Source organism: Ensifer sp. Root1252 (genome assembly GCF_001425885.1).
Classification (GTDB): Bacteria; Pseudomonadota; Alphaproteobacteria; order Rhizobiales; family Rhizobiaceae; genus Ensifer; species Ensifer canadensis.
Window position 1 is genome coordinate 225,777 of record NZ_LMDT01000012.1, and the last position, 112,205, is coordinate 337,981.

Annotated in this window: 105 protein-coding genes, 1 other RNA gene and 3 pseudogenes (1 of these 109 only partly in view); 64 read left to right on the forward strand and 45 right to left on the reverse strand. The window is 62.4% G+C overall.

Going from position 1 to position 112,205, the window contains the following annotated elements; genetic code table 11:
• Positions 1 to 2,342, forward strand: partial view of an efflux RND transporter permease subunit gene (locus ASD02_RS13580; RefSeq protein ID WP_025427684.1) — the 3' portion only. 799 nt of this gene lie to the left of the window's left edge; only the last 2,342 of its 3,141 coding nucleotides appear in the window; its start codon lies off the left edge, out of view; the stop codon is at positions 2,340 to 2,342.
• 76 nt (positions 2,343 to 2,418) lie between these two features.
• Here ASD02_RS13580 and ASD02_RS13585 read toward each other — a convergent pair whose 3' ends face one another.
• Positions 2,419 to 2,859 carry a DUF1772 domain-containing protein gene (locus ASD02_RS13585; protein WP_057220780.1) on the reverse strand — a complete coding sequence of 147 codons (441 nt, stop codon included), beginning with the start codon at positions 2,857 to 2,859 and terminating at the stop codon, positions 2,419 to 2,421.
• A 311-nt stretch (positions 2,860 to 3,170) separates the two neighbouring features.
• On the opposite strand from ASD02_RS13585, the gene ASD02_RS13590 reads away from it, so the two are divergent.
• Both ASD02_RS13590 and ASD02_RS13595 read left to right on the forward strand, forming a co-directional pair.
• Positions 3,171 to 4,577 carry an FAD-linked oxidase C-terminal domain-containing protein gene (locus ASD02_RS13590; protein WP_025427683.1) on the forward strand — a complete coding sequence of 469 codons (1,407 nt, stop codon included), beginning with the start codon at positions 3,171 to 3,173 and terminating at the stop codon, positions 4,575 to 4,577.
• A 167-nt stretch (positions 4,578 to 4,744) separates the two neighbouring features.
• Complete coding sequence (locus ASD02_RS13595) at positions 4,745 to 8,482, forward strand: AsmA-like C-terminal region-containing protein (protein WP_025427682.1); 3,738 nt, start codon at positions 4,745 to 4,747, stop codon at positions 8,480 to 8,482.
• A 389-nt stretch (positions 8,483 to 8,871) separates the two neighbouring features.
• Here the strand turns inward: ASD02_RS13595 and ASD02_RS13600 are convergent, their stop codons facing one another.
• A complete protein-coding gene (locus ASD02_RS13600; RefSeq protein ID WP_025427681.1) occupies positions 8,872 to 9,663 on the reverse strand; it encodes a hypothetical protein in 792 nt (263 codons plus the stop codon).
• A gap of 401 nt (positions 9,664 to 10,064) precedes the next feature.
• Here ASD02_RS13600 and ASD02_RS13605 point away from each other — a divergent pair, with 401 nt between their 5' ends.
• Positions 10,065 to 10,949, forward strand: coding sequence for a GGDEF domain-containing protein (locus ASD02_RS13605; protein WP_025427680.1), 885 nt, complete (start codon positions 10,065 to 10,067; stop codon positions 10,947 to 10,949).
• Here ASD02_RS13605 and ASD02_RS13610 read toward each other — a convergent pair.
• From ASD02_RS13610 to ssrA, 4 genes are all read right to left on the reverse strand, one after another.
• Positions 10,929 to 11,165, reverse strand: a complete 237-nt coding sequence (locus tag ASD02_RS13610) for a ribbon-helix-helix domain-containing protein (protein WP_025427679.1) — start codon at positions 11,163 to 11,165, stop codon at positions 10,929 to 10,931. The two genes, ASD02_RS13605 and ASD02_RS13610, sit on opposite strands and share 21 nt — an antisense overlap.
• Positions 11,166 to 11,377: 212 nt before the next feature.
• Positions 11,378 to 11,587 carry a DUF4169 family protein gene (locus ASD02_RS13615; protein ID WP_025427678.1) on the reverse strand — a complete coding sequence of 70 codons (210 nt, stop codon included), beginning with the start codon at positions 11,585 to 11,587 and terminating at the stop codon, positions 11,378 to 11,380.
• A 20-nt stretch (positions 11,588 to 11,607) separates the two neighbouring features.
• A complete protein-coding gene (locus tag ASD02_RS13620; protein WP_025427677.1) occupies positions 11,608 to 12,123 on the reverse strand; it encodes an SspB family protein in 516 nt (171 codons plus the stop codon).
• A 111-nt stretch (positions 12,124 to 12,234) separates the two neighbouring features.
• Positions 12,235 to 12,598, reverse strand: a transfer-messenger RNA (tmRNA) gene (gene ssrA, locus ASD02_RS36530).
• 144 nt (positions 12,599 to 12,742) lie between these two features.
• Here ssrA and ASD02_RS13625 point away from each other — a divergent pair.
• The 10 genes from ASD02_RS13625 (at position 12,743) to ASD02_RS13670 (ending at position 21,117) form a co-directional block, all read left to right on the forward strand.
• Positions 12,743 to 13,051, forward strand: a complete 309-nt coding sequence (locus ASD02_RS13625) for a DUF2853 family protein (protein WP_025427676.1) — start codon at positions 12,743 to 12,745, stop codon at positions 13,049 to 13,051.
• A gap of 163 nt (positions 13,052 to 13,214) precedes the next feature.
• Positions 13,215 to 14,009, forward strand: coding sequence for a thymidylate synthase (locus ASD02_RS13630; protein ID WP_025427675.1), 795 nt, complete (start codon positions 13,215 to 13,217; stop codon positions 14,007 to 14,009).
• Between the two features lie 151 nt (positions 14,010 to 14,160).
• Positions 14,161 to 14,766, forward strand: coding sequence for a glutathione S-transferase (locus tag ASD02_RS13635; RefSeq protein ID WP_025427674.1), 606 nt, complete (start codon positions 14,161 to 14,163; stop codon positions 14,764 to 14,766).
• Positions 14,759 to 15,295, forward strand: coding sequence for a dihydrofolate reductase (locus ASD02_RS13640; RefSeq protein ID WP_025427673.1), 537 nt, complete (start codon positions 14,759 to 14,761; stop codon positions 15,293 to 15,295). The genes ASD02_RS13635 and ASD02_RS13640 overlap by 8 nt, the downstream gene beginning before the upstream one ends.
• 253 nt (positions 15,296 to 15,548) lie before the next feature.
• Positions 15,549 to 16,646: an FtsH protease activity modulator HflK gene (hflK, locus tag ASD02_RS13645; RefSeq protein WP_025427672.1), complete on the forward strand. Its 1,098-nt coding sequence runs from the start codon at positions 15,549 to 15,551 to the stop codon at positions 16,644 to 16,646.
• Complete coding sequence (locus tag ASD02_RS13650) at positions 16,643 to 17,566, forward strand: protease modulator HflC (protein WP_025427671.1); 924 nt, start codon at positions 16,643 to 16,645, stop codon at positions 17,564 to 17,566. The genes hflK and ASD02_RS13650 overlap by 4 nt, the downstream gene beginning before the upstream one ends.
• A 7-nt stretch (positions 17,567 to 17,573) precedes the next feature.
• Positions 17,574 to 17,759, forward strand: a complete 186-nt coding sequence (locus ASD02_RS13655) for a DUF2065 domain-containing protein (RefSeq protein WP_025427670.1) — start codon at positions 17,574 to 17,576, stop codon at positions 17,757 to 17,759.
• A 5-nt stretch (positions 17,760 to 17,764) separates the two neighbouring features.
• Positions 17,765 to 18,151 (forward strand): ACT domain-containing protein, encoded by a 387-nt coding sequence (locus ASD02_RS13660; protein ID WP_025427669.1) that lies wholly within the window; start codon positions 17,765 to 17,767, stop codon positions 18,149 to 18,151.
• A gap of 397 nt (positions 18,152 to 18,548) precedes the next feature.
• Positions 18,549 to 20,057 (forward strand): DegQ family serine endoprotease, encoded by a 1,509-nt coding sequence (locus tag ASD02_RS13665; protein ID WP_057217699.1) that lies wholly within the window; start codon positions 18,549 to 18,551, stop codon positions 20,055 to 20,057.
• Positions 20,058 to 20,499: 442 nt separating this feature from the next.
• Positions 20,500 to 21,117 (forward strand): LysR substrate-binding domain-containing protein, encoded by a 618-nt coding sequence (locus ASD02_RS13670; protein ID WP_277996357.1) that lies wholly within the window; start codon positions 20,500 to 20,502, stop codon positions 21,115 to 21,117.
• Between the two features lie 272 nt (positions 21,118 to 21,389).
• Here ASD02_RS13670 and ASD02_RS13675 read toward each other — a convergent pair whose 3' ends face one another.
• Together ASD02_RS13675 and serB are read right to left on the reverse strand one after the other, a co-directional pair.
• Complete coding sequence (locus ASD02_RS13675; RefSeq protein WP_025427666.1) at positions 21,390 to 21,965, reverse strand: GNAT family N-acetyltransferase; 576 nt, start codon at positions 21,963 to 21,965, stop codon at positions 21,390 to 21,392.
• Complete coding sequence (gene serB, locus ASD02_RS13680; RefSeq protein ID WP_025427665.1) at positions 21,962 to 22,849, reverse strand: phosphoserine phosphatase SerB; 888 nt, start codon at positions 22,847 to 22,849, stop codon at positions 21,962 to 21,964. The genes ASD02_RS13675 and serB overlap by 4 nt, the downstream gene beginning before the upstream one ends.
• On the opposite strand from serB, the gene miaA reads away from it, so the two are divergent.
• Complete coding sequence (gene miaA / locus ASD02_RS13685; RefSeq protein WP_057220782.1) at positions 22,848 to 23,759, forward strand: tRNA (adenosine(37)-N6)-dimethylallyltransferase MiaA; 912 nt, start codon at positions 22,848 to 22,850, stop codon at positions 23,757 to 23,759. The two genes, serB and miaA, sit on opposite strands and share 2 nt — an antisense overlap.
• A gap of 165 nt (positions 23,760 to 23,924) precedes the next feature.
• Here miaA and ASD02_RS13690 read toward each other — a convergent pair.
• Positions 23,925 to 25,067, reverse strand: a pseudogene (locus tag ASD02_RS13690) (sulfatase-like hydrolase/transferase); the annotation flags it as partial.
• A 186-nt stretch (positions 25,068 to 25,253) separates the two neighbouring features.
• Between ASD02_RS13690 and ASD02_RS13695 the strand changes: the two are divergent.
• On the forward strand, positions 25,254 to 25,595 hold the full coding sequence (locus ASD02_RS13695) for a potassium channel family protein (RefSeq protein WP_025427662.1): 342 nt from the start codon (positions 25,254 to 25,256) through the stop codon (positions 25,593 to 25,595).
• A 61-nt stretch (positions 25,596 to 25,656) separates the two neighbouring features.
• Complete coding sequence (gene cax, locus ASD02_RS13700; RefSeq protein ID WP_057211147.1) at positions 25,657 to 26,757, forward strand: calcium/proton exchanger; 1,101 nt, start codon at positions 25,657 to 25,659, stop codon at positions 26,755 to 26,757.
• A 29-nt stretch (positions 26,758 to 26,786) separates the two neighbouring features.
• Here the strand turns inward: cax and ASD02_RS13705 are convergent, their stop codons facing one another.
• Together ASD02_RS13705 and ASD02_RS13710 are read right to left on the reverse strand one after the other, a co-directional pair.
• The gene (locus ASD02_RS13705) at positions 26,787 to 27,188 is read right to left on the reverse strand and encodes a VOC family protein (RefSeq protein WP_025427660.1); all 402 of its coding nucleotides are present in this window, start codon (positions 27,186 to 27,188) and stop codon (positions 26,787 to 26,789) included.
• A gap of 269 nt (positions 27,189 to 27,457) precedes the next feature.
• Positions 27,458 to 29,482, reverse strand: a complete 2,025-nt coding sequence (locus tag ASD02_RS13710; protein ID WP_162174744.1) for an ATP-binding protein — start codon at positions 29,480 to 29,482, stop codon at positions 27,458 to 27,460.
• 216 nt (positions 29,483 to 29,698) lie between these two features.
• Here ASD02_RS13710 and ASD02_RS13715 point away from each other — a divergent pair.
• The 7 genes and pseudogenes from ASD02_RS13715 (at position 29,699) to ASD02_RS13745 (ending at position 39,109) form a co-directional block, all read left to right on the forward strand.
• Positions 29,699 to 32,140: pseudogene (locus ASD02_RS13715) on the forward strand (arylsulfatase).
• Positions 32,141 to 32,183: 43 nt separating this feature from the next.
• Positions 32,184 to 32,546, forward strand: coding sequence for a hypothetical protein (locus ASD02_RS13720; protein WP_244494216.1), 363 nt, complete (start codon positions 32,184 to 32,186; stop codon positions 32,544 to 32,546).
• Between the two features lie 421 nt (positions 32,547 to 32,967).
• Complete coding sequence (locus ASD02_RS13725) at positions 32,968 to 33,501, forward strand: SRPBCC family protein (protein WP_057220783.1); 534 nt, start codon at positions 32,968 to 32,970, stop codon at positions 33,499 to 33,501.
• Positions 33,502 to 33,755: 254 nt separating this feature from the next.
• A complete protein-coding gene (locus tag ASD02_RS13730; protein WP_025427655.1) occupies positions 33,756 to 34,973 on the forward strand; it encodes an MFS transporter in 1,218 nt (405 codons plus the stop codon).
• A 795-nt stretch (positions 34,974 to 35,768) separates the two neighbouring features.
• Positions 35,769 to 37,547: an acetolactate synthase 3 large subunit gene (locus ASD02_RS13735; RefSeq protein ID WP_025427654.1), complete on the forward strand. Its 1,779-nt coding sequence runs from the start codon at positions 35,769 to 35,771 to the stop codon at positions 37,545 to 37,547.
• Between the two features lie 22 nt (positions 37,548 to 37,569).
• Entirely contained in the window at positions 37,570 to 38,142 is a 573-nt protein-coding gene (ilvN, locus tag ASD02_RS13740; protein ID WP_025427653.1) for an acetolactate synthase small subunit, read from the forward strand.
• A 472-nt stretch (positions 38,143 to 38,614) separates the two neighbouring features.
• Complete coding sequence (locus ASD02_RS13745) at positions 38,615 to 39,109, forward strand: nucleoside deaminase (RefSeq protein ID WP_025427652.1); 495 nt, start codon at positions 38,615 to 38,617, stop codon at positions 39,107 to 39,109.
• 627 nt (positions 39,110 to 39,736) lie between these two features.
• On the opposite strand, the gene ASD02_RS13750 is transcribed toward ASD02_RS13745, so the two are convergent.
• Positions 39,737 to 40,582, reverse strand: coding sequence for an aldo/keto reductase (locus ASD02_RS13750; protein ID WP_025427651.1), 846 nt, complete (start codon positions 40,580 to 40,582; stop codon positions 39,737 to 39,739).
• Between the two features lie 277 nt (positions 40,583 to 40,859).
• On the opposite strand from ASD02_RS13750, the gene ASD02_RS13755 reads away from it, so the two are divergent.
• Positions 40,860 to 41,453 carry a LysE family translocator gene (locus tag ASD02_RS13755; RefSeq protein WP_025427650.1) on the forward strand — a complete coding sequence of 198 codons (594 nt, stop codon included), beginning with the start codon at positions 40,860 to 40,862 and terminating at the stop codon, positions 41,451 to 41,453.
• Here ASD02_RS13755 and ASD02_RS13760 read toward each other — a convergent pair.
• From ASD02_RS13760 to ASD02_RS13770, 3 genes are all read right to left on the reverse strand, one after another.
• Positions 41,445 to 41,924, reverse strand: a complete 480-nt coding sequence (locus ASD02_RS13760; RefSeq protein ID WP_025427649.1) for a DUF2269 domain-containing protein — start codon at positions 41,922 to 41,924, stop codon at positions 41,445 to 41,447. The genes ASD02_RS13755 and ASD02_RS13760 overlap by 9 nt on opposite strands.
• Positions 41,924 to 43,207 (reverse strand): SDR family oxidoreductase, encoded by a 1,284-nt coding sequence (locus ASD02_RS13765; protein WP_025427648.1) that lies wholly within the window; start codon positions 43,205 to 43,207, stop codon positions 41,924 to 41,926. The genes ASD02_RS13760 and ASD02_RS13765 overlap by 1 nt, the downstream gene beginning before the upstream one ends.
• Before the next feature lie 188 nt (positions 43,208 to 43,395).
• Positions 43,396 to 44,409 (reverse strand): hypothetical protein, encoded by a 1,014-nt coding sequence (locus ASD02_RS13770; RefSeq protein ID WP_025427647.1) that lies wholly within the window; start codon positions 44,407 to 44,409, stop codon positions 43,396 to 43,398.
• A gap of 346 nt (positions 44,410 to 44,755) precedes the next feature.
• On the opposite strand from ASD02_RS13770, the gene nthA reads away from it, so the two are divergent.
• From nthA to ASD02_RS13785, 3 genes are read left to right on the forward strand one after another with little or no spacing between them, the layout of a single operon-like run.
• Entirely contained in the window at positions 44,756 to 45,400 is a 645-nt protein-coding gene (gene nthA, locus ASD02_RS13775) for a nitrile hydratase subunit alpha (protein WP_025427646.1), read from the forward strand.
• Positions 45,397 to 46,056 carry a nitrile hydratase subunit beta gene (gene nthB / locus ASD02_RS13780; protein WP_025427645.1) on the forward strand — a complete coding sequence of 220 codons (660 nt, stop codon included), beginning with the start codon at positions 45,397 to 45,399 and terminating at the stop codon, positions 46,054 to 46,056. The genes nthA and nthB overlap by 4 nt, the downstream gene beginning before the upstream one ends.
• Positions 46,043 to 46,414 (forward strand): nitrile hydratase accessory protein, encoded by a 372-nt coding sequence (locus tag ASD02_RS13785; RefSeq protein WP_025427644.1) that lies wholly within the window; start codon positions 46,043 to 46,045, stop codon positions 46,412 to 46,414. Before nthB ends, ASD02_RS13785 begins: the two co-directional genes overlap by 14 nt.
• 348 nt (positions 46,415 to 46,762) lie before the next feature.
• Here ASD02_RS13785 and ASD02_RS13790 read toward each other — a convergent pair whose 3' ends face one another.
• The 4 genes from ASD02_RS13790 to ASD02_RS13805 all read right to left on the reverse strand — a co-directional run bounded on the left by ASD02_RS13790 (position 46,763) and on the right by ASD02_RS13805 (position 49,726).
• Positions 46,763 to 47,590, reverse strand: coding sequence for an anti-sigma factor (locus ASD02_RS13790; protein ID WP_025427643.1), 828 nt, complete (start codon positions 47,588 to 47,590; stop codon positions 46,763 to 46,765).
• Positions 47,587 to 48,114 (reverse strand): RNA polymerase sigma factor, encoded by a 528-nt coding sequence (locus ASD02_RS13795; protein ID WP_225906325.1) that lies wholly within the window; start codon positions 48,112 to 48,114, stop codon positions 47,587 to 47,589. The genes ASD02_RS13790 and ASD02_RS13795 overlap by 4 nt, the downstream gene beginning before the upstream one ends.
• Positions 48,115 to 48,124: 10 nt before the next feature.
• Positions 48,125 to 48,496, reverse strand: coding sequence for a hypothetical protein (locus ASD02_RS13800; protein WP_025427641.1), 372 nt, complete (start codon positions 48,494 to 48,496; stop codon positions 48,125 to 48,127).
• A 141-nt stretch (positions 48,497 to 48,637) separates the two neighbouring features.
• Positions 48,638 to 49,726, reverse strand: a complete 1,089-nt coding sequence (locus ASD02_RS13805; protein ID WP_057211151.1) for an AbrB family transcriptional regulator — start codon at positions 49,724 to 49,726, stop codon at positions 48,638 to 48,640.
• Between the two features lie 404 nt (positions 49,727 to 50,130).
• Here ASD02_RS13805 and ASD02_RS13810 point away from each other — a divergent pair, with 404 nt between their 5' ends.
• Positions 50,131 to 51,258: an ATP-dependent RecD-like DNA helicase gene (locus tag ASD02_RS13810; protein WP_025427639.1), complete on the forward strand. Its 1,128-nt coding sequence runs from the start codon at positions 50,131 to 50,133 to the stop codon at positions 51,256 to 51,258.
• Positions 51,259 to 51,297: 39 nt separating this feature from the next.
• On the forward strand, positions 51,298 to 51,657 hold the full coding sequence (locus tag ASD02_RS13815; protein ID WP_025427638.1) for a VOC family protein: 360 nt from the start codon (positions 51,298 to 51,300) through the stop codon (positions 51,655 to 51,657).
• Between the two features lie 81 nt (positions 51,658 to 51,738).
• Here ASD02_RS13815 and ASD02_RS13820 read toward each other — a convergent pair whose 3' ends face one another.
• From ASD02_RS13820 to ASD02_RS13830, 3 genes are all read right to left on the reverse strand, one after another.
• Entirely contained in the window at positions 51,739 to 52,413 is a 675-nt protein-coding gene (locus ASD02_RS13820) for an MnmC family methyltransferase (RefSeq protein WP_025427637.1), read from the reverse strand.
• Positions 52,414 to 52,618: 205 nt separating this feature from the next.
• A complete protein-coding gene (locus ASD02_RS13825; RefSeq protein ID WP_025427636.1) occupies positions 52,619 to 53,299 on the reverse strand; it encodes a MerR family transcriptional regulator in 681 nt (226 codons plus the stop codon).
• 416 nt (positions 53,300 to 53,715) lie between these two features.
• Positions 53,716 to 54,828 carry a hypothetical protein gene (locus tag ASD02_RS13830; protein WP_025427635.1) on the reverse strand — a complete coding sequence of 371 codons (1,113 nt, stop codon included), beginning with the start codon at positions 54,826 to 54,828 and terminating at the stop codon, positions 53,716 to 53,718.
• Positions 54,829 to 55,285: 457 nt separating this feature from the next.
• Here ASD02_RS13830 and ASD02_RS13835 point away from each other — a divergent pair, with 457 nt between their 5' ends.
• The 3 genes from ASD02_RS13835 (at position 55,286) to ASD02_RS13845 (ending at position 58,276) form a co-directional block, all read left to right on the forward strand.
• The gene (locus tag ASD02_RS13835) at positions 55,286 to 56,038 is read left to right on the forward strand and encodes a pyridoxine 5'-phosphate synthase (protein ID WP_025427634.1); all 753 of its coding nucleotides are present in this window, start codon (positions 55,286 to 55,288) and stop codon (positions 56,036 to 56,038) included.
• A 272-nt stretch (positions 56,039 to 56,310) separates the two neighbouring features.
• Complete coding sequence (locus ASD02_RS13840; protein WP_025427633.1) at positions 56,311 to 56,934, forward strand: histidine phosphatase family protein; 624 nt, start codon at positions 56,311 to 56,313, stop codon at positions 56,932 to 56,934.
• A 127-nt stretch (positions 56,935 to 57,061) separates the two neighbouring features.
• Entirely contained in the window at positions 57,062 to 58,276 is a 1,215-nt protein-coding gene (locus tag ASD02_RS13845; RefSeq protein ID WP_025427632.1) for a multidrug effflux MFS transporter, read from the forward strand.
• A gap of 270 nt (positions 58,277 to 58,546) precedes the next feature.
• Here the strand turns inward: ASD02_RS13845 and ASD02_RS13850 are convergent, their stop codons facing one another.
• A complete protein-coding gene (locus tag ASD02_RS13850) occupies positions 58,547 to 59,434 on the reverse strand; it encodes an NmrA family NAD(P)-binding protein (protein WP_025427631.1) in 888 nt (295 codons plus the stop codon).
• A gap of 162 nt (positions 59,435 to 59,596) precedes the next feature.
• Here ASD02_RS13850 and ASD02_RS13855 point away from each other — a divergent pair, with 162 nt between their 5' ends.
• From ASD02_RS13855 to ASD02_RS13865, 3 genes are all read left to right on the forward strand, one after another.
• Positions 59,597 to 60,001 (forward strand): helix-turn-helix domain-containing protein, encoded by a 405-nt coding sequence (locus ASD02_RS13855; RefSeq protein WP_025427630.1) that lies wholly within the window; start codon positions 59,597 to 59,599, stop codon positions 59,999 to 60,001.
• Positions 60,002 to 60,019: 18 nt separating this feature from the next.
• A complete protein-coding gene (locus tag ASD02_RS13860) occupies positions 60,020 to 61,291 on the forward strand; it encodes an NAD(P)/FAD-dependent oxidoreductase (protein WP_025427629.1) in 1,272 nt (423 codons plus the stop codon).
• Positions 61,292 to 61,492: 201 nt separating this feature from the next.
• On the forward strand, positions 61,493 to 61,867 hold the full coding sequence (locus tag ASD02_RS13865; RefSeq protein ID WP_025427628.1) for a VOC family protein: 375 nt from the start codon (positions 61,493 to 61,495) through the stop codon (positions 61,865 to 61,867).
• Positions 61,868 to 62,134: 267 nt separating this feature from the next.
• On the opposite strand, the gene ASD02_RS13870 is transcribed toward ASD02_RS13865, so the two are convergent.
• Positions 62,135 to 62,854, reverse strand: coding sequence for an aspartate/glutamate racemase family protein (locus ASD02_RS13870; protein ID WP_025427627.1), 720 nt, complete (start codon positions 62,852 to 62,854; stop codon positions 62,135 to 62,137).
• Positions 62,855 to 63,053: 199 nt separating this feature from the next.
• Between ASD02_RS13870 and ASD02_RS13875 the strand changes: the two genes are divergently transcribed.
• Positions 63,054 to 63,518, forward strand: a complete 465-nt coding sequence (locus ASD02_RS13875) for an Lrp/AsnC family transcriptional regulator (protein ID WP_057220833.1) — start codon at positions 63,054 to 63,056, stop codon at positions 63,516 to 63,518.
• 8 nt (positions 63,519 to 63,526) lie between these two features.
• Entirely contained in the window at positions 63,527 to 64,108 is a 582-nt protein-coding gene (locus ASD02_RS13880) for an isochorismatase family protein (protein WP_038577231.1), read from the forward strand.
• A gap of 17 nt (positions 64,109 to 64,125) precedes the next feature.
• Here the strand turns inward: ASD02_RS13880 and ASD02_RS13885 are convergent, their stop codons facing one another.
• The 4 genes from ASD02_RS13885 to ASD02_RS13900 form a co-directional block, all read right to left on the reverse strand.
• Entirely contained in the window at positions 64,126 to 64,395 is a 270-nt protein-coding gene (locus ASD02_RS13885; RefSeq protein ID WP_025427624.1) for an antibiotic biosynthesis monooxygenase, read from the reverse strand.
• Positions 64,396 to 64,519: 124 nt separating this feature from the next.
• The gene (locus ASD02_RS13890) at positions 64,520 to 64,786 is read right to left on the reverse strand and encodes a hypothetical protein (RefSeq protein ID WP_025427623.1); all 267 of its coding nucleotides are present in this window, start codon (positions 64,784 to 64,786) and stop codon (positions 64,520 to 64,522) included.
• 438 nt (positions 64,787 to 65,224) lie between these two features.
• Positions 65,225 to 66,253: a DUF3095 family protein gene (locus ASD02_RS13895; RefSeq protein WP_025427622.1), complete on the reverse strand. Its 1,029-nt coding sequence runs from the start codon at positions 66,251 to 66,253 to the stop codon at positions 65,225 to 65,227.
• A 72-nt stretch (positions 66,254 to 66,325) separates the two neighbouring features.
• Positions 66,326 to 66,721 carry an Ohr family peroxiredoxin gene (locus tag ASD02_RS13900; protein ID WP_025427621.1) on the reverse strand — a complete coding sequence of 132 codons (396 nt, stop codon included), beginning with the start codon at positions 66,719 to 66,721 and terminating at the stop codon, positions 66,326 to 66,328.
• A gap of 154 nt (positions 66,722 to 66,875) precedes the next feature.
• Between ASD02_RS13900 and ASD02_RS13905 the strand changes: the two genes are divergently transcribed.
• A complete protein-coding gene (locus ASD02_RS13905) occupies positions 66,876 to 67,367 on the forward strand; it encodes a MarR family transcriptional regulator (protein ID WP_025427620.1) in 492 nt (163 codons plus the stop codon).
• A 159-nt stretch (positions 67,368 to 67,526) separates the two neighbouring features.
• Here ASD02_RS13905 and ASD02_RS13910 read toward each other — a convergent pair whose 3' ends face one another.
• On the reverse strand, positions 67,527 to 69,215 hold the full coding sequence (locus ASD02_RS13910; RefSeq protein WP_156408404.1) for an autotransporter outer membrane beta-barrel domain-containing protein: 1,689 nt from the start codon (positions 69,213 to 69,215) through the stop codon (positions 67,527 to 67,529).
• A 587-nt stretch (positions 69,216 to 69,802) separates the two neighbouring features.
• On the opposite strand from ASD02_RS13910, the gene ASD02_RS13915 reads away from it, so the two are divergent.
• The 5 genes from ASD02_RS13915 to ASD02_RS13935 all read left to right on the forward strand — a co-directional run bounded on the left by ASD02_RS13915 (position 69,803) and on the right by ASD02_RS13935 (position 74,645).
• Positions 69,803 to 70,048 carry a DUF3302 domain-containing protein gene (locus ASD02_RS13915; RefSeq protein WP_025427618.1) on the forward strand — a complete coding sequence of 82 codons (246 nt, stop codon included), beginning with the start codon at positions 69,803 to 69,805 and terminating at the stop codon, positions 70,046 to 70,048.
• Positions 70,045 to 70,986, forward strand: a complete 942-nt coding sequence (locus ASD02_RS13920) for an efflux RND transporter periplasmic adaptor subunit (protein ID WP_025427617.1) — start codon at positions 70,045 to 70,047, stop codon at positions 70,984 to 70,986. Before ASD02_RS13915 ends, ASD02_RS13920 begins: the two co-directional genes overlap by 4 nt.
• A 430-nt stretch (positions 70,987 to 71,416) precedes the next feature.
• Positions 71,417 to 72,685 carry an NAD(P)/FAD-dependent oxidoreductase gene (locus ASD02_RS13925; RefSeq protein WP_025427616.1) on the forward strand — a complete coding sequence of 423 codons (1,269 nt, stop codon included), beginning with the start codon at positions 71,417 to 71,419 and terminating at the stop codon, positions 72,683 to 72,685.
• A gap of 259 nt (positions 72,686 to 72,944) precedes the next feature.
• Entirely contained in the window at positions 72,945 to 73,409 is a 465-nt protein-coding gene (locus tag ASD02_RS13930) for a hypothetical protein (RefSeq protein WP_025427615.1), read from the forward strand.
• Between the two features lie 3 nt (positions 73,410 to 73,412).
• Positions 73,413 to 74,645 carry an HlyD family secretion protein gene (locus tag ASD02_RS13935; RefSeq protein WP_025427614.1) on the forward strand — a complete coding sequence of 411 codons (1,233 nt, stop codon included), beginning with the start codon at positions 73,413 to 73,415 and terminating at the stop codon, positions 74,643 to 74,645.
• Between the two features lie 350 nt (positions 74,646 to 74,995).
• Here ASD02_RS13935 and ASD02_RS13940 read toward each other — a convergent pair whose 3' ends face one another.
• The 3 genes from ASD02_RS13940 to ASD02_RS13950 all read right to left on the reverse strand — a co-directional run bounded on the left by ASD02_RS13940 (position 74,996) and on the right by ASD02_RS13950 (position 76,893).
• Positions 74,996 to 75,415, reverse strand: a complete 420-nt coding sequence (locus tag ASD02_RS13940) for a DUF1801 domain-containing protein (protein ID WP_025427613.1) — start codon at positions 75,413 to 75,415, stop codon at positions 74,996 to 74,998.
• Between the two features lie 398 nt (positions 75,416 to 75,813).
• Positions 75,814 to 76,284 (reverse strand): GNAT family N-acetyltransferase, encoded by a 471-nt coding sequence (locus ASD02_RS13945; RefSeq protein WP_025427612.1) that lies wholly within the window; start codon positions 76,282 to 76,284, stop codon positions 75,814 to 75,816.
• Between the two features lie 177 nt (positions 76,285 to 76,461).
• The gene (locus ASD02_RS13950) at positions 76,462 to 76,893 is read right to left on the reverse strand and encodes a rhodanese-like domain-containing protein (protein WP_025427611.1); all 432 of its coding nucleotides are present in this window, start codon (positions 76,891 to 76,893) and stop codon (positions 76,462 to 76,464) included.
• A 91-nt stretch (positions 76,894 to 76,984) separates the two neighbouring features.
• On the opposite strand from ASD02_RS13950, the gene ftrA reads away from it, so the two are divergent.
• Complete coding sequence (ftrA, locus tag ASD02_RS13955; protein WP_244494227.1) at positions 76,985 to 78,022, forward strand: transcriptional regulator FtrA; 1,038 nt, start codon at positions 76,985 to 76,987, stop codon at positions 78,020 to 78,022.
• A gap of 21 nt (positions 78,023 to 78,043) precedes the next feature.
• Here the strand turns inward: ftrA and ASD02_RS13960 are convergent, their stop codons facing one another.
• Positions 78,044 to 79,027: a nucleoside recognition domain-containing protein gene (locus ASD02_RS13960; RefSeq protein ID WP_025427609.1), complete on the reverse strand. Its 984-nt coding sequence runs from the start codon at positions 79,025 to 79,027 to the stop codon at positions 78,044 to 78,046.
• Positions 79,028 to 79,141: 114 nt separating this feature from the next.
• Here ASD02_RS13960 and ASD02_RS13965 point away from each other — a divergent pair, with 114 nt between their 5' ends.
• The gene (locus ASD02_RS13965; RefSeq protein WP_025427608.1) at positions 79,142 to 79,594 is read left to right on the forward strand and encodes an Lrp/AsnC family transcriptional regulator; all 453 of its coding nucleotides are present in this window, start codon (positions 79,142 to 79,144) and stop codon (positions 79,592 to 79,594) included.
• Positions 79,595 to 79,706: 112 nt separating this feature from the next.
• Here the strand turns inward: ASD02_RS13965 and ASD02_RS13970 are convergent, their stop codons facing one another.
• The gene (locus ASD02_RS13970) at positions 79,707 to 80,456 is read right to left on the reverse strand and encodes an SDR family oxidoreductase (protein WP_025427607.1); all 750 of its coding nucleotides are present in this window, start codon (positions 80,454 to 80,456) and stop codon (positions 79,707 to 79,709) included.
• A gap of 587 nt (positions 80,457 to 81,043) precedes the next feature.
• Positions 81,044 to 82,045 carry a threo-3-hydroxy-L-aspartate ammonia-lyase gene (locus ASD02_RS13975; RefSeq protein ID WP_244494217.1) on the reverse strand — a complete coding sequence of 334 codons (1,002 nt, stop codon included), beginning with the start codon at positions 82,043 to 82,045 and terminating at the stop codon, positions 81,044 to 81,046.
• Between the two features lie 312 nt (positions 82,046 to 82,357).
• On the opposite strand from ASD02_RS13975, the gene ASD02_RS13980 reads away from it, so the two are divergent.
• Together ASD02_RS13980 and ASD02_RS13985 are read left to right on the forward strand one after the other, a co-directional pair.
• Positions 82,358 to 82,765, forward strand: coding sequence for a GFA family protein (locus ASD02_RS13980; protein ID WP_025427605.1), 408 nt, complete (start codon positions 82,358 to 82,360; stop codon positions 82,763 to 82,765).
• Positions 82,766 to 82,900: 135 nt separating this feature from the next.
• Positions 82,901 to 83,434, forward strand: a complete 534-nt coding sequence (locus ASD02_RS13985) for a hypothetical protein (RefSeq protein WP_025427604.1) — start codon at positions 82,901 to 82,903, stop codon at positions 83,432 to 83,434.
• Positions 83,435 to 83,483: 49 nt separating this feature from the next.
• Here the strand turns inward: ASD02_RS13985 and ASD02_RS13990 are convergent, their stop codons facing one another.
• On the reverse strand, positions 83,484 to 84,389 hold the full coding sequence (locus ASD02_RS13990; RefSeq protein ID WP_025427603.1) for a LysR family transcriptional regulator: 906 nt from the start codon (positions 84,387 to 84,389) through the stop codon (positions 83,484 to 83,486).
• Between the two features lie 74 nt (positions 84,390 to 84,463).
• On the opposite strand from ASD02_RS13990, the gene ASD02_RS38195 reads away from it, so the two are divergent.
• Positions 84,464 to 84,712, forward strand: a complete 249-nt coding sequence (locus tag ASD02_RS38195) for a DUF1127 domain-containing protein (RefSeq protein ID WP_128090489.1) — start codon at positions 84,464 to 84,466, stop codon at positions 84,710 to 84,712.
• 148 nt (positions 84,713 to 84,860) lie between these two features.
• Here ASD02_RS38195 and ASD02_RS14000 read toward each other — a convergent pair whose 3' ends face one another.
• The 4 genes from ASD02_RS14000 to ASD02_RS14015 all read right to left on the reverse strand — a co-directional run bounded on the left by ASD02_RS14000 (position 84,861) and on the right by ASD02_RS14015 (position 89,488).
• On the reverse strand, positions 84,861 to 85,553 hold the full coding sequence (locus ASD02_RS14000) for a Type 1 glutamine amidotransferase-like domain-containing protein (protein ID WP_244494218.1): 693 nt from the start codon (positions 85,551 to 85,553) through the stop codon (positions 84,861 to 84,863).
• A 77-nt stretch (positions 85,554 to 85,630) separates the two neighbouring features.
• Entirely contained in the window at positions 85,631 to 86,149 is a 519-nt protein-coding gene (locus tag ASD02_RS14005) for a hypothetical protein (protein ID WP_225906317.1), read from the reverse strand.
• A gap of 52 nt (positions 86,150 to 86,201) precedes the next feature.
• Positions 86,202 to 88,145: a MacB family efflux pump subunit gene (locus ASD02_RS14010; RefSeq protein WP_025427599.1), complete on the reverse strand. Its 1,944-nt coding sequence runs from the start codon at positions 88,143 to 88,145 to the stop codon at positions 86,202 to 86,204.
• 8 nt (positions 88,146 to 88,153) lie between these two features.
• The gene (locus tag ASD02_RS14015; protein ID WP_025427598.1) at positions 88,154 to 89,488 is read right to left on the reverse strand and encodes an efflux RND transporter periplasmic adaptor subunit; all 1,335 of its coding nucleotides are present in this window, start codon (positions 89,486 to 89,488) and stop codon (positions 88,154 to 88,156) included.
• Between the two features lie 201 nt (positions 89,489 to 89,689).
• Here ASD02_RS14015 and ASD02_RS14020 point away from each other — a divergent pair, with 201 nt between their 5' ends.
• The 8 genes from ASD02_RS14020 to ASD02_RS14060 all read left to right on the forward strand — a co-directional run bounded on the left by ASD02_RS14020 (position 89,690) and on the right by ASD02_RS14060 (position 97,050).
• Positions 89,690 to 90,022 (forward strand): TetR family transcriptional regulator C-terminal domain-containing protein, encoded by a 333-nt coding sequence (locus ASD02_RS14020; protein ID WP_025427597.1) that lies wholly within the window; start codon positions 89,690 to 89,692, stop codon positions 90,020 to 90,022.
• A gap of 290 nt (positions 90,023 to 90,312) precedes the next feature.
• On the forward strand, positions 90,313 to 90,762 hold the full coding sequence (locus ASD02_RS14025) for a VOC family protein (protein ID WP_025427596.1): 450 nt from the start codon (positions 90,313 to 90,315) through the stop codon (positions 90,760 to 90,762).
• 223 nt (positions 90,763 to 90,985) lie between these two features.
• Positions 90,986 to 91,918, forward strand: coding sequence for a ribose-phosphate pyrophosphokinase (locus ASD02_RS14030; protein WP_025427595.1), 933 nt, complete (start codon positions 90,986 to 90,988; stop codon positions 91,916 to 91,918).
• A gap of 174 nt (positions 91,919 to 92,092) precedes the next feature.
• Complete coding sequence (locus tag ASD02_RS14035) at positions 92,093 to 92,359, forward strand: DUF2277 domain-containing protein (RefSeq protein WP_025427594.1); 267 nt, start codon at positions 92,093 to 92,095, stop codon at positions 92,357 to 92,359.
• Positions 92,360 to 92,602: 243 nt separating this feature from the next.
• Entirely contained in the window at positions 92,603 to 93,841 is a 1,239-nt protein-coding gene (locus ASD02_RS14040) for an NAD(P)/FAD-dependent oxidoreductase (RefSeq protein ID WP_025427593.1), read from the forward strand.
• Positions 93,842 to 94,419: 578 nt separating this feature from the next.
• Positions 94,420 to 95,067, forward strand: coding sequence for a TetR/AcrR family transcriptional regulator C-terminal domain-containing protein (locus ASD02_RS14050; protein WP_025427589.1), 648 nt, complete (start codon positions 94,420 to 94,422; stop codon positions 95,065 to 95,067).
• 248 nt (positions 95,068 to 95,315) lie between these two features.
• Positions 95,316 to 96,335, forward strand: a complete 1,020-nt coding sequence (ilvC, locus tag ASD02_RS14055; protein WP_025427588.1) for a ketol-acid reductoisomerase — start codon at positions 95,316 to 95,318, stop codon at positions 96,333 to 96,335.
• Between the two features lie 37 nt (positions 96,336 to 96,372).
• A complete protein-coding gene (locus ASD02_RS14060) occupies positions 96,373 to 97,050 on the forward strand; it encodes an NUDIX domain-containing protein (protein WP_225906316.1) in 678 nt (225 codons plus the stop codon).
• 289 nt (positions 97,051 to 97,339) lie between these two features.
• On the opposite strand, the gene ASD02_RS14065 is transcribed toward ASD02_RS14060, so the two are convergent.
• Both ASD02_RS14065 and ASD02_RS14070 read right to left on the reverse strand, forming a co-directional pair.
• Positions 97,340 to 97,585 (reverse strand): helix-turn-helix domain-containing protein, encoded by a 246-nt coding sequence (locus tag ASD02_RS14065; RefSeq protein WP_025427586.1) that lies wholly within the window; start codon positions 97,583 to 97,585, stop codon positions 97,340 to 97,342.
• A gap of 402 nt (positions 97,586 to 97,987) precedes the next feature.
• A complete protein-coding gene (locus ASD02_RS14070; protein WP_025427585.1) occupies positions 97,988 to 98,371 on the reverse strand; it encodes a hypothetical protein in 384 nt (127 codons plus the stop codon).
• Positions 98,372 to 98,696: 325 nt separating this feature from the next.
• On the opposite strand from ASD02_RS14070, the gene ASD02_RS14075 reads away from it, so the two are divergent.
• From ASD02_RS14075 to ASD02_RS14090, 3 genes are all read left to right on the forward strand, one after another.
• Positions 98,697 to 99,329, forward strand: a complete 633-nt coding sequence (locus tag ASD02_RS14075; protein ID WP_025427584.1) for a LysE family translocator — start codon at positions 98,697 to 98,699, stop codon at positions 99,327 to 99,329.
• 83 nt (positions 99,330 to 99,412) lie between these two features.
• Complete coding sequence (locus ASD02_RS14080) at positions 99,413 to 100,375, forward strand: helix-turn-helix domain-containing GNAT family N-acetyltransferase (RefSeq protein WP_025427583.1); 963 nt, start codon at positions 99,413 to 99,415, stop codon at positions 100,373 to 100,375.
• Between the two features lie 335 nt (positions 100,376 to 100,710).
• Positions 100,711 to 101,667 (forward strand): MYG1 family protein, encoded by a 957-nt coding sequence (locus ASD02_RS14090; RefSeq protein WP_025427581.1) that lies wholly within the window; start codon positions 100,711 to 100,713, stop codon positions 101,665 to 101,667.
• 398 nt (positions 101,668 to 102,065) lie between these two features.
• Here ASD02_RS14090 and ASD02_RS14095 read toward each other — a convergent pair.
• Positions 102,066 to 103,440 (reverse strand): annotated as a pseudogene (locus ASD02_RS14095) (IS1182 family transposase).
• Between the two features lie 228 nt (positions 103,441 to 103,668).
• Between ASD02_RS14095 and ASD02_RS14100 the strand changes: the two are divergent.
• On the forward strand, positions 103,669 to 105,978 hold the full coding sequence (locus ASD02_RS14100) for a rhodanese-like domain-containing protein (RefSeq protein ID WP_025427580.1): 2,310 nt from the start codon (positions 103,669 to 103,671) through the stop codon (positions 105,976 to 105,978).
• Positions 105,979 to 106,184: 206 nt separating this feature from the next.
• Here ASD02_RS14100 and ASD02_RS14105 read toward each other — a convergent pair whose 3' ends face one another.
• Positions 106,185 to 107,969 (reverse strand): adenylate/guanylate cyclase domain-containing protein, encoded by a 1,785-nt coding sequence (locus ASD02_RS14105; protein WP_057206253.1) that lies wholly within the window; start codon positions 107,967 to 107,969, stop codon positions 106,185 to 106,187.
• 421 nt (positions 107,970 to 108,390) lie between these two features.
• On the opposite strand from ASD02_RS14105, the gene ASD02_RS14110 reads away from it, so the two are divergent.
• The gene (locus ASD02_RS14110) at positions 108,391 to 109,050 is read left to right on the forward strand and encodes a peroxiredoxin (protein ID WP_025427578.1); all 660 of its coding nucleotides are present in this window, start codon (positions 108,391 to 108,393) and stop codon (positions 109,048 to 109,050) included.
• 261 nt (positions 109,051 to 109,311) lie between these two features.
• The gene (locus ASD02_RS14115; RefSeq protein ID WP_025427577.1) at positions 109,312 to 110,349 is read left to right on the forward strand and encodes an MBL fold metallo-hydrolase; all 1,038 of its coding nucleotides are present in this window, start codon (positions 109,312 to 109,314) and stop codon (positions 110,347 to 110,349) included.
• 163 nt (positions 110,350 to 110,512) lie between these two features.
• Here ASD02_RS14115 and ASD02_RS14120 read toward each other — a convergent pair whose 3' ends face one another.
• Entirely contained in the window at positions 110,513 to 111,394 is an 882-nt protein-coding gene (locus tag ASD02_RS14120; RefSeq protein WP_057220785.1) for an NAD(P)-binding domain-containing protein, read from the reverse strand.
• A gap of 146 nt (positions 111,395 to 111,540) precedes the next feature.
• On the opposite strand from ASD02_RS14120, the gene ASD02_RS14125 reads away from it, so the two are divergent.
• The gene (locus ASD02_RS14125) at positions 111,541 to 111,897 is read left to right on the forward strand and encodes a helix-turn-helix domain-containing protein (protein WP_081788870.1); all 357 of its coding nucleotides are present in this window, start codon (positions 111,541 to 111,543) and stop codon (positions 111,895 to 111,897) included.
• The last annotated feature ends 308 nt before the right edge of the window (positions 111,898 to 112,205 follow it).

Genomic DNA, 112,205 nt, shown 5'->3' on the forward strand with positions numbered 1-112,205 from the left:
GGCTGCGCGACATCGGCACGGTGACGCTCGGACCCGATTCAGGCACCACGGCGCTGCGCTCCAACGGCCGCCAGGGCATCGGCCTCGGCATCATCCGCCAGGCGCAATCCAATACCGTCGATATTTCCGAGGGCGTGCGCAAGGTCGTCGAGACGATCCAGACGCAGATTCTTCCCGAGGGCACGCAGCTCAGGATCACCAGCGACGACGCCGTCTTCATCAACGGCGCCATCCACGAGGTCGAGATTGCGCTGGGCGTGGCGATCTTCATCGTCACGCTCGTCATCTACATGTTCCTGCTCGACTGGCGCGCAACGCTGATCCCGACCATCACCATGCCGATCGCGCTGATCGGGACGGTGGCGGCGATCTACATGGCCGGCTTCTCGATCAACATCCTGACGCTGCTGGCGATCGTGCTCGCCACGGGGCTCGTGGTCGATGATGCGATCGTGGTTCTGGAAAACATCGTGCGACGGCGGGCCGAAGGGCTGGGCCCAAGGGCCGCGGCCGTGCACGGCACGCTCGAAGTGTTCTTCGCGGTGCTGGCGACGACCGCGACGCTTGCGGCCGTGTTCGTGCCGCTGTCCTTCCTGCCGGGCCAGACAGGCGGGCTCTTCCGCGAGTTCGGCTTCGTGCTCGCCTTCTCGATCCTGCTTTCGTCCTTCGTGTCGCTGACGCTCTGCCCCATGCTGGCATCGCGCATGCTGACAAAGGAGGCCCACAACGAGAAGCCGGGGCCGATGCGCCGGTTCGGGGCACGGGCTTCGGAATTCTACCGGGTCACGTTGCGCGGTTGCCTCAATGCGCCGCTGATCGTCTTCGTCGTTGCCGCCTTCTTCACCGCCATGGGCGGCATCGGCTTCATGACGCTGAAATCGGAACTGACACCGAGCGAGGACCGCTCGCAGGTGATGATGCGCATCAACGCGCCGCAGGGCGTGTCGCTGGAATATGCGCAGGCGCAGATGCGCCGGATCGAGGACGGGCTGCAGCCGCTGGTCAAATCCGGCGAGATCGACAACATCTTCTCGATCTCCGGCCAGGGTGGTTCGGCCAATAGCGGCTTCATGGTGCTGACGCTTGCCCCCTGGGACAAGCGCGACCGCAGCCAGCAGCAGATCGTCTCCGACATCAACAAGGTGACGGCGCGCATCCCCTCGGTGCGGGTGTTTGCGATGCAGCCCAACAGCCTCGGCATTCGCGGCGCCGGCAGCGGCCTGCAGGTGGCGCTTGTTGGTAACGACTACACCAAGCTCGGCGATGCCGCGGCAAAGCTGGTGCGCCAGATGGAAGACACCGGGCGCTTCGAGAATGTGCGGCTGAACTATGAGGCCAACCAGGCGCAGCTTTCGATCACCATCGACCGCGAGCGGGCATCCGACATGGGCGTCGATATCGGCGGCCTTGCCTGGGCGCTGCAGGCGATGCTCGACGGCAACAGCGTCGTCGATGTCTATGTCGACGGCGAATCCTACCCGGTCAAGCTCCTGTCCTCGACCAATCCGGTCAACGACCCGACCGACCTGCAGAACATCTTTCTGAAAGCCGGCGACGGCAAGATCGTGCCGATGTCGACGATCGCCAGCGTCGAGGAAACCGCCGTGGCGCCGCAGCTCTCGCGCGAATCGCAGCTTCGCGCCGTGTCGCTGTCGGCCGGGCTCAAGTCCGACCTGGCGCTCGGTGAGGCGCTGACCATGGTCGAGCAGATGGCCGAGCCGCTGCTGCCGCCGGGCTCGCGCATCATGCCGCTGGCCGAGGCTGCCACCCTCAACGAGAACGCCAACGGCCTCGTCATCACCTTCGGCTTTGCCCTCGTCATCATCTTCCTGGTGCTGGCGGCGCAGTTCGAAAGCTTCATCAGCGGCTTCATCATCATGGCGACGGTGCCGCTCGGGCTTGCCTGCGCGATCTTTGCGATGATCATGACCGGCAACACGCTTAACATCTACAGCCAGATCGGCCTGGTCATGCTTGTCGGCATCATGGCGAAGAACGGCATCCTGATCGTCGAATTCGCCAACCAGCTGCGTGATCGCGGCCAGGATGTGCGCACGGCGATCGAGAACGCCGCCAACATTCGCCTCAGGCCGGTGATGATGACGATGATCGCCACCATCGTCGGCGCGGTGCCGCTGGTGCTGGCAAGCGGTGCCGGTGCCGAGGCGCGCATTGCGCTCGGCTGGGTGCTGGTCGGCGGGCTCGGCCTTGCCGTGGTCGTGACGCTCTATCTCACGCCGGTCGCCTATCTCGTCATTGCTGGGCTCACGAAGCCGCATGCGGACGAGGAGCGCAAGCTGCACGAGGAAATGGAAGCGGCGGCCGCGCTCGAAACGAAATAGCGGCGGGCTCTCAGCGTCGGCAGCGAAGATGTCAACGCTGACCGCCTGTCGCGCTGCTCCCTGGCTCTAAAAAGCGCTAACCCTGAAGTTCAAGCCAGGCGGCGATCAGAAAGACCACCGCTGCGATCGCGCCCAGCGCACTCCTGCCGGCGTGGAGCCTCGCCCAGCGGCGGAGAAGCGCGCGGGTTTCCTCGCTCGCCTCATCCGGCCGCGTTGCCTCGAGGCGTCGGTTGATCGGCATGATGACGAGGATCGTGTAGGGCCAGTTCAGAATGATGATTGCTGCCCCTAGGCCCCAAAGTGCATTGTCACTCTGCCACCATGCGGCAGCGCCGAGCAGGCCCGAGATGATTGCGAGCGAGGCTTGCATCTCGAAACCTCGCCGGTAGGCCGGCACCCATTGGGCGAGGGCCGCGCGATCATCGAGGTGAAGCCTTGCCGGGTGTTCGGCGACGTTGATGTAGACGGCGGCGCCGAAGAATACCGCTGCGGTAAACAAAGCGAGCAGACCGAGCATTTGACCTTCTCCTCTCTCCCTTCAGTATATACCGTCAGGGGCTGCACAACGATAGGTGTCGTCGTTGGGCGCAGAGCTGCCGGCTCAAGGGCAGATCCGGGAGGGAATTCTGATCGACGTTATCCGTCGCAATGCGAAAGCTTTGTGACACTCAGGTCTCACCAGCGGCGTTTTCACGCGATAGTCTGCCGGAGACTGCGTGAACGTCTGGACAAAGTGATTCCGATTTGCACAGTAGCGCCTTGAAATGAAAGCGCTTCCCCTATGTCGGAATGGGGCAGCGCGAATGGCATGAAGAAGGGACGTTTTCCGTGGCATTGAAGGCGATCAGAGCTGGCTCGAGAAACGAAACCGGGATCGAAACCGCAAAGGGGCAGCTTGCTGCCCGATTCGGCGATCGGTTCCAGACGGGCGAAGCGATCCGTGCCCAGCATGCCCACACCACCACCTACATCCCGGCGCAGCTTCCCGATGGCGTCGTCTTCCCCGAGAGTGCCGACGAGGTGCGCGAGATCGTTGCGATCGCCGCCGCAAATGCCGTGCCGCTCATTCCCTTTGGCACCGGATCCTCGCTCGAGGGCCACGTCAACGCGCCGAACGGTGGCATTTCCGTCGACATGATGCGGATGAACCGGGTGCTCGAGGTCAACGCGGAAGACTTGGATTGCCGGGTCGAGCCCGGCATCACCCGCGAGGAGCTGAACACCTATCTGCGCGACACCGGCCTGTTCTTCCCGATCGATCCCGGCGCCAACGCCTCGATCGGCGGCATGGCCTCGACGCGGGCGTCCGGCACCAACGCGGTGCGCTACGGCACGATGAAGGACAATGTGCTGGCGCTGACGGTGGTGACATCAGACGGGCGCGAGGTGCGCACCGCGCATCGGGCACGCAAGTCGTCTGCCGGCTATGACCTGACCCGGCTCTTCGTCGGGGCCGAGGGCACGCTCGGCATCATCACCTCGATCACGCTCCGGCTGCAGGGCATTCCCGAGGTCATCTCCGGCGGCGTCTGCCCGTTCCCGACGATTGCCGATGCCTGCAACGCGGTGATCCTGACGATCCAGTCCGGCATCCCGGTCGCCCGCATCGAGCTGTTGGACGCTTTGCAGATGAAGGCGTGCAACGGCTACTCCGGCCTTTCCTATGAGGAAACGCCGACGCTTTTTGTCGAATTCCATGGGAACAGCGAGAGCGTCGAGATGCAATCGCGGCACTTTGCCGAAATTGCGTCGGAATTCGGCTCTAGCGGCTTCATCTGGACGACCAACCCGGAAGAGCGGGCGCGGCTGTGGAAGGCGCGGCACAACGCCTACTGGGCCCAGAAGAGCCTGATCCCCGGGGCTGCAATTCTCTCCACCGATGTCTGTGTGCCGATCTCGCGGCTGGCCGATTGCGTTGCGGCGACCCATGACGACATCGCCCAGCACGGTCTGACGGCACCGATCGTCGGCCACGCGGGCGACGGCAACTTCCACGTCGGCCTGCTGTTTGACGACAAGGACGCCGCCGACGTGGCGCGGGCCGAGGCCTTCGTCGAGCGGCTGAATGCGCGGGCGCTGTCGATGGACGGGACCTGCACCGGCGAACACGGCATCGGTCAGGGCAAGATGCCGTTCCTCGAAGCCGAACTCGGCGACGCGCTGGATCTGATGCGGCAGGTCAAGCGTTCTCTCGACCCGCAGAATATCTTCAACCCCGGCAAGATCTTCGCCTGACGCGAGACGACGGGCGAGGGGACACGCGGCCGCGCGGCCACTACCCCTTTGGGGCAAAGGCGGGCGCGCCCGCGCAATTGTAATGGACGGAAACGTCCCTTTGGCGTTCATATGGACGCAGACGGCGTCGACAGGCGCCCCGAGAACTTGATGGGAATGTAGGCACGGTGCTTTCGCGAATTCTGGTTGCCATCGGCGGTCTTGTGGTTGTTGCGCTCTTTGCGGCGCTGATCGCCCCGTGGTTCATCGACTGGACGGGTTTCCGCAAGGAATTCGAGCGCGAGGCTAGCCGCATCATGGGCAAACCCGTCGTCGTGCACGGCCGCGTCGACGCACGCCTGATCCCGTTCCCGACCGTGACGCTCAACGACGTGCGTGTCGGCGGCAGCGATGCGCGCGAACCGCTGATCCAGGTCGAACAATTCTCGATGAGCGCGGAGCTTGCGCCGTTCCTGAGTGGCGAAGCGCTAATCTTCGACATGCGCCTCGACCGGCCCAAGGCCAAGGTCCGGCTGCTTTCCGACGGTACGCTCGACTGGGCGCGTGGTACGCGCACGGCGATCCCCGCCAAGACGGTGGTGCTTGAAAACGTAGAGATCACCCAGGGCGAGATCGAATTCATCGACGAGCAGACCGGCCGCACCCGGCGCGTGACCGACCTTGCCGCCGATCTTTCGGCCCGGTCGCTGGCCGGCCCCTGGAAGGTCGAAGGTCGTGCGGCATTGGACGGCGAGGCCGGCAGTTTTGCCTTTGCCAGTAACAAGGTGGACGAGGCGGGCGCGCTCAGCCTCAAGGCGCGGGTGACGCCGGACAAGCGTCCATTCGGCGTCGAGCTCGATGGCGCGCTGAAGATCGTCGACTTCAAGCCGCTTTACGGCGGCCGCTTCACGCTGACCGAAAACCGCCCGCAGGGCGAGGCCAAAGAAGTCGACGACCATGCGCCGCTGCGCATCAACGGCGATTTCCAGCTGACCAATGAGAGCATCCGTGTGCCGGAGTATCGCTTCGAGGTCGGTCCTTCGGATGATCCTTACGTGGTGACCGGCGAGGCGACGCTCGACACCGGCAAGGAGCAGAAGTTCCTGCTAATTGCCGACGGCCAGCAGATCGACGTCAGCCGCATCGGCAATTCCGGCAGCAACGGCAAGACCGGGCGCGACCCGGCGATCTCCATGCGCCAGCGGCTGGAAGCGATGCTGGCGATCGCTGCCGACATTCCCATTCCGCAGGTGCCGGGCAGGGCCAGTTTGAAGCTGCCGGCGATCGTCATCGGCGATACGACGGTGCGCGACGTGCGCATCGACGTACAGCCTGATGGCGCCGGATGGGTAATCGACAATGTCGTGGCGCTTCTGCCCGGTCGCACCCAGCTCGAGGCCAAGGGACGGCTCAACCTCAAGGGTCAGCGCTCCTTCCGCGGCGACCTGCTGCTCGCGTCCAACCAGCCGTCGGGGCTGGCGAGCTGGCTGGCCGGCTCTGTCGACCCGGCCATCCGCAAGCTGAAGACCGCGGGTTTTTCGGCAACCGTCAACCTGACCGACACGCTGCAGCAGTTCGAAAACCTTGAAGTCGCGGCCGGCGATGCCAGCCTCAAGGGGCGGCTCGAGCGCCAGTCCTTCGCCGAGCAGCAGCCGAACCTTTCGCTGCAGCTGAACGGCAACCGCATCGATCTCGAAGCCTTGCAGGCGCTGGCTGGCCTCGTCGCCGGCGATGCCTCGACCTCGACATTGATGCAGCACGCGATCGCTGCCGACCTTTCGGCCGACGAGTTCTCCGCCTTCGGCGAAGATGCCCGCGACGTTCAGGCGGTGGTGACGCTCAAGAACGGCCAGCTACAGGCCGAGCGCGTGGCGATCGGCTCGCTTGCCGGCGCGCAGCTTGCCTTTTCCGGCCGCGCCAGCGGCGATCTCGCAAAGCCCGTCATTTCGGCCAAGATGAAGCTCGCGGCCAACGATCTGACGCCGTTCCTGGAAATGATCGGCCGGCACGCCGTCGATCATCCGGCCCTTCGTCGGCTGACCAAGGCTGGCCCGTACTACACGGACGCCGCCTTCGACGTGACGCTGACCGCCGGCAACAAGGAAGGCAACGCGCCCGCGACCTTCGGCATCTTCGGCACGGCCAACGGCACCAAGATCGCCGCCAGCTATCAGGCGCCCGACATGGCCCAGGCGCTTGCCGGCAAGGGCATGCTGCTCGAAGCGACGCTCGAAAACCCGCAGACGCTGTTGCTGCTCGGCCAGGCCGGGTTCGATCCGCTGCCATTCGATGCGGACGCCAACGGCATCCTCTCGGTCAAGCTGCAGAGCACCGATGGCTCCAACGCCAATGGCACGGTGACCTTTACCACTGAGAAGACGGCGCTTGCCGCCAAGGGCAGCTTCGATCTTTCGCGCGACCATTTCCTCGAGGGCCAGGCCAAGCTGACGCTGCAGACGGAAGACCTCGAACCTTATCTGCTGCAGCAGGGCATCGCCCTGCCACAGACGGGCAGTGGCCTGCCGATCTCTGTTTCGGCCGACGTGGCGACGACACCGGAGGCGATCGCCCTTACAACGGTCGAAGGCAAGGCGGATAACAACGGCTTTGCAGGCGCGCTGACGATCGACCGCAAGGTGCCGGGCAAGGCGGAGGGCCAGATCAACCTTGCAACGCTCGATCTCGCCTGGCTCGCCGAGGGCATCCTCGGCCAGGTTCAGGACATGTCGACCGGCGCGCTGTCGAAAACGCCGGTCGCCCAGGCGGCCTGGACCGGCCTCAACGTGGCCCTGGATGTGCAGGCGGCCAATTTCTGGCCGGGCTTCTACGGCGCCGTTGGAAATTTTGTCGGCAAGATGGAATGGAAGGGCGACGAGATCGCCTTCACCGACGCGACCGGCGACTGGCTCGGCGGCAAACTTGAGGGCCGGGTGCAGATCGGCAATGCCAACGGTTCCGGCTTCCTGCGCTCGCGTCTCGACGTCAAGGGCGGCGATCTGGCGCAGGCGGGCTGGATGCGGGCAGGCGCGCCGGTTGCCACCGGCACCTTCGACCTGTCCGTGGCGCTGGAGGCATCGGGCGCGAACGCGCAAGCCATGGCGCATTCGGCAAGCGGCTCGGGCACTGCGACCTTCAACGGCGTGACACTCAACGGCATCAACAGCGCCGCCCTGCCGCAGTTGATGGCGACTGCCGATGCGCTGAAGATGGAGATTTCAGCTGACGCGATCCGCCAGGCGGCGGAGGCGACGGTGTTTTCGGGCCAGTCGGTCGTCGGTGTGGTCAAGGTGCCCTTCAGCATCGCCGGCGGCGTGCTGCGGGCACAGAACGTGACGGCCGCCGACGGCAACGCAGCTTTTGCCGGCGAGGCGTCGCTCGACCTTGCGGCAGAACGCATCGATGCCGGCATCGACATGACTTTCCGTCCGGGTGACGAGGCGCTTGCTGGCGCTGAGCCGCGCGTGCGGCTCGGCTTCGCGGGACTGCTGGCATCGCCAGGCGTCAGCCTCGATGTTGCCGATCTCTCGAATTTCCTCTCGCTTCGGGCCTTCGAGCGCGAGCGCCGGCGCGTCGAGACGCTGCAGGCCAACGTGCTTGAGAAGCAGCGGCTGCGCCGCGAGGTGCAGCTCTACAAGGCAAAGGCGCAGCAGCGTGAAGTCGAGCGCCTGCGGGCGATCGCCGAAGAACGGCGCCGCGCCGCTGCGGCAGTCGAGGCGGAGCGGGTGAAGGCGGATCTCGCCGCCCGCGCCGAGGCGGCCCGCAAGGCGGCGGAAGAGGCTGCTCAGGCCGAACGCGAACGCCAGCAGCAACAGCAGCTGGGCGCGCCAGCGCAGGCGCAGCCGAATACAGGTACCGTCGAAGGCCCGCAGAAACCGGGCGGCCAGGGGCTGAATTTCGACGTCTTGCCCGACATTACCGTGCAATAGTCTTGCCGGCATCGCGGTTGCGCGCCGCATAGGCGTTGGCCTACTGCATGGTTCCTTAAATCCTATTCGATTTAAGGATAACAACAGGCAGCAATTCAAAGTGCTACAGCGACCTTTGCCCGTCTAATAAGACGCGCAAAGGTCGCTGTAGCTGTGCGTGCCGTCGGGCGTGCAGCTGTGCGGTTTGTCGCCCGCGTGCTCACACCGGACGATCACGCTTGGATCGTTTCCAGTTTAAGCGGAGTCGCAAAAATGCTCTGTCTCTTTGTTCTTACGCATTTCCTGACGGAAAACCGCCTCGCACTTTTCCTGGAAATGCTTGGGTCTCCAGCTCGCATTGGAGCATAGAATCTTTCGGCCAGGATTGCGAAGCGTCGCCGCGTCCCGGTTCAGAAGTGGATGGCAACGCCGAGGATCGGTCCGTGTTGCACGGCGTCGAACTTGAAGCCGTCGTCGCTGTAGTCGACGCCGAGTGCGCGGTAGCCGGCGACGACTGAGATCGTATCCGTGAACTTGTAGCCGAGACCGAGCGCTGCATCCCAGTCGAGATCCGCGCCGCCCGCACCGACCAGCCCCCAGCCGGTCATATAGAACTCGGGCGTGAAGTAATAGGCGCCGCGCAAGCCCGCGACCGCATCGACCCATGTCGCACTGTCTTCGCGTTTCCTACCGTTGAGCAGGCCGCCTGAGAACGAAAGCGTCGAATCAACCGACCAGACTTTCAGGCCGCCGACGAAATCCAGGTTGGACGATTGATCTTCGTAGATCGCATAACCGACGCCAAGCAATCCGGCAAAGGTCTTCGATTTCACATCGACGCTATTGGCAAGAATGCCGTTCGGCGTGTGGCCGTCGGCGGAAAGGTCGGTATAGATCACGTCGCCGAAGATGCTGTAGGGCCCGTTGCGGGCTTCGCCCGTCGCCATGAAAGCGAAATCGAGATGGTCCCAGATATCTCCGAAGCTTGAATCGATGTGCACCTCAGGGAGACCGAACTGGGCGGTGTCGCCCGTCAGGCCCGCCATCCAGAAGTAGGGTGCAACGGTGAACTTCCAGCCGCTCTCCGTCTCCTGCTGTTGGGCTGTGGGTGCAAGAAGGGGTGCGATATCGGCGGCGCTGGCGATGGCGGCCGATGACAAAGTCAAACACGTGGCCAGACCGATACGAGCATAGAGCTTCATGGGTTCCTCCCTCTCCTGTCCAGCCAGCGACTCTCGTGCGCTGGCAACTGTATGATTGTTTGAAATTAGTGCAGTCTAAACAAGCCCATTCGCGTTTATTGCCGGATCAAGCGTTACCGAAATGCCCGAGCTGTGGCGCCAAGCACACAGAAACCGGTGGGATGGGCCACAGTTGCAATCTCAAGTCTATGTTTCTGTCGGCGTGTGCTTCAAATTTTCCCGGATTGGTGTGTTCAGGGACGGGTGCTGAGGCATGCATCTGGTTTGTGAAGGCAATCCCGCTCCTGCGCCGAATGCCTGCTTTTGCGCGCTGAAATGGGGAGACCCCTAAAATCCTAATGGATTGATTGAGCAGGAGTTAGCATCCTGCCTTCACAGTGAGGCCTGCAACGGGGGGTGGCATGAAGTCGCTGGAGCAGGGCCTTGATCGCCGCGCGATCATCTGGATCATGAACTGGACGTTTTCAGGCACTGCCGGCTGCACGGCCGTTGCCCTTCTCATCACTTATTACTACATCGTCCCGTTCGGCGGCGAGCTGATGGCGACCTCAATGCGCCTTGCGCTGTTCATTCCGCTGCTGCTGGCCATCCCGCTTTTCGCCTTCATCGGCATCAAGCTCCAACAGTTGGCACTTGCCAACGATCTTCTGACGCTGGCCAGTCGCTATGACGGCCTGACGGGCTGTCTCAACCGTGCCGCCTTCACATCGGATGTCACCGCATTCTTTGCCGATCAGGACCTCGAGCCGTTTCCGCCGACGTCGGCGCTGATGGTGCTGGACGCCGACCACTTCAAACGCATCAACGATTGCCACGGCCATCTGGCCGGCGATCAGGCATTGGTGGCGATAGCAACCGAGATGCGCCAGGCAGTGGACGGTAGCGGCCTGACGGGGCGCCTCGGCGGAGAGGAATTCGGCGTTTTCGTTCCCTATGCCCGTCCCGAAACGATAGGGGCGATGGCGGAGCGAATTCGGTTGGCGGTGGCCGAGCGCGGGCAGGCGATCGCGCCGGGCGCAGAGCCAGTCACTGTCAGCGTCGGTGTGGCGCTGTTCAGCTATCCCGCCCACTATGAGGATGTCTTCAAGATCGCCGACGACCAGCTCTATCTCGCCAAGAATACCGGGCGCAACCGGGTTTGCCTGGTCGAGTATTTGCGTCGGCCGGGCGGCATCAGGGCGATGGCAAACCAGCTGCGCGAGGGGCTAGCAGGCGTCTTCACCGAGACATTCGGAAGCGGCCGCGATGAGCCAGGCGAAGAGCCGTCAAGTGTCGCTGGCCGCTGACAGCTCTATATTCGCCTTGATCCAGTCGAGAACGTAGACGCGGAGCGCCGAAGACAGGTTGCTGTCGGCGCCACGCGCATCGTCGATCTCGACGATCAGTTGGGCGATCGGCATGGCGCGGGCGGCCGCGATCGTCTTCAGCTCCAACCAGAACGGATCTTCCAGCGAGAAGCTGGTGCGGTGGCCGTGCAAGGTGGCGGAGTGTTTTCGGATCATCGCCGGAGCTCGCAAATTGATTCAAGTCGTTGGCGGTTTGATTCGGGACGTTGCTGCAAGTCATTGAAGCGGAATCGCTTTTTTGCAGGTCGTGCGCCGGGTTCGACGTTCTAAAGCGCGTCGCGATCTCTACAGCGCCGCGCGTCTTATTAGACGCGCAAAGGTCGCTGTAACGCTTTAAACGTTCCGCAGCCGTTCGTGCGCGCGGCGCTTCAGTCCTCGGCCTCGTCAGGTCGATCGCCGGAAGGTTCGCGGCGCCCCTGGTCGAGGGCCTTTGCCGCCTTCGCATTCAAGGCGTCGGTCAGCGATTTCTCGGCCTTGGTGCGGCCGAACGAGATGCGGTTCTGTTCGGCCTGCTTTTCTTTTTCGGCGCGGGCATTGCGCTTGCGGAACTGGCGTAGATTGACGACGTCACCACTCATGCCGCGTCCTTTCGCTTGCCTCAGTTCTTCTTGCGGAAGGAGTCGAGCGAAACCACCGAGCCGCCGCCGTTCTTGGCGTCGCCCGATTTTTCCGGGTCCTTGGGCGGCACTTCGCCATCGGTTTCAGGAACGGGATAGGCGGTGATCTCCGCCGATTCGGCCTCTTCCTCTTCGGCCGTCGCCACGTCGAATTCGAGTTCGAAATTGACCGAGGGGTCGTAGAAGCCGCGAATGGCATTGAACGGAATGACCAGCCGCTCCGGCGTATCGGAGAAGGACAGGCCGATTTCGAAGCCGGCCTCGGAAACCTTGAGTTCCCAGAACTGGTGCTGCACGACGATGGTCATCTGCTCGGGATACTTGGATTTCAGGTGCTGCGAGATGCGAACACCCGGCGCGCCGGTCAGGAAGGTGATGAAGAAATGGTGCTCGCCGGGCAGGTGGCCGGTGGCCGCAACCTCGGTCAGCACCTTGCGGATGACGCCGCGAAGCGCGTCCTGCGCCAGAATGTCGTAGCGAATGTGGTCCTGGCCCATGAGATTCCCGTCTTTCTCGAACTCAATTCTACTGTCGGCTTTCCATTGCCCGTCTCGATATGACGAGTCAATTATTCAAGCATCTATAGACCATTTCGAAGCGGGGGAGAAGGTGAAGGCTTCTGTTGCCAGGTGCCTTCGGACCCCGCCTTACGGTGCTACCCGGAAGGACTTGATTTGAAGTGTCGCACCGCCGTTAGGCAGCGAGACGTGCTTCAGCATAGTTGTCGTTTGCAACTATAAGTTTAGCCCGATAACGGTGGTACAATGCCGAGCAAAAAGTCGATCTTTACGCCCTTGTCGATCCTATTTCGCCCCCATCAAAAGCCGGTCATCGAAATCTCGACCGGTTTTTGGTGGAGGCGCCGGGTACCGCCCCCGGGTCCAATGGGTTTATTTCACCGCCCGTTTATTGCCATAGCCGCCCGAAGACGGCATCTGTCATATAGGTCTTTCCGGCGCTGAAGAAAAGGGGAAAGCACGGATATATCGCAGCTTTTCCAAAACCCCTGACATGCCAAACGCCTTGACATGAATGGCAGCCGTGAAAAACTCCGGCTGCTGCACGCGGCCTGCAAGGGCGCTGCGGTTTATCGAGCAAGATCAATCTGGAGGCATCATGACTGACTATCTCGCAGATGTGCAGAAGTATGACAGCGGCGCCGACGAAGCTGTTGTGAACAAGATCGTGCGCCATCTCGGCATTGCACTGCGCAACAAGGATTCCTCGCTCGTGTCGGCCACGGACCCCAAGGAACTCGATCGCGTTAGGGAAAAATGGTGCGAGAAGAAGCTCGGCGTCGTGGGTGCGGAAGCGGATGCGGCCATTTCGGCGACGACGAAGGCGATGTCGGCAGATCGATCCAAGTCACGCGTGACCTTCTATTATCTGGTGGCCAAGAACCTCGGTAAGCTGCAAACGCTGTAGATCACGTTCATTGTGAAGGCGGGATGCAGGCGGAAAACCGCGCGCACTTTCCTTGATCCCGCTTTGAGCGCGGCTGAATATGCGGGATAAACACCCCCGGGACATTGGTTTGCCGCCGGCTTCACCCTAAATTTGGGACAACACGAATCGGCGGCGCCAGACCATGCAGCAATATCTCGACTTCCTCGACCATGTGATGACAAGCGGAACCGACCGGGGTGACCGGACGGGAACGGGGACGCGCTCGGTCTTCGGCTACCAGATGCGTTTCGATCTTTCGCAAGGCTTCCCGGTGCTGACCACCAAGAAGCTGCACCTGCGCTCGATCATCCACGAACTGCTGTGGTTCCTGAAGGGCGAGACCAATATCGCCTATCTCAAGGAAAACGGCGTCAGCATTTGGGACGAATGGGCGGACGAAAACGGCGATCTCGGGCCCGTCTACGGCTACCAGTGGCGCTCCTGGCCGGCGCCGGACGGGCGGCATATCGACCAGATCGCCGGTCTTGTCGAAAGCCTGAAGACCAATCCGAACTCGCGCCGTCATATCGTTTCCGCCTGGAACCCGGCGCTGGTCGACGAGATGGCCCTGCCGCCGTGCCATTGCCTGTTCCAGTTCTATGTCGCCGACGGCAAGCTTTCCTGCCAGCTCTATCAGCGTTCGGCCGACATCTTCCTCGGCGTGCCGTTCAACATCGCCTCCTACGCGCTTCTGACGATGATGGTGGCGCAGGTGACCGGGCTGAAGCCGGGCGATTTCGTCCATACCTTCGGCGACGCGCATATCTACCACAACCATTTCGACCAGGCACGGCTGCAGCTTGCCCGCACGCCGAAGACGCTGCCGACCATGCAGATCAAGCCAGACGTCAAGGATCTGTTTTCGTTCCGTTTTGAAGACTTTACCCTGGTCGGCTACGAAGCTGATTCAACCATCAAGGCGCCGATCGCCGTCTGAGGCGTCGTCGCCTCGGGGGTGCGGGCAGGCGGTCGATACGGGCATTCGCGTAACGGCGGCAGACCGGGAGGGTTTGCCGTTTCTTACGGAGTTCAGATGTTACAGCGGCCTTTGCGCATCATGTTCGGCGAGGCGCTGTCGGGAGGTTTCGATGCTGACGCTCGTCCACGCACCCTTGTCGCGCTCGTCGCGTATCGTCTGGCTGCTCGAGGAGATCGGCGCGGAATACGAGATCCGCTATGTCTCGATCCGCCGCTGGGATGGCACCGGCGCACCCGACGACAACAATCCGCATCCGCACAAGCAGGTGCCGGCGCTCTTGCACAAGGGTGCGCTGATCTGGGAATCGGCGGCCGTGGTACAATATCTCACCGACCTTCACCCCGAATGCAGTCTCGGCCGGGCGCCCGGCCATCCCGAGCGCGGCGCCTATCTCTCCTGGCTTGCCTATTATGCCGGCGTGATCGAGCCGACGGCGCTGGCCCACATCACCGGCGCGACGATCAACAATCCGGCGCAGGCGCGGCTCTACAGCGAAATGTGCGCCCATGTGATCGACGTGCTCAACCGACAGACCTATCTGCTCGGCGCGACGATGAGCGCCGCCGACCTGCTTTTGGCCAGCGCACTGCAATGGATGCGCAAGATCCTGCCCGAGAGTGAAGTCGTCGACCGCTATATCCGGGTGGTCACGGACCGGGCAGCCTATGTCAGGGCAAGTGAAATCGACAGCAAACCGAATGGGTTCCATGACTGATACCAGCACCAACGAGCCGAAAATCTCCATCGTCGTCGCGGTTGCCGCCAACGGCGTCATCGGCCGCGACGGCGATCTGCCGTGGCGGCTTTCCACCGATCTCAAGCGCTTCAAGGCGCTGACGATCGGCAAGCCCGTGATCATGGGGCGCAAGACCTGGGCCTCGATCGGACGTCCGCTGCCCGGCCGAGCGAACATCGTCATCAGCCGCAGCGCAGATTTTACTGCTGAGGGCGCGACCGTCGCGCATTCGCTGGAGGAGGCGCTGGGCGCAGCGCGGCGCGAAGCGTCGGCATCAGGGGCAGACGAGATCTGCGTTATTGGCGGCGGCGAGATCTACCGGCAATCGATCGGCGTCGCCGATATCCTGCACATCACAGAGGTTCAGGCGGAAGTCGAAGGCGATACTCGCTTTCCGGATATCGACCCTGACGTTTTCGACAAGGTGTTCGAAGAGGACCTGCCGCAGGGCGAGAAAGACAGCCATGCCATGCATTTCGTGACGTGGCGGCGCCGGGCCACGCGCTAATGCATGCCTCCTAAAATCGGCATCGATCTAAGGAGAAAGTTATGCAGCGAGTTTGAAGCGCTGTCCTTGGCGCGTCATGTTTGGCGCGCCGCGCGTAATGGGCCATTCGTCAACTATTTTGAACCATTTACGGTGAACTCTGGCGTATCGCGTTGAAAGCGGTGCATGTCATACCTATAACGGGTTCACATCGTGGACGTCCGTGCATTCGCGCGGCAGTTCAGCGTGAGCAGTATTCAAAAGAGAGGTTTTGATGCCCTGGAGCAATCAGAATGGCGGCGGCGGCCCTTGGGGCGGCGGCGGCGGCGGAGGCAATCAGGGGCCATGGGGCCAGGGGCCGAACCGGCCGCGTGGCGGCGGCAAGGGCGGACCGCCGGATCTCGAAGAGATCATTCGCCGTGGCCAGGATCAGCTGAAGAACGTCGTTCCCGGCGGTTTCAACGGCGGCATCTTCGCCATCGTCGGCCTGCTGATCGTCGGCTTCATCCTGATCAACTCGATCTACACCGTCCAGCCGGATGAACGCGGCGTCGAAATGCGCTTCGGCAAGCCGAAGGACGAGATCTCGATGCCGGGCCTGCACTATCACTTCTGGCCGCTCGAAACCGTCGAGTTCGTCAAGATCACCGAGCAGCAGCAGAACATCGGCGGCCGCAACAGCGGTCAGTCCAATGCCGGCCTGATGCTCACCGGCGACCAGAACATCGTCAACGTTCAGTTCTCGGTGCTGTTCTCGGTCACGGATCCGAAGGCCTACCTCTTCAACGTCGAAAATCCGGCTGACACGCTGCAGCAGGTCGCCGAAAGCGCGATGCGCGAAGTGGTCGGCCGTCGTCCGGCCCAGGACATTTTCCGCGATAACCGTCAGGCGATCGCCGCCGACGTGAAGAGCACGATCCAGGCAACGATGGACAGCTACGGCGCCGGCGTTTCCGTCAACACCGTGGCGATCGAGGATGCGGCCCCGCCGCGCGAAGTCGCCGATGCGTTCGACGAAGTGCAGCGTGCCGAGCAGGACGAAGACCGCTTCGTCGAAGAAGCCAACCAGTACGCCAACCAGATCCTCGGCAAGGCCCGCGGTCAGGGCGCGCAGATCCGCGAAGAGGCAGCCGCCTACAAGGGCCGCGTCGTCAAGGAAGCGCAAGGTGAGGCCCAGCGCTTCATCTCTGTTTATGACGAATATTCAAAGGCGCCTGATGTAACCCGCAAGCGTCTCTATCTCGAAACGATGCAAGGCGTTCTCGGCAAGTCGAAGAAGGTCATCATCGACGAGAAGAACGGGCAGGGCGTCGTGCCCTATCTGCCGCTGAATGAAATCGGTCGGCCGGCACAGTCGGGAGGCGCACAGTGATCAACAATCGTACTTCAATCATCCTGATCCTGCTCGCCGTCGTCCTGGTCGGTCTCTATTCGTCGATCTTCGTGGTCAACGAACGCCAGCAGGCGATCGTCGTTCGCTTCGGTCAGATCCAGGACGTCAAGACCCAGCCGGGCCTCTACTTCAAGCTGCCCTTCGCCTTCATGGATGCCGATCGCGTGCAGTATGTCGAAGACCAGGCCCTGCGCTTCGATCTCGACAACATCCGCGTCCAGGTTTCGGGCGGCAAGTTCTATGAAGTCGACGCCTTCGTCATCTACAAGATCGCCGATCCCCGTCGCTTCCGCGAAACCGTTTCGGGCGACCGCGATTCTGCCGAGGCACGTCTGCGCACCCGTCTCGACGCATCGCTGCGTCGCGTCTACGGTCTGCGTGGCTTCGAGGCAGCGCTGTCCGACGAGCGTGCATCGATGATGCGCGAAGTTCGCGCCGACCTCAAAACCGATGCCGAATCGCTCGGCCTCAACATCGAGGACGTTCGCATCCGTCGCACAGACCTTACGCAGGAAGTCTCGCAGCAGACCTTCGACCGCATGAAGGCCGAGCGTCTGGCGGAAGCCGAACTGATCCGTGCCCGCGGTAACGAAGCCGGCCAGCGTCGCCGCGCCATCGCCGACCGTCAGGTCGTCGAGATCGTCGCCGACGCCCAGCGCGAATCGGAAATCCTGCGCGGTGAAGGCGAAGCCGAACGGACGAAGACCTTTGCCGACGCATTTGCGCGCGATCCGAAGTTCTTCGAATTCTACCGTTCGATGACCGCCTATACGGAGTCCATCGGTAGCTCGGACACGACGCTCGTGCTGTCGCCGCATTCGGAGTTCTTCCGTTATTTCAATGACTCGGAAGGCAAAGCACCGGCTGCGACAGAGACGCAACCGGCGACCGGGAACTAAGCGGACAATGTCCGACTTTCTGACCGGGATTGCTTTTTTCCTGATCATCGAGGGGCTGGTGTACGCACTGGCCCCTTTGGTTTTAGTGGAATTGGCGAAGCGTTTGCCGTATGTCCCGGAGCATCAGCTTCGACTGGCCGGGGTATTTTCCGTTGCCGCCGGTGTCGGACTTGTCTGGTTGCTTCGAGGATAATGCGAATGCCACATAAACTGCTGATCCGGCTGGTCGATGCCGAATATGCGATCACCCGTCTCAATGTCGGTTCCCAGATGCCGGAATGGCTGCCGGGGCCGGGTTTCTGGACCGTGTCCAGCTCGCGAGAGGAAATGACCCTCGTCTGTCGCGCCGCGCGCGTCCCTTCCAGCACCCAGAGTTCGCTCGGCTGGCGCTGCTTCCGTATCGAACAGCATTTCAGCGTCGACGTGCCCGGCGTGCTTTCTTCCGTGCTCAGGCCGCTGTCGGCCGCGGGCATCGGCGTCTTTGCCAATTCGACCTTCAGCACCGACTATATCTTCGTGCCGGGCTCCGATCTCGACAAAGCGGTGCAGGCGCTGAAAGAGCACGGGCACGAGATCACCATCTGATCTACTGCATAATTCCTTAAATCGGATTCGATTTAAGGAGAAATTATGCAGTGAGCCTAAAGTGCTACAGCGTCCTTAGCGCGTCATATTTGACGCGCGGCGCTGTAGGCTCCGTATCCGCACTTTCGAGCGGATCAGAAAATCGTGTCTGGACGCTTCTGAATTCCGCCGTATCTTCACTGGAAGATCGGGTGCAACGTGATCCCCGGATCGCGTCGCTGTCACCGGCTGCATAAGTCTTCCGATCGGGATCGATCGTGGGATAAATTATGCGGCAAATCAAAGTCGCTGCAGCGACCCTTGCTCTTTGTCGGGCGCATGGGGCTGCAGAGCATCGCATGACGCGGCTACCTTCAAGGGCGCCGCACCGCCGAGACAATGTGAGGAGCTCCGCGAATTGTCCACTCGATCGAAATCCTTCGGCGCTCTGGCGCTGGCCGCCACGCTGCTTCTGTCCAATGCGGCCATGGCGCAGACGGCCGCCGTTCGCCCGCCGAGCAATGGCCCCGCATCCGTCGCCGACCTTGCGGCCGGCCTGCTTGATGCGGTCGTGAACATTTCGACGTCCCAGCGCGTCAAGAACGACGACGATGCGCCGACGCCGCAGGTGCCGGAGGGCTCGCCCTATCAGGACTTCTTCGACGAGTTCTTCAAGGGGCAGGGCGACAAGGGCGGCAACCGCCAGCGCACCGTCAATTCGCTCGGCTCCGGCTTCGTCATCGATCCCGCCGGCGTCATCGTCACCAACAATCACGTGATCGAGGGTGCCGACGATATCGAAGTGATCTTCGCCAATGGCAGCAAGCTGAAGGCCAAGCTCGTCGGCAAGGATACCAAGACCGACCTCGCGGTGCTCAAGGTCGAGCCGAAGACGCCGCTGAAGGCAGTACCCTTCGGCGATTCCCGCAAGATGCGGATCGGCGATTGGGTCATGGCGATCGGCAACCCGTTCGGCTTTGGCGGCTCTGTCTCCGTCGGCATCATCTCGGCGCGCGGCCGGAACATCAATGCCGGCCCCTACGACAATTTCATCCAAACGGACGCCGCCATCAACCGCGGCAACTCGGGCGGCCCGCTGTTCAACATGCAGGGCGAGGTGATCGGCATCAACACGGCGATCATTTCGCCGACGGGCGGCTCGATCGGTATCGGCTTCTCGGTTCCGACCGAGCTTGCCGCCAATGTCGTGCTGCAGCTGAAGGATTTCGGCGAGACGCGGCGCGGCTGGCTTGGCGTGCGCATCCAGCCGGTGACGGACGATATCGCTGAAAGCCTGAAGATGGCCTCGCCGCGCGGCGCTCTGGTCTCGGGCATTATCGAGGGCGGGCCGATCGCCAAGGGCGAGATCAAGGCCGGCGACGTCATCATCAAGTTCGATGGCAAGGACGTCTCCGAGATGCGCGACCTGCCGCGGGCGGTCGCCGAAAGTGCCGTCGGCAAGGCCGTCGACGTGGTGATCATCCGCGACGGCAAGGAGCAGACGGTCAAGGTCACGCTCGGACGGCTCGAGGATGGCGAGGGCATCGCCAATGCCGCGGTAACCACCAATGAAGAAGGCGGCGAGGACAAGAAGACGGATCAGCCGCCGGCAGCCGAGCTGCCCGCCACCGACACGGTGCTCGGCATGAAGCTGACCACGCTCAATGCCGAAAGCCGCAAGAAGTTCGGCATTGCCGACGATGTCGAAGGCGTGGTGATCGCCGAGGTCCAGGCAGGCTCTGCCGCCGCCGAGCGGCGGGTGGAGCCGGGTGACGTTATCGTCGAGGTCGGCCAGGAAGCGATGGATACGCCTGACGACGTCTCCGAGCGCGTTGAAGAGCTGAAGTCCGACGGCCGGCGCAATGCGCTGCTGATGCTTTCCAACAAGACCGGCGAATTGCGCTTCGTCACCGTGCGCATGGAATAGGACGGCGTGGCGCGATGGCCTTTTCCTGAATCCTTTCAGGATGATCGCGCCGTTCTCTCCCGGCTTGATTCCGATCCCTGAGATTTCGATTCAAGGCGGTGTCTTCCTTGAACCGGCAGCGGTCGAAGCTCAGTATTATGCGGTGGCGCTTCGGGCGATCTACAGCGTCGCGCGTCTTATTGGACGCGCAAAGGTCGCTGTCGCACTTTGAATTGCTGCATGTTTGGTAGGTCCTGTCTTACGTCCGGCACTGTGGTGACGGGCGGTGGCCGCTGTCTTGGAGGTACCGCCTGCAGCGCCGTTGGGGAAAGCGGTGCGGCGGCCCCCCCCTCAGTCTTTGGCGCAGGGCACGCCGTGGCTGGCGGTCCGTTCCGGTCGGGTGCGGTGTATGTCGTGCCGCAGGGGCTGAAAGGTCATCTCCGGGCACAAGCCTGGCCATACGCTGAGGGTCAGTGCCGAACCGTCCCTTACCGGCTGCTGGCTGGTTCCGCATCTGGCGGAGTTCCAGAGCGAGCATCCCGAGATCGACCTGTTGATCGACGCCGACCCGCGGCTTGTGGAGTTTCGCAGCGGGGACGCTGATATCGCCATGCGTCACAGCTTGAAGCTCTCCTCCTGGCCGCGCGTCGAGGCGCGACGGCTTGCGCAGGTGGAGATGATCCCGGTGATCGCGCCGGAGCTTGCCCGGTCCGGCAGGCCCTTGTTGATGCCTGTCGATCTCATGCAGCATGCGCTCCTGCACGAGGACAATCGCGAAGCATGGCAGCAATGGTTCACTGCTGCCGGGGCGGGACCGGTTCGCATCGAGCGGGGCGCGATCTTTACCGATGGCGCCATGGTGCTGCAGGCGGCGTTGCGCGGCAACGGCGTCGGGTTGGTCGATCGCGACCATGTGCGCGACGAGCTTGCGGCCGGGCGCCTGCTGCAGCCGTTCGATGTCTCGGTGCCCTATGGCGCCTTCTTTCTCGTGGCGCGGCGGTTCGACGCTTTGTCAGAGGCGGCGCAGGCGTTCGTCACTTGGGTCGAACGGAGTTATCCGGGGGCAGGGCGCGGGGGGTGACGTCTCGGATGGCGTTGCGAGATGTTCCGGGTGGGTCGCCCCTCATCCGCCTGCCGGCACCTTCTCGCCGCCTGCGGGGAGCAGGCTCGGATGTGACCGGACTGACAACGCGCAAACGTTGCGGATTGGCGAAGAGGGTTCGGCTTGCGCATCTCTCCCCGCTGGCGGGGAGAGATGTCCGGCAGGACAGTGAGGGGCAAGCGCAGCGTCATGAACTGCAAGCGGCTGACGGATGAACCCGCAAGCCGCCGTTTACCGACGCCGCGGCGCTTTCACGCCACGTCCTTCGCCCGCTGTGCCTGCCATTCCGCCCGGGTGATTGCGTAGAGCACGTGGCGAACGAGCTGCGGTTTGTCGGCGGGGATGCGCGGGTGGTTGAAGTCGCGTGCGGGGTCGCGGTGCATTCCAAGGCGCGCCATCACCGCCGTCGAGCGGGTGTTGTCGGGGACGGCGAAGGAGACGATTTCGCGAAGGCCTTTTTCGTCGAAGCCGTAGCGCAGGAGGTCGGACGCTGCCTCGGTGATATAGCCCTTGCCCCAGAAGGGGGCGGCGAGCCGCCAGCCGATCTCGACGGTGCCTTTCGGCAGGTGGGGCTCGAGGTCGGTATAGGCGAGGCCGCAGAAGCCGATCGGCCGGTCGTCTTTTTTCAGCGCGACAGCGAAGAAGCCGAGCCCCGTTTCGGCGATGCCCTGGCCGACGCGGTCGAACAGCGCGTCGGTTTCCTCCCGGTTGCGGCGATGGGGGAAGAACGCCATCACCTCGGCATCATTGTTGATCTCGAAGAAGAGATCGCGGTCGGCCTCCTTCCAGGCGCGGATGCGCAGGCGTTCGGTCTCGGAAACGATCATCTGACGAAATCGGTCTTTCGATAGCCCTGCAGATAGAGAAGGGCCGTGAGGTCGCCATGGTCGATGCGGACCTTCGCCTGTTCGGCGACCACGGGCTTGGCGTGCAGCGCAACGCCGGTGCCGGCGAGCTGCAGCATGCCGAGATCGTTGGCGCCGTCGCCGACGGCAAGCGCCTCGTCGGTCGAAATGCCGAGGCGGCCGGCAATGTCGATGAGCGCATCGACCTTGGCCTGTTTGCCGAGGATCGGTTCGGCGACCTCGCCGGTCAGCGTGCCGTCCTTCTCGATCAGCGTATTGGCGCGGTTTTCCTGGAAGCCGAGCATGTCGGCGACCGGGCCGGTAAACACGGTGAAGCCGCCGGAGATGAGGGCGGTGTAGTAGCCCTTCGCCTTCATCGTGGCGATCAGCTCAGGGCCGCCCGGCGTCAGCGTGATGCGCCTGGCGATGACATCGCCTACGACGCTCGAAGGCAGGCCCTTCAGCAGCGCGACGCGCTCGATCAGCGCCGGCTCGAAGGCGATCTCGCCGTTCATGGCGCGGGCGGTGATGGCGGCAACCTTGTCCTTGAGGCCGACTTCGGCGGCAAGTTCGTCGATGCATTCCTGGCCGATCATGGTGGAGTCCATGTCGGCGATCAGAAGCTTCTTGCGCCTGGTGTCGGCGTCCTGGACGGCGACATCGACAGGCGTTCCGTTCAGCGCGCCGCGCAGCGCCGCCTCGGCGGCAAAGGGGTCCGTGCCGTCGGTGAGCGCCAGGTCGCAGGCGACGCCGTCGGCGAGCCAGTAGAGACCGGATGCCCTAACGGCGTCAGCGGCGGCTTCCGCGAGCGCTGGCGTCAGAACAGGATTTGACGGATTGGCGATAAGCGTGGCAACGAGAGCCATGGACAACAACCTTGAAACCGATACGGACGCGATCCTGATAACCGGGCCGACCGCCAGCGGCAAGTCCGCGCTTGCGGTCGAATTGGCGCGCCGGCATGACGGCGTGGTCATCAACGCCGACAGCATGCAGGTCTATGACACTTTGCGGGTGCTGACCGCGCGCCCTGACGAGGTCGATATGGGTGGCGTCGAACACCGTCTCTACGGCCATATGCCTGCCGGTCAGGCCTATTCGACCGGGGCGTGGCTGCGCGAGGCGCAAGCGCTCGTCGCCACGCTGCGCAAGACCGGCCGGTTGCCGGTCTTCGTCGGCGGCACCGGGCTCTACTTCAAGGCGTTGACCGGCGGGCTTGCCGACATGCCCGAAATTCCGGCCGCCATTCGCGAGCGGCTGCGCGAGCGGCTGATGCAAGAGGGGCCGGATGGGCTGCATGCCGAGCTTGCCGCGCGCGACCCGCAGACGGCAGAGACGCTGAAGCCCGGCGACGGCCAGCGTATCGTGCGCGCGCTCGAAGTGGTGGAGGCGACCGGCCAGTCGATCCGCCTCTACCAGCAGAAGAGCGGCCCTGAGATCATCGATCCGCAACGGGCGCGAAAGCTTGTCGTGCTGCCGGATCGCAAGGTGCTGCACGATCGCATCAACCGCCGCTTCGGTATGATGCTCTCCGGTGGGGCGATCGACGAGGTGCGTGCGCTCTTGGCGCTGAACCTCGATCCGGCCATGCCCGTGATGAAGGCGATCGGCGTCAGCCAGATTGCCGCGCTCCTGCGCGGCGAGATCGATGAGGCCGAGGTGATCGAGACCGGCGCCGCCGCAACCCGGCAATATGCCAAGCGGCAGATGACCTGGTTTCGCAACCAGCTCGACGACAGCTGGCAGCGCATCGAGAATGCTGCCGAGGCTATTTGAGTTCCGGCGGGCGATCGCACCACCGGATAACGATTGTAAAATTCAGACTTGCAGGACAAAGCCGCCATTCTCGGCGGCTTTGTCGTTTGGTGCGGAAGTGTCGTCGTCAAGACGCGCCGCGGTCGACGGCGCGGCTATGCGGGCGACCACCTTCGGGATAGGTGATCAGTTGCCTGTTGGCATCGGGATACTAAAACCGTCCTTTGACAACTCATCGCGTAGCCACTGGAATTGTTGGTATTTCGAGATCTCGATCGGACCGGAGTAGCTCGCGCTCTGCAGCTTGCGCGGCGGATACTTTACATAGGTTTCCATCAGCTGTTTGATCGCGTCGCCGATGGTGACCATCGTCCAGGTGCGCTCCGTGTAGTTGTTCATGAAGATGTCGTAGCGCTCCTGCGGGTCCTGCCAGAGATCGAAGACCTGCGGGACCGTTGCGACATATTTGGATGCGCCCTTCCAGCCAAGGTTCGAATCGACCGCCAGTCCTCCCGTCGACTGACCGTCGTCGCCGCGCAAATTGAACACCGCCTTGTAATCGCCGACGCGGGCAGCGCCGGGCGAAAGTTCGTTCTCGGTGAAGTAGAACCAGGACGTGCGTTCCGACTTGCCCGTACCGAGCAGGATCGGCGACATGTCATAGCTGTCGAAGATGGTCGGCTGGCCCTCGCGGTCCTTATCCGGCAGGGCGACGCCGGCGACGGAGGCGAAAGTCGCCATCAGATCAAGCCCGCCGACGATATCGTGGTTCTTGCTGTTTGGCTTGACCTTGCCCGGCCAGACAGCGATGGCGGGAACGCGATTGCCGCCTTCGCGAACGGTACCTTTGGTGCCGCGGAATGGCGTGTAACCGGCGTCGGGGTACACGTCCTGCCAGGCGCCGTTATCGGTGGTGTAGAACACGAGGGTATTTCTGTCCAAGCCGGTTTCATGGAGTTTGTCCATGATGCGGCCAATGCGGGTGTCCAGTTCCACGATGCTGTCGGCATACTTCGATTTCGACATCGACTTATGCTCGAACTCCGGTGCAGGCAGGTTCGGCTGGTGCACCTTCATGAAGTTGACGCTGATAAAGAATGGCTTGTCGGATTTGGATGCGTCGTCGAGGAAGCCAACGGCGGCCTTCTCGACGTAGCTATCGAAGAACGGAATACCGACAACACCCGGTGCACCGTTGATCGTCGGCGTATCGACGTACTGGCCGTTGATCTTGAACTCTTCCACGGCTTTTTCACCCGCTTTGCCTGACAGAGCGCCTTTGGTCACTTTCTGGAACATCGCCCGCAGCTTCGGATCCATGTCGGGGAACCGCAAAATCCGCTCGATGGCAGCCGACCTACCTCGTTACCGTTACAGAGTTGACATTTCTCCACATTAGATCACCCTAAATTGTAATCTGGACTGCAGGGGTAATCTGGTCGTCGGCATTATCTGGAAATGTCTTTCAGGCGGCCATCATGGGGATGGCGGCTTTCGTTTCTCGGGCAGGGTCCGATGGGTACTAAGCGCACAAGACGGATCTTCTTCATCGAGTTCTATCGCCAGCTTGGCGTTGTCTGGCCAATCCTGTCCGGCATGCTTGGCATCATGCTCGGGTGCGGCCTGTTGATCGGGCGAATAGAGGAATGGCGGATGATGGACACGCTGTATTTCACCTTCGTGACCGGTCTTACCATCGGCTACGGCGATCTGGTGCCGAGCCACTTGTCTTCGCGCGTGCTGGCCTTGCTTATCGGTCTTACGGGGATTGTGCTCACCGGCCTCGTGGCAGCCGTCAGTGTCCAGGCGCTGAGGACTACGGCCGATGATAGCAACGGGCGAGATTCGCCAGACTGAGCCTTGTTTGCTGTCGCCGGCCGCATTCCGGTCGAGAAGCCTCGATGCATTTGGGGGTCTCATGAGCCAGCTTTGGCACGAAATTCGGCACACTCCGCTCCTCTGGCTCCTGGTCCTGGGGCCGTTGGTGCTGGTGGCGCATAGTGCCGCACCCGATGCGCACACGCTGCTTTTCCTGCTTTCGGTCTTGGCGATCATTCCGTTGGCAACTTTGTTGAGCCATGCCACCGAAGCCGTCGCCGCCAGGACGGGCGACACGGTCGGCAGCCTTCTCAACGCAACACTCGGCAATCTGACCGAGCTTATCATTGCGCTGGCCGCCTTGCGGCTTGGTCAGTACACGCTGGTGAAGGCCTCATTGGCCGGCGCCATCGTCTGCAACACGCTTTTCATGCTGGGCGCTTCATTCCTGCTCGGCGGCCTGAAATACCACGTTCAGGACTACAATCGCGTCGGCGCCCGCCTGCAGACGAGCATGCTTTTCCTGGCAACGATCGCCCTTATCGTTCCGTCGGCAATGGCCGAGGCCGATAGTCTCGCAGCGGCACCGGACTTCATGCAGGAGTTGAGCTTCGGTCTGGCGATCGTTCTGATCATCGCATACGGGTTGGGCTTGTTCTTCTCCCTGAAAAGCCATCGCGAATTCTTCGGCAGCGTCGAGCATGCTGCCACCTCGGACGATGCTCCCTGGCCGTTGAGTGTTGCGCTTGCGACGTTGGCCGCCGTGACGGTCATGGTCGCCCTAGTCAGCGAAGTCTTCGTGGAATCGGTGCAGCAGGCGGCCGAGACGTTCGGAATGACGCCGGCATTCGTCGGGTTTATCGTCGTGGCACTGGTGGGGGCGGCGGCCGAAATGGCGTCGGCATTTTCCGGCGCTCGCAAAAACCGGCTGGACCTGAGCGTCGGCATTGCGCTCGGTAGTGCTGCCCAGATTGCCCTTTTCGTTGCTCCCGTTCTCGTGCTTTTGAGCTACGTCATCGGGCCGACGCCGATGGACCTGCAGTTCTGGCCGGGTGCGGTCACCATGGTGCTGCTCTCCACCATGACGGCCTTCATCGTCACGACCAGCGGCCGGGCCGCGTGGTTCGTAGGCGTGCTGATGCTCATGGTCTATGTGATCTTCGCCATGACGCTGTATCTGCTGCCGCCCAAGCTCTTGTGAGCTCGCACGCAGGCAAAGGACCCAGCTGTTCAGGGCAGGTTGATCTGCCAGGAAACGCCGAAGCGATCGTTGACCCAGGTGAAACGCCGGCTGAAGCCGTAATCCTCCGGTGGCATCAGTATCTTGCCGTCCTCAGCAAGAGCGGTGGAAAGACGAGTGAGTTCTTCCTCGCTGTCGCAATCGATGAAAAAGGAGAAGGACGGGGTGAAATCGAAGGCGTGGCTGACCGGGCTGTCGATGCATTTCACCGTCTGGCCGCCAAGGCGGAAGGCTGCCACCTTGACGCTGCCTTCGGCACCCTGTTCGCCAGGGCCATAGCGCTCGATCGACAGGATCTCGGCATCGGGAAACAGCGAGACGTAGAGCGCCATCGCGGTCTCGGCCCTGTTGCTGCCTTGGAACATCAGGAAAGGGGTGACGGCTGCTACCATGTCTGCCTCCTGCGTCGAATGTTTTGGCCGCACGCCGCGGCGCTGTTTTGATGTCGGCTTGGCCCCGTACTGGAGAACGGCCAGGTCGGCCCTGCGGTTCCCGCTCCTTTGACGCGCCCGTGCCTTTGCTGGCGCGAACGCGGGCGCACTTTTGCCGCACGCGGCGGGGGCGCACAAGTCTGTCCGATCTGCTGATGTCCGGTGGGGAGGGTGAAAACGCCTTGAGGGGCCGGCGCGAGCCGAAGCCTGCCGAGGCGCACCTGCGCGTCTCAGGGTTTGCGGATGATGCTGCCGAGCGGCCGCTTGAGCAGGCTGTCGCGCAGCGAGCCTTCGCGTCGCGGTTCGGTGGCGGGGCGGACAGCATAGGCATCAGTCGGTGGCGGCGGGCGATAGCCGGCCGCCGGCTCCGGTGTCTCGGTCAGAAGCTGCTGGCGGATCTGGTTGAAACGCTCGAGCTGCGGATTGCCGGGCTCGGGCGCGCGGGGCAGCATGTCGGGGCGATAGGGCTCGATCTCCGCTACGTCATCGTCGTCGAAGCCGGCAGGCGCCGGTTCGTCGCGGGTCTCGGGGCCCAGTTCTGCGGCCCAGAGCCGCTCGTCCTGCTCGTCGGTGGTGGCGGCCGCCAGATAGCTCTGCTGGAAATTCGAGATGTTCGGGCCGGTGATCGCCCGCATGCGGTTGACGATCGAGCGGATGTCGACGGTCGGCGGCGCGTCCTCGTCGACCCGGTCGATAATCCCGTGGGCGCGGGGCAGCCGCTCCTCGTTGACGCGGGTAAAGCGCATTCGCATGGGCACGGCGACCGCCTCGCCGAAGGCGATGGCTTCGCCGTTGCCAATCGATGAGATGAAACTGGTGGTCGAGATCGACGAGTTGGGAATGGCCGAGCGGATGATCTCCTGGTCGCGGTCGTTGGCGAGCCGCATGGCAAAGACCGTCGAGCACTGCGACAGGATCGTCGGGTCGAGTTCGCCCGGACGCTGGGTGATGATGCCGAGCGAGACCCCGTATTTTCGGCCTTCCTTGGCGATGCGGGCGATCGCCTGGCGCGTCGGCAGGAAGCCGAGCGACGGGTCGGCGGGCACATAGCGGTGTGCCTCTTCGCACACGACCAGCATGTGGATGCCGCCACTGCTCCAAAGGCCGATTTCGAACGCCATGCGGCAAAGCACCGAGGCGACGGAATTGACGACTTCCGACGGGATGCCTGCGAGTTGGAAGGTGGCGATCGGCCGGCCCTCGCCGGGAATGCGGAAGACCTTGGCGATCGTGTCCTGGATCGTGTCGGAGATCGTGTTCGACGAGAACATGAAGTGGTAGCGCGGGTCGTTGATCGCCGAGACGATCCTGACCTTGAGCGAACGCAGATGCGGCTTGTCGTTTCGCCCTTCGAGCCGGCCAATGCGCTCGTCGATCAGCGCCAAGAGGTCGGCGATGCGATAGGGCACGGGGGTATCGGCGGTAATCGAGCTCTTTTCCGTCTGGCGGCGCACGAGGCCGGACTCGGCGCTGCCCTTGAAGGCTTTCTTGGCGTCGGGAATGACGTCGCGCAGGATGTCGAGTTCTTCGGGGATGGCGGGACGGCCACGGAAAATGACCTCGGCGAACTCCTCCAGCCGGAAGAACCAGAACGGCAGGTCAAGCGTATCGGGGTCGATGACGACAGCAAGTTCCGGGAAGGCGGCGGCAAATTCGTTGTGCGGGTCGAGGATCAGCACGCGCAGTTTCGGATCGGCGGCAATCGCCTTGTTGAGCAGCAGCGTCACGGCGGTCGACTTGCCGACACCCGTGGTGCCGACGATGGCGAAATGCTTGGCCAGCATCGACGGCACATGGATCGTCGCGTCGAGGCTTTCGTCCTGGGTCAGCTTGCCGATGATGCAGCAATCGTCCTGGCCGGAATCGTAGATGCGGGCGAGATCGGCGGTGCGAATGCGATGGGCGACCGCACCAAGGTAGGGATACACGCTGATGCCGGCGGAAAACTCCTCACGGCCTCCGGGGCCGACATGGACTTCTCCCATCAGCTCGACCTCGATGCGGAAGGTGTTGTCGGTGTCTTCGCCCCATTCGCTGCTGGCCGTCTGCATGGAATAGACGAGGGCAACCACACGGTTTCTTCCGACCGTGATCGAGATCAGCCGGCCGACCGACCAGAGTTCCGTCAGCGAGGTTTCGCCCTTTTCCGCGACGGCAGCAATGGTTGCGCGCGAACCGCTGCACGCGACGACGCGGCCGAGGAAGCGATTGCCGGGCTTCAAGCCGTCGCGGCGATCCTGCTCTCCGGCACGCATCGAGGAATGAAGATCATTGTTCAGCAACGCACAACCCCGGCACAACGGTCCTTCATGTTAGCGCGGGGGATTTAACAAGTGGTTTCGGCATTGGCTGCGACGATCAGGCGCGAACGCTGCCAGCGACGCATGGCTGGTGCATTGCTCGCATCAATTTATGCGCGTACTCTAATATAATGAATTCAAAGTCTGCCTGAGCCACGGGAGATTTTCCTCATGAAAATTTGTCACAGCATGCTTGCGGGCGCAGGTTTTCTCGCCATGAGTTGCATCCCCGGGTTGGCGCAGGAGGTCAAAGGTCTCCCGGGTTCTCCGGACGCCACGATCACGATTGACGGCAAGCAGCTTCCCCAAGCCGATCCGCGCTTCGGCGGCGTGATCAATCAAAAGGCCTCGGAGTCGCAGCCCTGGTGGGCCCCGCGCATCGCGCCGCTGCAGGGCGCTCCCAACGTGCTGCTTATCATGACGGACGATGTGGGCTTCGGTGCGCCCGGCACCTTTGGTGGCGTCGTCCCGACGCCTGCTCTCGATCGCATCGCCAACGAGGGCCTGCGTTTCACGAACTTCCACTCCACATCGCTGTGCTAGCCTTCACGAGCGGCATTGATTACCGGCCGCAACCATCACGTCGCCGGCTTCGGTGTCGTTGGTGAGATGGCAACGGGATATCCTGGCTATAACTCGATCATCCGCAAGGAGAACGGCACCATCGGCACCATTCTCAGGGACCATGGCTATGCCACCTCGTGGTTCGGCAAGAACCACAACACGCCCTTCTATCAGTCAAGCCAGGCGGGCCCGTTCGACCAATGGCCGAGCGGAATGGGCTTCGAATATTTCTACGGCTTCGTCGGGGGCGACGCGAGCCAGTGGCAACCGAACCTGTTCCGCAACACCACGGCCATCTACCCGTTCGAGGGCAAGCCCGATTGGAACCTGACCACGGCAATGGCCGACGATGCCATACAGTACATGACGCAGTTGAAGGAGATCGCGCCAGACAAGCCGTTCCTCGTCTACTACGTGCCCGGCGGCACCCACGCGCCGCACCATCCCACGCCGGAATGGATTAAGAAGATCGGCGATATGCATCTCTTCGACGAGGGCTGGAACAAGCTTCGCGAGACCATCTTTGCCAACCAGAAACGGCTGGGCATCATGCCCGAAAATGCCAAGCTGACGCCTTGGCCGAAGGAACTGCCGGAATGGGATACCCTCAATCTTGAGCAGAAGAAGCTCTTCATCAAGCAAGCGGACGTTTATGGAGCCTATCTCGCCTATACCGACAATGAGATCGGCAGGGTCATCCAGGCGGTCGACGATCTGGGCGAACGCGACAACACGCTGATCATCTACATCAGCGGCGACAACGGTGCGAGCGCCGAAGGCATGGTCAACGGCACGCCGAACGAGTTCACGACGTTCAACGGCGTTCCGGTCCCGGTGAAAGACCAGTATCTCTGGTACGAATTCTGGGGGTCGGACCGCACGTTCCCGCATTTCTCCGCTGGTTGGGCGTGGGCGATGGGCACGCCGTTCAAATGGATGAAGCAGGTGCCGTCGCACTTCGGCGGAACGGCTCAGGGCATGGCGATGTCGTGGCCGGGCCACATTGTTGACGCGGGAGGTATCCGCCGGCAGTTCCACCATTTCATCGACATCGTGCCGACGATCCTTGAGGCGACCGGTATCACAGCGCCGGACACGATCAACGGCATCCAGCAGCGCCCCTTCGATGGCGTGAGCATGATGTATACCTGGGACAAAGCCAACGCCGAGGCGCCATCCACGCGCAAGACCCAATATTTCGAGATGCTCGGCAATCGCGCCATCTATCACGACGGCTGGGTGGCGGCGACGACGCCAGCGACCCTGCCGTGGGAGCTGAGCGCCAAGACGCCTCCCGATGTGATCTCCGGATACAAATGGGAGCTCTACAACGTCAAGGACGACCCCACCCAGTTCGACGACCTTGCCGCCAAGATGCCAGACAAGCTTAAGGAAATGCAGGCGCTGTTTTATTCGGAGGCAGCAAAACACGACGTCTTGCCGCTGGATAACTCCACGCTCGCCCGCTGGAACGCGCCTCGTCCGAGCCTGACGGCGGGACGGGCGGAATTCACCTATTCGGGCGAACTAAGCGGTGTGCCAGCCAGTGCTGCGCCGAAAATACTGGACAAGTCCTACAGCATCACGGCCGAAGTCGAGATACCCGAAGGCGGAGCGGAAGGCATGATCGTCACCGAGGGTGGGAGGTTCGGCGGTTACGGGCTGTTCCTGAGCAAGGGAGAACTGGGATTCGGGAGCGGTAAGGTCGTCTTCCTCTATAACCTGCTCGACCTCAAACGAACCACATGGGAAGGGCCCACACTGGATGCCGGCAAGCACACCATTGTCTTTGACTTCAAGTCGGACGGCCCAGCGCTGGGTCAAGGTGGCACGGGTATCTTGACCGTGGATGGCAAGGAAGTGGTAAGGAATTCGCTGGATCACACCACGCCGATCACGTTTCCGGAAGACGAATCTTTCGATGTTGGCCTGGATACGCGCTCCGGCGTCGCGATGATCGAGTATCGCTACGATCCACCTTTCAGGTTCACCGGCAAAATCGACAAGTTGACTTTCAAGTTGAGCGAGCAGCCAACAGCGAAGCCTTAGGCTGTTCAGGCAGCCTTGAAGCGCATGGTTGAATGAAAGGTATATGCTGGTGAGTTCGATGAAAACGGTCCTGATGTTCGCCGCCGTCAGCGAGGCGGCCACGGGGATGGCGTTACTCATCGCCCCGTCGTTTGTGGCGGAACTGTTGTTCGGCGAGCCCCTGGCCGGCGCGGGAGCGTCGGCTGCTCGCGTGGCCGGGATCGCCCTGATCGCATTGGGGCTCGCCTGCTGGCGGCATTCGCCTCTGGTCGGCATGTTGACCTACAATGTGGCCGTGACGCTTTATCTTGCCTATCTCGCTGTCGCCGGTGAGCTGACCGGCGTCCTGCTGTGGCCGGTCGTCGCGCTTCATGCCGTCTTTTCCATCCTTTTGTCGCGCGCTTGGCTCGTCGCTCCGGAGCGTTGAACGAAGATCCCAGTTCAGGACGCGGAATCTCGGGGACGACAACCTTGATTGAAGGCCACGGCGGCTGACCTGTTCGCAATAACGGGGAAGTTCGGGAAACCATACGTCCTGTCGCAAACGTAATTCAACCAAACGGTTGACTATTTGCCAGTGCGCGCGTACATTCAACCAAATGGTTGAATTATAGGTGCCTGAGATGATGTTCGTCTTTCACCCCGACCACCTGCCGAATGCCCAAGAACGCTTCTGGACCGACCGTCTCGACAGGCTCGAGAGGGCGTTGTGCCAGCGCGTGTCTCCATCAACGGAAAACCACGGCCCGACCGGCCGTGGCCAGACCAAAGCCGACCCGATCGAACCTCGCCCGGCCTTTCCGGGCCCGACAAACCCAAGCCCGACAAACCCAAAAAGGAGACGACAGATGAACGACCTTTCGACCCTGGACACCTATGGCGTGCTGAGTGAACCGGACACGTTGAAGATGACGCGGCTACTACCCGGGCCGATCGAGCGAGTCTGGGCCTATCTGACCGAAAGCGACCTGCGCCAGCAGTGGTTGGCGTCAGGCCAGATGGAGATGAAGGTAGGCGCGCCGGTCGAACTCGTCTGGCGCAACGACGAACTCACCAACCCGCCCGGCGAGCGCCCGGCCGGTTTTCCCGAAGAGCATCGGATGCAGAGCCAGATCACCGACCTCGACCCGCCGAGAAAGCTCTCGATAAGCTGGGCCGGTAGTGGTGACGTTTCCTTCGAGCTGGAGACGGTGGGCAACAGGTTGCTGTTGACCGTGACCCACCGCAGCATTGCCGACCGCGCCACCATGCTGATGTTCGGTGCCGGCTGGCACATGCATCTCGACATTCTGGCTGCTCGTGCCAACGGCACGGAGCCGCAACCTTTCTGGGACGGCTGGAACCGCCTGATGAAAGACTACGACCAACGGCTGCCTGCCTGAAGGGGAGCGCCGGTCACAACAGGCGTGTGGCGATGCAGGGCTTCTCGCTCCGAGAGCCCGATGCCGCACGCCGGCTGTGCTCCAGAAATCTGTTCGCGCAAAAAAAGTGCGACGACGAGTCGGATGTCCGAGCCCGGAAGCGTCCTTGTGCCGAGGGGACGGTGTGTGTGCCTTGCGTGGAGTTTCCGTCCGGGCCGGCGCAAGCCGGGCCGCTTGAAGAACAGCAGTCGAGATGAGGTACGAGGAGATACCACATGCACAATTCCCGATATCGCTGGGTGATCGTCGCGGCGGGCGGCCTGTTGGGCTGCATCGCCATCGGCGCCATGTTTTCGCTGCCGGTGTTTCTTCGGCCGATCTCGCAGGATACCGGCTGGTCCGTCACCGGCGTCTCCAGCGCGATGACCATCGGCTTTCTATCCATGGCGGCGGCAAGCATCGCCTGGGGCAGCCTCTCGGACCGGCTGGGCGCCCGGATGATCGTGCTGATCGGGTCGGTTATTCTTGCCGGGAGCCTGCTTTTGGCAAGCCGGGCGACATCGCTCATCGAGTTTCAGATCGTCTTCGGCCTTCTCGTCGGCGCGGCGACCGCGGCGATCTTTGCGCCGATGATGGCCTGCGTCACCGGCTGGTTCGATACCCATCGCAGCCTGGCGGTATCCCTGGTTTCTGCCGGCATGGGCATGGCGCCGATGACCATGTCGCCGCTGGCGGCATGGCTCGTCTCCATCTACGATTGGAGAACGGCGCTGCAGATCATCGCGGTCATCGTTGCCGCCGTGATGATACCGACGACGCTCTTGGTGCGCCGCCCGCCGGTTCAGGAAGACGAAAACACCGCTTCGGCAATGGATAGCGGGCCGCAATCGTCAATGTCGGTCAGCCAGGCCGTCCGGTCCCCGCAATTCATCGTGCTTCTGCTGACGAACTTTTTCTGCTGCGCCACCCATTCGGGCCCGATCTTCCATACGGTGAGCTACGCGGTCACCTGCGGCATCCCGATGATAGCTGCCGTTTCGATCTACAGCGTCGAAGGGCTCGCGGGCATGGGCGGCCGCGTCGCCTTCGGCCTGCTCGGGGACCGGTTCGGAGCCAAGCGCATTCTGGTTCTGGGACTGCTGATCCAGGCGTTCGGCGCGCTTGCCTATGTCTTCGTCAGCGAACTGGGGGCGTTCTATGCGGTGGCGGTGCTGTTCGGCTTCATCTATGCCGGTGTCATGCCGCTTTATGCGGTGCTGGCGCGCGAGAATTTTCCGCAGCGGATGATGGGCACGGTGATTGGCGGCACGGCCATGGCAGGTAGCCTTGGCATGGCGACCGGACCCTTGGCCGGTGGCCTGATCTATGACGCCTTCGCCAGCTACGCCTGGCTCTATATCGGTGCCTGGGGCATCGGTCTCGGCGCCTTCCTGATCGCCTTGACCTTCAGGCCATTCCCCAAAGGCGTGCCGGTGCCCGTACCGGCACAGTGATCATCGGGCGATAGCCCACGTGGACGGCCGCGAGGGCTTGGATCAGGTCCGCCTCGCTCGGTCAGCGCCCGGGTACCAGGCGAAGTTCGAGGACCGGCCCGTGTACGGAGGCGGGCAAGCGACGGGCTGGGCCGCGTCAATGACGCGACACGCAGCGGGTCGGCAAACCCAACGGTGACCGGGAACTGGAACGGTTGCTCGGCGATCTCGTGGCTAAGCTGGTCAACGCATGACGTCGGCGGAGCTTTCGGCCGCGATCAAGGGAGCTTTGGTCCGTGAACGGGCAGGGCCGGCTCTGTCGCAACCGCTCTATTGGTGGGAGTTCATGTCGAAGACGACCCAGCGGAAGAACAGGTAGATGGCGCCAGCGCTGATGACCAGCGGCGAGAGTACGGAAAGGTCAAGCATATCATTGCCTTGTTTTTTAGCACTGCATCATGCAGCCGGGCCATCTTTCCCCAGGCCACTTAAGTTTAAGTGGATCGATATGGTAAACGGAAGGGATTGGTGGCGATGGCGCGACGTTGCCTCATGGGCGCTTGCGGCGGCGGCGGCCCGGTTTCGTGCAATCCGATATCTCCCGGAAAAAGCGTTGACGCTTCCGGCTTTTGCGTTTAACAAATCGTCCCATGATAAATTTTGCGGTTATTCTTGTGGTGGGACGGCGCATGGGCAGGATGGTGTAACCATCCGGCAGTAGCCACCCATGCGCTAAACGAGGCTCCTGACGGGGCCTTTTTTTATGCCTTCAAACAAGCTAAGCACCCAACTGGGAAAAGGGATGGAAGCAAGTCAATGAGCGGTACAGAGAACCAGATGACAGGCGCGGAGATCGTTCTCCAGGCACTGAAGGACAATGGCGTCGAGCATATCTTCGGCTATCCCGGTGGCGCCGTGCTTCCGATCTACGACGAAATTCACCAGCAGGAAGATATCCAGCACATCCTCGTTCGCCACGAGCAGGGCGCCGGCCACATGGCCGAAGGCTATGCCCGCTCCACCGGCAAGGTCGGCGTCATGCTGGTTACCTCCGGTCCCGGAGCCACCAACGCCGTCACCCCGCTGCAGGACGCGCTGATGGATTCCATCCCGCTCGTCTGCATCTCCGGCCAGGTCCCGACCTCTCTGATCGGCTCGGACGCCTTCCAGGAGTGCGACACGATCGGCATCACCCGGCCGTGCACCAAGCACAACTGGCTGGTTCGCGACGTCAACGATCTCGCCCGCGTTATCCATGAGGCGTTCCGCATCGCCCAGTCCGGCCGTCCGGGTCCTGTCGTTGTCGACATCCCGAAGGACGTGCAGTTTGCGACCGGCACCTATACGCCGCCGTCGGCCGTTCCGGCCCAGACGAGCTACCAGCCGAAGACGCAGGGCGATCTGAAGAAGATCGAGGAAGCCGTCGAACTGATGAAGACGGCCCGCCGTCCGATCATCTATTCCGGTGGCGGTGTCGTCAATTCCGGCCCTCAAGCCTCGCAGCTGCTGCGCGAACTGGTCGAGCTCACCAATTTCCCGATCACCTCGACGCTGATGGGGCTGGGTGCCTATCCTGCTTCCGGCAAGAACTGGCTCGGCATGCTGGGCATGCACGGCACCTACGAAGCCAACATGGCGATGCATGACTGCGACGTCATGATCTGCGTCGGCGCGCGCTTCGACGACCGCATCACCGGCCGCCTCAACGCGTTCTCGCCCAACTCCAAGAAAATCCACATCGACATCGATCCGTCGTCGATCAACAAGAACGTTCGCGTCGACGTGCCGATCCTCGGCGATGTCGGCTCGGTTCTCGAAGACATGGTCCGGCTTTGGCGTGCGGCCACAAAGGCGGACGACAAGACACGGCTGGCCGACTGGTGGGAAGGCATCGTCAAGTGGCGGGCGCGCAACTCGCTGGCCTATGCCGCCAACGACGACGTCATCATGCCGCAATACGCGATCCAGCGGCTCTATGAGTTGAGCAAGGGTCGCGACACCTACATCACCACCGAAGTCGGCCAGCATCAGATGTGGGCCGCCCAGTTCTTCGGCTTCGAACAGCCGAACCGCTGGATGACCTCGGGTGGTCTCGGCACGATGGGTTACGGTTTCCCGGCTGCCATCGGCGTCCAGGTCGCGCATCCCGACAGCCTCGTCATCGACATTGCCGGCGATGCCTCGATCCAGATGTGCATCCAGGAAATGTCCTGCGCGGTCCAGTACGGCCTGCCGGTCAAGATCTTCATCCTCAACAACCAGTACATGGGCATGGTGCGCCAGTGGCAGCAGCTGCTTCACGGCAACCGTCTGTCGCATTCCTACACCGAGGCGATGCCTGACTTCGTCAAGCTGGCGGAAGCCTATGGCGGTGTCGGCATCCGCTGCGACAAGCCGGGCGAACTCGACGATGCGATCCGTCGCATGATCGACACGCCGGCGCCGGTCATCTTCGATTGCCGCGTTGCCAACCTCGCCAACTGCTTCCCGATGATCCCATCGGGCAAGGCGCACAACGAGATGCTGTTGCCGGACGAAGCCACGGACGAAGCGGTCGCCAACGCGATCGACGCCAAGGGCCGCCAGCTGGTTTGAGATAGGGACAGGAAACAATAAAATGAGCGCACACCTTCAACCGACCGGTTCCGCCTATTTCATCGCCAAGGAAACCGAAGTCGCCGAAACGCACACGCTTTCGGTTCTCGTCGACAACGAGCCGGGCGTTCTCGCCCGGGTCATCGGCCTGTTCTCCGGCCGAGGCTACAACATCGAGAGCCTGACCGTTTCGGAAACGGAACATCAGGCGCATCTCTCGCGCATCACCATCGTCACCCGCGGCACGCCGCACGTGCTCGACCAGATCAAGAACCAGCTCGAGCGGCTGGTTCCGGTCCACCGGGTCGTCGATCTCACCGTGCGTGCCGGCACGCTTGGCCATGACCGCCCGGTCGAGCGCGAGCTGGCGCTCGTCAAGGTGCATGGCTCGGGCGACCATCGCGTCGAGGCCCTGCGGTTGGCAGATGCCTTCCGTGCTTCCGTCATCGACGCCAATATCGATCACTTCGTGTTCGAGATCACCGGCAAGTCGTCGAAGATCGAACAGTTCATCGCCATCATGAAGCCGCTCGGTCTCATCGAAGTCTGCCGCACCGGCATCGCCGCGATGAACCGCGGCCCGCAGGGGATGTGATTGTAGGTTAGCGGGTAGGGGGGTGACCCTTGTCTGGCCTATCTGAGCCAGGCGGGGGGTGTTTGCCCCACACCTCAGCCCTCTCCCCGCAGGCGGGGAGAGGGGGTGCAACTTCGAGTTTGCGCAACTGGAGCGTTTCCGGTTTAGACAGAGTCGCAGAAACGCTCTATCTCCCTGTTTTGACACATTTCCTGACGGAAAACCGCTTCGCACTTTTCCTGGAAATGCTCTAGGTGGCGACTGCCACCCGTCCCCCCGATTCTTCCCTGACAAGCTCGCACCTCGATCGGCCTTGCTGCCAAAGTCAAAAAAGATCAAATTGATTCTTGTATCTGTTCATCGGGGGAATGGCAGATAGGCGGCGCTGGGGAGCTGACATCCTTTTACCTGGCAGAGAATGCAAATTACCCGTTCCGTTACCGGGGAAACATTAGTGGTGAATGAACCGCGATAATTCTCAGGAGCTCACAAAATGGCAAGCAGCAAGCGGCCCTATGATGAGACACTTTTGCGGAAGGCCTTCGATGTGGCGCGGCGTTCGCGCGAGGGCGGGGATCACCCGTTTGGTTCAATTCTCGCCGACCGTGACGGCAATGTCTTACTGGAACAGTGCAACGGCTACAGTTCGGAAGGTGGCGACCGCACGGCCCACGCGGAGCGGCTTTTAGCCACGCGCGCCGGCAAAGCCTATGATTTGGATTTTCTTGCCGGATGCACGATGTACACGTCCGCGGAGCCATGCGCCATGTGCTCAGGCGCGATCTATTGGGCAGGCATAGGGCGCGTCGTGTTTGGCCTGTCCGAGAGAGAGATGAAACAACAGATAGGCGCGAGCGAGGAAAATCCGACGCTTGATCTCCCCTGCCACATCGTGTTCGCCGCCGGTCAGCGCCCAACGGAAGTCGTCGGCCCCATGCTTGTGGACGAGGCGGCGAAACTCCACGAAGAATACTGGTCTCGTCGTTAAAGCGTTTCCGATTTAAACGGAGTCGCAGAAACGCCCTATCTCTTTGTTTTTACGCATTTCCTGACGGAATGCCGCTTCGCACTTTTCCTGGAAATGCTCTGGATCGCGACGATCCTATGAGTCCAATGGATTGGAGTCTGGTGGCAGTTTCTGCCTAATTGCGCAAGTTTGCCGCATCTATCCTTCTCCCCGCAGGCGGGGAGAAGGTGGCCGGCGGGCCGGATGAGGGGCGGGCGGAACGCTGTGCAAGTCGCCAGGAAACTTCGACAGGCCAGGCAGTTGGCTAATCCCGTAAACAGCCTACACGCGATAGGGGCACGCCATTCTCCCGCATTCCGGCCCACTGCATGTATCCTAAGGATACATGCAGCAATTCAAAGTGCTACAGCGACCTTTGCGCGCCTAATAAGACGCGCGGCGCTGTAGTGCCGGAATCCAGCGACTCGACGTCCGTCGGGTCAAAAGACCTTTCAGCCCAAAGACTTGGGCTGGCTGGATTCCTGTGACAAGCACAGGAATGACGGGGGGTTTGGCCGGTCCCCAGCGTCTCCACGACCCGTCATCATGAGAGCTGAACCTGCCAATTTCTGCCGGAAAGATCCGAGTGGGGCCTTAAACGGTCGGCCCTCAAATCATCTCCAACGACCTTTTGCGCTTCGGTGGCGGGAAGGCGTTGTCGAGGGTCGCGAGGTTTTCCGGGGTCAGGTGGATGTCCATCGCGTCGCGGTTTTCGCGGGCGCGTTCCGCCGAGCCAGTCTTGGGGATCGAGATCACGCCGGGGCGGGTTTTCAGGAAGGCGAGTGCGATCTGCGCCGGCGTTGCCTGGTGCGCCTTGGCGATGTGGACGAGATCCGCGTTGCGCAAGAGCCGGCCCTCGTCGAGCGGCGAATAGGCCATGACGGCGACACCGCGCTTCTGGCACCAGGGCAGGAGATCATATTCGATGCCGCGCCTTGAGAGATTGTAGAGAACCTGGTTGGCGGCGACGTTCTTGCCGCCGGGAACCGCCAACAACTCCTCCATGTCGTCGACATCGAAGTTGGAAACGCCCCAGGCGCCGATCTTGCCGGCCTTCTTCAGGGCTTCGAACGCCGCCACCGTCTCGGCGAGCGGATAGCCGCCGCGCCAGTGCAGCAGGTAGAGATCGATATGGTCGATGCCGAGATGCTTCAGGCTGCGCTCGCAGGCGGCCTCGGTGCCGATCCGGCTGGCATTGGAGGGCAGCACCTTGCTGACGATGAAGGCTTCGTCGCGCCGGCCTTTGACCGCCTCGCCGACGACGCGCTCCGAGGCGCCGTTGCCGTACATTTCGGCGGTGTCGATCAGCGTCATGCCGAGGTCGAGGCCGGCCTGCAGGCTCTTCACTTCCTCTGCGGCGCGCGAGCGCTCGTCGCCCATGCGCCAGGTGCCCTGGCCGAGAACCGGAACGGAGCGTCCATCGATGAGCGTGGTGGTCGGGATCGGATCGTGCATTCGGCTTTCCCCTTGGTCGGACGTGGACGGGATTAAGCGTTGGGCGGGTCCCAGCGTTTCGTATGTCGCAATCTAGCGCAATCGGCGGGTCTTTCGAGGTGCCTTTTCTCGGCGCGCAGGCGCGTTGCTGGTCGCGATATCTCGGGCGCGGAACTCGACCCAACTCCCGTTCCGTCCTATCAGGCCGGTGGTCGCCCGATGTTGTCACCGTGACAATTCCGGGCTGGTTGCCAGGATTAGGTCAATTATGTTGACCTAATCCTGGTGGAGGAAGATAATGCAGGCCGATACGCTCCTGGCGTTGTTTCTGTTCGCGCTCACGACGTCGATTACGCCGGGCCCGAACAATATGATGCTCTTTGCCTCGGGCGTGAACTTCGGCTTCGTGCGCACCATCCCGCATATGCTGGGGATCGGTGCCGGTTTCTTCTCGCTGCTGATCGCCGTCGGTCTCGGCCTGGGCGCGCTTCTCCACGCCGTACCGTTGCTCTACACCACCCTGAAGTTTGCCGGCGGTGCCTATCTCGTCTGGATCGCCTGGAAGATCGGCACCTCGCGCTCGCTCGGCGAAGGCAAGGCCGGCGCCGTGCCGATGACCTTCCTGCAGGCGGCGGCCTTCCAATGGGTCAATCCCAAGGCCTGGGTCATGGCAGTCTCGGCAATGGCGACCTATACCGGCGGCGAAAGCTACATCGCCAGCGTGCTTGCCGTCGGCCTGGTCTTTGCCCTCGTCAACGTACCGAGCGTCTCCACCTGGGCCGGTTTCGGCTCGGCCCTGCGCCAATGGCTGTCGGAGCCCGCACGGCTCAAATGGTTCAACATCACCATGGCGGTGCTGCTCGTCGTCAGCCTGTGGCCGATGCTAAAATAGCTGGAACTGCGGCTTTGCCAGCATCAGCCAGAAAATGCCGACAACGGCAAAGAAGGCCGGGAAGCCGCAGGCAAACCAGATGGCATAGAGCCGATCGAAGGCCGGCGGCAGCGGCGTGTTCTCCGCCGCAGCAAGCTGCGCCAGATTGCGCAGCCGGATCTGGATCCAGACCACGGGAAGCCAGAACAGGCCGGTGACGACATAGAGGATCAGCGACAGCGCGATCCACCCTTCCGCAAGCGACCAGCCGATGCTTGTCGCCAGCAGATATCCGGTGATCGGCTGAAACACCACGGCTGTGGCGGTGAAGACCGTATCTGCGACCACGACTGTGCCGGCGACATGGGCGATCAGCCGCGCATCGCGCGTGCGGCTCGCCATCAGCATGAAGAAGGCGATGCCGGCGCCGGTACCGAAGAGCACGGTGGCGCCGATGACATGGGCGAGGCGCAGGAGGTCGTCCGGAAACATCAGCGTTCATCCCGAATGGCGAGGGTGGCAAGCGTCAACAGGATCGACGGCAGAACCTTGACGAGCGGCCCGAGCGGATCGGTCCAGAGTTCGGGCTCCGCCAGGGTTGCGGAGGCGAGATAGGCGGCGGTCAGCGCCAGCATTCCCAAGAGCGCCTGTTTCGCCCACGGGCGGACGAGCACCGCGGCTCCGAGCACGATATCGGCAAGGCAGGTCAACAGCGTCAACGCCGTTGCCGGGCCTTCGGCCAGGAACCGCAGGAAATGCTGTCTCGCCGCATCGATGGCAAAGAGCGGGACCAGCCCCGAAAGCAACCAGAAGGCCGACAGCCCGACGATCAACAGTGGTTTCAAAAGATAAAGCCGGGCAAACCAGAGATCCTGCACGCCGGATGGCACAGCCGAAAGGCTTTGGCGGGCCGACAGAAACGGCACCGGGGCGTGAGCGTCATCCTCGGCTGAGACGCCGCCGGCCATCACCGAAAGCGCAGTCGAGCGCAGTGGCGAGCGCCAGCCGAGCCGTCCGGCGATATCGGCAAGGAGCCCGACGGGTGCGGCGAGCGGGGCCGGCAGCGAAACGATCCTAGCTGGCGATAGGCCAAGCCATTGGCGGTGCAGCGCGACGAGCTCGGCAAGGGGTGGCCGCTCTGGGTGGCCGAGCACGAGGTCGCTTCGTTCGGGCAGGAGACCTGCGACGGCGGCGCTGACCGCCTCGGTGACATCGCTAAGGGCAACTGTTTCGACGCGGCTTTGCGCGTGGACGAGCGGGATCGCGAAGGGCAGGGCGGCAAGCGCCCTGAGCAGGGCCGAGCCGCCATGGGCATTGCGGCCGAGCACCAGCGCCGGCCGCAGAATGACATGCGACACGCCGCTTTCCGCAAGCGCCGTGTCGGCGCGGAACTTGGTGGCGAGAAAGGCGAGGTCAGTGCCGGCATCGCCGCGCGGCGCCGAGATCTGCACGATGCGCATCGGCGGTTTGTTTTTGGCAGCGGTATAGAGCGCCAGCATCGCCGCTTCCTGGGTTGCAGCGACATGATCGGCCAGGCCATCCTGCAGCGCGCCGGCGCAGTTGACGACCACGTCATGCGTCTCGACCAGCGGCAGCCAGTCGCCGGCCTTGCGCATCTCAGCAAGGTCGGCGGCAATCCATGACGCTCCCGGCCGTTTCAGCCGGGCGCGGGCGACATTGCGACCAAGGCCGGTCACCCCATGTCCGTCGCTTGTCAGTCGATCGAGGAGGGCCGAGCCGATGAAGCCGGTGGCGCCGAGAATCAGAATTTTCATGACGTCAGTTTACAGAGCTGCCAGCGAAAATTGGCGGGTAAAAATGATCGAGCAGCGAAGGTGGATTGGACGACTTCGCGCCTCGGATGGAGCCGGCATCATGCAACAGCAGAGGCTGCTGCGGGCACCAGGGCAAGCCTGCGATTGCTAGGTCAACAACCGACGCGGCAGGGGGCAGGGCGAACCTATCACAAGAACTGGTCGATAATGGACAAGACAGCGAGCAGCAGCATTGGCGGAATGACTATGGCAAGCCGGAATGCCCATTTTGAAGGCAATCGTGGCCTATCGACCGGATTGTCTTTCCGCAACGGTCGAATGAGTTTTTCCCTGACGAACGCGGGGGATAGGAGGTCGCCGAAGGACACCCCTATGGTCTCATCGATTGCCGCTCGAATGTGATTGCGCTCGGCCTCGCTCAGTTCAAGCCGGGTGAGTTTCTCGTCAAGCAGGATCGGTAACGGGACGCCTTCGGTGATGACGGCGAGGGCGGGGTAGGCATGTCCGGCGAAGGGGGTTGTCGGCAGCGCGCGGTCGTCGCTCGTCGGCCGGAGGTACAGTGGGCGCTGGCCTGGCTTCATCCGGGTATAGGCTGTCTTTATAGTACCGCGCGCAAAGGGAACGCTCGGGGCGTAGCGCAGGATTTGGCTGCCGCTCAGATCGACGATGATGGGCTTCAGCAAATACCGCCGGCCGGCGGCGCGGCGGGCAAGGAGAATGGGGATGGCGTTGCTCAGCATGACCAGGCTGAACAGCACAAGGCCGGCTCCGAGGATGAGCCGCTGCGCCGTCGTGCGAATGACGCTGCGATAATCATGGGTGAGGCTGACATGCTCGGGGCTGTCGCCGGCGATTGTGATGTTGCCGTGCCGGCAAAGGCCGGGTTGACCGACCGAACGGGTGTTCAAGATTTGCTCGTGGGGCTGACCATCGTGCTGAAAGCGAACCTGCGTGCTGCAGAGCTGGGGTTCGCCGCTGCCAGGCAGGCAATCGACCGAGCAAATCTCTGCGCCGCTGACGAGAACGGGGTTCCGGCTGATGGCGTAATCACGCCTGATCTCGTCGATCGGGAGCCGGAGCAGGCCCACCGCCAATGGCAACGGCAAAAGTGCCAGGAAGAGGAAAAAGAAGCCGAGGGAAAAGACGGGCGCAACGACGCGGATAGCACGGGACGGGAAAGCACTTTCGATTGGTGTCGTCATGCGCTGCCAGTTCCCCCAATGCTCCGTCCTCCGCCTTCCGCCCACAAGGCGTCGTGGCGTCGAATCACCCCGCTTGCTAAGACCTTAGCGCAACTTCAGACTTGTGACGGAGGTGGTGTGCAATCGTGCCTTCGCCGTTTCCTGATGATTGCTTGCAATCAAACGGGCCGTTTTGACAGCGATGGCAAACCGCGTCGAACCGGACTTGTTACGGTGACAATTCCGGTCCACGGCCGCTGGTAAAATCGATTTCGAAATCGGCGTTTATTCGCTACGACTATTGCCTCAGGGAGGCAGCGGCGCCATCTGCGCAGCCGCGAGGCGCCGTGCTGCGAGGAGCCAGGCAATGTCCGAACACCATCATGGTCACGATCACCATGATCACGACCATCACCACGACAACCATTTCACCGATATGGAGGCGCGGGTAAAGGCGTTGGAAACGGTGTTGACGGAGAAGGGCCTGATCGATCCGGCGGCGATCGATGCCATCGTCGAGACCTACGAGACCAAGATCGGCCCGCGAAACGGCGCCCGCGTCGTTGCCAAGGCCTGGACCGACGCCGAATTTGCCGACTGGCTGAAGGGCGACGCAACGGCGGCGATCGCCAGCCTCGGCTATACCGGCCGGCAGGGCGAGCACATGCGCGCCGTGTTCAATACGGCCGACACCCACAACCTCGTCGTCTGCACGCTCTGCTCCTGTTATCCCTGGTCGGTGCTCGGCCTGCCGCCGGTCTGGTACAAGGCGCCGCCCTATCGCTCGCGCGCGGTCATCGATCCGCGCGGGGTGCTGGCGGAATTCGGGCTGATGCTCCCCGAGGACAGGCGCATTCGCGTCTGGGATTCGACGGCGGAGCTGCGTTATCTCGTCGTGCCGGAGCGGCCGGTGGGGACAGAGGGGCTCCGCGAGGAAGAGCTTGCCGATTTGGTGACCCGCGATTCCATGATCGGTACCGGGCTTGCGCTTGTCACCGAGGCGCTGCGATGAACGGGCCGCACGATCTCGGCGGGCAGCATGGAATGGGTCCGGTCGCGCCCGAGACCAACGAACCCTATTTTCACGCCGAATGGGAAAAACGGGCGCTCGGCGTGACGCTTTCCTGCGGCGCCTTCGGCGCCTGGACCATCGACGAGAGCCGGCATGCGCGTGAAAACCTGCCGCCTGCCACCTATCTCTCGGCGAGCTATTACGAGATCTGGACGCGGGCGCTGGAGACGCTGCTGAAGCGCCACGGTTTCGTGACCCAGGCCGAACTCGACGGCGGCCAAATGCTCGAGAAAGGAGCCGAGCCCAAGCGCGTGCTGAAGGCCGACATGGTGCCGGCGGTGCTTGCCAAGGGCGGCTCTTGCGACCGGCTGGTCGAAACGCGCCCGCGCTTCGTCGTCGGCGAACAGGTGCGCACCAAAAATTTCAACCCGACGACCCATACGCGGCTGCCGCGCTATGCCCGCGCCAAGCTCGGCACGATCGAGGCGGTGCAGGGTTCCTTCGTCTTTCCCGATGATAACGCCCATGGCCGCGGCGAGAGCGCGCAGTGGCTCTATACAGTGGTGTTTGACGGGGCTGAGATCTGGGGCGAGGGCGCCGACCCGACATTGACGGTGTCGATCGATGCCTGGGAGAGCTACCTTGAGCACCTGTAAGACGACATCGCCGCTTGCCGCCTCCGCCGAGCTGCCGAAATCGCCCGAGGGCGATCCCGTCTTCGCCGAGCTGTGGCAGGCGTCTGCCTTTGCCATGACGGTGAGACTGCACGAAAAGGGCGTCTTTTCCTGGAACGAATGGGCCGAGGCGCTTTCCGCCGAACTCTACAAGCCCGGCCGCAAGGCGGATGCCAGCGACTATTTCGATTGCTGGGTGGCGGCGCTGTCGCGGCTCGTCACCGAGCTTTCGATCACCTCCAGCGGGCAGCTGGAAACCTTGACGAAGAGCTGGCAGCGCGCGGCCGAGGCGACGCCGCATGGGCATCCGATCCTGATCGAGAACGACCCGCTGCGGTAGCGGTCTGTCATATCTCATGGGACGCGAGCGGGTTTGCCCCTCACCCTAGCCCTCTCCCCGCGGGCGGGGAGAGGGGACGTGGACGACAATAGCGTTGCCACCTGGCATCTGTCGTTGACGAGCACCTCGGCAGCGAATGGCTGACGTGGAGTGGCCGCGAGCCACAAGTTTCCTTCTCCCCGCGTGCGGGGAGAAGGTGGCCAGCAGGCCGGATGAGGGGCCATCTCCACGGAACATCACGTAACGTGAATCGATGCTTCGAAAACTGAGCCAACGTTATGATATGGCGACGGTTTTAACCTCGAAACGCTTTCAGTTGCGGCAGCGCTGCAGTCGTCTCTGACGCCGTCAACTCTTGGCGGCTGCCGGCTTCTCGAACTGGCGGTAGCATTCGTCGGCGACCTGTTGCAGAAGCGTACGCGGCACTTCGCCGGTGACGGCATAGCCGATCGGTCCGTCGATCCAGTAGAAGGTTTCGACGCCGCCGCTGCTGTCGATGCGGAAGCTGGTTTCGCGGTTGTCCGGGTTGCGGCCGAGAAGCACGGTCAACCGCTGGCCGCTCGGGTCTTCATACATGAACAGCGCGCCCGCCTTGCCGTTGACCGGTAGCAGCCTGCCGCCGACGAGCGAAAAGCCGAGTTTCGACAGATCGGGAATGTTGAGCGGATGATCGAGCCGCTTGCCGAGCCAGGTGGCAAGGTGGGTCTGCTGGTCCGGCCCGACCTCGACGGCGTGGCGCACCTCGCTTGCATAGATGAGAAACGCTGACTGCGCCTGCCGCGGCAAGCTCTCAGTCACCAGGGCAACCTGTTCTGAACGTTCGGGGGCGAGGACATGCGGGGCATAAAGTCCGCTGAGGGCGCCGGCGCCAAAGAGCAGGAGACCGGCGGCGATGCGGCCGCCAAGGCGCAAAGTCCAGCGATCGCGCGAAGCGACGGCCGCGCCCCGGCTGCTCGTACCTGCGAGCAACGCCCGGTCGCGCTCGTCACTGCGGGCATAGGTCGAAAACATGGCGCGGAGTTCGGTTGCCTGGCCCTGCCACTGGCGGACCTCCTCGGCGCGCGCGGGGTTGCGCTCGAGCCATTGCTCGACCCGCGCCCGGTCCGCCTCGCTCAGGAAGCCGTCGACATAGGCGTTGAGGTCGTCTTCGGAGACGGTGTTCAATTCGTCCGTCATTTCGGTCTCCGCATGCTGATCACGTTGTCGTCCTTCATCGCTTCGGCAAGCTGGTGACGCGCCCGCGACAGGCGGGACATCACCGTGCCGATCGGAATGGCCAACATGTCGGCCACATCCTGGTATCGGTATCCCTCAATCACCACGAGCATCAGCACCGAGCGGTTTTCCGCCGAAAGGCCGTTCAGCGCCCGTTCCAGCCGCGAGCGTTCGAGCGGATCGCTCTCTTGGGTTTCCGCCTGGAGGCCGAGGTTGTCGTCGAGCTCGACCTGCGGGTGCAGCGCGGTGTGCCGGTGCCGGTTGCGGCTGAGATTGGTCATGATGGTGAAGGCCCAGGCACGCAGGTTGACTCCGCGCCACTGGGCGCGGCGCGCCAGAACCTTCTCGACACAATCCTGCAGCAGATCTTCACCATCAGGATCCGAGCGCACAAGGCTGCGCGAATAGCGCCGGAGCGCCGGCATCAGCGCCAGCACATCCTCCTCGAACCGGTCGGATGCGGGGCTTTTCGCCCCCGCATCCATATTCACGCCATCACGGCTTGACGACATCCCATTCGCCCTTCAAGCCATCCCCGGTAATGTCACCCATCTTCTTGTCCTTGATAAAGAAATACAGCGGCATACCGTCCTTGGCCCACTGCTTGGCTCCATCCTTGCGTTCGACGACCGTGTAGGCTCCTTCCGCCTTGGCATCGCCTTCGACCGTGAAGGGCGGCCAGTTCTTCGCGCAGGCGTCATAGCAACTGGAAACGCCGCCATGGTCGTCCTTGTAGGTGTAAAGCGTCATGCCGTTGGCGGCGGCGAGCACATTGCCCTTTGCCGTTTCGACCGTCTTGACCGGAGGTGCCGCAAAGGCGGCGCCGGCGACAAGGGAAATGGCAATAGCGAGCGGTAACGTTCTCATGGGAGCTTTCCTTCCTCAACTTGAATCTAGCGGAGTGCGCAGGCGCGCGGATCCTGACATGAGACACGAGGAGGGCGGGGATTATTCCCGGAATTGTTGCATCGTCGCACTTTTTTCAAGTGCCGGCGAGCCGCACCGCTTTCAGGCGCGGTTGGCGACGAAGCGGGCGAGCGCGGGGCCGATCATGGTGATGATCATGAGACGGGCGGACTGCAGCGCCATGACGAAGGAGAGGTCGACATTGCTCGAAGCGGCGATGACCGCGATCGAATCGAGCCCGCCCGGGCTGGTGGCGAGATAGGCCGTCAGCGGGTCGATGTCGGCGACCTTGATGAGCAGCAGGGCAAGCAGGCCGGAAAACGAGATCAAGACGACGATTGAGATCACCGTCGGCACCAGTGCGCGGCGCGCGTGGGCAAGGATCGAGCGGGTGAAGCCAAGGCCGATGTTCCAGCCGAGCAGGGCGTAACAGAGCGCCAGCAGCCATTGCGGCAGCTCGGTGGTCATGACGCCGCTGACATTGAGCACGGCGCCGACGAGGAACGGCAGCAGGAAGGCGCCGGCCGGCACGCGCAGCATCCGGCCGGCAAAGGCCGCGCCGAGCCCGACGGCAAGCGTTGCCAGGAACGGCAGGATCGAGACAGGCTCGAACCAGACGATTGCGGTTTCGGCCTCCGCGCCGGTCACCCAGAGATGGGCGACCATCGTCGCGGTGCTGGCGACGAAGATGACGCGCAGATACTGCATGAAGGCGACGAGGCGCGCATCGGCGCCATAGGCATCCGCCATCAAGAGCATGGTGGAGGCGGCACCCGCCGACGAGCCCCAGATCGCCGTCGTGCCCGGCAGGATGCGCATGCGGGTGATCACCCAGCCGCAGAGCGTGCTGACGGCGATGACGGAGAGAATGACGCCGAGGAACAGCGGCCAGTTGCCGGAAAAGGTGCCGAGCATGCCGGGCGTCATCGCGCCGGCGATCATCATTGCAAGAATGAATTGCACGCAGAAGTACACCTGCTTGGGCAGGCGGATGGTGCCGCCGTTCATGCCGAAGAGCACGGCCGCGAGCATCGGCCCCATCAACAGCCCGGCGGGAATGCCGACCAATTCGAGGACTGTCGCAAAGATCACGGAGACGAGCGTGAGAAGCAGCCATTGCAGCGTCGGCGCAAGGCGGCCGATGCCGACAGGGTCCGAAGACGAGGGCGTGGCGGGCTGGTCGGGCTTCAAGGGCATTCTCCGGCATTGCCTCAGGCGGTTGACGTGTTCGTGCCCGCCTGATCCGTTTGTCGGGGCTGGCCCATGCAGGGATCGGTTCGCCGCCGCGCAACCGCTCGTTAGCAGCATTGCGCGCAGGCATTCAAGCGGCAGGCTGGCCACAGGGCCAGAAGTGCCACAGCGGATAGGGCGGGCGGCCGAAACGACTAGATGGGGGTGCCGTCATGTGACACGCCTGCGCCATTGCGGCGCGGCGCTGGGCAGCCCGGCGCGCGGCAGATCGATGATAGCTCCTTGATCTGGTGCGGGATTTCGCGATGGAGGTCGTTGCAAACGCGGGTGCCGGGCGTCCGGCAGGATACGACGACCCGAAATCCGGGCTTGCTTGTGCACCCCGAATCCTGACACTTCGGATCATGCAATTTGCTCCGCAACAGGACGAGGCCCTCAAGGCCGTTTCACAATGGCTGAAAGAGGGCCGCTCGCAGCTCTTTCGGCTGTTCGGTTATGCCGGCACCGGCAAGACGACGCTTGCGCGCCATTTCGCCGAGCATGTGGATGGCGACGTGCTGTTTGCCGCCTTTACCGGCAAGGCCGCCCAGGTGCTGCGCTCCAAGGGTGCCAGCAACGCCAAGACCATTCACTCGTTGATCTACCGGCCGCGCGGCGAGGAGGAGGTTTCCGACGAGGAGACCGGCAAGACCTCGATCGCGCCGATGTTTTCCATCAACCGGCAAAGCCCGGTCGCAAAGGCGGCGCTGATCATCGTCGACGAATGTTCGATGGTCGACGAGGCGCTCGGCAAGGACCTGATGAGCTTCGGCACGCCGATCCTGGTTCTCGGCGACCCCGGCCAGTTGCCGCCGGTCACCGGCGGCGGCTATTTCACCAATCAGGATCCGGACTATCTGCTGACCGACATTCACCGCCAGGCCCGCGACAACCCGATCATCCGGCTGGCGATGCAGGTGCGCGAAGGCAACGAGATCATGCATGGCGACTACGGCACCACCCAGGTGATCGGCCGCGGGCAGGTCAACCAGGAGCTGGTGCTGGAGGCCGACCAGGTGCTGGTCGGCACCAACAAGACCCGGCGGCGCTACAACCAGCGGCTTCGCGAGCTCAAGGGCTTTACCAGCGAATATCCGCAATCCGGCGACAAGCTGGTCTGCCTGCGCAACGACCCGGCCAAGGGCCTGCTCAACGGCTCGCTCTGGCAGGTCATGAGCTCGTCGAAGGAAACGGTGAAGCCCGGCATCAACCTGATGATCCGCCCTGAGGACGACGACATGGATCGCGGTGCCGCCAAGATCAAGCTGCTGAAGGCAGCCTTCGAAGAGGTCGAGGGCGAAATTCCTTGGTCGACCCGCAAGCGCTACGACGAATTCGACTTCGGCTACGCGCTGACGGTGCACAAGGCGCAGGGCTCGCAGTGGAACAATGTCGTGCTGTTCGACGAGAGCTGGGCGTTTCGCGATACCCGCGAGCGCTGGCTTTATACCGCGATCACCCGTGCGGCCGAGCGCCTGACGATCGTTCGCTGAGGACGGGCAGGCCTAAGTCTTCGATCGAGGGAGATTTCAGTGCCGATCAACAGGATCATCATTTACGCCCAAGACGTCGAGGCGACCGTCCGCTTCTACGAGAAGCACTTCGGCTTTCAAGCATGCGACGAGGCGGGCGACCGGATCATCGAGCTGATCTGCGGGGAAGGCGGGGCCAACCTGATGATCCACCCGGCGGCCAAGGGACAGCGGCGCGGCCAGTCGCTGGTCAAGCTGGTATTCGACGTGAGAGACGTCGAAGCCTTCTGCGAGCGCTGCGCTGCCGAAGGGCTGGTGTTTGGGGCCATCCATCAGGCCGATGGCTATGTCTTCGCCAACGCGAAGGACCCGTGCGACGATCCGATCTCGGTCTCAAGCCGCGCTTTTCGCAACGGGTGACTGTCGAATAGCGCGGCGTTTTTCTTGGCTCCGTCGCGCCGCGGCCGGATCTGAAGCGCGCGCCGCTCTTTCTGCTCTTTGCTAGCGCTTGGTCGCCATCCACAGGACATGGCGGGCACCACCACGCTTGCCGTTGGCGCGCACATTCACCTCGTCGGTGGCAAAGCCGACTTCGCGCAAGCGGCGCGTAAAGGCGCTGTCCGGCGCCGATGACCAGACGGCAAGCACGCCGTTTGGGCGCAGGGCAGCCTTGGCCGCGCGAAGGCCGGTGTGGTTGTAGAGGCTGTCGTTGGAGGCGCGCGTCAAGCCATCCGGACCATTGTCGACATCGAGCAGGATGGCATCGTAAGCGGCGGTCTTCGATCGGATCAGCGCGCCGACATCGCCGACATGGATGTCGACGCGTGGATCGTCGAGCGTGCCTTGGTGGAGATCCGCCATCGGTCCGCGCGCCCACTCGACGACAGCTGGCACGAGCTCTGCGACCACCACCCTGGCATCATCAGGCAGCGCGCCCAATGCGGCCCGCAAGGTAAACCCCATGCCGAGGCCGCCGATCAGCATGCGGGCATTCTTCCGGCAGGCAATCCGCTCACAGCTCAGCGTCGCCAGCGCCTCTTCCGATCCGCTCAGCCGGCTGTTCATCAATTCCGTCGAGCCGAGCATGATGGAAAATTCGCTGCCGCGGCTCTTCAGGCGCAACTCGTCGCCATCACCGGGAATGGTTGCGCGGTCTAGCAGGATCCAGGGAAGCATCGGGGTCGTCTCTCATTGCATCGTTCAAGCGCCTCGTAACATGAGCGTGGCGCTGAAGACATCACATTGTCGATGATCCAGGGAGAATTGCCCCCTCACGATGCCCTTTTCGGCGACGGGAATTTCGACACCGCGATGCTTCATCCCCGTGACCAGCGCGGGATCTCGGCTAGATACGTCCGATAGCGCGAAGCGTCGCGCCTGGTTATTCCGCGGCGATCATGCCTGATAGCACCGCCTTGGCGATGGCCTGGAAGCGGTTGTGGGCGTTGAACTTGCGGATGATGCCGGCCTCGAGCGTCAGCGCTGCGGCCAGATCCATCTCCATCAGCCGGGCGATGCGTGCAGCCGGGTAACCTTCGGCCATGAATGTGAGGCATTCGCTCTCGATCGGCGAGAGATGCACGTTTTCGGCGTCATCGGACGAGGCCTCGCCCTGTTCAGCTTCGTTTTCCAGCAGTTCGGCGATGCGCTGCATCTGGCGCCGCAGGTTGGATTGTTGCGCCGCCAGTTCCCGGCGTCGTGACAACAGCGCTTCCTTGAACAGCCGGTCGGCCTCTGTCTGGTCGTCGGCGCCGGCAAGACCAGCGAGCAGTTCCTGGATGGCCGCGATCGGCATGTCGATTTCACGGCAGGCGTTGATGACGGCCATGCGGCGGATGTGGTCCGGTCCATAGACCCGCATCGGCCCCATGCGGGCGGCGGTCAGCAGGCCCTTCTCCTCATAGAAATGCAGGGTGCGGTGGGTGACGCCGAAGGCATCGGCCATATCGGCGATTGCAAGCGGGCTTGAGGGATCGTGATGGGGAAGCGGCAGTCTGGGCAGGTAGCCGGTGCGCTCCGGCGCCGCCAGCGCGCCCTCGTACTTCCAGTGGTCTCGCGGCATATCGATGATCCCCGTTTGACAGTGCCGCGCGCCTGTTCAAGGGGGCGAAGGCAGCCGTCACGCTTCGATTTGCTGCATAATTGATCCCGATATCGCTGCCGATTTACGGAATTATGCCGCAGGCATCAGGAACTCGTCGCGATCGCACGGTATGACCGGAGCGGAAGCGATCCGCGCTCCAATGCAACCGTCGATGGTCGACGATAGCGACTGCTGCTCGGCTGGGGCACACCGCGAAGGGCGCGGCTACTGCTGACAATTGTGCTTGCCTGACGAGCAACCAGGCACCAATTCCCAACGCATGGCCACACCGTATACGCGAATCACATATATGAATAGTCCTGAATATTGCAGGGGAAGTGCTGGTTTGGGCCATGCTGGCGGGCCGCTTAGGACGCAGGCAGCATGGTTTTCCGTCAGTGGCCGATGACCCGGAGTGGGCTGTTTGCGCTGAGGATGAACAGCGGCTCGTCGCCGCGCAGCGGTGCCAGTTTTTGCTGGCAGGACCAGGCGCTTTCGAAGCTGCCGCGGGTCAGCAGCTTGCGATACTGGGCGGTTGCCGTCATGCAATCCATCAGCGGGCTCTGGATCTGTTCTTCGCTCGCATGGGTGTAGATCTCGCCATCGAGGGAAAACAGTTCGGATGCCAGCGACATGCTTTCAAACAGCAGATCGGGCTCACTCTTCAATCGTTCGCTTGTGATGAAATCCTGCCGCAGCGGCACGCCTTCGCCATCATGCTTGAGCGTAACGCGCACACCGGCCGCAGGCGCGTCGTACCAGGTCAGCTCGAGCGAAAACGACAGCGCCGCATTGCGCGATACCGGCCGTCCGGCGTCGCCGTCGGTGGCGCGCGCCAGTGTCCGGTGGCGCTGAGCGGCGGCGCGAAGGGCGACGGCGAAGGCTTTGACGTCGGCGTTCTGGTCTCCCGATATGGCGACGTTGACGGAGGGCAGCACGCGCTCGATCGAATGGCGGCCGTTGAAGAGCTTCGCCTGCGCATCGATGTCCATCGTCATTTCCGGTGAAGGCAGCGGCGCAAACAACAAAAGCGGCAGCACCGACAGCACAGCCAGCGGCGAAGACAACGGTGCCGGCGGCCAGGCCGTCTTCTGGCCGGGGAGGCGCTTGCGCGTCAGCTTCGGCTGGCGCGTCTGTGGCTCGGCGGGGCAGGCCGCATCGATCTGCCGGCGGCTGTATTCCGGTACATAGGTGCCCTTGGGAATGACCAGATGCCATTCGTCCTCGGCGCCATCGGTCTCGTAATAGGCCTTGAGCAATTTGCGCAGCTTGCCGGCATGCACCCGCACCAGCGGATCGCTGTCGGCATTGAACGCCTGAGGGCGGTCGAAGACGTCGATGGCGATCGAATAGCCCTTCAATTGCGGGCCTTCGCCGATCATCTCCTTTTCGACCACATAGGCGAGAAAAGCGCGCAGGCGTTCGGAACGCGCGAAAGACTTGCTCTCGAGGATACGGCGAAGGTTTTGCCGTATCGTCTCGTCGCAGGGTCTTTCGACCGCCATCATCAATTGTTGCTCCAGGTTCATTCGTCGCGAAACTTTATGAAAGAGATCGAAGGGCAGATCTGCCGCAATTCGATATGATTCGGAAATTTAGGCTCAAAAAAAGCTGTTGTCAGGATGCTTGACCCCAAATTTGAGATTTATCTGAAATAAACTCAAAATTGCGACCGTCCCCTGTGGCAGAACGTAGCGGTGCGTCTTTTGCGACCTTGCATCGCCGACATCCGCATCGGTTTTTGCCTTGGTTGATGGGTCTTGCTGGACGCACTGCATGTTAGGCCCCACTAATGTCAAGGTTTCGTCAAGGCATGGCCGGCAAACAAGCGACGCCGGAGCCGACTTTCGCTGGCGAACGTACTCTTTGGAATTGCTGCATAATCTTGGTCCAAACTGTTTTCTGTTTTTACAATTATGCAGTAGAACATTGCATTGACATTGCCCGCCTCTGGAAAGTTCCGACATGCCCGCAAAACTGTCCGTGAATCTGAATGCCGTTGCCATGCTGCGCAACCGGCGCGATCTTCCCTGGCCGTCCGTCACTGCGCTCGGCCGCATTGCTCTTGAAGCCGGCGCAAGCGGGCTGACGGTGCATCCGCGCCCCGACCAGCGCCATGTGCGCTTCTCCGATCTGCAGCCGATCCGCGATCTCATCGACGACGAATTCTCAGCGACCGAGTTCAACATGGAAGGCTACCCGAACGAGGAGTTTCTACGCCTCGTCGAAACGCACGAGCCGGAACAGGTGACGCTGGTACCTGACGATCCGGCGCAGGCGACCTCAGACCATGGCTGGGACTTCCGCAAGAACCACAACCTGCTCGGCAGCGTCGTTGGTCGGCTGAAGAAAAAGGGCTTTCGCGTTTCGCTGTTTGCCGATGGCGACGAGGACACCGAGGCGCTACGCATTGCCAAGGAGACGGGTGCCGACCGCATCGAGCTTTATACCGGCCCCTATGGCGGTTGCTATGACGACCCCGAGAAGGCGGAAAAGATTGCCGCCGAACTCGGCCGCACGGCGGAAATCGCCGCCAGCCTCGGGCTCGAGGTCAATGCCGGGCACGACCTGACAGTCGCCAATCTGCCGCTGCTCGCCAGGCACATCCCCAACCTCGCCGAAGTGTCGATCGGCCATGGCCTGACGGCAGATGCGCTGGAGTATGGCATGGCCGAAACCGTGCGCCGCTTCCGCCGCGCCTGCGGCCAGACGGTTTGAAGCCACCATTTGCAGGCGACGCAGTCCCTGACGGGCGCGCCATTCAGAGCGGCAGGCGGGCGCGGAGCCCATGGGGACGTCGCGAGTTTCGCGACGTATTCCGCAAGCGCTGGCATGGCGGAATGTTCACTCTTGCAGCGCCGCGCGGCGCTGTAACATTTTAAAATTTCTGCATAATTTTCTCCGTCGATCGATTCCGATTTAAGGCGCGCCATGCAGTTGCTGTGTCGCGAAAACCGGACCGACGAGGCGAAATTCGTGAGATTGCCGATATGAAAGACATTTTCGTCGTCACCCACACTCAATCCATCCACCACGAAGAGGACAAGGTGGGAGGCTGGTACGACACCGACCTGACAACTCGCGGCCACGAGGACGCGGCGGCAACTGCCGAGCAGCTGCTGGACCTCATCGGCGGGAACGAGGTGGAGATCCATAGCTCGGATCTTCGCCGCGCATCGCAGACGGCGGCTGCCATTGCAAAGCGCTTCCAGCGGCCGGTGACGGAGACCGCCGATCTCAGGGAAATCAGCTACGGTGTGGCGGGCGGCAAACCCCAGGCGTGGCTCGACGCACGGTATAGCCCGGCGCCGGACGACAACCGGCTCGATTACCATTGCGGCATCGATGGCGCGGAAACCCGGCGCGACGTGGCAGCCCGTGTCTACCCTTGCGTGAACGCGATCGTCGAGCGGCCTTGCGAGACACAGATCATCGTGACCCATGGCTTTACACTCACGCTGGTCCTTGCCGCGTGGATGAAGATACCGATCGATGCCTCGGGCTTCCTGAGTTTCCCGGCAAAATCCGGGAGCATCACGCATCTGCGCCAGGACGATTTCTTCCGAAATCGGGCAGTCATCAGCCTGGCGGATGCCTCCCACCTGAACTCCTGAGCGCCGTGAAACCGAGACGCTGAACTTTCAGGAGCAAAGTTTCTCGAACGAGTCTTGCGACTGGCGCGCGCAAACCTGCGGCTTGACTGCTATAGGTCGAGCCTATCTTTTCCTTTGTGTGCGGCTAATGACATCTCCCACCAGTTTCCGCGAGCGTATCGCTCTCTATGCCCTTCTGACCTCGCTAACCTCCATCAGCATCGATGCGCTGTTGCCGGGCTTGCGTCAGATCGGGGCCGATGTCGGCGTTGCGCCGCCGCTCTCTACCCAGCACATCATATCGCTTTTCATCCTCGGCATGGCGTTCGGAGAGTTGCTGCTGGGCCCGCTCTCCGACGCGATGGGACGAAAGAAAGCGCTTGTTCTGGGCCTTGGCGTCTATGCGCTCGGTACGGTCATCGCCATGGTGGCAGGCTCACTCGAAATGGTGATTCTCGGCCGATTTCTTCAGGGGGTCGGCGTCTCCGGACCGAAGATCGCCACGCGGGCGATGATCCGCGACCAGTTCGAGGGCGATGCCATGGCCCGCGTCATGTCATTCATGTTCACGCTCTTCATTCTCGTGCCGATGCTGGCTCCGACGTTGGCGCAGGGTATCATCGCGGTCGGCGGCTGGCGCAGCGTCTTCGTGGTCTATCTCGCTGTGGCAGGCCTTCTCGGGTTGTGGCTGGTCATGCGGCAACCGGAAACATTGCCGGCCGGGAAACGCATTCCCTTTCGTCCGAGGCTTCTGCTGTCGAACGGGCGGCGTATCCTGTCAAATCGGCGCGTGACGCTGCTGATCGTGGCGACCGGGCTCGTCTTCGGTGCGCAGCTCCTTTACCTCAGCACGGCGGCCGATCTCTTCTTCGATGCCTATGGGATCGGACAAACCTTCCCATTGTATTTTGCGATGCTGGCCACAGGGATCGGGCTTGCTTCGTTCCTCAACGCAAAACTTGTGCAGCGCTTTGGGGCGGAGACAATGGCACGCTATGGTTTTGTCGGGCTGGCGACGGCGGGACTGATGATGCTGGCGGCATCCATTTTTTGGGGCGGACGGCCGCCACTGACCGTGCTGATGGTGCTCGGCTTTGCGGCGTTCTTTGCAGTCGGGGTGCTGTTCGGCAACCTGAACGCCATGGCTATGCGCTCGCTTGGCCAGGTTGCGGGCCTCGGCGCATCGTTGATCGCCTCCGGATCGAGCCTGATCGCGACCCTGTTTGCCATCGGTCTGGGCGCCTTTTACAACGGCACGACGCTGAACCTGTCGGCGGGTTTCTTCCTCGCGGGCATCAGCGCTCTCGTTCTGGCCGAGATCGCGGTGCGGGGAGATGTCGGGCCGGTGGAGGCCGTCCGATAACGATAGAGGGCTGCGAAGATTGGGCAGGCCGTGGGGAAAGCTTGGAAGCAATGGGGTGTTGGCGGACCGAAAGCCGGCATTTGCCGGCCCGGCTGATGACAAACGACCGAGATCCCCTGTTTGATGCGAGAGACATCCCGTCCTTCTCATCCTCGCCCTTGTGGCGGGGATCCAGTGACCCGACGTCTGTCGGGTCAAAAGACCTTTCAGCCCAAAGACTTGGGCTGGCTAGATTCCTGTGACAGGCACAGGAATGAGGGCGCTTACCATTCAGCCGGCAAGTCTTGCCCTGCTGGCTTCGAGGAAGGCGGTGAGCGGCAGGGGGGTGGCGCCGGTCAGGGTCGTCACGTCGCTCGTCACCATGTCGATATGGCCCTCGCGGGTGTTGGCGTCGAAGGAGACGACGATCGGGATGAGGAAGTCGGGCAGGCCCGCGCCCTTCAGCCCGCCGGCCAGCGCGTCGTCGGAAATGTGGACGACGTCGAGCGGCTTGCCGGCAGCCTTGGAGACGAGAGCGGCGATCTCGTCGGTCGAGCGCAGCTCCGGGCCGGTCAGCGTGAACGTGCGGCTTTCATCGCCGGCTGAAAGCAGGGCTGCTGCGGCGGCCTTTGCGGCATCGGCGCGGGCGAGGTGGGCGAGGCGGCCCTTGCCCGAGGACGAGTACCACTGTCCGGTTTCCAGCGCATGCGGCAGCGCCATGAACAGGTTTTCCATATACCAGCCGTTGCGCAGGATCGTGTAGGGGATGCCGGTTGCCTTGATGGCGTTTTCGGTGCCGAGATGATCGGGCGCAAACGGGATGACCGAGGTCTCCGGGTTCGGCATCGAGGTGTAGAGGATGTGCTTGGCGCCGGCCTTCTTCGCGGCCGCGACGGCTGCCAGATGCTGATGCAGGCGCTTGCCCGGCTGGTCGAGCGCATCGGTGGAGATGATCAGGATGCGGTCGGCGCCGGCAAAGGCCCGGTCGAGCGAGGCCGGATCGTCGAAGTCGGCGACACGTGCCTGCACGCCCTTGCCGACATAGTCGGAAAGCTTTGCCGTATCGCGGCTGGTGGCGATGATGTTGGCCGGCTGGACCTTGCCGGATGCAAGCAGCGCATCGAGCACGAGCTTGCCGAGCTGGCCGGTGGCGCCGGTCACGAGCAATGTATCGGACATGAACTTTTCCTTTTTCTCTGTGATGCCAGCCGACGCTTCGGGAGGGAAAGCACGTCTGCCGGTTGTTGGTCTCTTTTTGAGAGTTGCTCTAATCTAGTAATCTGGTAAGAGCTGTAAAGGAGGCAGTTTTTTCTGCCGTGGTTACAAAAAGGGTACCGGCCCATGAACAAGCTCAGTGGTGATGTGAAGGGCAAGCGCGTGGCGATGGTCTGCGGCGTGCCGATGGATGTCGAGAATTGCCCGGTGCGCGACGTCATGGACAACATCGGCGGCAAGTGGAACTCGCTGATGATCCTGTCGCTGGCCGACGGGGCGTTGCGCTTCTCGGAACTTCGGCGGCTGATCCCCGATATCTCCCAGCGCATGCTGACGCAGACGCTGCGCGACCTGCAGCGCGACGGCTATATCAGTCGCACGGTCTTTCCGACGCAGCCGCCGAGCGTGGAATATGCGCTGACCGATCTCGGGCGCTCGTTGCACGAATTGCTGAAGCATTTTGTCGATTGGTCGGCTGCCAACCATGTGGCAATCCGCGCCTCGCGCCAGGCCTATGACGGCGCGCCTTGAGCGGCTATTGCTGACTGCATGAAGAGACTCGATATCGGTATTGCCGGCGCCGGGCCGGCCGGGCTTGCCTCGGCGCTTTTGCTTGCGCGGCAGGGCCACCGCGTTGAAATCCTGGAACGTTTCGCGGACGTCGCGCCGGTCGGCTCCGGGCTGATGCTGCAGCCGACGGGGCTGACGGCGCTCGCCGCGCTCGGGTTGCTTCAGCCGATCATGGCGCTCGGCAGCCGCATCGACCGGCTGCACGGCGCCGATGCCAGGAGCGGCCGCACGGTGCTCGACGTGCGCTATGACGCGCTTGCGGGCGGTCGCTTCGGGCTGGCCGTTCAGCGCGCAGCGCTGTTCGGCGTGTTGCATGATGCAGTTACAGCGGCCGGCATTGCCATTCGCACCGGCATGACGCTGACCGCGGCCAAGACCTCGGGCGAAAAGGCGGTGCTGACGGATGCCGCCGGCCAGGAGGCGGGGCGCTATGATCTCGTCATCGACGCGACCGGTGCCCGCTCGACCATTGCGGCGGGTGCCGCGACGGCGCCCGGCGTGCGCGAGCTTGCCTATGGCGCCTTCTGGGCGACGCTCGACAGTGACGGCCTGACCCATGATCCAAACGCACTGACACAGCGCTACGACCGCGCCAAGGTGATGATCGGCATCCTGCCGGCGGGCCGGGCGCGACCGAAGGCGCGAGACCATGTTGCCTTCTTCTGGAGCGTCAAGGTCGGCGATGCCGACGCCGTGAAGGCGGCGGGTCTGGACAGATGGAAGGCGGCAATTCGCGACTACTGGCCGGATTGCGCGCCGCTGCTCGACCAGATCGACGATTGGGACCAACTGACGCTGGCGCGCTATGCCCACCGCACCTTGCGCCCGCCGACGTCGGGCCGCGTCGCTTTTGTCGGCGACAGCGCGCATTCGACCAGCCCGCAACTGGGGCAGGGCGCCAACATGGCGCTGATCGATGCGGCGACGCTTGCCCACACTTTGTCGCTTACCGACGATATCGACGCGGCGCTGGCCGCGTATGGCCGGGCGAGGCGCAACCATATGGCGCTGTTCCAGCTGCTGTCGCTGGCGTTCACGCCCTTCTACCAATCGGACTCCGCAGCGCTTGCCTGGCTGCGCGACCGGCTGGTGGCAACGATCGCGCGCATTCCGCCTTCGCCGGCGCTGCTCGCCTCGATAGTTTCGGGCACGCTGATCGACCCCTTTGCAGCCGCGGGCCTCAAGGAGTGCGACTGGCAGGCGATATGCGCGCAGCCGGTCGCCGAAAGCGCTGTCGCCGTGCCCGCCTGAGCGTACCGCGAGACCGCGCATCCGCGTGCAAACCCTGTATAAGGCCCGCTCAGCATAATTCCTCAAGTTGGATTCGATTTAAGGAATTATGCAGCAAATATAAGGTGTTACGGCGTCCTTTGCGCGTCATGGACGCGCGGCGCTGTAGAGGGACGGAAATGCCGACCCTCAAATGGTTCTTTGCGTTGGCGAGGTGTTGTGATGACAGAATTTGTGGCTGCGGTTCTGGTGCATGTCGCCGATGTGGATGCAGGGCTTTCCTGGTATCAGCGCGCCTTCCCAAGCGCAGAACGTCGCCGTCTGGACGCCTTCGATTTCGAGTATCTGAAGATCGGTTCGACCCATCTGGAAATCGTGCCGGCGGACGAGAAGGTGGCGAGCGGCGCGGCCGGTTCGGTCGTCTATTGGCAGGTCGAGGATTTCGACCGGGCGCTTGCCGATTTCAACGGTCTGGGCGCGCCGCTCTATCGCGGCCCGCTTGCGATCGAAGACGGGTTGTGGATGTGCCAGGTTCGCGACCCCTGGGGCAACTGCATCGGCCTTCGCGGGCCACGCAGCGGGCAGGAAACGGCTTGAACATCCGACGCACCTGAACGGCGGCAAACGTCAAGCACGCGGCGCGGCAATTGCGCCTACTGCATGTTTCCTTAAATCCTATTCGATTTAAGGATCAAAACATGCAGCCATTCAAAGTGCTACAGCGACCTTTGCGCGTCTAATAAGACGCGCGGCGCTGTAAGGGACCGAGCATGCCGCATGGATCAACGGAAAATGGCCCACAGCGCAGGCTGGAGGCCATTTTCGTTTGCGGTCGGTGCGGATCGGGGAACGCCCGATCCTGGCTTATGCGGCGCGGCGCAAATCCTCGACGCCGAGGGCGAATTCGACGGCGGCGTCGGCGTGGATCGCGGTGGAGTCGAAGCCCGGCAGCGGCAGGCTCTTCGGGTCGAGGATCAGGCAGATCTCGGTGCAGCCAAGGATGACGGCATCGGCCCCTTCGGCCTCCGCCGTGTCGATCAGGTCGATCAGCGCCTTGCGGGAAGGGCTCAGCACCTTGCCGGCGCAAAGCTCGTCGAAGATGATGTTGTGCGTCAGCGTGCGGCCAGCAGCGTCGGGCACCATCACTTCGATGCCGTGGCTCTTCATGCGCTCGGCGTAAAAGCCGTGCTCCATCGTGTAGCGGGTGGCAAGCAGCAGCGGCTTGCGAACGCCGGCGGCCTTGAGGCGGGCTCCGGTCTCGTCGATGATGTTGATCAGCGGAATGTCGACGGCCGCCTGCACGGCGTCGGCGATCAGGTGCATGGTGTTGGTGCAGATCAGCACGCAGTCGGCACCGGCCGTCTTCAGCCCATGGGCAACATCGGCAAGCCGCCTGGCGGCGTCGTCCCAGCGGCCGGCCTTCTGCAGGTCGACGATCGACTGGAAGTCGACGGAGTGCAGCAGCACCTCGGCCGAATGCAGCGCGCCCAGCCGCTCGCGAACGGCCTCGTTGACCATGCGGTAATAGACCACCGAGCTTTCGAAGCTCATGCCGCCGATAAGACCGATCTTGCGCATTTCCATCGTTTCTTTCCCTGATCCTGTCGCCATCCGCACCGAAGTGCGGCCAGCTGTTTTCGATGGGGAAACTATGCCGGACCTTCGTCCGCAATGGTTCGCTTTGATGGCGCGAGAATGGTCGTTTAGCGCGAATGAATTGCGCAATGACTGTTGATTGTGCAAATATGCAGCGTATCGTTTCGATGAAATGGGAGTGGTGAGCGTGCTGGACGAGAGAGACAGGAAGCTTTTGACGCTGTTGCAGCAGGATGGGAGCATGGCCGTCGGCGAACTTGCCGACCGGGTGAACCTTTCGCTGTCCGCCTGTTCGCGCCGCATCCAGCGGCTGGAAGAGGCAGGTTACATCGCCAAGCGTATCGTCGTTCTCAACCGCGAGCGCATGGGCGTGCCGACCACCGTGTTCGCGATGATCAAGACTGCGCATCACTCCGACGAGTGGATCGAGACATTTCGCCGGGCGATCAGCGACATCCACGAGATCGTCGAGGCGCATCGCCTGACCGGCAACTACGACTATATCGTCAAGGTCGTGTTGCCGCGGGTCGAACACTACGACGTGGTCTACAAACAGATCGTGCGCAAGGTGGAGCTCTTCGACGTTTCCGCGTCTATCTCGATGGAGATCCTGAAGAGCGGCACCGCGGTGCCGGTCGATTATGCGGAGTGATTGAGACGATGAGCGAGAACGGCATCAAACTGGCCGAGGCGCTTGTGGTCGTCGACGTGCAGCGCGCCTTCATATCGGGTGCGGATGCGGTGCCGGATCTTCTGTCGCTGCAGCGGGCCGTCGGCCGGCTGCTTGAGCGCGCGCGCGAAAAGGCAGTCCCCATCATCTTCGTGCAGAACGACGGGGAAAAGGGTGCGCCGGACGAGCCGGGCACGGACGGCTGGCAGTTGTTCTTCGATGCGAGCCCCGGTGAAACGGTCGTGCGCAAGTCCGTCGACGATGGTTTTCACGACACCGATCTGGAGGCGCGGCTGAGGAGCCATCGGGTCGAAACCATCGCCATCTGCGGCATGCTGTCGGAAATGTGTTTGGCGGCAACGGCGCGCCGGGCGATGGACCTCGGCTTCCAGGTGATCCTTGCCCACGACGCGCACGCCACCTATGACGTGCCACCGGGGCCGGGCGGCTCGGAAAAGGTCCCGGCGCACATGGCGGCGCGGGCCGCCGAATGGTCGCTCGGCGACGAGATCGTGCTGGTCGGAACCATCGACGAAATCGGCTTCGAGCCGGCGATGGCGCAGGCGGGGTGATGCCACTCCGGGCTATCTCATGCCTTGTTGGCAAACCACACTGTCGGCGTGCCTTGCACACCGCCGTTGCGCATTGCCGTTTTCAATTCGTCCAGGTTGCCGAACGCCTGAGCCGCTTCAAGCGTGGCAAACTCATGGGTTACGGTAACATCGTTGGGATTGTCAGGGGCTTGATAAACCGCCTCCGCCAAAACGCCGTTTGCCTTCTGCACCGGCGAAAACGCATCGTATACCCTGCGCCAGGCCGCGTAGTCGAAGACTTCGTGTCTTACGAACAATGTCGTCATATCATCCTCCTGCGTCAGGTTGGGTTGGGACGAGTGTCCTGCCCGGAGGGGCCTTTGTGATGCCGAGACATCGGCGCAAGCGCCTTAAGACCGTCTTGGCATGATGTCGGATGCGGCACCCCGGTTACTGGGATTGGACGAGTAACACCAGAGTTTCGGGCAGCACGCCATCATGCGTCATCGCATCCGCTGCCGCTTTTGTCTGCATGAAGGCCTCCAATTTTGCCATGTCGGCAACATCCATGACCAAGCCGACGCGGTTGGATGCCTGAGGGTCTACAAATGTGCGGATGTTTGTGACGCCGATCGGTTCGAAGATCTGCTTGCGGAGCGGGGAGGCGAGCCAGTGTTTGGTGTCTTTGACATCGTGATAAGCCATAACGGTAGGCATGATGTCCTCCCTTGTGGGTCAAATATTCAACTACACTGCTGCGTTTGGTAACGTTCATTTCAATGATGCTACGAATGTGGCTGTTTTCGACCCGCCCATCCGAAAGATATCTCTGCAATCACTTTGGATTAATTCGGAAAAATCGCACTCATTGGGTCGTTCTGTCGCGGCTGAGCTTTCGGTTGTTTCACTTGGCGACCCTCGCGCTCTGGTGTCGAATGCTTCACGAGCGGTCGCGACAGAATGAAATGGTAAACCGGGGTGAGGGCTCGGCTGTGGGCGCCGGCATCCGGTAGCCCATCGCAAGCTTGATATGGAGGGCTTGGACGGCCCCGTCCGGGGCTTGCGATGTTTCTGTCAACTGCCTAGCGAATCTACTGGATGTCGGTTTGCTGGAGGTGGATATGAAAGTGGATGGCCTTTGCCGCCCGCCAATAATCACGCCGCAGCTTGTTTGGCAGGTGCCAGCATTTCCGCGGCCCTGGCATAGCCGCCGTCCATTCCGTCGAGAAAATGTAGGTGTGAATCAGGTCTGCCGGATGGGATCAGGCAGGTCATCAGCGCATGAGACTGGCGGTGTAGACCGAAACTGACTTCGCCGCGTTGTCTGGCGGCGACAAGGATGGCTTCGACCCGGTCGATCTGCTCATGCGTGCAATCGAGCGTCAGGCGCAAGCCGTCATCGCACTTGCGGAAATCCGAATTGGCCGCGACCGTCGACCAGCGCGCCGGGTCGACATCCATCCGCTCATCCTTTGGTACCGCGACCGCCTCCGGCACCGGATGAGCCTGGCGCTGCCCGGCCTCGAGAACGGCAAGGACGCTTCTCGCCAGGGCGGCAAAGTCCTGAGCGCCGGTCTGTTCGGTCGGCTCTACCAGCAAGGAGAGAATTTCACCGCGCTGGCTGGGAAACGGCTTCCATTCGCACCGGAGACCGGTCAGGTTCGGTTGCGTCGTATCCCTGTCCGGCCTTATCAGGTAGCGCCCGCGCTTGATCTGCTGTTCCGCCCATTTCAATCCGCCACCGGCAAACATGGTATAGGTGGCGTCTTGCGATGCCGCGTAGCGGGCGATCCTGACATCGCTTCCGTTGGCGCGGACTTCGCGCACGGACAACAACCCGGTTCGAAGCGTCAGGCCAAGGCTGTCGCTCGCAAAGGCCGCGACCTGACGCAAGGTCGATGCCGCGGTTGCGGCCGCCTCCGGCGGCAGGGCGAATGCCGCGCCGTCGCCACGAAACACGAAGGGAAAATCGAACGTCCCCCGGGCGTTGCCGAAGGCGACGATCGCGGAGGCGCCGGCAAAGTTGACGTCCTCATAGCGCCCGGACCTGATCGCCGAGGTCGAGTCGACGACATCGGTAATGGCGATGTGCCAATCGTCGGGCAATGGCTCATAGATGGCCGGGTCGACCACATCAGAGAACTCACTATAGGCTTGCGGCGGCTGGGTGTGGCTGTTGCTCATCCGTGTTCTCCAAGTGGGCATAAGGGGAGGTCAGGTCTGCCGGGTGAGCGGCCAGACCTGACCGGATGGCCTTCAGACCAGATTGGTCTCGACATCGATGTTGCCGCGTGTCGCCTTGGAATAGGGGCAGATCTCGTGGGCTGCATGGATCAGTTCATGGGCGACGTCGCGGTCGAGGCCCGGCAGGCTGACATTGAGACGTGCGCGCAGGAAGTAGGAGCCGTCATTAACGTTCAGATCGATCTCGGTGTTGACCTCGGGTCCGGCCGTAAGCTTGATCTTTCTCTGGGAGGCGGCGACCTCGATCGCACCGATGTAGCACGCGGACCAGGCAGCACCGAAGAGGTTTTCAGCGGCCGGATGCGGCTGCGCCAGCTTGAGGTCAAGCATGCCATCGTCGCTGCGCGTGCCGCCGTTGCGGCCGCCGGTGTTGTGGGTCTTGCCGGTGAAGAGGAGCTTCTCGGTCATGGTGAAATCCTTTCTGGTTAAGTTTTATCGCATCCACTATAATCGGATGCGATGTAAATATGCCAACCCAAACCGGATGTCAATACCATTGCGATTTAATCGGATGCGATTTATATAAGGGTCGACAACGAGGACAATGGAACAGGATATACCCATGCCCAAATCCCCAACAGCAAAAGGTGCCGACGTTTCCGCGTCGCAGGCCGAATACGGCGGCAGGAAGCTTTCGAATTTTCTGTGCTTTGCGATCTACTCGGCAAACCTCGCCTTCGGTCGCGCCTACAAGCCACTGCTGGACAAGCTCGGTCTGACCTATACTCAATACGTGACCATGGTGGCGCTTTCCGAGGAAGACGAACAGACCGTGGGCACGCTCGGCGAGAAGCTCTTCCTGGAGTCGAACACGCTGACGCCGATCCTCAAGAAGCTCGAGTCCGAGGGCTATCTGCAGCGCCGGCGCGATCCGGCCGATGAAAGGCAGGTCCGCGTGACGCTGACAGCGGCTGGACGCAAACTGGTCGAAATGGAGCCCGGCGCAGCATTGACGGATGTGATCGGTCTCGGAGACGATTTTCCGGTGGTGCAGCAAACCGTGGTGAAGTTGCGCGACAACCTGTTGCGTGCGACGCATCCTGAGAAAACATGACGTTCGGTAGCCAGGAGCCGGGCAGATTCGCCGCTTGTCGGCTCGCAGGAGATAGTCAGAGCGTTAGGCGGAATCACGGAAGCGCTCTATCTCTTTGTTTTTCCGCATTTCCTGACGAAAAACCGCTTCGCACGTTTGCTGGAAATGCTCTAGGACCTGTCAGAAGCTCCACGCGACGTGGAGCTTGCCCTCCCAGACATCGAGATCTTTCTGGCCGAAGCTCAAATAGCCGCCCGTCGCTTCGATCTGGAGGTTGTCGTTCACCAGCATTCGGAAGCCCGAGCGAAGCGAAAACGCCCAGGGCGAGGGCGTCACTTCCGACAGGTCGCCGGTCAGGATCTTGCCGTCGTTGGGCCGCTCGAATTGGTATTCGGCACCGAGTTCGGCGAAGGCGAGAAACGGCTGCCCGTCCGGCAGACGGAAATAACGGCTGATCTCGGTCGAGAGATCGAGGACGCCATAATTGAAGCTGTCGCCGGGAAGGGAAACGCTGACCGGTATGTTGAGGATGCTGCCCGAGAGGTCGTAGGCGTCGCTGTCGATATGGGACCAATTGACGGAGACCTTGGGGCGGATGAAATAGGCATCGACCTTATATTGGCCGTGGAGCGAGATTTCGCCGGCAAGACGCTCCGAATCCTGTCGGCCACTCAGCACGCTCAGGTCGATATCGTTGTTGTAGCGCCCGTATGTCAGCGATCCGTCGATCGCCCAGTGTTTCGACAGACGGTAGGCCGCATAGGGGCCGAAGCTGAAGCCGTCGGTGTCGATGCCCAATGTGCCGTCGAACGCATCGGTCGAACTGTTCTCAAGGGAAACGGTCATGCCGACGACGAGGTCGTTGGTGATGCGGCGATCGAGACCCATCGTCAACGAGCGGGCGAGCGTGTCGCTGTCGCGGTCATAACGTTCGTCGGATATGTCTGCGAACTGGATATCCGACCAGAAGTTCCAGAGCGAGGGCGCTGGCAGATCGCGGCCCGGCGTCAACGGCACCTGTGATCGGTCGGCGCTTTGGGCGGCGGCTTCTTCGGCAGCGAGGTCCCGGCAGATCGGCAGGTCGCGCTGTTGCTTGTTGGAATTTATCGACCGCGGGTCGATACAGGTGTCCGGCGTGGGGGCTGCGACCACGCGGCCGCCTCTGATGGCGGTCGGGGTGCGCGGCGTGAACCCCGGAAACACCGGCTGCGGGCCGACGTCCGGGCGGCCATCGGGCAAGTTGAAACCCGGGAACACCGGCTGGGGGCCGACATCCGGGCGGCCGTCGGGCAAGTGGAAACCCGGAAACACCGGCTGTGGGCCGACGTCCGGTCGGCCATCGGGCAAGTTGAAACCCGGAAACACCGGCTGTGGGCCGACGTCCGGTCGGCCATCGGGCAAGTTGAAACCCGGAAACACCGGCTGCGGGCCGACGTCCGGTCGGCCATCGGGCAAGTTGAAACCCGGAAACACCGGCTGTGGGCCAACATCCGGGCGGCCGTCGGGCCAGTCGATGTTCGGAAAGATGATATTACGCACCTGGTTCTGGGTGTCGAGCAGGCACGGTTTTCCGCTCGATGTGTCATAGAGCTTGTGCGTGCCACCGTTGCCGTTTGAAACGACCGGCGAAAGCGAGAGATGGAGGCCGCGCTTGCTCTTGCTCCAGGTGTCGACTGTCTGATTGCCCTGAGCCGCCTCGAGGCCGAAAGACCCGGCGCTGGTTCCGGAAAGCCAGACAGAGCGGGTGGCCCCTTTCGTGTTGCCGAGATAGGCCAGGCCGCCGCGGGAACTGCAGTTCGCGGCTAATGCGTCGCCGGCTGCCCCAAAACTGCAGAGGCCGGCAATCAGCGCCGCACCCAGATATGCCATCGACGCCGCTTGTCGGACATGGAAATCAGCTCTGCGCATGCTTCCCCCAAACGCTCTGCGACATTCCTGCCGCAGCGAAGTATCGTCAATCGCTCCAAGCCGCTTCCTGGCGCTATTCCCCTTGCCCCCGAGGCGGCAGGCGACTGCCCCGCCGCACCGACTCCATTTGTATATTTCCTCAAAGCTTGCCGCACTCCCACCGTGCAATTCTAGTGGTTCGATGGCGGTTTTTCCCGCATGCCTGGCAATCGGGCCGAACTCGACAAAGCCGTTGCCGATGCTCGACCAACGTCGTCGGGGACAATGCGGAGCCGCCCGTGCGGGCGGTTCAAAGGTGAAAGAGACACGGTTGCACCCGTCGTTGCGCGAGGGCGCCCGCCACGGGCCAAGGCCGTCATGCCGTCTTCTCGGCCGTGCCGACGTCGGCATCGGATTAACTGTTACGTACTTCCCACGCGAGCGGCATTGGCTAGCCTGAGCCGATCTGTTCAGCGTCCTTGCCGGCAGCGCGGGTCGGCTCGCTCATGCCAGAGGCCACGGCCATGCCTGGCTCAATAGTGTTTACGCCTCAACGAAGGGATTTGGCCATGAGCCTTATCGACCTATTTGCGTGGATCGTGCTTGTCGTCCTGGTCTTAAGCACCGTCGCGGTGATCGTCTTCCTGGCCATGCTGCCCGGGATGATCGCCAAAAAGCGGAACCATCCGTGGGCCGAAGCGGTGACGGTGGGCGGTTGGGTGACGCTGCTGTTGGGTTTCGCCCTTTGGCCGATCGTCCTGATCTGGGCCTATGTTGACGTTCCCCGTGTCTCCAAGGTGGAGCTTGGACAATGATCGTTGTTCTTCTCAACGTCTATCTGGTCATCCTGTTCTGCCTGGTGAAGTTTCGGATTGTCCCGTTCAATCTGTTCTGGAAGGTCTCACCGATACTGGTCCTGCTCATCCTGCTGGTCGGCCTGTTCATCCCGATGAACTGGGGCGCACCGCAAGGACCCGCACTCGTCGTGCGCAATTCCGTCGCCATAGTGCCCAGCGTCGCGGGCGAAGTGGTCGAGGTGCCGGTCAAGGCGAATTCGCCGCTAAGGGTTGGTGACGTGCTGTTCCGTATCGATCCCGCTCCCTATCAGTCGCAGGTCAATGCTCTGCAGGCCCAGCTCAAGTTGAGCCAGTTGCGGCTGGCGGAGAAAACGAGATTGCAGACGACTCCCGCCGGACGCGCGTTCGATGTCGAACAATATCAGGCCGAGGTCGATCAATTGGAGGCGCAGTTGGTGGGAGCCAACTGGAACCTCGAAAAAACCATCGTCCGTGCTCCTGCCGATGGCTACGTGACGAACCTAGCGCTGCGCACGGGCGCGCGTGTCGCCAATCTGCCGCTATCACCGGTCATGGCCTTCATCGATACCTCGGAGACGATCATCGGCGTCGAGGTGCCGCAGATCGATGCGCGCTATGTCGAGCCCGGTCAGCCTGTTGAGGTGACGTTCAAGTACGAGCCCGGAAAAGTCTACGGCGGCAAGGTTGAGAGCATTCTCCAGGCGGTGGCGACCGGACAGACGCAGACGTCGGGCACTGCCGTTTCATCGAAGACCATCGAGACGCTGCCGTTCGTTGTCAGGGTAAAACTTGATGACGCCGAGTTTGCCAATCGTCTGCCCGCAGGAAGCACGGGGGATGCGGCGATCTTTACCGAACATGTCAGCGCGGCCCATGTGATCCGGAAAGTCCTGCTTCGGCAGATCGCGATCACGAACTACATCAACCCCTTCTGACTGAGGGCTAGATCGGGGCGAAACGATCAGTGCTTGTGTAAACGGCTGCGGGCGTAGGGCGGCCAGCTGCAAGCAATCATGTCCCATGCCCGGGGTCCATTTTCGGAAATCGCGTGCTGAACCCATGCTTGGCCGACGTTGCCCAATAGGTGAGGCTGCCACTGCTCTCGAATGCGTTCTGCAAATGACCAGCAGCAGCTGAAGGGCGGCATTGCGCCAGCCACACGGCGCCGAAGGCCGCCTCGCAGGGAGAGGGGGAAACGATCCTGCCAGCACCGACTTCCGGCACCCGTCTACGGTAGCCCAACACATTATTGCAACGCCGGTGCCAGCGCCATGACCGATTTTGCAAGGGTGGCATACGAAGCCGGCGGTTGTGTTGGCGCGGCGCCGCTCCACATTTGAGAAAAGTCAAATCGGGATCATGGCCATGCAGGACAGGCATCATGTCGTCGTCGTCGGTGGAGGGTTTGGCGGGCTGCAGCTCGTCAACGGGCTTGCCGGCGCGCCGGTGCGTATCACGCTGATCGACCGGCGAAACCACCATCTATTCCAGCCGCTGCTCTACCAGGTCGCGACCACGCTGATCGCTACGTCGGAGATCGCCTGGCCGATCCGCAATCTCTATCGCGACCGGCCGGAGGTAACGACGCTTCTGGGCGAGGTTACCGGCGTCGATGCTGCCGCCAAGACGGTGACGCTCAAGGGCGGGCAGGCGATCGGCTACGACACGCTGGCGATCGCCACCGGCGCGACGCATGCCTATTTCGGCCATGACGAATGGGAGCCGGTGGCGCCGGGTCTGAAGACGCTGGAGGACGCGACCACCATCCGTCGCCGCGTGCTCATCGCTTTCGAAAAGGCGGAACTCGAGGAAGACCCGGCCGTGCGCGAGGCGCTGTTGACCTTCACCGTGATCGGCGCCGGGCCGACGGGCGTCGAGCTTGCCGGCATCATCGCCGAAATGGCCCACCGCACGCTGCCGAGCGAGTTTCGCCGCATCGATACCCGAAAGGCCCGGGTGATCCTGGTGGAGGCGGGGCCGCGCATTCTGGCTGCCTTCAGCGAGGACCTGTCCGATTATGCCCGGCGTGAACTGGAAAGGTTGGGCGTGGAGGTCCGGACCGGAACGCCGGTGACGGACTGCACCGCCGAAGGGGTGACGATCGGCGAGACTTTCGTTGCCAGCCGGACGCTCGTCTGGGCCGCCGGCGTCCAGGCGTCGCCCGCCGCCCGTTGGCTCGGCATTGCCGAGGATCGGGCCGGCCGCGCGATCGTCGGCGCCGATCTTGAGGCGCCAGGTCATGACGATATCTTCGTCATCGGCGATACGGCCTCCGTCACCTATGACGGAGGCAAGCCGGTGCCGGGGATCGCGCCGGCCGCAAAGCAGCAGGGTGCCTATGTCGCGAAGGTCATCCGCGCACGCCTTGGTGGCGGCAAGCCGCCCGGCGATTTTCGCTACCGCCATCAGGGCAGCCTGGCGACGATCGGTCGGCGGGCGGCGATCATCGATTTCGGCCGCTTCAAGCTCAAGGGTGCGCTTGCCTGGTGGATCTGGGGCATCGCCCATATCTATTTCCTGATCGGCACGCGCAGCCGCTTCGCCGTCGCCTGGAGCTGGTTCTGGACCTATTTGAGTGGCCAGCACAGCGCCCGGTTGATTACCCAGAAAGAGACTTTGCGCGACGGGCAATAGCGGTGCGGCATGACAGCCGGCGGGCCTGAGCATCGCGGGTGGTGAGTGTGCCTCTACAGGTGAGTGTGCCTCTACAAGGGCTCGCTGGCTCCTGACGCAATGATGGAGGGGCGGTGGCCGGCAAGGCCCGCCGGACGCGACCGGCTGATATCAACCGTGATCGGGGATACGGTAAAAAAGACTTTGCTTACAAGCGCAAATTGTGTGCTAACTCTCTGAAATCGAGACTATAACCTGACATGCGTTGGGGGAGACGGAGATGGCAGACTTGATACATCCAAAAGCGATCGAACATCTGCCGATGTTCGTCACGCCGCCCGGGCAGTCTGACCTTCTGTTCAATTTCGTCGTGGTGTTCCTGCTGCTCGCAATCTTCGGGATCGGCACGCTCTACCTGCGCCTGCATGCCCTGCCCGAGCAGATGGCCCACGGGGGGAGCAAGGCGAAGTTCGAGGTCGTGGCAGTGCTGGCGCTGATCGCGCTGTTTACGCACAATCATCTCTTCTGGATCGCGGGGTTGATCTTGGCTCTGGTGGATCTGCCCGACATCTGGTCGCCGCTCAGATCGATCGCGCGTTCGCTGGAGAAAATGTCGGGCCGCGAACCGGAGCCGGAGCTGGACGCCCATGGGCACGTCCGTGTCGATCACCCTGTTGTTCCCGAGCCGGCGGCGTCGGCTGTCGAAACCAGGGTCGAGCCGACCTCGAATGATGGGAGGGCATGAGCCATGTTCGAGTTCCTGCTTTGCTCGATGCTGACCATCCTTCCCGACTATCTCTTTCGCCGGTATGTCCAGGGCAAGAGGTTCGGCCACGAAATCACGCTCTATTCCGTCTGGTTCGAACTTCGGTACGGCATCACCGCCTGTCTGATGCTGACGCTGACATTGATCACCCTGGTGTTCTATTTCCATCCGTCGACCAAGAACGTCACCTCGGTGTTCCGCACCGTTACCATTCTGCCGGAGACGGGCGGGCGTGTGGCCGAGGTCTATGTCCAGCGCCATCAAATGGTGGAGGCTGGTGCGCCGCTGTTCAAGCTCGACAGTACCGAACAGGAAGCGGCGATCGAGCTTGCACGTCGGCAGATTGCCGAGGTCGAGGCCGAAACCACGGTGGCGCAGACTGAGCTTGCCGCCGCCGACGGGCTGATCCAGCAGGCGCAAGGCGCCTTTCTTCAGGCACAGGACCAGCTCGAGACCCAGACGGAGCTGATGCGCCGCAACCCCAATGTCGTGGCTCCGCGTGAGATCGAGCGGCTGCAGGTGGCGGCTGACGGCCGCAGGGGAGCGGTCGACGCGGCCACTGCCAACAAGCGCACGCTGGAAACGAAGATCGCGTCGCTGCTGCCATCGCAGAAGGCAAGCGCCGAGGCAGCCCTCAAACAGGCTCAGGTGGAGCTCGACAAGACCACCGTGCGCGCCGGCTTTTCCGGCACGCTGCAGCAATTCACGCTCAGGGTCGGCGAAGTCGTCAACCCGATGCTGCGCCCGGCGGGCATTATGGTACCGTCTGAGGCCGGTCGCGTGGCGCTGATCGCCGGGTTCGGCCAGATCGAGGCGCAGGTGTTGAAAGTCGGCATGATTGCCGAGGCCACCTGCGTCGGCAAACCCTTCACCATCATCCCGATGGTGGTGACGGAGGTGCAGGCCGTGATCGCCGGCGGACAGCTGAGGGCGAGCGATCAACTGATCGACCTCTCGCAACTGGCGGCGCCCGGCACGATCACCGTTTACCTTGAGCCGCTCTATCCCGGCGGCCTCGAAGGGCTTCCACCGGGCAGCAGTTGCATCGCCAACGCTTACACCAACAGCCATGACGAGTTGGAAGCACCCGGCACCAGCACGCTGCGCGGGATCTATCTGCACGTTGTCGACACGGTCGGCCTGGTGCATGCGATGATCCTGCGTATGCAGGCGCTGATGCTGCCGGTGCAGACACTGGTGCTCGGCGGGCACTGACGGTCCGCCGCATCTGTTGACGGCAAAACGGCGCGGCGCGTGTTCGCGCCACCTTTTCCGTCGGTCGGCACGCGGGAGGGGCTAGAGCGTTTCCGGTTTAAACGGAGTCACGGACACGCTCTATCTCTTTGTTTTTGCGCATTCCCTGACGGAAAACCGCTTCGCACTTTTCCTGGAAATGCTCTAGGTGGATATGCGGCGCGCCCTGGCAACGATCCGGCGGGCATGACCAAACGCACCGGAGCGCAATTCTTGTGCCGCTTCGCAACGCCATTTCCATTCTTGCAAAATAGCGAACAGTCGGTTTGTCGCCAGTCCTGTGTCGGCGCCGGCAGGGACAAGCGGCCGCATCATGCGTCCGTGTTTTTGGCCGCCTTTGCCCGGCTGCCCGAAGACGCCTTCTTCTTCGCCTTGGCCTGGTTGTAGTCGATGGCGGCGCGGACGAGGTTCTGCAGCGCGCGCTCGTCGATCTCGTCACCTTCAAAGACGTCGATCGCGCGCCAGACCTTGCCGCCAAAGCCGTTGTTGAACAGATTTTCAGGGTCCGGCAGGCTCGCGCCGTGAGAGAAGGTAAGCTTCACCTTATCCTTGTGGGCGTTGCCGACCGCGATGATGCCATCGCGAGACCACACCGGGCTTCCCATCCACTTCCATTCCTCTGCTATCTCCTTGTCTGCTCCAAGGATGCTTTTGCGCAGGCTGGCGAGTGTCTTGCCGCGCCAGTCGCTAATCCCGGCAATCAACTGGTCGATGTGTTCCGATGCATTCATTGGGCCTCTATCCTCCGACTTCCGGCTCCGTTTCTTCCGCCGGCAAAAACTGCGCTTACTTTGCTCGTGCCAGAAACGCCGTCCTGGCTCCTCGACTGCTTGGGCGGCGCAATTGCCACCGCACAATGCCTCAAATCGGAATCGATTCAAGGTATTATGCAGCGGGATTAATGTGTTGCGGCGTGAAGCGCAGCGCCGTCGTTTCCGCAACGGGAGGACACCGCGTGACGCCATTTTCCGGCTTGCGCGGCAATATGGTGCGGGCGGGCGCTAGGTCGAGGGGGCAGCATGAATTGCAACGATAGACCATCCCATACAACGAGCGGCCGTTGCGCCGCACAGGTGCTGCCACCCGCGTCTGCGTGCGCTTGCGAACGCGCTCACTGCCGCGATGTCGGTTAGTTGCCTGACGGCACCGGCATCGTCCACGGTTCCCAGACTTCGTCGGGCCCGCCGCCGTGACGCCGGTAGAAGCGTTTGGCCGGGGCGTTGCCGGCAAGCACGGTCCAGTTGATGCGCGGCGCGCCGATTTCGGCGGCGTAGCGCTTCAGCGCTTCGATGAGGGCAGCGCCCGCGCCTGAAGAGCGCGCGGTTTCCTCGACGAACAGTTCCTTCAAAACCACCGTTGGCTTCAGGTCATAGGTCCAGGGAATGACATACTGGACGGCGATGCCGACGACGCGACCGTCGAGCTCCGCCACGAAGACCCCGAAGCGCGGGCTGTCGCAAAGGCCGTGGTCGATCAGGTCCCGCTCAGTGACGGCAAACTTGTCGATATAGCCTTCGAAGACGGCAAGACCGCGCATCAGCGCCAGCACCGTGGCGACATCGCGATGCTCGAATGGGCGCGTGGAAATGGCAATCGTCATAGGGCTCCTCAAGGGGGCTGGCAGGGGTGATCCTGCCGGCTACCTTGGCGTGTTTGCGCCGATCCGCCAAGGTGGCCGTTTGGTGGAGTGCATGGATACGCGCACAATCGAATCCGGCCCGGGGAGCCAGCGATGGCCCGCCTGATCCGCGGGCCATCTGCATCGCAGGAGTAGCGCTCAGGCGGCAAGCAGCAGCCGGGGTTCGCCGGGGGCGGCGCCTGAAGCGAAGGCCAGGCCTTCGTCTTCCCAGCCGGTAATGCCGCCGATCATGATCTTCACCGGTCGTCCGAGCCGGGCGATCTTCAGCGCCGCCTGGTCGGCGCCGTTGCAATGCGGCCCAGCGCAATAGGGGACGAACAGGGTGTCGGCCGGCCATTCGGCCAAACGCTCTGCGCTGATCTCGCGGTGGGGCAGGTGGATCGCGCCCGGCACATGGCGGCGGGCATAGGCGGCCTCGGTTCCGACCACGTGCAGCAGCACGAAATCCTGTTCGCCCTTCTTCAGCGCGGCGGCAACGTCGGAGCAATCGGTCTCGACGCTCAGGCGGCGGGCGAAATGGGCAATGGCGATCTCGGGTGCTGCGGCCTGGGTTTCGGTGACGTAGCTCATCTTTCTCTCCTGTGGCTCTGGCCTTGGGCGGTTGACGAGGAGGGTTGTAGCAATGTCGGAAAGGGGCTGGCAGATGGCAGGTTTGCCATATATGCTCAAGATCATGCCAAAACCGTCTGTCACATCGCCATCACCAGCCAATCCATTCGTCGTCGCTCTCGCCTATGATGGTCTCTGCACCTTCGAGTTCGGCGTGGCGGTGGAGATGTTCGGCCTGCCCAGGCCTGAGATGGGCGAGGGGTGGTATTGCTTCGCCGTTGCGGCGATCGAACCGGGGGAACTGAGGGCCACCGGCGGCATCAGGCTGACGGCCGATGGCGGGCTCGATCTCCTGGCTGAGGCCGGAACCATCATCGTGCCCGGCTGGCGCGGTGCCGATACCCCGGTGCCTGAAGCCCTGTGCCAGGCCCTGCGGGCGGCACATGCGCGCGGCGCGCGGGTTCTCTCCATCTGCTCCGGCGTCTTCGTGCTGGCGGCGGCCGGTCTGCTCTCTGGCCTCAGGGCAACGACCCATTGGCGCTACACCGACAAGCTCAGGGCGCTCTACCCTGATGTCGAGGTGGTGCCCGACGTGCTCTATGTCGACAGCGGCGCGGTGCTGACGTCTGCCGGCAGTGCCGCCGGCATCGATCTCTGCCTGCATCTCATTCGCCGCGATTTCGGCAGCGAGGCGGCAAACAGGGTGGCGCGGCGCCTCGTCGTGCCGCCACACCGCGATGGCGGGCAGGCGCAATTTATCGAAAGGGCGGTGCCGGAAGTGCACGAGAGCGCGCGCCTCGGGCCCTTGATCGACCGGATGCGCGCGCGGCTCGGTGAGGATTTCTCGATCGCGGCGCTGGCGAAAGCAGCGGGCATGAGCGAACGCACCTTCCTGCGCCGCTTCGAGGCGGCCACCGGCACAACGCCGGCGCGCTGGCTGCTTGGCGAGCGGCTGGCGCGGGCCCGGCAGTTGCTGGAGGAAAGCACTGTTGGCATGGAACAGGTGGCCGAAGGCTCGGGCTTCGGCTCGACCCAGACGCTGCGGCATCACTTTCGCCAGCAGCTTTCGACGACGCCCGCCGCCTATCGCGCCATGTTCGGGCGGGTGGCAGCGCAAGCGGGTGCGCCGGCCGAGGTCGCGGCCGAGTAGCCGGACCGCGCCCTGCTGCCACTACGCCTCCGACGGGGCAAGTTCGCTGCCGTTCCTGCGGAAGTACGACTTGAAGAACACGGCGTCCGGCGCCGAGACGATGACCCGGGCGACGATCGCCGTTGCCGCTATGGCAAAGACTAGGCGACCGAAGAACACGCTGGTGAAATCGGCGCCGAGGGCAACCACGACCAGCGTATCCTCCACCAGGCTGTGGCCAAAGCCCATGAAGACGCACGCGAGGAAGACCTGGCGCGGCTCGACATTCGCCTCGCGTGCCTCACGGATCAGCAGCGCGCCGCCATATGAGATCCCCAAGAGTACGCCGACGGCGGCAAACGGCACCGTCTGCGGCTTTATGCCCGCAAGGCGGAAGAGCGGCGCCATGCCCCGGTTCAGCCAGCCGAGGAGGCCCACCAGCTTGAGGATCTCGATCGTCCAGCTCAAGGCCAAGAGCACGACGAGCATGGTGGCGAGCGTCTTCAGCGTGCTGAGCGCGAAAGCGATCCAGCCGGAGCCTTCGTTGACCGGTATCCATGTGGGGTTGAGCGGCGTGGCGAGCCAGCCGGTTGCCGCGAAGACCTGGTGTAGCAGTGCCGCGAAGATGAGGCCGCCGCCGATCCTGAGCGCCCCTGTGACCAGGAAGCCAGGGCCTGCTTTTTGGATGATGCGCTGTTCGATCGGGATGGCGTGGGCCACCAGCATCAGCGCCGAAAAGATGGTCATGTCGGCGGTCGTCAGTTCCGAAACCGGCACCAGCGCAAAGACGACCACGACCGCGCCCCAGATGCCGACCAAGAGGCCGGTGAGCCAGGCGAAGGCGAGCTCGGGCGGCAGCCCGACGAGCGTCATCAGCGGTTCGAAGGCCGGTGCGACCGCCCGGATCACGCCGAGTTCCTGCAGGACATGGGTGACGATCGTGACGGGAACGATGATGCGCACCAGGTCCCAGTAGATTTCGAGAGTGGCGAGCGTCTTGCGGTAGAGGATGATGTGAACGGTCATGGCGATGCCTCCTTGAATGGGTTGTCCAAGGACTAGCGCGGGGCCATTCGCAGTTGTGGTCAAAATATGCGAATATGTGCAATAAAATTGCACGCGCATAAATTGGGGGATGGAATGGATCGGATCGACAGAAAGCTGCTCAAGCTGATGCAGGAGGATGCGTCGCGAACCAACGCTGATCTTGCCACCGAGGTCGGGCTGTCGCCGTCGAGCTGCCTGCGGCGCATCAGGCGCTTAAGATCCGCTGGTATCATCGACCGCGTCGTTGCCGTTCTCAATCCCGCAAAAGCGGGCCGAGGGGTGAAGGCGATCATCACCGTCGAGCTGGAGCGCCACGGCGAACAATATGTGCGCCGTTTTCTCGATATGGTCGCCGCCGAGGCGGCGGTGACCCAGGCCTATAGCGTCAGCGGCGCGACCGATGCGCTTCTGATGCTGCGCCTGAAGGACATGGACGAACTCGACGCGCTCACCGAGCGACTGTTCGGGGAAGGGAGCAATGTCGCGCGATACTACACCAGCTTCGTGATCCGCACCGGCAAGGAGACGACGGCAATCCCGCTTTGAAGCTTCGATGTAACTGGACGAGCTTCGCAGGCACTGCACCCCGATCTGCGGCATCAAACGAAGGCGCCGGGGCGATCTACTCCGGCGCGCAACAACGGCGTTGCCGCTATGGTCATTTGACCGCGGCGTTGCCGCCATCGGCGTAGAGCGCGGTGCCGGCAACGAAGCTTGCCATCGGGCTTGCCAGGAATAGCGCCGCCCGGGCGATTTCCTCCGGTTGGGCGATCCGCTTCATCGCATGCAGGCCTGCGGCCCATTCCTTCTGCTCCTGGCTGCCGGCAGCCGGCGTGTCGACGCCGCCCGGGAGCAGGGCATTGGCGCGGATGCCGCTCGCGCCATAGTCGGCGGTGATGCCCTTGACCAGCCCCATCAACCCCGCCTTGGAGGCGCCATAGGCGCCCATGCCGGGGATGCCGACGCTGGTGCCGACGAAGGTCGAGGTGAAGACCAGCGATCCGCCGCCGCGCTTGAGCATTGCCGGGATCTGGTGGCGGGCGCCGAGGAAGGCGGAGGTGAAGTTGGCGGCCAGCACCTCCTGCCATTCTGCGGCCGTGATCTCGGCAAGCGGCCTGACCGCGCCGACGGCGCCGGCATTGTTGACGGCAATGTCGAGGCCGCCGAACCGGCTGATGGCGGCCTCAATCAGCCGGGCATGGGTATCTTCGTCAGCGACATCGCCGCTGACGGCGATCGCTTCGCCGCCCTCGGCACGGATAGCCTCCACCACGGCATTGAGTGGTGCTTGGGTGCGGGCGTTCAAAACCACCTTCGCGCCTTCGGTGGCGAAGAGTTCTGCGACCGCGCGGCCGATACCCGACGACGCGCCGGTGACGATTGCGATCTTATCTTGCAGCATGGACATGGACTTGCTCCTCTTGGTTGAGGCGCACTGAGTATCGCCGACAAGAAGCAGCGCCCACCCGATTTGCGATGGGGACAACTGAATGATGGTGGTCATCGAAAATTTGAAGGGTCGGTCCGGATGTCAGGGTTGAGCGGATCGAAGCGTAGCATCTGCCACGATCTCGTGTTTGCCCTGCACCCTGGAAAGTTCGCCGCGGCAAAGATGACTGCTCAAGCACCTGCATGTTTCCTTTACTCCTATCCGATCAAAGGGCAAAAACATGCAGTCAATCAAAGTGCTACAGCGACCTTGGCGCATCCTAAAAGACGCGCGGCGCTGTAGGGCCGACTATCCTTCACATTCATCGGAAGAAGAAAAACCAGACGGCAAAAGCCAGCATCCAAACCAGGACATAGTAGAAAGCTTGACCCTCGATCATGGCGGCGATCCCCATTCACCGATCGAGGGCATATTAGCATTGATGCAACCGAAGGGTAAGCGGGTGCGCGCTTCAGTGCCCGCCTAGAGCATCCTGCTTTCAAGTGGAATCGCTGAAAGCGGATAAGATGCTCTAGGATCAAAGTGCTAGAGCGTCCTTTGTGCGTTCATCTGAACGCACGGCGCTCTAGAAGTGCGCTGAAGGTTTTCAGATCGATGTTGCCGCCGCTCAACAGAATACCCACCCGCTTTCCGCCACAGGCGATTGCCCCCTGCAAAACGCCCGCCGCGGCCAGGCAGCCGGTCGGTTCCACGACGATCTTCATGCGCTCGGCAAAGAACCGCATCGTCTCGACCAGTTGCCCATCAGTAACCGTGACGATGTCATCGACCGTGTCTTTCAGGATGGCGAAGTTGTGGTTGCCGACATGGGTGACAAGCGCGCCATCAGCGATCGACTTCGGCACCGGGATCTGAACCACTTCGCCCTTGCGCAATGATTGCTGGCCGTCGTTTCCCGCCTCGGGCTCGACGCCAACAATGGAGCAGGCGGGCAAAAGCGCCCTGGCGCTGAGCGCGCTGCCGGCAAGCAAACCGCCGCCGCCCAGCGGAACGACGAGCAAATCGATCTCCCCGACATCCTCGATCAGTTCCAGTGCTGCGGTACCCTGTCCGGCGATGACATCCGGGTGGTCATAGGGAGGGATCAGCGCTGCGCCCCGGTCGGCGGCAAGGCGCAGGCTTATCTCCGCACGATCTTCCGTATATCGATCGTAAAAGACGATCTCGGCTCCATAGCCCCTGGTCGCCGCCACCTTTATCTCCGGAGCGTCGCGCGGCATGACCACTGTCGCCGAAACACCCTGGAGTCTCGCGGCATAGGCGAGTGCCTGGGCGTGATTGCCTGAGGAAAAGGCGACGGCACCATTCTGCCGGGAGCGTGCGTCCAGCGCAGCGATGGCGTTGTACGCGCCACGGAATTTGAAAGCGCCCGCACGCTGCAGGTTCTCCGCCTTGAAAAATACGGTCGCTCCGGCTTGGGCGTCGGCAGTTCGCGATGTCAACACAGGCGTGCGGTGCGCCGCGCCGGCGATGCGTGCTCGGGCGGTCTGGACATCGTCGAAGGTCGGGATGCGCAGCGAAGCGGGTGCCGGTGCAGGATTGACCACGAGAAACCTCCATTGCGCACGCGGTGGCCCTGGGCCGAGAGGGAATTTTCCAAGGCACGGCAATGTAGCATCGCGCCGGCGTTTGCACGAGCCAGGTTGAAGAACCATTGGCGCCATCTGCCTTATGACACCGCTGACACGGGCCAGGCCGCATTGTACCGGCTTTAAGGCATCTGCTGCACAGTTCCGCGATTTTCAACAACGGCGGCCGGTGGCATAGTTTGCGCGGCTTGGCAGCGTCGCGTCAGATGGGACGCACACACGCCGCAGGACCTTGGATTTGGGATTTTCAGGCAAGGCGGGAGGGGCGGAATGCTGAAGACCTACACTGGCAGCTGCCATTGCGGCGCAGTTTACATCGAGGCAGATGTCGATCTCAGCGCCGGGACCGGCAAGTGCAACTGCACGCTCTGTACCAAGATGCGGCTGTGGTCGGTGGAGGTGGCGCCGTCGGCTTTCCGTCTGATCGCCGGCGAAGAGGCGCTAGCGGATTATCGCGGTCGCAACCCGGTCGCCCATCATTTCTTCTGCAGCCATTGCGGCGTGCGCCCGTTCGAGCGGATCGACGCACCGAACATGACGGGACACACCTATTACAACATCAACGTCGCCTGCCTCGACGGCGTCGATATCGACGAACTGATGGCCGCACCCGTCACCTACTTCGACGGACTGCACGATGACTGGGGCTCGACACCATCAGAGGTGCGGCATCTGTAGGGCTCGTTTCTGAAAATCCTGACCCCTTGTGTTACGCAGTTCTTGATGCAGCCGTCAGCTTTTGCGGGGATATTGCCTCGCGGATAATGTTGCGGCCACATGTCCCTGGTGGGGCTGCATTTCTGGAGTTGATTGATGGTGGAAAAGACGTTTCCAGAAGCCTTCCCGAGTGCACTCCGCTCCCAGTCCGCGATTGCTGTTTCAGCACTCAAACTGAATTCCGACTACGTTTCCGAACCGTTTTCGGTCAACGTTCTCGGCGAGATCCTGCACATACCTGGTCGGGTTCTTCCCTCGACAAAGCCGGAGTTTGTAGGGCTGAACCTGCAACGGCGCCAAATTGCACTGTGCATGCTGACGCGCAGTTCCGATGGCTTCGGACGTCAGGCCGCTCTGCAAGAAATCCTTCACATCAATAAGCCCTGGTCCATTCCTTTCGTCATCGCGTTGATCGGCGAATACGTCGTCGAGATCATCCATGACATCTACGCGGCTCTGCCCGACTTGGAGCGGGACGTTGTCTCAACATTTATCAAGGCAAATCCGGCGTTTTATAAGCTCACCTGTGACCGGGTGATGAGCTATTGGGACTGCTACTACCGTCGGCAGTTCCGGTGCAGCGACTACGTAGGCTTCAAGCTCTTGCGGCAACTGGACGCGCTTGCATGATTTGAAAGGCTGGAACAATGCGCCGGTCTCGTGGCCGCAACCTTGCAGCCTATATCAGGGGCTCCGGCTCCAGCGCCGCCAGCGTCTTCAAGGCAGCCAGCGTTTCGCGCAGGGCTCGATCAAGCCGTTTGTCGCGGCGCAGCACGAGGGCGAAGCGGCGCGAGAGTGGCGGCGACAGCGGTCGCACGACCAGCCGTTCGCGATCATGCGCGCGCAAGGCGATCTCCGGAACGAGCGCCGCGCCGAGGCCGACGGCGACCATCTCCTTGATCGCGGCGACGCTGCCAAGCGCCATCACCGGTTTGACGGCGGTGCCGCCGTCTGCCGCCAGCCATTCATCGGTGAGCCGGCGGGTGTTGGCGCCCGGCTCGTAAAGGATCAACGGTCGTTGCGCCAATGTCTCCGCCGTCACGGTGTCGGGGAGCGAGGTCTCCGCCGGAGCGATGGCGACGAAGCGCTCGTCGAAAAGCGGGGTGACTTCGAACATGCGGCCGGAGACGGGGAGGCTGACCAGCCCGATGTCGAGCAGATTGTCGTCGACAGCCCTGACAATGTCGGCGCTGTTGCCCGTCGCCACGGTGATGTCGAGATCGGGAAAGCGGCAATTGAGATCGGCGAGAAGCGGCGGCAGCATGAAGGCGCAAGGGGTGGCGCCGGTGCCGAGCCGCACGCGGCCGAGAACGCCCTTGGAGTGGCGTGCCACCGCGTCGACAGCCTCGTTTGTCGCGGCCTCGATGCGGCCAACATGCGCAAGCAGTTCGGCGCCGGCGGCACTTGGCCTTGCAGTGCGGCCGACGCGCTCGACGAGGCGCACGCCGAGCTGCTTTTCCAGCGCGCGCACCTGCAGGCTGATGGCCGGCTGCGTCAGCCCCAGGCGCTCCGCGGCGGCGGAGAAGCTGCCGAGTTCGGCGACCAGCGCGAAGGTTTTGAGGTAGTCCAGGTTGAGGGTTGCCATACCAAAGAAATCCTTATGCATTGCATAGAACATCCAAGCTTCATTTATAGATCGATGCCTTGCACAATGCGAGCATGATCAGCAGCAAAACATGGGTGTTCGACATGCTCAGGGAACTTGGCCTCTTTCTCGCCGCTTCGCCGCGCTCGCGGCTCTGGCAGTTGCAAAATCTGCGCGAACTGGACGCGGAGCGTCTGGACGACATCGGCGTCACACCTGCCGAAGCGTGGCAGGGAAGGCGCACCGAAAGCGCGCCGGCGTCGTCGCGAGGAACCGCAGCGACTGCGCGATATTCCGAAGCCGCGCGTGCGGGGGCGATGTAGACGACGAAAGGCATCTGCGACGGCCTCGTCGGCGCGAAAACGCGCCGCGATCTCAGGATCTTCTTGCCGCGCTCGCGGCTCTTGTTTTTTCGCTGTTCAGTTTTGCGCGGCATGCCGTAGCGCCAGCGCGAGTGCCGCGAACTGAGGGCTACGCTATCGAAAAGCCGCCAAGCTCGATTTCGCCTGGCGCGCGTACGGCGCCACCGGAGATCCACAGCGGATTTCCCACGCACTCAATCTTTCCACCCGCAACAACGACACCGTCGCCATCGTTGCATGCTACGATCGGCCTCGCCGTGCCGGTGCTGTAACGCAGCAGGTCGGGCAGGTAGGTGTCCTCGTCACTAAGATGCGGGAAGAACTCGAATGGCATGAGGTCGAGGGCATTGCCGTCCGTTATCTCCTCCGGTCTGCGGCCGATGAAGAGCGCGTCGGTGGCGATCGTCGGGCCCATGAGAATGGCGCCGGCGCTGACGCCGATGAGGATGCCGCCGGAGGGCGCCCAATTGCGGAGCGGCCCGAGCATCCCGCTTCGTTTCAGCCGTTGCAGAAATTCACCGGTGTGGCCGCCCGCGAGGTGAATGGCGTCTGAGGCGAAGAGCCCGGCGAAATCTTCGGCGGGATGCGGCTCGTCGAGATCGTAGAACAGCGCGAGATCGAGATCGTGTCTGCCATAATAGGATTGGCCGGCCAGAAAGAAGCTGCGGTCCGGTTCCGGGCCGGAGGCGACATAGGCGATGCGGTTTCCGCCGCCGCGGGCCTTCAGCAAGTCCACGAGCCGGAGGTCGATTGCCGAACATTCGGGGAAAAGCTGGTCGCTGTAGAATATGAGGTTGAGCAAGTAATCCTCTTGGTTTGTCAAGCGATCCGGTCAGAATGCAAAGATTGGCAAAGTCTCGGTGGCTACATGATGCCGCTTCAACTCTCGTCATACGGCTGTGTGAAGCGTTCCCCGTTGAAAGTGTGTGTACAGCATCTGCAAGTGGGCTTCATATTGTCGACGGTGAGCGTCGGGTCCACCAATGCCAGGTGCTTGTTCTCATCAACATATAGGCCGCTGTAGTATGAGCTCTCGCCGAGGCGCACATACGGCTGTCGTTCATCTTCGCTTCGGGCGACCAGCCAAAAGATGGGATCAGAGCGATCAATCCGAGCGACGGCTTCGCTGTAGGTTTCGTTCCAATCGTTGCCAACGCGTGAAAGGAGAAACCGGAACAGCGGTGTGTAGTCCAATCCATGCCGGTGGTGAGAGTGCATCGAGCCGTTATGAGACAGATCCAGTTTGACGGCCTTTGTGCCTCGTGACTCTCGCCACTCGCCGCCGTCACCGTGCCGCACACCGTGCGTTCGGGTGTTCACCTTGCGATAAAGCGGTTTCTTGCGTTGCATGCCGAGTGCTAAATGCGCCTGATAAGGGATTTCGCGTTGTTGTTGCATGACACAAGAGTGTCGGCAATGGGCGGATTTCGTTGAAAAATCTCCGCTTGCCTCAATCGGCACTGAGTGCCACCGCCGGCTGCAGGCGGGAAGCATTGCGGGCGGGGAGGAAGCCGAAGACGAGGCCAGTCAAAAAGGCGCAGGCGAAGGCGAGTGCGACGGGGCCGAGCGTGAACGAAACGGGCATGCCGAACTGGCCGGCGAGCGCTCCGGTGCCGAGACCGAGGACGACGCCGAGCGTGCCGCCGATCGCCGAGACGACCAGCGCCTCGATGATGAACTGCAGGAGGATGTCACGCTGGCGCGCGCCGGTTGCCATGCGCACGCCGATTTCGCGGGTGCGCTCGCTGACCGAGACCAGCATGATATTCATCACGCCGATGCCGCCGACGAGCAGCGAGATGGCGGCGACCGAGCCGAGAAACAGCTTCATCGTATTGGAGGTTTCGGTGAAGGCTTCGCGCACCGACGACATGTTGGTGATCTGGGTGTCCTCGCGCTTGTGCCGCTGGTTGAGAAGCGCCTGGATGGTCTGCTGCGTGATGTCGATGGCGGCCGCGTCCTTCACCTGCACGGTGATGGTGCGCACGTTGCGCTGGCCGAAGAGGCGCATGCTGCCCGTCGTCAGCGGCACGAGCACGACGTCGTCCTGGTCGTTGCCGAAGGAGGTGGCGCCCATTTCCGCCATCACGCCGATGACCTGGAAGGGGATCTTGTTGACGAGCACATACTGCCCGAGCGGATTGTCTCCTTCAGGAAACAGCGTCTTGACCACGGTCTGACCGAGGACCGCCACCGGCGCATAGGTGTCCATGTCGTCCTGGGTGAGGAATTCGCCCTGCTGTATCTTCCAGGATTTGGCGGTGGTGAACTGCGGCACCGTGCCGTTGGCACTGGTCTGGTAGTCGACATTGCCGCGCCGGACCGTGACGGTGCTGGTCAACTCGGGCACGGCGAAGGCGACATTCGGTACCTCGAGGATGGCGTCGGCATCGGCAGGAACAAGGGTGACATTGCTGCCGCCGGCGCTGCCGCGGAAATTGGCCATGCTCGGCCTGACCACCAGGAGGTCGGAGCCCATGGAGGAAATGCGGCTGAGCACGGAATCCTGCGCGCCGGTGCCGATCGCCAGCATGGCGACGACCGAGCCGACGCCGATGACGATGCCGAGCAAAGTGAGGATGGTGCGGAAGAGATTGGCGCGCAACGCCCGGAACGCCATCTTCACCGCTTCGGTGACGTCGGCGATCGCAGCCGAGCCCTCGCTCACCGTCCGGCTGAGCGCATGGGCTGCGTCCGGATTGCTGCGGCTCTTCTTGGTGCGGTCGGCGACGATGCGGCCGTCATGGATCTCGATCAGCCGGTCGGCCTGTTCGGCGACCTCGCGTGAGTGGGTGATGACGATGACCGTATGGCCATTGTCGTTCATGTCGCGCAAGAGCGCCATGACGTCGGAGCCGCTCTGGCTGTCGAGCGCGCCGGTCGGTTCGTCCGCCAGCACCACGCGGCCGCCGTTCATCAGCGCGCGGGCGATCGATACCCGCTGCTGCTGGCCGCCGGAAAGCTGGTTTGGGCGGTGGTCGAGCCGCTCGCCGAGCTTCAGCTGATGCAGCAGGGCGCCTGCGCGATCGTGACGGTCTCGTGCCGACATGCCGGCATAGACGGCCGGCACCTCGACGTTTTCCTGTGCGCTTGCGGTGGGGATGAGATTGTAGCTCTGGAAGACGAAGCCGAAGGTGCGCCGCCTGAGCGCCGCCAGTTCGTCGGTGTCGAAGCCCGACACCCGCTCGCCGTCGATGAGATAGTCGCCCTCGGTCGGCTGGTCGAGGCAGCCGAGAATGTTCATCAGCGTCGACTTGCCCGAGCCGGACTGGCCGATGATCGCGACGAACTCGCCGGCCTCGATGTCGAGCGAGACGCCATGCAGCACCTCGACGGCGAGATCGCCGTTGAAATAGGTCTTGCTGACGTGCCGGAGCGAGAGGAGCGGGGTCATGGCCGGTCTCAGAACATCGGCGGCATGCGCATGCCGCGCTGGCTGCCACGGGTGCTCGCCGCCGGGGTATCGGTGCCGGTGGCGACGACGACGGTGTCGCCTTCATTGAGGCCGCTCGTGATCTCGGCGTTGACGCGGTTGCGGATGCCGACGTCGACGGCGCGGGTTTCGGGCGCGCCCGAGGGTGTGACCACGGTGAGCTCGGCGCTGCCGCCGGCAGCGCCTGCCTTGCCACCGGCGGCGTTCGCATTGCCGCCACGCTTGCCGGCCGCTTGGCCGCCATCCTTCTCGCCGGTCATGCGCAGCGCAGCACTCGGCACGATCAGCACGTCCTTGGCTGATGACTGAACGAAGAACACCTGGGCGCTCATCGACATCATCAACTCGCCATCAGGATTGGGAACGTCGAACAGGGCGTAATAAAGCACGACGTTGTTTGCCGTGTCCGGCATCGGCTGGATCTGGCGCAGCTTGCCTTCGAAGCGTTTTCCCGGCTGGCCGAGCAGGGTGAAATAGGCGTCCATGCCGACCTTGAGCTTGCCGACATCGGCCTCAGACACCTGCGCCTTGACGGTCATGGTCGAGAGATCGGCAATGGTGACGATGGTCGGCGTCGTCTGGTTGGCGTTCAGCGTCTGGCCTTCCTTGGCCGGGTTGGCGACGATGGTGCCGCCCATCGGCGCGAAGATCTTGGTGTAGCCGAGATCGACCTTGTCGCCGGCAAGGGTCGCCTGCTGCTTGCGGATCTGCGCTTCGATGGCGTTGACGTCGGCCTCGGCGGCGGCAAGATCGGCGATTGCCTGGTCGAGCGTCGACTGGGCGATGCTGTTGGCGGCGACCAGATTGCGCTGGCGATCGATATTGGCCTGTTTCAACACGAGCTGGGCCTTCTTCGACACGAGCTGCGCCTGGAGATTGGCAAGCTCGGCCTGGTCGATCTCGATCCGGTTTTCGATGGTGGCGGGGTCGATTTCGGCAACGAGCTGGTTCTGCTCGACCTTGTCGCCGATATCGAAATGCAGGGCCTTCAACTGGCCGGAGACCTGGGCGCCGGCATCGACCGATTTGACCGCATCAAGTGTGCCGACGGCGGTGACGCTGTTTTCGATGTCGCCGCGCATAACGGCCTGGGTGACCATGGCAGCCCCGGTCGGATTGGTCGCATAGCGCGTCCAGCCATAATAGCCGGCGCCGAGGACGGCGAGGACGACGGGGATCCACAGCCAGGTGCGCGTGCGTCGCTTGCGCCGGATGGGGGTGGCACCGGGAATGAAGGTGACGTTGGGCGTCGCTTCCTCGCGTGCGGTGGTCTCGGTGCGTGCCGTCTTGCCTGTCTTGTTCATGCCCATACCCGGCCCCATACCTGGCCTTGCCAGCGCCATCGTTCCAGGCGCGATTCATCCTAGCAGCAAATAGGCACAAACGGCCGGAGCGGGAAGCATTGAGATCATTATATTATTGTAATGTTTTGGCTGCGGGGAGGCGGAGTGCTCCCCGCAACCAGGATGCCCCTGGTGTTACCCCTTCAGCCCCGAGACCGTCAGATGCGGGATTGGAACGCCGGCGAGGCGGCGGCCTGGCTCGAGATCGTCGGCGCCAGCCACCGCAGCGAGCGGATTGCAGCGATCTTCTCCGCCCGGCTGGCGCGGGGGACCGAGGCGCTCGCGGCAGTTTTGCAGCGGTTGGGTGGCGATGGCGTGAGCGAGGGCGGGGCGCGCGTCCACGCGCAAGCCTTGCTCGCCGGTTTGGAGGGGCTATCGCTGGTTCAGCTTCTGGAGCGTTCAGCGGATGATGCTGGCCGGGCGCAGGCGGTACGCATTCTGGTGCGCGGCATCCTTGGCGGCGTCATTCCAGCCCACCGGCGCACCGGCGCCTGAGGCGCGGGCGCGCTTCAAAAGCCTTGCGAGATTTGCGCTGGCCTCAGGCGGGAAGAGGGGACGCGGCTGTCCTCTGCGCTCAGGTTGCGAGGATCTGGCGACAAGCTCGCCACACTCGTTGTAGAAGATGCCGGCAGGCGGATCAGGGGTACAAACGCCGAGCCCCAGGCGCATGAATGCGGTCCTGCCTGGCAAATGCCTCCAATGACCGTTGACGGCCTGAAGGAGACTTCTTTCGTTGTTCCCGACCAATGAATATGGTTGCCTCATAGCCGAGGATATCGACCGTCATGAAACTTGCCCACATCAACTTGGTAGCCCGAAATGCGGAAGCGCTCGCAGCGTTCTACATGAATGTCATGAAATGCGAATCCCTTCGTGAACCCAAGATGGTGTCCGGGGAAAAAGTGTCGCGCGGCAATGGTATTTCGAACTCTGAGATATATACGATCTGGCTGACATTCCCCGAACTCGAACGCCCATTCTTGGAGATACATGAGCACAAGGTCACTCATGATCGAGACCAGCCAAGGGTGAATGAGCCCGGTTTCGGGCACCTGTCATTCCAGATGGAAGATATCAGCGTGGTGCTCGCGGAAATCATCCAAGCCGGCGGGGCGCAGATCGGCGAAATCACGGACTTTGGGACGCCGGATAAGCCATTTCTTATTGCTTATGCGCGCGATCCGGAGGGAAACGTCCTTGAGCTTGAGCAGATAGGTAATCGACCGAGATGCTGACGACCGCTTGTGGAGCCCAAACCGGTCATTGGGCTGCCGCAAAAATCAGTCTCGAAGCACAGGCCTCTGCGGCAGATAAATCTTGATTTCTCCCGACGTTTTCGCCCTATTGCGCAAGCAATGCGAGGTGCCGTGTTGCGAGTCTGGGGGAAGGCTCTGAAGGTGCCCCGCGAAACTGGAAGGTCTTTTCCTCTCGAAGGCCCCTTGAAACAGGATCGCGCTGATGAAGCTGGTGACCGGTAACTCGAACCGCGCCCTGGCCCAGGCTATTGCCAGCCACCTGGAACTTCCCCTCATAGACTGTACGGTCAAGCGTTTCGCCGACCAGGAAATCTACGTTCAAATCCATGAGAATGTGCGCGGCGAGGACGTGTACATTCTCCAGTCAACGAGCGCCCCCGCCGACGGCAATCTGATGGAGTTGCTGATCCTGACCGATGCACTGCGCCGCTCGTCTGCCCGCCGGATCACGGCCGTGATCCCGTATTTCGGCTATGCTCGCCAGGATCGCCGCGCCACCGGCCGCACTCCGATCTCGGCCAAGCTGGTCGCCAATATGATTGCCGGTGCAGGTGTTAACCGCGTCATCACCGTCGATCTCCATACCGACCAGATTCAGGGCTTTTTCGATATACCGACCGATAATCTTTATTCAGCGCCGGTGATGACCCGCGATATTGAAAAGCACTACGACACCAAGAACTTGACGATCGTTTCGCCCGACGTGGGCGGCGTGGCGCGGGCTCGCGCCATCGCCAAGCGCATTGGTGCCGATCTTGCCATTGTCGATAAACGGCGACCCCGCGCCGGTGTCTCGGAAGTGATGGGCATCATTGGCGATGTGTCCGGGCAAAGTTGTCTTCTGATCGACGACATCGCAGATAGCGGCGGCACGCTGATCAATGCGGCGGAAGCCCTGCTGGAGGCTGGTGCCAAGGAGGTTTCTGCCTACATCACCCATGGTGTGCTTTCCGAAGGCGCCTGTGAACGCATTGGCGCCAGCAACCTCAAGGAATTGGTCGTGACCGATTCCATTCAGGAAACCGAAGCTCACCGCCAGACCGCCAATATCCGACGCGTCACAATTGCGCCGCTGATCGGCGAAGCCCTCGCTCGCACCGCCAGGGAGCAAAGCGTTTCAACCCTTTTCAACTGATCCGGCTCATGGCGCGATTGCAACCGTCAGCCAAGATCACGCTCGTTTTCCGGGCATGCAGTGCGCAGCGTTCCCACGCGGCCCGGCTTGGCCCGTCCGTTGCAATTGGCGCTCACGCGACTATTTTCGTATGCTTCGCCACCCTCCTGTCAGTGACACGCCCGGGAGCAAGTCATGTGCCGGAATATCAAACCCTTGTTCAATTTTGATCCGCCTGCGACGAACGAGGAGATTCGTGACGCCGCGCTACAGTTCGTGCGCAAGGTGAGCGGCACGAACAAACCATCGAAACGCAATGAGGCTGCGTTCGAGCGCGCGGTCAATTCAGTCGCGGCATGCGCCCGCGAGCTGCTGGATTCGCTGGAGACTTCTCAACCCCCTCGCGATCGCGAGGAAGTCGCGGCAAGGGCGCGCGCGAGAACAGCGGCCCGGTTCGCGTAAGGGGAGTCCTGTCACGCACCGGAGATCGACGGGAGCTCTTTCACAGTCACCGCACCAGCGACGAAGCGATCTGCTTCGCATCAGGCGGGATCGCCTTGCGGTCTGGCGAGAGGGCCGCGAACCGGAATGCGAACGGCCAGCCGCGCGGAAATCGGCGGCGCTGGACTCGTTGCCGTCGACAGGGCTTAATGCTGCGCGGGGATGGCGGGATTGCCGGGGGCGATTATGGGATCACCGCAGCAGATGACTGATGACGGCGATGTTCTCGATGCTGTCGTCATCGGGGCCGGCTGGGCCGGCCTGGGTGTCAGCTATTGGCTGGCACGACGGGGCCTGCGCCACAGTGTCTTGGAGCGGGGCCGCATCGGAGAGACCTGGCGCACACAGCGATGGGACTGCTTTCGGATGAATACTCCCAATGTGCAGACCGTCATGCCGGGCGACTGCTATGACGGTCCGGATCCGGATGGTGCCATGACGGGCGAGCAGTTCGTCGCTCTGCTTGAGGATTTCGCCCGGCGCAACACGCTGCCGATCGAACCGGATACCGCGGTAAGCGAACTCGCGCACGAGAATGGCGCCTATCGGCTCACCACTTCACACGGCACGCTTTGGGCGCACAACGTTATCGTCGCAAGCGGCTGCTTGAATTGCCCGGTGCGCCCGGTCTGGGCGCCCGCGTTGTCGCCGGCTCTCCATCAGATCGACGCTTCCGGCTACCGCAGCACTGCTGATTTGCCAGATGGATCGGTACTGGTGGTCGGAAGCGGCCAATCGGGTGCTCAGATCGCCGAGGAATTGGCGGAAGCGGGCCGAAAGGTCTTCCTTGCGACCAGTCGTGTCGGGCGGCTCCCGCGGCGCTACCGGGGTCGCGACATCATGGTCTGGCTGCTCGAAAGCGGGTTTCTCGACGTGCGGCGAGAGGAGGTCATTCGACTTGCGGGACGCATCCCGCCGCGCGGTGTGCTCGGCTCGGTGCATACGATAAGCCTTCAGGCGCTGAGCGCCCAAGGTGTCGCGCTTCTTGGGCGTCTCACCGGCATCGAGGATGGCGGCAACCTCTCGTTTGCCGACGATCTCGAAGCGAATGTCCGCTTTGCGGATGAAGCCTCCGACACTGTCAAACGCCATGTCGACGACTATATCAGCCGCGCCGGGATCGATGCGCCCCCTGCCGAGCCCGACCCGGCGGAGACGGTCGCGCTGCGTCGACAGAACCCGCCGATCGGTTCGCTCGATCTCTCCCGCTCCGGCATAGCGAGCGTGGTGTGGTGCACCGGGTTCAAGGGCGATTTCAGCTGGATGAGGCTTCCCGGTGTGCTCGACAGCGCGGGACAGCCTGTTCATGAGGATGGCGTGGCCGCCCTGCCGGGCCTCTATTTCGCAGGGCTGGACTTCGCCTCCACACGCAAGTCAGGCATCATCCTGGCGATCGCCGAGGAAGCGCCTCGCCTTGTCGACCATATCGCGGGGCATTCGTGACCGCCTTCGGCATGGTCAAGAAGTTCCTGACGGTCAGGGCCGGGATCAGAGGCCGACAGATTGTCAGCCGCTGTTTTGCGCCGCCACCACCAGTGTCACGTCTCGCCCCTTGGCGACGTTCCGACTGGGCGAAGGCAATGGTCTCCAGGGATCAGCCAAGGACTTCGCTTCTGCGCGGGAATGTCTGCCATCGATTACCGCTGGAAGCAGTGCGTCCACTTCCGGCCCGAGCCAGTCGAAGATAAGCGAGGACCTGAATGTCTGCTGGTGGCGCATGGTTGCCATCGCACCAACGCCGGCAAGCGCGCAGCGGCATGCAGAGATTGCGTCGCTGTCGTGCCGGAAATAGCGGGTGTCCCTGAAACTCGGAGCGTTGGTTAAGCACAAGATCACGACGACATCCTTCTATCCCGCGGGGCGTCGAGCTCTTCCAGTTTTGCATCCTCAGCCCATGAGGATCCACATCCGCTGCCGCTGTCGAAATTTCGCCCACTCGACAAAATCGCCTTGACGCTTCCGTCGCGCTTGATTAGAACACTGCGAACCGTACCGTACGGTACTCAAATGGGTGGAGCCAGGTGCAAAGCGTTGCTGCGACAAAAGAGGCGAATGCCGGGAGCGGCCTGACCGAGCGTCAGGGTGTCGTCCTCGAAGAGGCGTTGCGTCTGCTTGTTGACGGCGGCGAGAAGGCGCTGACGACCGCCGGTGTCGCGCGGGCTGCCAACTGTTCGAAGGAAAGCCTCTACAAGTGGTTCGGCGATCGCGACGGGCTGTTATCGGCGATGATCGGTTTCCAGGCGAGCAAGGTGCGCACGCTGGATGTCGCCGCGAGCGCGCTCGACGCCGAAAGCCTGAGCCGGCATCTGGTTGTCTTCGCCAAGGATCTGCTCGAGGTTCTTGCCGGCGACGTGTCGCTGGCGCTGAACCGGCTGGCGATCGGCCAGGCGAGCCGCGAAGGCTCCAAGCTCGGCCACATGCTGCAGGAGCGCGGACGCCGGCAGATCGGGCGGCGTGCTGCCGCTCTGCTGGAGGCCGGCCGCAAGGCGGGGCTGCTCGCGTTTGACGATGCCGACGAAGCCTATGGCGCGCTTTACGGGCTGGTCGTTTCCGACTGGCACCTGAAGATGCTGCTCGGCGAAGAGGCCGGCGAGATGAAAAAGAGTTTCGGCCGCAAGGCGGAGCAGGCGGTCAGCGCCTTTCTCACGCTCTACGGCCGGAAGGTTTAACGGCGGGGGAGATCTCCGCCTGCAGCGCCGCGTGTCGAAGACACGCAAAGGTCGCTGCGGAACTGAAATTGCAGCGGCGCGTGTCGAAGACACGCAAAGGCCGCTGCAGAACTGAATTGCAGCGCCGCGTGTTGAAGACGCGCAAAGGCCGCTGCAGAAACGGAATTGCTGCATGGCGCCTGGATCGATCCCGGTTCAGGCATCGTGCAGCGGAAATACAACTGATAGCAACGGGAAGGACCATTCAAATGCGCGTCTATTACGATCGTGATGCCGACATCAACCTCATCAAGTCCAAGAAGGTCGCCATCGTCGGCTACGGCAGCCAGGGCCGCGCCCACGCGCTGAACCTGAAGGATTCCGGCGCCAAGGAAATCCGCGTCGCGCTGAAGCCGGGTTCGCCAACGGCTGCCAAGGTCGAGGCCGATGGCCTCCAGGTTCTTTCGGTCGCCGAAGCTGCCAAGTGGGCCGACCTGATCATGATGGCAACGCCGGACGAACTGCAGGCCGAAATCTACACGGCTGACATCGCCGGCAACATCCGTGACGGTGCTGCCATCGCATTCGCACACGGCCTCAACGTTCACTTCGGCCTGATCGAGCCGAAGGCGACGCTCGACGTCGTCATGATCGCACCGAAGGGCCCGGGCCACACGGTTCGCGGCGAATACCAGAAGGGCGGCGGCGTTCCCTGCCTCGTTGCCGTTCACCAGGACGCTTCGGGCAACGCCCTTGACCTCGCGCTCTCCTACGCCTGCGGCGTCGGCGGCGGCCGTTCGGGCATCATCGAAACCAACTTCAAGGAAGAGTGCGAAACCGACCTCTTCGGCGAACAGGCAGTTCTGTGCGGCGGTCTCGTCGAGCTCATCCGCGCCGGCTTCGAAACGCTGGTCGAAGGCGGCTACGCGCCGGAAATGGCCTATTTCGAGTGCCTGCACGAAGTCAAGCTGATCGTCGACCTGATCTATGAAGGCGGCATCGCCAACATGAACTACTCGATCTCGAACACGGCAGAGTGGGGCGAATACGTCACCGGCCCGCGGATCATCACGGCAGAAACCAAGGCCGAGATGAAGCGCGTTCTCACCGACATCCAGACCGGCAAGTTCACCTCGGAATGGATGCAGGAATACAAGTCGGGTGCGGCCCGCTTCAAGGGCATCCGCCGGGTCAACGACAACCACCAGATCGAAGAAGTCGGCGCCAAGCTGCGCGGCATGATGCCGTGGATCGGCAAGAACAAGCTGGTCGACAAGGCGAAGAACTAAGTTTTAGCGATCAAATGCATAGGAAAGGCCGGGGCGCATGCTCCGGCTTTTTTCGTTGCTGCAGCAAGCGATCGTCGCCGCGCCGCCGCAGGCGGGCTCGACCATTGCGCGGCGTGCTGTCGAGGAAACGGATGCCAGGATCGACGTCGGGCGCGACCACGCCTCATGGAGGCACTTGCCTAATTCGTCCCGGTGTTCGACATTGGCCCGCTACCTCATGGAAAGCGCCCCGATGAGCCCGATGAGATCGTATCTGGCGGAACTGCGCGGTTTGATCGGAAACCGCTTGCTCCTGCTTCCCTCCGTCGCCGCCGTCATCCATGACCACGCGGGCAATCTGCTGCTGCAGGAGAAATCTTCGGGCGAGGGGTGGAGCCTGCCTGCCGGCGCTATCGAGCCCGGCGAAACGCCGCAGGAGGCCGTCATTCGCGAGGTGGTGGAGGAGACCGGCCTTACGGTTGTGCCTGCAACCATTCTCGGCGTCTTCGGTGGGCGGGAATTTCGCTACACCTATCCGAATGGCGATCACGTCGAATACATCGTCACACTGTTCGGGTGCCGGATCGTTGACGACTGCGGGGAGTGGACAGACAGCGAGACAAGATCGCTTCGATATTTCGGGCCGGACGAGATGCCGCCACTCGCATTGCCTTATCCGGTTTCCACGTTTTTCTCCCAGGGATCCAATCGCCTTGTCCGTTCACCGGGACGGTGAGGAGAGCACTGATCGACGTCACGGGAGGCAAAACATTGCGGTGAGCATGACGGTGGGTCCGTTGCGGCAATGAACGTCTTTGCGGAAGAGCTTTCCAAAAACGAAGGAAGCCGGGGCGAAAACCCCGGCTTTCCCTTTTTGAGCCAATGGCCGCTGGGCCAGATTTCAGTCCAGACTCTCGGCTTGAAGCAGCGGCGGTTGAGCCTTGCTGCAAGAGAATGGTCTATCGTAGGTCGCATTTCGGGGTGGGCATGTGCCCGGCCCGGACACTATGTGCCCGGCACCGCCGTTAGTGTGTGGCGGTGAAGGTGGTAGGCGAGACTTGCAGGGCGGCAGCGATGCGCTGCAGCTTGACGGGATCGGTATCGGCACCAAGTTCGACCTTGGAGATTTCCGTTTCCGTCAGGCCTGTGGTTACCGACATATCATCGACGGTGTAGCCGTGGGATTCACGCGAACGCTTTACAGCGGCTCCGATGCTGACACGCGAAACAGTGGCGTCGGAAGCCTTATTCAGATTTTTCTTAAAGGACATGAAGTGTCTCCTTCGTTCGTCCACCGACAAGGAGTTTCGTCGGGTGAAGGGGGCCCGAAAATATCGTGCGACTCGAATAATGAGAGGCGTTCAGGCCTCGCTAATATAGTCAGGGCGATCGCCAAGGCAAGCTGGTCCCGGCATTTTTGAGTGGACAGAGCCGCTGGGCCCTTTGGCAGGCAAGCGTCTGCCGCAATGAAAAATCGTTTGGAAACCTTATGATATAGTGCCTGAGGCGACGGGTGTGCCCGCTCAAAAAAAACTGGTGCGGGCATGACTTTTGCGGTGAAAGGAACATCGCCGGTGGCTGGCTTTGCGTCGTCACTGTCTGCGGAGGGTACTGCCGGGCAATCCTGCAGCAGACCCGCGCCCAGAGCAGGGAGCAGGCCTGCCCCGTGTCGGTCAGCGAAGGGGCGTGCAGCCCTTGACGTGAGGCGCCTTGACGCGGCCGGCCTGAAGGTCGCTCCAGAGGGGCAGGGACGGATCAGGCCCACCCAATGTCGCTTCGAAGGTGGCGCGGTTCAGCTTGACCAGGTTACCGGCCGAGGTGATGCTGACCAGCTCTTTCTTGCTGACAACGGCTATGCTGACATTCATGCGGCAGAAGAAGCGCTTGTCGCCGTTCGATGCGACCCAGCCATGCAGGCCGGCCTTGTTCTTGGTGAGTTTGCTGACCTTATAGCCCTGCTTTTCGAGCTGGGCCAAGGATTCCGCGTGGGCCAGACCCGGCATGAGGGTAAAGCCGATCAGCGTGGCTGCGAGCAATCGCTTGAATGAAATGGTCATTAAGTTTCAACCCCTGATTACAATATGACAACGTCTCCTACGGTCAAATCATGTCGAATACAACTTGGATCTGTCTTGTTGTCGAATGCCGAAATCCGCATTGGTTCTTCGCGCGGCAAGCAAGCGTCCAAGTGATGGGCGAACGGCGATCATCAGCCTTGCGCCCGATATTCCACAATGCTGGCACTTGAGCTCGCAACCGCATGATGCACCCGCTTTTGCCGACCCCGCATCCCCACAGGCCGTAAGGCGGCTTTCACGCCGGCCTTGCCATTCCCACGAATCCGGCTAAACCGAAATTCCGGCCACCTCAAAGGAAGATGTCATGCCGGATTTTTCCACACTTGCACTTTTTGCCGCCGCGTCGCTGGTGCTAACCGCCACGCCCGGTCCCGATATGCTGCTGATCGCTTCACGCAGCGTCAGCCAGGGGCAGGGGGCGGGGTTCCTCACCTATGCCGGAATCGCGCTCGGCACCTATTGCCATGCGCTTGCCGCCGCCCTCGGACTGTCGCAGCTGATCGCCACCGTGCCGATCGCCTATGAGATCGTGCGCTGGGTCGGCTGCGCCTATCTGCTCTATCTCGCCTTCAAGACCCTGCGCTCGCAGGCGATCGACTTTTCGCCGTCCGCGTCGCTGAAGCGGCTGTCACTCCGGCGGATTTTTGGCGAGGGGTTGCTCACCAACCTGCTCAACCCGAAGATGGCGCTGTTCGTGCTGGCGCTGTTTCCGCAGTTCATTCGGCCCGAAAACGGCGCGATGATCGTGCAGACGCTGGTGCTGGCGACGGTGCTGAACGGCATCGGCTTTCTCGTCAATGGCGCGGTGATCCTGCTTGGCGGCCGGATCCGCAGCCGGTTCACGTCGCCCACCCGCTTCAAGAAGCTGCCGCAATATCTGCTCGCCACCGTCTTTGCTGGCCTTGCCTGCCGGCTGGCGCTCGGGGCCAGGAACTAATACGCCTCGACCGATTGCCATTTTATGTTGACTCAATCAACAAACCGTTGTTGATTGAGTCAACTCATGCTGGATCATTTCCCATGGCACTCACCAACGATCACCCTGATGTGGCGGCGCTGCGCGCCTTCAACCGTCTCTACACCAACCGTCTGGGCCTGTTGAACGCCCATCTCGACCAGAGCCCGTTCACGCTCACCGAAGCGCGTATCCTCTACGAGCTTGCCCATCGGCAAGAGACGACGGCGGCCGAGCTGATGCGGACGCTTCAAGTCGACCGTGCCCAGCTCAGCCGCACGCTAAAGCGGTTCTCCGATCGCGGGCTGGTCGAGAAGTCGGACCATCCGGAGGGTGGCCGCCGCCAGCCGATTTCGCTCACCCCTGCCGGGCGCAAGGCGTTCACCGCCCTGGAGCAGAACACCCGCGAGGCGATCGGCAAGCTGCTGGATACATTGCCATCGACCGAGCGCAAGCGGTTGATCGCGGCCACCAGCACCATCAGCGAGATCCTTGAGGACAAGGCAGGCGGGGACTTAATGCTGCGCGATCTGAAGCCGGGCGATCTCGGCTGGATCATCCATCGCCAGACCGTGCTGTATGTTCAGGAATATGGCTGGAACCAGGAGTATGAGGCGCTGGCTGCGGGCATCCTCGCGGATTTCGTAAAATCCTTCGACCCGGCCCGCGAGGCCGCCTGGATCGCCGAAATCGACGGCCGCGTCGTCGGCTCGATCTTCCTCGTGGCCGGCGACAAGCCTGATGTGGCCAAGCTGCGGCTGCTCTATGTCGAGCCGGATGCGCGCGGACGCGGCGTCGGGGCGGCGCTGGTTGCCGCCTGCATCGAGCGCGCCCGCACTGTCGGCTATCACACGCTGGTGCTGTGGACCAACAGCGTGCTGACCTCGGCCCGGCGCATCTACGAGCGCGCCGGCTTCACGCTCACCGAGGAGGCGCCGCACCATTCCTTCGGCAAGGACCTGGTGGGCCAGACCTGGTCGCTCGATCTCGGGCAGGGGGTGAAACGGAAAGTGGCCGGCGAGCGATAAGAGGCACAGGTCTTCTGTCCGCGCCGCGTGGTTCCCATCCATCGTCCCGCATAGCGGGGCAACGGCGCGGGGCTGCGCCCCGGCGGCAGATCCGTTGTGGGTTGACGGCGGCCTATCCGCGTGCGGCGAAATCCTCCGGATCGGGCCGCCGCTTGGTGTTCCGGGCCGGAACCGAAAGCACCTCCGTCTGAAACGCAAGGCCGTGCCGGATGAGGGCGCGAACCCCGGAATAAGCGATCAGAGGGTTGAGATGGCGTCTGGCAAAGGCTATCTGGTGCCATCGCAAACGCCCCTCGGGCGAACTTTCTTCAGAAAACCACAAGGCGTATCCCGGCATGAGCCCAGAATTCCTCGTCACCCATTCCGGTGGCTTCCATGCCGATGAGCTCATGTCGAGCGTCATCCTGACCCGGCTGTTCCCTGAGGCGAAGATCGTGCGCAGCCGGGCGCCGGAGTGGATCACACCCGGCACCGACCGCATCATCTACGACGTCGGCGGCGCCTATGACGCTGAAACCAGGATCTTCGACCATCACCAGCGCGGCGCACCGCTGCGCGATGATGGCCAGCCCTACAGCTCGTTCGGCCTGATCTGGAAGCATTATGGCCGCGATTATCTCGCCGCCTCCGGTGTCCCGGAAGCGCATGTCGAGGCGGTGCACGCCTCCTTCGACAAGAGCTTCGTGCTGCCAATCGATCTGGTGGACAATGGCGCGCTCAGCCCCTCCGTTGCCGGGCCGCTCGCCGGACTGACGCTGCCGGCGCTGCTCGAAACCCTGAAACCGGTTTTCGACGAGACCGATCCCGGCGCCGATGATCGCGCCTTCCATTCAGCCCTCGCCATCGCCCGCAGTTTCGTCGAGGCCAGCATCGGCCGTAGCGCCGCAAAACTGCGTGCGGAAGCCGTCGTGCACCAGGCGATCGTCGATACCGGCGAGGCCCGTGTGCTGGAGCTGCCGATGGGCATGCCGTTCCGTCCCGCCATCGTCAAGGCAGGCGCCGATCACCTGCTGTTTGTCGTCCACCCGCGCGACAAGGACTGGTGCCTGACCGGCATCCGCCGCGCCGACGAGGGCTTCGAGCTGCGCGCCGACCTGCCGGCCGCCTGGGCCGGCCTCACCAACGCCGACCTCGAGGCCGCCTGCGGCGTTGCGGGCGCCACCTTCTGCCACAACGGCCGCTTCATCGCCGCCGCCAAAACCCGCGAGGCAGCGCTGGCGATGGCGGAACTGGCGGTAACGGAGGCTGTCTCTGTCGCGCAAGGGCAAGCGACGGCTGCTCAGGTGGCGTGAGCCATCGAGTGACGATTGTGGTGCAGTCCGACCACTTGCTGCCCTGGGCTTGTTGAGGAAGCGCTGCACCACTCGTCGGACTTGGCCGAAGTGACCAGAAACGGCCAAGCACTCTCTGTGTCCGGCATGCGGGATACGGCTTATGTGGGGAGAGAGTTCCCGCCCGCAGCCGGCTGATGGCACCAACCTATTCGCGAAGCGGCCGCAGTATCTGCCTGTCGTCGTCTTTGCCGGACTGGCTTTCTTTCTGGCGCTTTGCAATCATTACGTCCGCAGTCGGCCGATTTCGTTGAAAAACTCGATGGATTTCCGCCCATCCGCCCGATTTGGTCTTTTGGGCGCGGGGTCATCGGTTATCTGCCCTGCGCCTTAGCGCAAGGTATCGATGTATGCCGCGCTCATGCGGCGATGGCGCGGTATAGCGACCTTTGCGGCCTGAGTTTCGCGAGCCTCCTGAGGTTTTGGGCGGTTGCTGCCAGCAAGAATTCGTCTCGCGCACCGCACGGTCCTCTTAGCCTCAAACGCGCCATCCGCAGAATGCGCTTGAGGTGGGCAAAGAGCATTTCTACCTTCTTGCGACGATGTCGGACTGCACGTATTCAGGTGTGGTGGCAATAGCTCGGGCAACATCGCGGGCATCCTCGTTGAGATCACGCGGCACCTTGCGCATAGGCATGTTCGGGCAGCAGCGAAGCTTTAATTCGCACGGGTCGCAGTTCTTTTTGCTGGCGCGATAGAGTCGTGTTCCTTCGCTCGTGATCCCTGATCTGGGCGTTGCATAGGTTCGATGGAACTGCTTCAATTCCTTTCCCGCAGGGCAGACGTAGCGATCATTCTCGGCCTCCAAGGTGAAGTCCGAACGCGAGAAGGTCCCGTCCGTCCGGTTCGATTTGTCGAAGACAGGAATGTGCGGCGCGATCTTCTTCTCCTTGACCAGCCAGGCCAGATTGTCGGCAGAACCATAAGCGCTATCGGCTGCCAGATAGTCTGGCTTCAAGCCGAAGCGGTTCTCGGTCCTGTCGAGCATTGTGCGGGATGCTCCGACCTCTGCCTGGCGGATCGCACGTGTCGCCTCCACGTCCAGAATGACGCCATGATCGGTATCGATCAGATAGTTGGTGGCGTAGGCGAAGAAGGCATGGCCTTTGTGGGCACCCGTCCACTGCGCTGCTGGATCGGAAGGCGAGATGAACTTCGGCGTCACCGGCGATGCCGCACCGAAAGCGGCATCATCAAGAACTGCAAGGTATTCCTGGACCGAGCGGCTGGCATCGTCTTTGACTTCCCACTCCGCACCAGGCACAGAACGCTGCTTGTTGGCGTCTGCGGCGATCAGGCATCGACGGCAAACCCTTCCGCGCCCACCAGTCCCTGGGCAAGACAGCGTTCCACCACCGTCTCGAATAGGTGCCGCAGGATGTCGCTTTGCCGGAACCGGCCATGACGGTTCTTCGAGAAGCTGGAGTGATCCGGTACCTTGCCGTCCAGTCCGAGGCGGCAGAACCAACGATAGGCAAGGTTGAGGTGGACTTCCTCGCAAAGTCGCCGTTCCGAGCGGATACCCATCGAATAGCCGATGATCAGCATCCGCATCATCAGCTCAGGGGCAACCGAAGGACGACCTGTGTTGCTGTAGAACGGCTTCAACGGTGCTCGCACGCTGTCGAGGTCGAGATGGCGGTCTATCCCGCGCAGCAGATGGTCAGCAGGGACGTGATCTTTGAGGCAGAAGTCGTAGAAGAGCTGCGCCGGAGCCGCCTGACATCCCATCATTCACCTGATCCCCTGCAAATCACTCAGAGGATTGAATCACGCGTCCCAAGTACCGGCAATACCGAGTTTTTCAACAGTATCGGCCCGAAGCGGCCATTCCGGCAAGGTCCCGAGTCAGGCAATAAATCTGGCACGAGCGAGGAAACAAGCGTAGCTTCGGAAGCTAGAGTTCCCGCCCCTGACCAACGCAAGAGCGAGGCCTTCTCTACACCTTTGGGAGAGGTGGCTATGGAAGCAGTTCGCGCAGAACGGCGGCTGGTGGCAATTCTTGCCGTCGACATTGTCGGTTATTCGCGACTCATCGAAGCCGACGAGGCCCGGACCCTGGCTGCAATCAAGGCATGGCGTTCCGAAATCTTCGATCCCTTTATGGAAGATTATCACGGACGCATCGTGAAACTCATGGGCGATGGTGCGATCGTGGAATTTGGCTCCGTCGTCGACGCCGTGGCTTGCGCAGTCGCGTCACAAAGTAAGGTCGCTGCGTGCCAAGTGGATGTCCCAGTCCAGCGTCGACTTCTCCTCCGCATGGGCATCAATCTCGGAGATGTGGTTGTCGACGAGGATGATTTGCTGGGCGATGGCGTCAACGTCGCGGCTCGCCTTGAGCAGATGTGTGAGCCAGGGGGACTTTTCGTATCTGGCACTGCTTTCGATCACTTGCAGGGCAAGTTCGAATTGCCGCTGGAATTTATCGGCGAGCAGCATGTGAAGAATATCCAGCGGCCCGTCCGTGTCTACCGGGTGAGGTTCGAGGGAAATACTCGGCTGCGACGCTTCAACCTCAAAAGCTTTCGCCGTTGGAGAATCCCGGCTGCTTTGGCCTTCCTGCTCCTGATAAGCGTTCCAGCAGTTTGGCTGGCCCAAACGCGCGAAAGTGCTGACGCGGCGTCCGTTGCGCGGATGGCTTTTCCGCTACCCCAAACGCCCTCCATCGCCGTCCTGCCATTCGACAATCTCAGCTCTGATGCGGGGCAGAGCTATTTTGCCGACGGGATGACCGACGACTTGATCACCGAACTCTCAAAACTGTCTGGCATCTTCGTGATCGCGCGCAACTCGACCTTCACCTACAAGGGCAAGCCCACCAAAGTTCAGCAGGTGGCCGAGGAACTGGGCGTCCATTACATCCTGGAGGGCAGCGTACGTCGAGAGGGAAACCATGTTCGTGTCAATGCCCAGTTGATTGACGCGATCGACGGACATCACCTCTGGGCCGAGCGCTATGATGGGGAAATGAGCGGCGTGTTCGGGCTGCAGGACAGGGTGATCGGACAGATCGTTTCAACTCTTTCAGTGAAGCTGACGAGTGCCGAGCGAAGCGTGGCAGCGGTGCCGGAAACGACGAATCCGCAAGCCTACGATTCGCTGTTGCGGGGTTGGGATCATCTTCGCCGGGACAGCGAGGCCGAAACGGCCACGGCCTCCGACTTCTTCCAGAAGGCGATCGTACTCGATCCAAACTATAGCCGCGCCTATGCGTCACTGGCAGCAGCAAACTGGCGGACGAGCATCTTGTCCTGGGATTTTTACCGTCGGGAGACCGCTTCAAAGAACCTCATCAGAAATCTAGCAAAGGCTATGGAGAAGCCGACGCCGCTTGCCTATGCGATATCGGCGCAGGTGCTTGCGCAGCAGGGTCGCTATGACGAAGCATTCACTGCCATCGACCGGGCGATGAAGCTTGCGCCGAATGATCCTGACAACCATGTCGGCCTGGCGCGGATTCTCAACGCGAAGGGACGCGCAACTGAGGCGGAACAGCAGGCCCGCCTGGCGATGAGGTTCGATCCCCATCCCTCGCGTGCAACGCTGCGCATGCTCGCAGTCTCGTTCTTTTCCCAGGGAAAATATGTCGAAGCCGTCGACACCTTTGAACGCGTGATCGGCAAAAAGTCCGATCTCCGGGCAGATTACGCCACCCTGATAGCAAGCTACGGACATCTCGGGCGCACTGACGGCATTCAGACGCTGATCGACCAGTATAACACGCTGGCCATGTCCTTCTTGGGCGATCCGCTCACCGTCCAGGAAAGTGCTTATGATTGGTATGGTAGCGCATTCAGCTACCATAGGCCTTACATCACGCGCCTGCAGGAGGGACTCCGCAAGGCCGGATTGCCCGAGGGGGCTGGCACAGACCTCGCCCTTGACGACTACGTGAAGTTTATGGCGCTGACCAAGGGCGAACTCAGTGTCGACAGAACCATAAAAATCGATGTCACGGAAGCAAAGGCGCTGCTCGCACGCGGCGTGCCCTTCATCGATGTGCGTGCTTCGCTTAACTATGACAATGGCCATATCCCCAAGGCCATCAACCTATCCCTCGTCACCGGCCTATCAAAGGAAAGCCTTGCCATGGTGGGGGGAAAGGAAGGTGAGGTCGCCTTCTATTGTCAGGGCAAGAGTTGCACCTATGCCGCTTATGCTTCGGCCAAGGCGATCGCCTGGGGTTACACGCACATCTACTATTTTGCCGGCGGTTTTTTGGAGTGGGACGACGAGGGCTATCCACTTGTAATCGAGGTCAAGAGATAGATTGAGCAAGAGCCACATGAAACCATGTGGCCACCAAACGCAATCCGGATCATTGTGACCACCTTTGGCGCAATCCAGTCGTTCAATGTCTTGCAGAGATGACCTTCACACGTGTTGTGACCCGAACGGTTAGCTGCGCTACTTTCGCAAACAGTCTGTATGTCTTGAATGTGCCGAGCCAGGCACGCAAAGTGCTTCCCGGCCTCTCACTCCACCAGCCCCGCCTTGCGCAACCCTTCCACTCGACGCTCAAAATCATCCGGGTTGCGGAAGGGCAGGACGCGGCGGCGGCGGGGGATGGAGAAATTGGGGTTGAGTTCCAGCGCGCGGTTCCAGGCCTGGCGGCTTTGGTCCAGATGGCCGAGATGGCCGTGGCAGGAGGCGAGCAGGGCAAAGGCGGTTTCCGAATGCGGGTTTCGCATCAGTCGGGCCTCGATCGCCAGGATCGCCGTTTCGTAAGCGCCGAGCGAAAAGTGGGCGTCGGCGAGGAACTGTAAAAGCACTTCGGGATAGAGCGGGTCGAGCCGCATGGAGATGTCGAGTTCGTCGAGCGCTGCCTTCGGTTCGCCGGAGAAGATCAGCGCATGGGCGAGCGCCATGTGGAGCTGCACCGAGTTGGGCGCCAGCGCCAGCCCCAGATGCGCCTCGTCCCGCGCCCGGTCCAGCTCTCTCATCCACATGCAGGCGACGCTGAGCGCGCAGTGGCAGTCGGGCTGGTCGTCCGCCATCGCGACTGCCCGTTCGGCAAGCGCACGGCCGGTGCTCAGCGACTGCTCGGGATCGGCGCTCCAGTCGTTGATATAGTCGAGCACATGGGTGAAGGCGATGAGCGCATGGGCGGCGGCATAGTCGGGGTCGATGGCAACAGCGGCTTCGGCGAGGCTGCGTGCGGCAGCATTGGCGAGCAGCGTGTGCGCAGACGCCTGCTCGCGGCCGCGCAAGAGCAGCTCGTAGGCCTTGACGTCGACCGGGCGGCCGCCGGCAAGCGAGCTTTTGTCGCCGCCGGTCAACTGGACTTTCAGCGCAGTGACGATCTCCCGCGTCAGTTCGTCCTGCACCGCGAAGATATCGGTGAGATCGCGGTCGAAGCGATTGGCCCAGACGTGGCCGCCATCGTTGGCGTCGATCAATTGCGCGGTGACGCGCACGCGGTTGCCGGCCTTGCGCACGCTGCCTTCGAGCACGTAGCGCACGCCGAGCGCCTTGGCGACCTCAGGCACGGACACCGCCGCGTTCTTGTAGACGAAGGACGAGTTGCGGGCGATGACATGCAGCTCCGACAGCCGGGAAAGGTCGGTGATGATGTCCTCGCTGATACCGTCGGAGAAATATTCCTGCTCGGCATCGCCGCTCATGTTGTCGAAGGCGAGCACGGCGATCGAAGGCTTTTCCGGCAGGCGGTACGGGCTCGGCGGCTGCGCCTTTGCCGGCGTCGGGGCAGGGGCGGGGCCATTGGCCGCGCGGGCAACGCCGATCTCCAGCGCGTAGATCCGGATCGGCTCGACGATGTTCTTCAGCTGCGTGGCACCAAGGTCGGTTGCCGTAAGGTCCAGCCGCGCCTTGACCTGACGGTAGGCATCCTCGGAAAGGCAGATCGCGCCGGGGCGGGCGATGCCTTCCAGCCGCGAGGCGATGTTGACGCCGTCGCCCATCAGGTCGCCGTCGCTTTCCTCGACGACATCGCCGAGGTGGATGCCGATGCGGAACTCGATGCGCCGGTCCTCGGGCACGCCGGCGTTGCGCTCCAGCATGGCGCTCTGCACCTCGATGGCGCAGCGCACGGCATCGACGACGCTGCGGAACTCGATGAGGCTGCCATCGCCGGTGCGCTTGACGATGCGGCCGTTGTAGACGGCGATGGTGGGGTCGATCAGGTCGCTGCGCAGCGTGCGCAGCCGCGCCAGGATACGCTCCTCGTCGGCGCCGGCGAGCCGGCTGTACCCGACCACGTCGGCGACAAGGATGGCCGCAATTTTTCGCGTATCGCTCATGGCAGCTCCGACCTGATACCAACCTGCACCGATATTGACCTCCTGCGCCGGAGCGATTTTGTTCTCCGGCAAGAAGACAACCGGAGCCGGACCCAAGCGGTCCGGTAAGGATTGTCGACGCCATCAGCGGGCCAAAAGTGTCCGGCCTTCGGGTGGGCCGCCTGTCGACCACCGGCCGCGTCGCAATCCTTAACCGATGCCAAGGCATCGCTCCGAGGTCTGCTCCTCGCCGGATGACCGCACACGGTCCCACGCAATCGGTCATATCAGCACAGACTGATATGACGCAGATTACCACAGCGGCAAGGCGGCCGCCTCTCGTCTCTCTACCTCATCTTTAGAAGTTGCCTATCGCACCAAAAGTGGCACACTTCCCGCCTTGTATGGCTGAAGCCAGCATATTCAAATGATGGGGTCTATCGTGACACTTGCAATCAACGACATCGCACCGGATTTCCAGGCGGAAACCACGGAAGGCAAGATCCAGTTTCACGACTGGATCGGCGATTCCTGGGCCGTGCTGTTCTCGCATCCGAAGGATTTCACGCCAGTCTGCACCACCGAGCTTGGCTACATGGCCAAGATCAAGCCGGAATTCGACCGGCGCGGGGTAAAGATCATCGGGCTCTCCGTCGATCCGCTCGACCGCCACGCCGGCTGGGTCAGCGACATCGCGGAAACGCAGGGAGCCACGCCGAACTTTCCGATGATCGCCGACGTCGACTACAACGTGTCGAAGCTCTACGGCATGCTGCCGGCGCCGGTATCGGGCGACCCGACGCAGCGCACCGCCGCCGATAACCAGACTGTGCGCAACGTCTTCGTCGTCGGGCCGGACAAGAAGGTCAAGCTGATCCTGATCTATCCGATGACCACCGGTCGCAACTTCGACGAGGTGCTGCGGGTGATCGATTCGCTGCAGCTGACGGCCAAGCACAAGGTGGCAACGCCGGTGAACTGGAAGAACGGCGAAGACGTGATCATCGCCGGCTCGGTCAGCGACGAGGAAGCCAAGCAGAAGTATCCGGAAGGCTGGCGCGCACCAAAACCCTATATCCGGATCGTGCCGCAGCCGAAGTAATCGCGGGAGGCGGCCTGCCGCGCCCGCGCCACTGCATGACGCCCTGGGCCGGAGCCGGTCTCGGCAAGGATCATGCAGCCGCTTCTTGAAGTACGAGACATCCCGCGGATGAGATTTGTCCCGCGGGATGCAGCGGGCTTGCACTAAAGCGCGTCGCGATCTCTAGGATTCGCTTGCTGCGCTTTACGCTCTTGTTTTTGCGCATGTCGTCATCGCAAAACCGCTGAGCACTTTTGCGCGACATGCTCTAGGGAGAAACCGATGATCTTCCGCCAACTCTTCGACAGTACGTCCGGCACCTATACCTACCTCATTGCCTCCAGGCAGGGGGGAGAGGCGCTGATCATCGACCCGGTTCTGGAAAAGGTCGACCGCTATCTGCAGCTGGTGCGCGAGCTTGACCTGAAACTGGTCAAGGCGGTCGACACGCATCTGCATGCCGACCACATCACCGGGCTCGGGGCGCTGCGCGATCGCACCCATTGCATCACCGTCATGGGCGAGCAAACGGCGGCCGATGTGGTTTCGATGCGGGTGGCCGAGGGCGACCGTGTTTCGATCGAGGGCCTCAGCCTCGACGTGCTCTACACGCCTGGCCATACGGACGACAGCTATTCGTTCCTGACGGGTGGGCGGGTGTTTACCGGCGACACGCTGCTCATCCGCGGCACGGGGCGCACGGATTTCCAGAACGGCGACCCGCGCCAGCAATATGATTCGATCTTCAACAAGCTCTTGAAGCTGCCCGACGACACGCTGGTCTATCCGGCCCACGACTATAAGGGCGACACGGTCTCGACCATCGGCGAGGAAAAGCGCTTCAATCCGCGCCTCAAGGTGCAATCGGTCGACGAATATGTCGACCTGATGAACAATCTCAACCTGCCGAACCCGAAGATGATGGATGTGGCAGTGCCGGCCAATATCCATGTCGGCCTGCATCAGGACGAGATCGCCGCCAAGGGCTGGGCGGTTTCGGCGGTGGAAGCCCTGGCGCTCAGGGGCCGTTCGGATGTCGCAATCGTCGATCTGCGCGAGAAGGCGGAGCGGGAAAAGCACGGCGCCATTCCCGGTGCGCTGCACGCACCCTATCCGGAACTGCGGGAAAACATCGGCGCTGGCGGCATGCTGCATGAACTGGCGCTTGCGACGGGCAAGCGCATCGTTTTTTATTGCGCCTTCGGCGAACGCTCGGCGATGGCGGTCCAGGCGGCGCAAGCCGCCGGACTGATCAGCGCCTGCCATATCGAGGGCGGCATCGATGCCTGGAAAAAGGCAAACGGGCCGCTGGTGCGCTAAGGCGCCGCGCGTCGAACATGACGCGCGAACGACGCTGTAACGCTTTAAAGTTACTGCATGATTTCTCCTTGGATCGGATCCGATCCAAGGGCTGATCCCTAGCCAGCTCGGAATGGCGGCCGGTCCGGGAATAGGTGAGATGTTCCCTGTTTGCTTGAGGGCGCTACGCCTTGCCCATGAACTGGGAGAGGGCGGCGAAGTCGTCATGCAGATGGCCCGATGCAATCGCCCGGCTGAAGATCGCGTCATAACCGTCGACTACGGTCCGATCGATGCTGCGCGCTTCCATCAGGTCCTTGAGATGCTGGAACGCGCCGTAATGCGGCGAGATCGACGACAGCGTTTCCGCGTCGCTGGCAAACCGTCCGGCACCGGTCCGCTTGATCAGGTCGGCGACCAGCCCTTCGACGACGGGCGCGGTCGCCTTCCATTGGCGTCCCAGTTCGCCAACGTCGATGTCTTCGGCTCGGCAGACGGCGATCGCGTGCAGCCCGCCGAAGAGCGCCCCCCACATCAGCGCGAGGAGGGCGCTATCGAGCGCGTTGGCGCGCCCCGGTTCGGTGCCGATGTGCTCGACATTGCCGCCGAGCGCGCGAAACACAGTCTCGTTGGCGGTGAAGGGTTCAAGCGCGCCCGATAGCAGGATCGTGCCCGCATCGGTGCCGATGAAGTCGGGCGTCGCCAGGATGGCGCCATCGATGTATTGGGCGCCATGGGTCGCGGCCCACCCGCTGGTTTCGCGCGCGCCCTCAGGCGTCCCCGAGGTCAACTCAACGATCAGCTTGCCTGCCAGGCCGGGCGCAACGTCGTTTGCGCGCAGCAACGCTGCGGTGGCGGCATAGTCGCTGACATTGACGATGACGATCTCGGACGCGTCAATCGCCTGGCGGACGGTCGGCGCTAAGGTGGCGCCGAGTGCCGTGAGCGGCTCGGCTTTCTCCCTTGTCCTGTTCCAGACCGTGGTGCGATACCCGGCCTGGAGCAGGGCGCGCGCCAGCGCCGATCCCATGCGTCCCGTTCCCAAAACACTCATTGATGGCTTCATTGCAAAACTCCATATCCGTTGGCGCGACGCTTTTTTTGCCGTCGCTGGCCAGAGGTATGGTGGCGCCGGACGTGCGCAATACGCACCGGCCGGTAAGCGCTTACCGTGGGGTAAGTGCTTACTCCCCGGATAGTAAGGAGGATATCGTGAACCCGACCATGGAAAATTGCGGCTTTGCCACCGCACTCAAGGCGATCGAGGGCAAGTGGAAGGTCGATATCCTCTGCGAGCTTGGAAAGGCGGCGCGCCGGTTTGGCCGCCTACGCCAGTCCATCCCGGCGATCAGCGAAAAGATGCTGGCCCAGCAGCTGCGCGAGCTGGAGGCGGATGGACTGGTCGATCGTACGGTTTATTCGTCGCTGCCGGCAAAGGTTGTCTACTCCCTGACGGAGCGCGGCGCGGCGCTCAACGTTGCGGCCGCCGCCTTGTGTCGTTGGGGGGAAGAGGGCGGTCGGCATGGCAAGGGTTCAGTGGCCGTCGTCGACGATGCTGTGGTTGCCTGAGGCGGTTGGGGTGACCGGTGCGAACATTGGGCAGGGACAAGCTGAGCATGCCCCGCCGCTTCCGATGATTTTTTCGTGCCTGTTACCCTGGGAACACCTCCTGGCAGATCGCTCGGCTAATATCCAACACATGCAAGGCAAAGACCTTTGCCAAGAGCAATGCGAACCAACTGATCGCCTCCCAGTCAGCTGGTTCACGTGATCCCAACGAGCCTCCCCGTTGGTGATCCGCATCTGCCAAAGACCCGTCGCGTGCTGACCGCGGCGGGTCTTTTCTCGTTTGGCCGTGGCGTCGCGACAGATCACGC

Excerpts from the sequence above, each read along its gene's own strand:
- ASD02_RS13830 (WP_025427635.1), bottom strand. The coding sequence starts at position 54,828 with ATGATGGCGGTCGAAAGACCCTGCGACGAGACGATACGGCAAAACCTT.
- ASD02_RS13695 (WP_025427662.1), top strand. The coding sequence starts at position 25,254 with ATGGGTACTAAGCGCACAAGACGGATCTTCTTCATCGAGTTCTATCGC.
- ASD02_RS13880 (WP_038577231.1), top strand. The coding sequence starts at position 63,527 with ATGAGCGAGAACGGCATCAAACTGGCCGAGGCGCTTGTGGTCGTCGAC.
- ASD02_RS13810 (WP_025427639.1), top strand. The coding sequence starts at position 50,131 with ATGCAATTTGCTCCGCAACAGGACGAGGCCCTCAAGGCCGTTTCACAA.
- ASD02_RS13725 (WP_057220783.1), top strand. The coding sequence starts at position 32,968 with ATGAACGACCTTTCGACCCTGGACACCTATGGCGTGCTGAGTGAACCG.
- ASD02_RS14070 (WP_025427585.1), bottom strand. The coding sequence starts at position 98,371 with ATGACCATTTCATTCAAGCGATTGCTCGCAGCCACGCTGATCGGCTTT.
- ASD02_RS13915 (WP_025427618.1), top strand. The coding sequence starts at position 69,803 with ATGAGCCTTATCGACCTATTTGCGTGGATCGTGCTTGTCGTCCTGGTC.
- ASD02_RS13620 (WP_025427677.1), bottom strand. The coding sequence starts at position 12,123 with ATGGGCCAGGACCACATTCGCTACGACATTCTGGCGCAGGACGCGCTT.
- ASD02_RS13960 (WP_025427609.1), bottom strand. The coding sequence starts at position 79,027 with ATGACCGTTCACATCATCCTCTACCGCAAGACGCTCGCCACTCTCGAA.
- serB (WP_025427665.1), bottom strand. The coding sequence starts at position 22,849 with ATGGCTCTCGTTGCCACGCTTATCGCCAATCCGTCAAATCCTGTTCTG.
- nthA (WP_025427646.1), top strand. The coding sequence starts at position 44,756 with ATGTCCGAACACCATCATGGTCACGATCACCATGATCACGACCATCAC.
- ASD02_RS13800 (WP_025427641.1), bottom strand. The coding sequence starts at position 48,496 with ATGAGAACGTTACCGCTCGCTATTGCCATTTCCCTTGTCGCCGGCGCC.
- ASD02_RS14020 (WP_025427597.1), top strand. The coding sequence starts at position 89,690 with ATGCGGGATTGGAACGCCGGCGAGGCGGCGGCCTGGCTCGAGATCGTC.
- cax (WP_057211147.1), top strand. The coding sequence starts at position 25,657 with ATGAGCCAGCTTTGGCACGAAATTCGGCACACTCCGCTCCTCTGGCTC.
- ASD02_RS14100 (WP_025427580.1), top strand. The coding sequence starts at position 103,669 with ATGGAAGCAGTTCGCGCAGAACGGCGGCTGGTGGCAATTCTTGCCGTC.
- ASD02_RS13990 (WP_025427603.1), bottom strand. The coding sequence starts at position 84,389 with ATGGCAACCCTCAACCTGGACTACCTCAAAACCTTCGCGCTGGTCGCC.
- nthB (WP_025427645.1), top strand. The coding sequence starts at position 45,397 with ATGAACGGGCCGCACGATCTCGGCGGGCAGCATGGAATGGGTCCGGTC.
- ASD02_RS13765 (WP_025427648.1), bottom strand. The coding sequence starts at position 43,207 with ATGAAAATTCTGATTCTCGGCGCCACCGGCTTCATCGGCTCGGCCCTC.
- ASD02_RS14035 (WP_025427594.1), top strand. The coding sequence starts at position 92,093 with ATGTGCCGGAATATCAAACCCTTGTTCAATTTTGATCCGCCTGCGACG.
- miaA (WP_057220782.1), top strand. The coding sequence starts at position 22,848 with ATGGACAACAACCTTGAAACCGATACGGACGCGATCCTGATAACCGGG.
- ASD02_RS13920 (WP_025427617.1), top strand. The coding sequence starts at position 70,045 with ATGATCGTTGTTCTTCTCAACGTCTATCTGGTCATCCTGTTCTGCCTG.
- ASD02_RS13660 (WP_025427669.1), top strand. The coding sequence starts at position 17,765 with ATGCCACATAAACTGCTGATCCGGCTGGTCGATGCCGAATATGCGATC.
- ASD02_RS13605 (WP_025427680.1), top strand. The coding sequence starts at position 10,065 with ATGAAGTCGCTGGAGCAGGGCCTTGATCGCCGCGCGATCATCTGGATC.
- ASD02_RS14120 (WP_057220785.1), bottom strand. The coding sequence starts at position 111,394 with ATGAAGCCATCAATGAGTGTTTTGGGAACGGGACGCATGGGATCGGCG.
- ASD02_RS13585 (WP_057220780.1), bottom strand. The coding sequence starts at position 2,859 with ATGCTCGGTCTGCTCGCTTTGTTTACCGCAGCGGTATTCTTCGGCGCC.
- ASD02_RS14090 (WP_025427581.1), top strand. The coding sequence starts at position 100,711 with ATGAGCCCAGAATTCCTCGTCACCCATTCCGGTGGCTTCCATGCCGAT.
- ASD02_RS13935 (WP_025427614.1), top strand. The coding sequence starts at position 73,413 with ATGTTCGAGTTCCTGCTTTGCTCGATGCTGACCATCCTTCCCGACTAT.
- ASD02_RS13855 (WP_025427630.1), top strand. The coding sequence starts at position 59,597 with ATGAACAAGCTCAGTGGTGATGTGAAGGGCAAGCGCGTGGCGATGGTC.
- ASD02_RS13925 (WP_025427616.1), top strand. The coding sequence starts at position 71,417 with ATGCAGGACAGGCATCATGTCGTCGTCGTCGGTGGAGGGTTTGGCGGG.
- ASD02_RS13600 (WP_025427681.1), bottom strand. The coding sequence starts at position 9,663 with ATGAAGCTCTATGCTCGTATCGGTCTGGCCACGTGTTTGACTTTGTCA.
- ASD02_RS13845 (WP_025427632.1), top strand. The coding sequence starts at position 57,062 with ATGACATCTCCCACCAGTTTCCGCGAGCGTATCGCTCTCTATGCCCTT.
- ASD02_RS13900 (WP_025427621.1), bottom strand. The coding sequence starts at position 66,721 with ATGACCGAGAAGCTCCTCTTCACCGGCAAGACCCACAACACCGGCGGC.
- ASD02_RS13885 (WP_025427624.1), bottom strand. The coding sequence starts at position 64,395 with ATGACGACATTGTTCGTAAGACACGAAGTCTTCGACTACGCGGCCTGG.
- ASD02_RS13750 (WP_025427651.1), bottom strand. The coding sequence starts at position 40,582 with ATGCACGATCCGATCCCGACCACCACGCTCATCGATGGACGCTCCGTT.
- ASD02_RS13615 (WP_025427678.1), bottom strand. The coding sequence starts at position 11,587 with ATGAGTGGTGACGTCGTCAATCTACGCCAGTTCCGCAAGCGCAATGCC.
- ASD02_RS13850 (WP_025427631.1), bottom strand. The coding sequence starts at position 59,434 with ATGTCCGATACATTGCTCGTGACCGGCGCCACCGGCCAGCTCGGCAAG.
- ASD02_RS13635 (WP_025427674.1), top strand. The coding sequence starts at position 14,161 with ATGCTGACGCTCGTCCACGCACCCTTGTCGCGCTCGTCGCGTATCGTC.
- ASD02_RS13905 (WP_025427620.1), top strand. The coding sequence starts at position 66,876 with ATGCCCAAATCCCCAACAGCAAAAGGTGCCGACGTTTCCGCGTCGCAG.
- ASD02_RS13820 (WP_025427637.1), bottom strand. The coding sequence starts at position 52,413 with ATGCTTCCCTGGATCCTGCTAGACCGCGCAACCATTCCCGGTGATGGC.
- ASD02_RS13790 (WP_025427643.1), bottom strand. The coding sequence starts at position 47,590 with ATGACGGACGAATTGAACACCGTCTCCGAAGACGACCTCAACGCCTAT.
- ASD02_RS13655 (WP_025427670.1), top strand. The coding sequence starts at position 17,574 with ATGTCCGACTTTCTGACCGGGATTGCTTTTTTCCTGATCATCGAGGGG.
- ASD02_RS14105 (WP_057206253.1), bottom strand. The coding sequence starts at position 107,969 with ATGAGCGATACGCGAAAAATTGCGGCCATCCTTGTCGCCGACGTGGTC.
- ASD02_RS13795 (WP_225906325.1), bottom strand. The coding sequence starts at position 48,114 with ATGGATGCGGGGGCGAAAAGCCCCGCATCCGACCGGTTCGAGGAGGAT.
- ASD02_RS14065 (WP_025427586.1), bottom strand. The coding sequence starts at position 97,585 with ATGTCCTTTAAGAAAAATCTGAATAAGGCTTCCGACGCCACTGTTTCG.
- ASD02_RS13965 (WP_025427608.1), top strand. The coding sequence starts at position 79,142 with ATGGATCGGATCGACAGAAAGCTGCTCAAGCTGATGCAGGAGGATGCG.
- ASD02_RS13890 (WP_025427623.1), bottom strand. The coding sequence starts at position 64,786 with ATGCCTACCGTTATGGCTTATCACGATGTCAAAGACACCAAACACTGG.
- ASD02_RS13770 (WP_025427647.1), bottom strand. The coding sequence starts at position 44,409 with ATGACGACACCAATCGAAAGTGCTTTCCCGTCCCGTGCTATCCGCGTC.
- ASD02_RS13895 (WP_025427622.1), bottom strand. The coding sequence starts at position 66,253 with ATGAGCAACAGCCACACCCAGCCGCCGCAAGCCTATAGTGAGTTCTCT.
- ASD02_RS38195 (WP_128090489.1), top strand. The coding sequence starts at position 84,464 with ATGATCAGCAGCAAAACATGGGTGTTCGACATGCTCAGGGAACTTGGC.
- ASD02_RS13985 (WP_025427604.1), top strand. The coding sequence starts at position 82,901 with ATGGTGGAAAAGACGTTTCCAGAAGCCTTCCCGAGTGCACTCCGCTCC.
- ASD02_RS13930 (WP_025427615.1), top strand. The coding sequence starts at position 72,945 with ATGGCAGACTTGATACATCCAAAAGCGATCGAACATCTGCCGATGTTC.
- ASD02_RS13825 (WP_025427636.1), bottom strand. The coding sequence starts at position 53,299 with ATGCCGCGAGACCACTGGAAGTACGAGGGCGCGCTGGCGGCGCCGGAG.
- ASD02_RS13745 (WP_025427652.1), top strand. The coding sequence starts at position 38,615 with ATGGCAAGCAGCAAGCGGCCCTATGATGAGACACTTTTGCGGAAGGCC.
- ilvN (WP_025427653.1), top strand. The coding sequence starts at position 37,570 with ATGAGCGCACACCTTCAACCGACCGGTTCCGCCTATTTCATCGCCAAG.
- hflK (WP_025427672.1), top strand. The coding sequence starts at position 15,549 with ATGCCCTGGAGCAATCAGAATGGCGGCGGCGGCCCTTGGGGCGGCGGC.
- ASD02_RS14040 (WP_025427593.1), top strand. The coding sequence starts at position 92,603 with ATGACTGATGACGGCGATGTTCTCGATGCTGTCGTCATCGGGGCCGGC.
- ASD02_RS13710 (WP_162174744.1), bottom strand. The coding sequence starts at position 29,482 with ATGCGTGCCGGAGAGCAGGATCGCCGCGACGGCTTGAAGCCCGGCAAT.
- ASD02_RS13950 (WP_025427611.1), bottom strand. The coding sequence starts at position 76,893 with ATGAGCTACGTCACCGAAACCCAGGCCGCAGCACCCGAGATCGCCATT.
- ASD02_RS13730 (WP_025427655.1), top strand. The coding sequence starts at position 33,756 with ATGCACAATTCCCGATATCGCTGGGTGATCGTCGCGGCGGGCGGCCTG.
- ASD02_RS14075 (WP_025427584.1), top strand. The coding sequence starts at position 98,697 with ATGCCGGATTTTTCCACACTTGCACTTTTTGCCGCCGCGTCGCTGGTG.
- ASD02_RS13970 (WP_025427607.1), bottom strand. The coding sequence starts at position 80,456 with ATGTCCATGCTGCAAGATAAGATCGCAATCGTCACCGGCGCGTCGTCG.
- ASD02_RS13910 (WP_156408404.1), bottom strand. The coding sequence starts at position 69,215 with ATGGCATATCTGGGTGCGGCGCTGATTGCCGGCCTCTGCAGTTTTGGG.
- ASD02_RS13625 (WP_025427676.1), top strand. The coding sequence starts at position 12,743 with ATGACTGACTATCTCGCAGATGTGCAGAAGTATGACAGCGGCGCCGAC.
- ASD02_RS13760 (WP_025427649.1), bottom strand. The coding sequence starts at position 41,924 with ATGTTTCCGGACGACCTCCTGCGCCTCGCCCATGTCATCGGCGCCACC.
- ASD02_RS14015 (WP_025427598.1), bottom strand. The coding sequence starts at position 89,488 with ATGAACAAGACAGGCAAGACGGCACGCACCGAGACCACCGCACGCGAG.
- ASD02_RS13835 (WP_025427634.1), top strand. The coding sequence starts at position 55,286 with ATGCCCGCAAAACTGTCCGTGAATCTGAATGCCGTTGCCATGCTGCGC.
- ilvC (WP_025427588.1), top strand. The coding sequence starts at position 95,316 with ATGCGCGTCTATTACGATCGTGATGCCGACATCAACCTCATCAAGTCC.
- ASD02_RS13870 (WP_025427627.1), bottom strand. The coding sequence starts at position 62,854 with ATGGAAATGCGCAAGATCGGTCTTATCGGCGGCATGAGCTTCGAAAGC.
- ASD02_RS14030 (WP_025427595.1), top strand. The coding sequence starts at position 90,986 with ATGAAGCTGGTGACCGGTAACTCGAACCGCGCCCTGGCCCAGGCTATT.
- ASD02_RS13675 (WP_025427666.1), bottom strand. The coding sequence starts at position 21,965 with ATGATCGTTTCCGAGACCGAACGCCTGCGCATCCGCGCCTGGAAGGAG.
- ASD02_RS13610 (WP_025427679.1), bottom strand. The coding sequence starts at position 11,165 with ATGATCCGAAAACACTCCGCCACCTTGCACGGCCACCGCACCAGCTTC.
- ASD02_RS14060 (WP_225906316.1), top strand. The coding sequence starts at position 96,373 with ATGCTCCGGCTTTTTTCGTTGCTGCAGCAAGCGATCGTCGCCGCGCCG.
- ASD02_RS13705 (WP_025427660.1), bottom strand. The coding sequence starts at position 27,188 with ATGGTAGCAGCCGTCACCCCTTTCCTGATGTTCCAAGGCAGCAACAGG.
- ASD02_RS13865 (WP_025427628.1), top strand. The coding sequence starts at position 61,493 with ATGACAGAATTTGTGGCTGCGGTTCTGGTGCATGTCGCCGATGTGGAT.
- ASD02_RS13720 (WP_244494216.1), top strand. The coding sequence starts at position 32,184 with ATGCTGGTGAGTTCGATGAAAACGGTCCTGATGTTCGCCGCCGTCAGC.
- ASD02_RS13940 (WP_025427613.1), bottom strand. The coding sequence starts at position 75,415 with ATGAATGCATCGGAACACATCGACCAGTTGATTGCCGGGATTAGCGAC.
- ASD02_RS13735 (WP_025427654.1), top strand. The coding sequence starts at position 35,769 with ATGAGCGGTACAGAGAACCAGATGACAGGCGCGGAGATCGTTCTCCAG.
- ASD02_RS13640 (WP_025427673.1), top strand. The coding sequence starts at position 14,759 with ATGACTGATACCAGCACCAACGAGCCGAAAATCTCCATCGTCGTCGCG.
- ASD02_RS13630 (WP_025427675.1), top strand. The coding sequence starts at position 13,215 with ATGCAGCAATATCTCGACTTCCTCGACCATGTGATGACAAGCGGAACC.
- ASD02_RS13755 (WP_025427650.1), top strand. The coding sequence starts at position 40,860 with ATGCAGGCCGATACGCTCCTGGCGTTGTTTCTGTTCGCGCTCACGACG.
- ftrA (WP_244494227.1), top strand. The coding sequence starts at position 76,985 with ATGCTCAAGATCATGCCAAAACCGTCTGTCACATCGCCATCACCAGCC.
- ASD02_RS14010 (WP_025427599.1), bottom strand. The coding sequence starts at position 88,145 with ATGACCCCGCTCCTCTCGCTCCGGCACGTCAGCAAGACCTATTTCAAC.
- ASD02_RS13980 (WP_025427605.1), top strand. The coding sequence starts at position 82,358 with ATGCTGAAGACCTACACTGGCAGCTGCCATTGCGGCGCAGTTTACATC.
- ASD02_RS13945 (WP_025427612.1), bottom strand. The coding sequence starts at position 76,284 with ATGACGATTGCCATTTCCACGCGCCCATTCGAGCATCGCGATGTCGCC.
- ASD02_RS14115 (WP_025427577.1), top strand. The coding sequence starts at position 109,312 with ATGATCTTCCGCCAACTCTTCGACAGTACGTCCGGCACCTATACCTAC.
- ASD02_RS13860 (WP_025427629.1), top strand. The coding sequence starts at position 60,020 with ATGAAGAGACTCGATATCGGTATTGCCGGCGCCGGGCCGGCCGGGCTT.
- ASD02_RS14005 (WP_225906317.1), bottom strand. The coding sequence starts at position 86,149 with ATGCAACAACAACGCGAAATCCCTTATCAGGCGCATTTAGCACTCGGC.
- ASD02_RS13840 (WP_025427633.1), top strand. The coding sequence starts at position 56,311 with ATGAAAGACATTTTCGTCGTCACCCACACTCAATCCATCCACCACGAA.
- ASD02_RS14080 (WP_025427583.1), top strand. The coding sequence starts at position 99,413 with ATGGCACTCACCAACGATCACCCTGATGTGGCGGCGCTGCGCGCCTTC.
- ASD02_RS14025 (WP_025427596.1), top strand. The coding sequence starts at position 90,313 with ATGAAACTTGCCCACATCAACTTGGTAGCCCGAAATGCGGAAGCGCTC.